Raw genomic sequence first — 115,343 nt, 5'->3', positions numbered from 1 at the left:
TTCTCCAAATACCACTCTACCGTCTTCTCTAACCCTTCTTCAAACTGTAAGCTTGGTACCCAGTTCAATTTCTCCTGTAATTTTGTAGAATCTATTGCATAACGTAAATCATGTCCTGCGCGGTCGGTTACAAAAGTGATCAGTTTAGCAGATTCACCTTCTTCACGTCCTAATTTTTTATCCATGATTTTACACAGTAAATGGATCAGGTCAATGTTTTTCCATTCGTTATGGCCACCAATGTTATAAGTTTCACCGGTTTTAGCTTCATGGAAAATTACATCGATTGCACGCGCATGATCTTCTACCCATAACCAGTCACGGATATTCTCTCCTTTACCATATACTGGTACCGGAAGGCTATTCTTGATATTATTGATAGCTAATGGGATCAATTTCTCAGGGAAATGATGAGACCCGTAGTTATTGGAACAGTTTGAAATCACGATATCGATACCATAAGTATCATGGTAAGCTCTTACGAAATGATCTGAACTTGCCTTAGAAGCTGAATAAGGGCTATGTGGATCATAACCTGTAGTTTCTGTAAACATTCCTGTATCACCTAAAGCACCATAAACCTCATCTGTGGATACATGATAAAAACGTTTGGTCTGATAGTCACCTTTCCAATATTCTCTTGCAGCATTAAGCAGGTTCACTGTGCCAATTACATTCGTCATCACAAATGCTGTAGGATCTGTAATAGATCTGTCCACATGAGATTCTGCTGCAAGATGGATTACGGCATCAAAGTTTTCCTGCCTGAACAATGAATTGATTTCTTCTGCGTCAGTAATATCAGCCTTTACAAATTTATAGTTTGGGTTGGCCTCTATATCTGTTAGGTTGGCAAGATTACCCGCATAAGTTAATTTATCCAGGTTTACAATCTGATAATCAGGATATTTATTAACGAATCTTCTCACTACATGAGAACCTATGAATCCTGCACCTCCTGTTATTAAAATCTTCTTCATTATTTTTATATTATTCTTTGATAGGTATGTTATACTTCTTTTGGCAGCCCCAATTCTGATGCCGCCTTCGTCAAGTCGTGTTTTTCCAGTTTTTTCAGGACTATATTAAACTCTTCTTTCTGATCATACTGCAAATCTTCGTGCAGCTTCTGGTATTTTTTATATAAAGCCAGTGTTGTTCTCAAAAAATAAGTTTTCAGCCGGTCATTAAACTTAGCCAAAGGCGATAAGACACTTTCATTATAACCGGCAGGTATATTTTTCAGCAGGTACAATCTAAGCTCTGCTTCTGTATTCAGATCTTTAGTCACTTTATAGTGATGGTTAACCCTGCCATTCAGCTTTCTGAAAATGAGCAATGCGTCTTTAGATGTTGCTTTTCTCATCCCATCCAGCATTTCTACTGACTCGTCAATCTCCTGTTTGAGTAACTGATGCCTTTCTTCCAGGTCAGACTCATCTTCCAGTAACTTAAAATGGAGATGCTCTGTCAATACTTTATCTTTTGCGATCAGACGAAGCAATAACTTATCCTTTTCTTTCTCAGGGATTGCTGTTATTGCTGCTTTAAGGTCTTTATGATCTTTTAATAACATTTAAAAGGGATTATCTTTGATATAGTTTTCCCAGGCCCATGCCGAAGACATCATTTCATCAATACCAAGTTCTGCTTTCCAGCCCAGCTGATCTGCTGATTTGGTCACATCTCCCCATACCTGCTCAATATCACCTTCTCTTCTCGCACCTATGGTATAATTTAACTGAGTACCTGTAGACTTCTCAAAAGCACCGATAATTTCCAGTACTGAACTGCCTTTACCTGTTCCTAAATTAAATACTTCATAATTACGCTCCGCTTTTCCGCTTTCCATACGCTTAATTGCAGCAACATGGGCTTTAGCAAGATCTACCACATGAATATAATCTCTGATAGCACTTCCATCCGGTGTATTGTAATCATTTCCATAAACAGTAATCGGGCCACGTTTACCAATGGCTGATTGTGTAATAAAAGGAATCAGATTTTGAGGTACACCAATTGGCAGCTCACCAATAAGGGCTGTTTCATGAGCGCCTACCGGATTAAAATAGCGCAGGGAAGTCACTTTTAATGATGGCGTAACGGCACAGGTTTCAGTCAGAATTTCTTCTGCTATCTGCTTGGTATTTCCATAAGGTGATTCTGCTTTTTTAACAGGCGCATCTTCTGTTACCGGTAATTTATCCGGCTGACCGTAAACGGTACATGAAGATGAAAATACCAGGTCTATTTTACTATCAAAAGCGTTAATCAGATTGATTAATGAATAAAAGTTATTCCTATAATACTTAAGTGGCTGTTGTACAGACTCTCCTACTGCTTTATAGGCAGCAAAATGTATAACCCCGGTAATTTCAGGGTGGTGTGCAACAAATTCGTTTACTTTCGCCTCATCACAAAGATCAAGCTCAACAAACTCCGGCTGCTGACCGAGAATAGTTTCCAGTTGTTTAAGGATTCTTCTGTTGGAATTGGAAAAATTATCCACCAGAATTATTTCGTAACCAGCATTAATCAATTCAACTGCAGTATGAGACCCAATGAACCCTGTTCCTCCTGTAACTAATATTTTTGCCATTTTTAATTATCGGTTATAAGTTGTGAAATCTTTATGTTCTTTATTGATAAGTGCTTCTGCCGGCAGGCTTTTGAAATATTCGTAAGTAATTTTCAAACCTTCCGCACGGTTTATTTTAGGCTCCCAGTTTAATAAAGCCCTTGCTTTAGTAATATCCGGTCTGCGTTGTTTAGGATCATCTACAGGCAGATCTTTGTAAATAACCTTTTGCGTAGTACCGGTAAGTTTGATGATCTCCTCTGCAAATTGACCGATTGTGATTTCATCAGGATTTCCAATGTTCACCGGCTGCGCATAATCACTTAGCAGTAATCTGTAAATCCCTTCTACAAGGTCATCTACATAACAGAAAGAACGGGTTTGTGAACCATCACCGAAAACGGTTAAGTCTTCCCCTCTTAAGGCCTGTCCGATAAAAGCTGGTAATACACGTCCGTCATTCAGACGCATTCTTGGACCATAAGTATTGAAAATACGTACAATACGTGTTTCTAGTCCGTGAAAAGTATGGTAAGCCATAGTCATCGCTTCCTGAAAACGCTTTGCCTCATCATATACACCTCTCGGGCCTACAGGATTTACATTTCCCCAATATTCTTCTGGCTGAGGATTAACGCTTGGATCACCATATACTTCTGAAGTAGAAGCAATAATCATCCTTGCCTTTTTATTTTTCGCCAGCCCTAAAAGATTATGTGTTCCTAATGAGCCTACTTTTAAAGTCTGTATCGGAATTTTTAAATAGTCTATCGGACTTGCTGGTGAAGCAAAATGAAGGATATAATCCAGTTTACCCGGCACATATACAAATTTAGAAACATCATGGTGAGAAAACTCAAAGTTCTCTAATGCAAAAAGATGCTCTATATTTTGCAGATCGCCTGTAATCAGGTTATCCATTGCAATGACATGATAGTCTTCTTTAATAAACCTGTCGCATAAATGCGATCCTAAGAATCCGGCTGCACCGGTAATCAATACTCTTTTACGCTCCATTAATCTACCAGTTTACGGCCAATACTATTATAATAATATCCCAAATCAATCATCTTCTGTAAATCGTATAGGTTACGACCATCGAAAATAACTTTGTTGGCTAATTTCTCTTCCATCCTTTCGAAATCCGGGTTACGGAAAACTGACCATTCTGTAGCAATCAATAAAGCATCCGCACCTTCAAGTGCATCATACTGATTAGCAGCATAAGTTACCTTATCTCCGATTAATGCTTTTACATTTTCCATTCCCTCAGGATCAAAAACAGTAACTGTAGCTCCTTGTTTAACCAGGTCATCAATAATATATAAAGCCGGCGCTTCACGGATATCATCAGTTTCAGGTTTAAAAGCCAGTCCCCACAAAGCAAAATGCTTGCCTTTCAGGTTGTTTTTGTAATAAACAGACAGCTTATTTACCAATACTGTTTTCTGTTTCTCATTGATCTCCATGACGGCTTTAAGAATCTGGAAATCATATTTATTTTCTTCGGCCGATTTTGCCAGTGCCTGAACGTCTTTAGGGAAGCATGAACCTCCGTAACCTATACCTGGAAAAAGAAAGCGTTTTCCAATTCTGTCATCAGAACCGATTCCTTTACGTACTGAATCCACGTCAGCGCCAACAAGCTCACAAAGATTAGCAACTTCGTTCATAAAGGTAATCTTGGTCGCTAAAAATGAATTTGCAGCATATTTGGTCAGCTCAGAAGATTTCTCGTCCATAAAAAGGATAGGATTTCCCTGACGTACATATGGTCCGTATAATTCGGCCATTAATTTCTGCGCCCGGTCACTTCTGGTACCTATTACCACACGGTCAGGTTTCATAAAGTCTTCTACAGCCACACCTTCACGCAAAAACTCAGGGTTAGAAACCACATCAACCTGAATATTTGTATGCGCTGCAAATACGGCCTGTACTTTATCGGCCGTGCCAACCGGAACCGTCGATTTATTAACAATTACCTTGTACTCTGTTACCAGTTTGGCAATGTCTTCGGCTGCACCCAGAATATAAGATAAATCAGCTGCACCATCTCCTCCCGGAGGCGTCGGCAAAGCCATAAAAATGATCTGCGCAGAGGCTACCGCCGCTGCCAAATCAGTAGTAAAGGTTAATCTTTTTTGTTCAATGTTTCTAAGAAATAACACATCTAACCCTGGTTCATAAATGGGTATTTCACCATTTTGCATTTTCAGGACCTTTGCTTCATTGATGTCAACACAAATTACAGTATTACCTGTTTCAGCAAGACAAGTCCCTGTTACAAGTCCAACGTACCCTGTTCCGATTACGGCAATTTTCATATATATATTTTAAAATATTTTTAACTCTTTTAAATTAATAGTATCCTTTAAATTCAACTGATCAAATTTCAAACAGGCCATCAGATACATCCTGCTAAAGCCTAACGACTTAACATATAATCAGAAAATTTTAAATTTTAATCAAGTATCTTCGGCTAAGATAATAAATAAACGACAAAATGCTTTTGCTTTATAATTTTGGTATTGCGCTTTACAGGATGATTATATACATCGCTTCATTCTTTAACCTGAAGGCTGAATTATTCTTGAATGGCAGGAAAAACATCTTTAATGTTATCGAAAAACAAATAGATACTAAGCAAAAACATGTTTGGTTCCATTTTGCTTCTCTGGGTGAATTTGAACAGGGAAGGACCGTTTTAGAAGAACTCAAAAAAAACTATCCGCAGAAAAAGATTGTAGTTACTTTCTTTTCTCCTTCAGGTTATGAGATCCGCAAAAATTACGCAATAGCTGACGGCGTTTTTTATCTGCCGCTGGATACCGAAAGCAATGCAAAAAAACTGATAGATCTTATTCAGCCGGAAATAGCCATTTTCACTAAATATGAATTCTGGTATCATTATTTTCAATTGCTGCAGGAAAGGAAAATACCATTACTGATCATCTCCGGAATTTTCAGGCCCGGTCAGCTCTTTTTTAAATGGTATGGTGGTTTTTATCGCAGCATGCTCAATTGTGTAACTCATTTCTTTGTACAGAATACAGAGAGTGTTGAACTGCTTCAAGGATTAAATTTCAAGAATGTAAGCCTGAGTGGTGATACTCGTTTTGACAGGGTGGCTGAAAATGTATTGACCGTTAAGCACTTGCCGCTTATTGAAGAATTTTGCGGAAAAGCCCCTGTTTTTATTGCAGGAAGCACATGGCCGCAGGACGAACAGCTGGTTACCGCTTTGATAGCAGCTTATCCGCAGTGGAAATTTATCATTGCACCGCATGAAATTGGCCCGGCTCATATAGATCAACTCCTTAAGCTGGTTCCCGGAGCGTTACGCTATACGCAATTGAATACAAAAAGCCCTCAGCCTGATAGCCAGGTCATGGTAATTGATAATATTGGTTTACTTTCTTCTATTTATCAATATGGACGCGTAGTTTATATTGGCGGTGGCTTTGGCGTAAGTATACATAATACACTCGAAGCAGCAGCTTTTGGTTTACCAGTAATATTCGGGCCTAAATATGATAAGTTTCAGGAAGCAAAAGATTTGCTGAGTTTAAATGCGGCAATTACGATCAGCTCAATGGCCGAACTTTCTGCAGCTTTTAAGAAACTGCAGAAAGATACGAATGCCGGGCCTGCCGCTAAGAAATATGTGCAGGATAAAACAGGGGCTACCAAACAGGTCCTAACCTACCTGGAGCAATATATTTAAGAGATAAAAATCAGGGCAGATTAATTCTGGTGCTGATCTTTAACCATTTTTACTAAGGTAGCGATCCACTGCGGGTGATCATTTAAACTGGAAACCAGTTGTACTTCTTCACCTCCCAGTGCTTTGAATTCTTCACCGTATTCAACAGTTACTTCATAAAGTGTTTCCAGACAATCTGCAACGAAAGCCGGGCAGAACACTAAAAGTCTCTTTTTACCTTTGGCAGCTAATTCTTTAAGCACATCGGTAGTATATGGTTGTACCCACGGCTCTTTTCCTAACCTGGACTGGAAACATACAGAATAACGGGTTGCCGGGATATTCAGTTCTGCTGCGATCAGCCTTGCTGTATCATGGCATTGTGCAGAGTAACAAAATTTGTTGACATCTGTTAAGGTAGCACAGCAATCAGCTGATTGAAGACAGTGCTGACCAGAATGATCACATTTCTTTAACTGGCGCTCTGGTAATCCGTGAAAGCTGAATAAGATCTGATCGTAGGTTTCTGGCTGATACTTTTTCGCATTGTCCGCAAACGTACTGATCATCATTTTGTTATCATGAAAAGAGTTGACGAATGATACCGGCGGAATGGTTTGCCATTTGCCAACAATCTCCATCACCTTCTGGATAACAGATCCTGTACTTGCAGATGCATACTGAGGAAATAACGGGATAACCTGGATGCTTTCTACCAGAGCAGCTTTCATTCTGTCTAATGCCGACTCAATAGAAGGGTTCTGATAACGCATAGCCAGTTCTACATGATATTCAGCTCCTAATTGTTCCTGAACCAGCGCAACCTGTATTTTACTATAATATAAAAGAGGTGAACCATTTTCATCCCAGATTTCTTTGTATAGTTTAGCAGTTTTTGGGCTACGGAAAGGCACAATAACACCTTTTACTAATAACGTTCTGCTCAATGTGCTGATATCGATAACACGCTCATCCATCAAAAACTGATCAAGATATCTGCGTACATCTTTTACTTCCGGACTGTCCGGAGTTCCCAAATTCACTAATAATACACCCTTTTTTCCCATAGTTGATATAAAGAATCAGCCCAAATATAAATCAGGGCTGGTTTCTGTGACAAATATACATTAATGCTTAATGTGCCTTAAAACGGCTTTTGAATAATTACTTTTTAATGATGAACAGCACTTTGATTAAAAAGACTCCAGTTTTGCCTTCACCTTTTCCATTAACCACATAGGTGTAGAAGTGGCTCCGCAAATACCGACTTTATCATTTTGACTAAACCACGAAAGATCCAGTTCTTCTATATTGGAGATGAAGTAAGAATGATCGTTATACTTTTTACATACATCATAAAGTACTTTTCCATTTGATGATTTTTTACCTGATACAAAAATGATCCTGTCATAATTAACTACAAAGTTCTCCAGATCTTCGTACCGGTTAGAAACTTGTCTGCAGATCGTATCATTAGCCTTCACTTCATATCCACGGCTTAGTAACTGCTCTTTGATATGATAGAATTTATCAGTGCTTTTAGTGGTCTGGCTGTAAAGCGTAAATTTACCTGGCAAATCTACATGGTCAAGCTCCGCTAAATCCTGAAAAACGATAGCATTACCATCTGTTTGTCCCTGTAAACCGATTACCTCTGCATGACCGTGTTTTCCAAAGATTAAGATTTGCTCTTTATCATCATAAGAGTTCTTAATCCTGTTCTGTAATTTCAACACCACAGGGCAGGAAGCATCAATTAAAATCAGGTTGTTTTCCAGTGCCAGCTGATAAGTGGAAGGCGCTTCTCCATGAGCCCTGATCAGTACCTTTTCATTGTGCAGATTGTGCAATTGTTCATGGTCAATAATCCGCAGGCCTTTATCGGTCAGGCGTTTTACTTCTTCGTCATTGTGGACAATGTCGCCAAGACAATACAAATATTCTTCTTCTGCTAAAATATCCTCAGCCATTTCTATAGCATATACTACCCCGAAACAGAATCCTGAGGCTTTATCTATCGTTACAGCTAAATCGTATTTCATTTATTTATTGTTTTTTCAGATGAACCCCAGCAATAACCTTACTAAAGCATTGATAGTACAAAATTACGTAAAAAGTTGTCATATCAATAACACTTATTTTTTATGCGGCTGACCGCTATTCAGGATTCTTGAAAAAATGGCCTGAATTAAAGAGATCACCAGGAAGATCATTTGTATAGGGTGGAGTAACACATTCCACAGTGGATTTTGTCCTGATAGAAAAGAAATCATGACCCGGCTTAAAAAAATCAGTCCAGCCGGAAGGATCAATAACCTGTAATCATAATCGACCATAAGAAACAATGGCCCTCCTACTACCAGGATAAGATAAAGTAAAGCAACAAAAATATTGTTACCGAAATTCCTCAATAAACGCTGACCTGTTTTTTTGATTAAATCGGGTTGGTAGTCTGAAATATAACTATAAATCAAATGATTACCCAACAGGGTTTCAGCCCTGAAATGTTCTTGTTTAACCGCTTTAACGATCTCCAGTGCTTCGGGCATTTCCCCTTTCTGTCTGCGGTGCCATTCATATTTTTTATAGACCGAAGCATCGAAAAACATGCATTGATTGGTACCCGCAGAAAATGCAGGACTGGAAAACAGGCGCACCAGTCTTAATGGAATTAAATTCAGTAATACAAAATTATGCAGCGGAAGCAGACAATAATTCAATAAACCGGTAATAGACTGGGTAGGGATAATATTAAGAAGGGTCAGGTTAAAAACTTTCGTTCTGTAGATTAAACTATTAATCAGTCCATTTTCAATAATAGTATGTGTGCCCAGAAATAGAAAGTAAGCACCTGTTGCCTCATCTTCGGCAAAACCAGTTCTTTCTTTTCTCAGTCTGAAACGCTTGTCTTCAGCACAAAAACTCACCAGTTCTGCCAGTTGCTCTGCATCTTTATGCCGCTGAATGATAACTTCTATATCTTTATAGTCCTGCTCTTTAATTGCATATAATAATTCAATCAGGCCATTTACATCGGGCGCAGCCTCAATCAGTATCGATACCCGATCATTGAAACGCCTGCCATAAACACTCAGCTTTGGATTAGACAGAAAATTAAATACGGATACAGAGAAACGAAGGACAAGAAAAATAAGGATGATATATATTAAAGTGATTACAAGCATACTAGCTTAAATAAACACCATCCTCCTGTCCTTCGACATCTAAAACTACATCTACATGTTCTTTTAAAACAGTAGCCATCTGCAAACCTACAAAATCTGTTGCTACCGGATATATTTTATGGCTTCTGTCTACCAGCACCACGGTACGGATCTTTTTATGTGGCGTATTTAAGAAAACTCCAAAGCCATAAGCCAGGGTTTTACCACTGTTTAAGACATCATCAACCAGGATAATTACTTTATTTTTTACTTTAGCAGGCTCCAGATCTGTTGTTGCTTTCAGACAGCTATTCTCTTTTTCCAGATCAATTCTAAGCATCGTAACTGTAAGATCTGAGATCTCCATTAAAACAGATTTCAGTCTTAATGCAAGTTTATACCCTCTGTCCCAGATACCTGCAAGTACAATTTCCTTCTCATTTAAATTATCTTCCAGTATCTGATAAGCCATACGGTTGATTTTTTGCTGGATCTGTTTTTTATCCAGAATAAGTAATTGTGAATCTGCCATCTAAATTATGATTGTTTTAAGGGATAAAAAGAAGGATTTATTAGCTCAACCAAATATCAGAAAAATAATTTCAAAATATTGCAACGTTTATGGTCTCTGTGCGTCTAATTTGTATAAACCAATAAAACCATTCATATGAAGTCTAATTTTTTACTCAAACCAACTCTGCTTTTACTGATCACAGCCACGTTCAGTACCCTGACTTTAAAAGCACAGGAGACTAAAAACATAACATTAAACAATGTATCAGGAGTAAGCGTGCATGCTGGCATTGATCTGTTTATCACGCAGGGAAATTCGGAATCTGCTAAAATCATTGCAAATAGTGATGTGATCAATGAGGTGGTTGTTGAAAATTCAGCAGGCAATGTAAATGTGACCTGGAAAAACAATCAAGGCACAAATAACTGGAAAAATAAAAGTGCAAAAGTATACATTACTTATAAAAAGCTTAATAGCATAGCTGCAAGCAGCGGAAGTAGTTTAAAGACTGAAAACACTTTAAAAACAGATGCATTGGATGTGAAAGTTTCTTCGGGTGCGAATCTGACTGCAAGCATCGCTTGTAAAGATGTGCAGGTAAAAACCAGCAGTGGTGCAAATGCTACACTAAGTGGAACAGCAACCAATCTGGATGTAAAATCAAGTTCAGGAGCTAACTTAAAAGCTTTTGATTTAACGACTGATTATGCAAATGCAACTGCAAGTTCAGGAGCAGATATTAAAATTAATGTAGCAAAGGGGTTAGAAACAACTTCGAGCAGTGGTGGCAGCATCCGTTATAAAGGAGGTGCAAGCTTAAAAAACAACTCTTCAAGAAGTGGGAGTGTCAATAAAGCCGATTAATAAATCAATTGAGTTTTTGTTTAAACCCCTGACTTTATTGCCATTAGTCAGGGGTTTTATATTTTTACAGCTTGCTATTTAATTCTATAGGGATAGAAAATGAAATTGGCCCCTTCGGGAACAATAACAAATACACACATAAAATCTTCTGGTTTTTTGTAATTTTTCAGGAAAAGTTCTTTAAGCTCAGGCTTGATAATCCCCTTTTCGATAAACTCTTCTACCATCGAAGCCTGAATAGTCCAGTTGGTATTCAATTCTTCTTTATTTAAGATCATTTCCCCTATTGATACCGTGTGCTGGTGTGCAACAAATATCGGATTCAGGGATACACCTTCGGCAATAATCTCTAAGGCAATTTCTCTGATAGAATCAGCATAGAGTTCCAGGTCTTTTTCCAGACTTACCAGCGGACTGACCTTTTTTTCGCTTTTCCCCTCTTCAGGCTGCTGAGGTAATAACTCTTCTATATCCATCTCTATATTCTTATTTGATCAAGTTTAATAAAACAACATTTTCTACGTGTTGTGTATGCGGGAACATGTCAACTGGCCTGATACGGCTCACTTCATATTTCTCTTTCAGTAAAGCCAGATCCCTTGCTTGTGTGGCTGCGTTACAGCTTACATAAACAATTTTCTCTGCTTCCATTTCTAATAAACGCTCTACCACATCTGTATGCATTCCTGCACGTGGCGGATCGGTAATTACGACATCTGGTTTACCATGTGCGGCAATAAAATCTGTAGTCAGGATATCTTTCATATCACCGGCATAAAAAACAGTATTCTCTATGCCGTTAAGCTCAGAATTGAATTTAGCGTCTTCTATCGCCGTTGGTACATATTCTACCCCTATAACTTGTTTTACACTGCCTGCAATAAAGTTTGCAATTGTTCCGGCACCTGTATAAAGGTCATAAACCAGTTCATCACCTTTAAAACCAGCAAACTCTTTAGTTATTTTATATAACTCATGTGCCTGTAAAGAATTGGTCTGATAAAATGATTTCGCCCCGATCTTAAATTTAAGACCGTTCATTTCTTCAAATATATAGTCCCTGCCTGCGTAAGTAATTACTTCCTGGTCAAAAATAGTATCGTTCTTTTTCTGATTCAGGATGTAAAGCAATGAGGTTATTTCAGGGAAATTACTTTTCAGATGCTCCATTAAACCATCTACCTGCTCCTGTTCTGCATAAGCGAAAACAACAACAACCATCACCTCTCCTGTCGAAGAAGTACGGATAATTAAATTTCTAAGGCTACCCTCATGGTTACGCAGATCGTAAAAACTTAAACCGTTTTTAAGTGCATAACCCCTAACTTCATTTCTTAAAGTATTGGAAGGTTCTGCCTGCAGGTAACAGTGCTGGATGTCCAGGATTTTATCGAAACGCAGTGGAACATGGAAGCCCAGGGCATTCATCTCCAGATCGTCACGATCGGTCATGTCCTGAGAGTTTAACCAGCGTTTGTTGGAGAAAGTATATTCCAGCTTGTTACGGTAATATTTATTTTCAGCGGAACCCAGAATCGGCTCCATAGATGAGGTATCCACTTTTGCAAGACGCTGTAATGCAGCCTCAACATTCTTTTGTTTAAAGTGCAATTGGGCATCATATTGCATGTGTTGCCATTTACAGCCACCACAAGTACCAAAATGTTCACAAAAAGGATCTGTTCTTAAATCTGAAGCCGTGTGCAGTGTTTCAATAACTGCTTCTGCAAAATTCTTTTTCTTTTTTACAATTTTGACATCAACGATATCGCCTGGTACGGCTTTATCCACAAACACTACTAATTCATCGGCTTTGGCTACTCCTTTGCCTTCTTCAGCAATATCAATAATACTTAAATTGGGCAGGATTGTAACCGTTCCAGCTTTTCTATTTCTACTCATTCTGCTGCAAAGCTAAAACTTGTATTTAACAGTTCCTATTTTTTTTAGCTTACGAAGCTAAGATGACGCTGTTTATATGGATAATTTAGGCATAGCGATTTCCTATGGAAGCATAAATACAACCATCCTATAAGAAATTACTGTTCAGCTTTTAATCCCGAAAACCTTTAGGATTAATCCAAAAAGGCCGTCTTCAAGATTAAAGCTGACATCGAACTTCTCATCTACCAATATCGAAATCTCTAAAACCTCTTTGCTCATTGTAAATGATGTTACAAAGTAAATATAGAGGTTTATATACCGAAAACCAAATTGGTATATACACTTGATATTAACAAATTATCAACAGATTCTTTAGTAATCCAGAAATGGTTTAAAGGGCTGCTTTGACTAAAAAAGGCAGCATTTCTTTTTGGAAACTCACAAAGTTCTTACGAACATCGGAGTCACTCACCGAGGTGAAGGCGAAAGAAAAGACAATACTCTTACTTGCTTTTAATAAAAAGGCTAATCCCTCTCTTCTGGAAGGGTTATTTTTAAAATGGTCCAAACCAAGATAAGCAGAAAGTAAAAGTGACTCCAGCTGGTCTGAAAGATGTTTAAGGAATTCTTGTGAATTGGCATTTTCCCGGACAAAATCCCATCCGATAAATTCGTTGCAAACGGTATAGGTGAGTCTGCAGGTCTTCATCACCAATGCCTTCAAATGTTCTTCCTCATCCACAAACTGAGCTTTGTTTTTTAATATTTCATGCAGATTCAGGTCAAGATAATCCATCAGAATGGCATCTAACACCTGTTCTTTGCTTTCAAAATACTTATAAATGGTTGCTTTAGCTATTCTGGCCTTTTTTGCAATTTCATTTACGCTGGTCTTATGATAACCGTACTTTCTGAATAATTCTTTGGCAGCTCTAATGATGCTCTCTTTAATTTTTTCTGGTTCCATCAATTAGTTACTCGGTAATTATTTCCTGAAATGGTTATACTATATGTCCTCAATGCTACTTTAGCAGGCGCTTTTGTGGGTGTGCCATCCAATAATGAATATTTCGCGCCTGAGCATGGGTCAACCACAGTGTAAGCATTTTCCAGTGTTACAGCACATTTCTTTTCCGGATTTACGGTACTGCAGCGGTCAAATGCTTTATACGCATAACCACCACCACCCGCATCAATGTTATAGGCAATAATTATACCCGCAACACCATATCCATCTATAAAAATTGCACCGTTCGCTTTCAGATCTGATAATTGTGCCGGAGTAAAAAACCCGCTCAGATTTATGCCTACATTAGGCACCTGGTTCGTCTCTTTTCCGCAAGCAGAAAATAAGAAAAGTACTAAAAGAAAACCTGCAATTTTACCCATATGATTAAATAAAAAGATTAAATCAGAGACGTTTTAAACTGTTTCAGGAAACGCTGATCGTTCTCTGAGAATAAACGTAAGTCTTTGATCTCAAATTTTAAGTTTGCAATTCGTTCGATACCCATACCAAATGCAAAACCACTATATTTTTTACTGTCGATACCGCAATTCTCCAATACATTCGGATCTACCATACCACAACCTAATATTTCAACCCATCCGCTGTATTTACACAACTGACAGCCTGCACCTTTACAAATAGTACATGAAATGTCCATTTCTGCAGAAGGTTCTGTAAAAGGGAAGTATGAAGGACGGAAACGCACTTTTGTACCTTCACCATATAGTTCCTGTACAAAATAGAATAAGGTTTGTTTCAGATCTGCGAATGATACATTCTCATCCACATATAAACCCTCTACCTGGTGGAAGAAGCAATGCGCTCTTGCTGAGATTGCTTCGTTACGATATACACGTCCCGGCATTAAAGCTCTGAAAGGCGGTTTACCAGCTTCCATCATTCTTACCTGCACAGATGAAGTATGTGTTCTTAATGCGATATCCCCATTTTCTCCACCTTTTTTAATGAAAAATGTATCCTGCATATCTCTTGCAGGGTGTTCTTCAGGAAAATTCAAGGCAGAAAAGTTATGCCAGTCATCTTCTATTTCAGGGCCCTCAGCTACAACAAATCCCAGTTTACTAAAAATATCGACAATTTCCCTTCTTACTAAAGCCAGCGGATGACGCGCACCAACTTCAAAACCAACACCCGGAAGTGTTAAGTCTAAACCAGCATCTTTTCTGGTCAGTTCTACTGTATCTGATTCTTTAAGTGTCTGATACTTCGCTTCAGCAAGTTGTTTAAACTCGTTCAGGACTTTTCCAAGCGTTCTCTTTTCTTCGGGAGATACTGCTTTAAATTCATCAAAAATATCTTTTATAATCCCCTTTGTTCCAAGGAATTTTATTCTGAACTGTTCTAATTCGTCTGCATTTTCTGTAGAAAATGCATTTATTTCTGTAGTATATTCTGTGATTTTAGCTTGCAACATGATGCCAAATATACAGCTATTTCATTAATATCTTAATAACCGGCAAATCGCAAAATATTTTTGACCTTAAAACCAGAAGCCGCCATTCATTTAATAGAATGGCGGCTTCTGGTTTATTTTTGTGTAAAAGGTTATGAAATTACTTTCAGCTCCTTACCTACTTTAATGAAAGCAGCAATCGCTTTATCAATATGATGTTGTTCATGACCTGCAGAAAGCTGTACACGGATACGTGCTTTACCCTGAGGAACAACAGGATAGTAGAATCCAATCACATAAATACCTTCATCCAGCATTTTCGCAGCAAATTCCTGTGCAAGTTTCGCATCATATAACATCACCGGTACAATTGGGTGAATGCCTTCTTTGATATCAAATCCTGCTTCCGTCATTTTCTGGCGGAAATAAAGTGTGTTATGCTCTAATTTATCTCTTAAGGCTGTACTTTCATTTAATAGTTCAAGCACGGCAACAGAAGCGCCCGCAATTGCCGGAGCAAGTGTATTTGAAAACAAATATGGTCTTGAACGCTGACGCAGCATGTCAATAATTTCTTTTTTACCTGCAGTAAATCCTCCTGAAGCACCACCCAGTGCCTTACCTAAAGTACCCGTGATAATATCGATTCTGTCAATTACTCCGCAATGTTCGTGAGTCCCTCTTCCTGTTTTTCCCATAAAACCAGAGCAGTGAGATTCATCAATCATAACCAGTGCTTCATACTTATCTGCCAGGTCACATATTTTATCCAGCTGTGCGATAGTTCCATCCATTGAGAAAGCACCATCAGTAACGATGATTCTGTGACGGCATCCAGCGGCTGCTTTTAACTGCTCTTCCAGATCTGCCATATCACTATGTTTATAACGGAAACGTTTTGCTTTACACAAACGCACACCGTCAATAATTGAAGCATGATTCAGTTCATCAGAAATAATAGCATCCTGATCATTAAATAAAGGCTCGAATACGCCACCATTTGCATCAAAAGCTGCTGCATATAGAATAGTATCTTCAGTGCCCAGAAATTCAGAAAGTTTTTGCTCCAGTTCTTTATGTATATCCTGAGTTCCGCAAATAAAGCGCACAGAAGACATTCCATAACCATATTTATCTATCGCATCTTTAGCAGCAGCAGTTACCCTTGGATCTGAAGATAACCCAAGGTAGTTATTGGCGCAAAAATTCACCACTTCCTGACCCGTACTTACTTTGATATCAGCTCCCTGAGGAGTGATAATTACTCTTTCCCGTTTGTATAATCCGTCTTTTTCTATTTGTTCTAATTCCTGTTTAAGAACAGGTTGCAGTGTTTTATACATATATGCTAGTTATTTAATGCAACCAAAGTTATAAAAATATCAACTTAGTAGCCGTTTTAAATTTATTCTGTTCTTACTTACCAGGACTTGAAACCAGAGCTATGCAGACCTTAATTTCCAGGCGAATTAAGAACAATGAATAAATAATAATTCTAACAACATACTTTAAAAGAATTTTATGTCGTATATTGCAATAAATTATAAAATAAAGATAATCAACAGGAAACACATAATTAATAGGTATTAGCAATTAATTTTCCCAATTAGACATATGACTGATAATCAAAGAAAAAATTTCGGACCAAGGTTAAAAGAAATCAGGTTAGCAAAGAAAATGACGCTTCAGGAATTCTATAGCCCGATAGCAAAACACGTAAACAACTTTTCTCCAATAGAAAACGGCTCGAGAATGATTGGTAAAAGGCTCTCGGAAGATGTGGTCAGACATTACCATATTAATGAAACCTGGCTGGCTACAGGTGTAGGAAAAATATTCTCAGTGGATGACGCACTTAAAGAAGCCGTAAAAAATAACTCAGAAATCCAGCAGGGGGTTCCATTTATTAATGTTAACCCATCAGATTATTCATCAGGTGAGGTTAATTTTTTAAAGGAGAAAGCGGAGTACTATGTAAATTTCAGGCCTTTTAATGACTGCGACGCTTATTTACCGGTATATGGAGACAGCATGTACCCGAAGTACTCAAGCGGAGAAATTATTGCAATCAGAGAGGTGATCAATAAAGATATCATCCAATGGGGAGAAGCCTATCTGGTAATGGCAGACGAAAGTGCAAATAACATTACTACTGTAAAATTACTTTTTCAACATACAACACCAGAGAAAATTGTACTTCGTGCTGCAAATCCTGATTATAAAGGAGATACTATTCTGGATAAAATTGCCATCAGGCGATTATTTATTCTGAAAGGGAAAATTACAAGAAATCAGCTTTAGTCATCTAAATATGATGATTTGATGTGATTTAAATTACAGCTATAGCTTAATCCTTTTTATAGGATTATCGTACCTTTGTATATAAATTATTAATTAACGATAAACAGCTACTATGTCAATCACATCAGCAGAAGAATTATTAGGAATGCAACGTGTAAGCGAAGCTGTTGCAAATACGCTTAAGCAAATGCGTGAATTTGCTAAACCCGGTATATCAACTAAAGAACTGGATGATTTTGGAGGAAAGATCCTGGCGGATTACGGGGCCAAATCTGCACCAAAACTGACCTATGGTTTTCCAGGATGGACTTGTATCAGCATTAATAACGAAGCTGCACATGGAATTCCTACGGCAGAAAAGATACTTGCCAATGGTGATCTGGTTAATATTGATGTATCTGCAGAACTTGATGGTTTTTGGGCCGACAACGGAGGTTCTTTCGTATTAGGAGAAGATATCAATAATCATCAGCCCCTGGTTGATGCTTCAAGAGAAATCTTATATAAGGCAATCAGTAAGATAAGAGGTGGATTTAAAATCGCTGATATTGGCAAACTTATAGAGACCGAAGCCAGAAAACAAGGTTTTACTGTGATCCGCAATTTAGCTGGTCATGGTGTAGGAAGAAGTCTGCACGAAGCTCCGGATTGTATCCTGAATTGTTACGATAAATATAATACGCAAAGGTTTAAGAAAAATTCAACGGTTGCGATAGAGACTTTTATTTCCACTACATCAAGTATGGCAGTTGAACAGGCAGACGGCTGGACACTGAAAGGAAATAAAGGTGGTTTTGTAGCACAGCATGAGCATACTATTTTGGTTACAGATGGGGTTCCTCAGATTCTGACTGTGGCTAATGGGATTTAATCAGGTTATTATTTTTTTTAATAGGAAGGGGTGTTTTTATCAAAAGACATCCCTTTTTCATTAAAAACAAGAAAGGGATGTTCCATCCAGACACATCCCTTTTCTAACCAAATATAAACCTGTATGAACGGGTTTTCCTTTTATGTATCTGATACAGATACGCATATAACCTATAATATAAAAATTGAGCCAGTTTTAAGGAATGTCTATTTTCCAATTAATGAAGATAGAAAATTGATTAACTGACCTGATTAGGAACGTATTCGTACAATTTAACGTTCAAAACGACCTGTTTACTACTCAAATATCACAAAAACATTCAATTATAGCCGAATAATTAACAATTTTTAACAAAAATCTGTCATAAACCACAATTACCAATACAAATCGAACAGTAAACGGATATATGAAACAATTATTGTGATATTTTTCATAAAAATACTTGAACAGTTTAGTCCAGTATATACCCTTTTGCAGCTAAAGGAGCAGGAACTTCACGGTCAGACATCTCCAGTAAAGTAGTTTCAATCATTGCACATAAGGTATTTAGCGCAAGATCATTTGGCTCCTCCCCAAAAGGATCTTCCAATTCATCGGCCACTGCTTCAAGCGCAACAAAAGTATAAGCTATAAATACAACAATAACCGGCATCATCCAGCCTAAACTATCCACAAAGCCAAATGGCAATAAAAAGCAATAGATATAAACAGTCCGGTGCAGCAAAACTTTATAAGTATAAGGAATAGGTGTACTCGCAATCCTTTCACATCCTCCAACTATGTTTGACATTTCATTTAAATTCTGATCAAAGCTGGTTGCAAGAATAGAATCAAGCTCACCATTCAACCTTCTTCTTCTCACCCATGCCCCCATTTCTGTAAGCAGCATAGCAGGCTTATAAATTGCAGGTTTTAATTTATCAGCTAATGATGTTCCCGAAATCCTGGCTATATCAGCCGTAGCATCTGTATGGCGTAACTGATGTTTCAGCGCATAAGTAAATGAAATCAGTAAATTGACAAATTCATTCACCCCTTTGTTATCCTTCTCGGCCGTAACCGTCTGAGCCTGTCTTGTCAGGGATCTCGTGGTATTCAATAAAGATCCCCAGATTTTCCGGCCTTCCCAGAACCGGTCATAACTTACATTATTTCTAAAGCCAAAAAATATTGCCAGTGCAATACCGAAAAGCGTAAATGGGCCCGGATTTAACTGTATTTTATAATTAAAAACTGAACCACGACAATAAACTATAACCACAGAAATTAGTAGTAAAAGCATCAAACGAAAAAGAATCTGAGGTAAAACAGATCCTCTCCAGATAAAAAGCATTCTCAGCCAGTTTTCTTTTTTCCTGATTATCATAATTTCATTTATTTGCTATCTGTAGCAATAAGGTAATTCGGGTCTTCTAAAATATTAACATCAATTACAGCTTCAGCATCATATAACAGACTTCTGCAATCCGCACTCAAATGTTTCAGATGCAACACCTTTTTAGCCTCAAGATAACGGTTAGTTAGTTTATTAATTGCATCAATTGCAGACATATCAGCAATTCTGCTTTCTTTAAAATCTATAATTACCTGTTCAGGGTCCGAAGAAATGTCAAACCTCTCATTAAAAGTAGTGACAGAGCCAAAAAACAAGGGGCCAAATAACTCATAATGCATTACCCCTGCTGTATCCAGATACTTATTGACACGTATACGTTTAGAACTGTCCCAGGCAAAAAAGAGCGCAGATAAGATCACTCCAATCAAAACTGCCAGGGCCAGGTTATGTAACCAGACTGTGATTGCGGCAACCAGTATACCCACAAAAATATCCTGTTTAGGCATCTTGTTAATAATGCGGAAGCTCATCCATTCAAAAGTACCTATCGCAACCATAATCATCACCCCTACCAGCGCAGCCATAGGCACTCTCTCAATAACCGGCGCACCCCATATAATAATCAGGAGAATTGTCAGGGCAGCAATGATCCCAGACAACCGGGCCCTTGCACCTGCAGAAAGATTCACTAACGTTTGTGCAATCATTGGGCATCCACCCATTCCAAAAAAGAACCCATTCAAAATATTGGCTCCTCCCTGTGCAATACACTCTCTGCTGCTGTTTCCTTTCGTCTCTGTAATTTCATCCACAAGATTGAGCGTTAGTAACCCTTCTGTTAAACCAACACCCGCCATAATCAGTGCAAATGGAAAAATCACAGTTAATGTATCCAGATTCAGTGGAACCCGGGGAATATGAAAAGGAGGAAAACCACCACTTACGGCAGCGATGTTCCTTACAATTTTAGTATCTATCCCTGAAACTAATACCAGAATAAATACAACAATTATAGCCACCAGCGAAGAAGGAACAGCTTTGGTCAACTTAGGCAGTAAAATAACAATTGCAATAGTCAGTGCTACCAGGCCCAGCATGATCCAGAGCGGATTACCTGAAAGCCATACCGCATGTCCATTAACCACAGTTTTAAACTGTTCAAGCTGTGACATGAAAATAATTATGGCCAGGCCGTTAACAAAACCAAACATGACCGGTTGAGGAACCAGCCTGATAAATTTACCCAGCTTAAAAACGCCAACCAATATCTGCAATATCCCTGCTAAAGCAACAGCCGCAAAAACATAATCTATACCATGCGATTTCATCAGCGCAATCAATACAATTACTGTAGCTCCTGCCCCTCCTGATACCATACCTGGCCTGCCACCAAAAACAGCTGTAAACAGTCCCATGATAAAAGCAGCGTACAAGCCAACTAAAGGAGGAAAACCGCCCAAAATAGCAAAAGACAGAGATTCTGGGATCATGGTCATTGCAACCGTTAATCCTGCGAGAATTTCTGCCTTATAGTTAATCTTCTGAGAAAAGTTGAAAAGATTTAAATAGAGCTTCATTGGTGTCAAAGCTAATCAATAAAATCAAAATGGATAAACCCTAACTATTTGTAAACGGCTTCATTAGCCTGTTTATCCCATCAACCCAATATTACCTCAGAAAACAACAAGCAGAAAAACAATAAAACCTGCTCAAACAATATTCCTAAGACAAAGCCCATTTTAACAAAAGAGAATTTAAGTTTTCCTATTCACAAATACTATTTAACTAATTCGCTCGTTCCAGAGATTTTTATTTGTTATTTATAATAATTATAAATACGTTTACTTCATTAATTTTAATCAATCTAAATAATAATAAACAATCTTAATAAAAGACGCCTAACTATCAAAAGCTTATAGAACAACGATTTATTAAACAAAATTCACCCTACATCTATTACACATGAAAACGACAAACAAAAGAGCCGACTTAACTGAATTGCGTAAGCAGGCGGAACAAGTTAACTTCAAATCACTGATCAATTGCTGCTGCCGGGAGTTTAACAACTGGGGCCGTTATGAAGGTATCCCAAAATATGATGCTGCCCTGGCTGAATACATGCAGTCAACAGGTTACACCTCTTTTTTAAGATTTGATTTTACCAGTGCAGGCATAGAAGTGTTTGTACCACTGGCTTATTTCTCAGACAGCGGAGTCCACTCTTTCTTTTTTCCTGTCGTGGAACGTAATTGTGAAACTGATGTGATTAACGTAATAGATCCAAAAAGATTTCTTGAATTAATAGCCGGATTTGCTAAAAACAGCTATCCGGATGTTGATCCTGAAATTACCCAGGGCCGTTTAGAAAATAGCATCAGCAACTTAAGAGGCTATTTATTTGATTTTCAGGAAAACGACCAGACAGCCAATCAACCTGAATTATCTTTTATCGAAGCCGAACAATCACTGATTCTGGGTCATAGTGTACATCCCCTGCCAAAAAGCAGAGAAGGTTTTACTGAAACAGAACTGGCACAGTATTCTCCCGAAACCAGAGGTCAGTTTCAGTTACATTATTTCCTGATCCACCCCGAGTATGTGACCGAGAAAAGTTCAGAAAAAGAACTAACAACCGTACAGTTAAAAAGGGAGTTACTCATTCATGGAGATGATCAAATCAAAGACAGTCTTAACCAATATCCGGATTGGACTGTGGTCCCCGTACATCCCTGGGAAGCCGATCACCTGTTAAACCTGGCAGAAGTTAAAGAAATGCAATCAGAAGGTTTTTTACATAGCCTGGGGAAATCAGGCCCACTATTTACTGCCACCTCATCTGTACGTACGGTATACAATGCAGAAAGCGAATGGATGTATAAATTCTCGCTGCATGTCAAGATTACGAACTCTTTCCGTGTCAATTATCCACATGAATTGCATCGTGGTTATGATGCCAGTGTCTTGTTAAAAACCCCATGGGGTGAGGGAATAAAAAAAGATTATCCTGAAATCAATTTCATTACCGATCCGGCCTTCATTATCGTCAGCTATAAAGGGCAGGTCATTGACGGCTTCAGCACAAGTATCCGTCAAAATCCTTTCAGGGCAGCAGCAGCCAAAAAGAATGTTGGTTTAGTTGCTTCTTTAACCCAGGATGGCATATTAGGGCAAACACCAAGAATGCTCAACCTGATTGAAGAAGCTGCAAGACGCAAAAACAAACCCAAAGAAGAAGTTGCGCCTGACTGGTTCAGCCAATATCTGAAAATCACCATTAAACCACTGGTAGGTATTTTCAATAAATATGGATTAGGCGGAGAATATCATCAGCAGAATATGCTCGTTGAGTTTGACGAAGACCTTTTCCCTTCAAGACTCCATTTCAGAGACAACCAGGGCTACTTTTTCCGTCAGGGAAAGGTCGAAGAACTTTATACTTTCATCCCTGATTACGGAATAGACAGCAGATCTTTCATTGCAGAGCCAAGATTAATTAATTTCCATAGTTACTATTTACTGGTCAACCACCTTTTAGGTATCGTAAGTGCTTTAGGCAGCAATAAGCTCGCTGACGAACAAACCCTGATCAGTTTAATTTATGATGCCTACCAGGCAGAAGCGGAAACTGACACTACTGGTCTGGTTGCCCATTTACTTCATAGTACCAAACTGACTATCAAGTGTAATTTACTGACCAATCTGAATAATATGGACGAAGCCAGTGCGCCAAGAACGCATCCGGCTATTTATAAAGAATTCCCCAATCCATTAAATAAAAAGGTTTTCTCCAGAGAACTGATCAAACCAAAAGGAAAAGACGTCGTGTTTAGCCGTTATTTTCCTAAAGAAGATGTTGAAATTACGATCCGTCCTTTAGACCCTGACCGTGATCTGGAGATGCTGCATGAATGGTTTCACCGTGAACATGCACTTAAGATCTGGAAAATGAACTGGCCAATCCGTGAGCTGGAAAGCTTTTACCGTACCTTACTTGCCGGCGATGTGGTGAACAGCTATATCGGTGAGGCTAATGGGGTACCCACCTTTAACTTTGAAGTCTACTGGGCCTGCCGCGATTTACTGGGTGGTTATTATGATGCACTGATAACAGATTATGGTACACATCAGTTTATTGCCCCGGTTGATCCAAAGCTGAAATATGCTTCCCCTTCTACCCAGTCTATCCTTGACTATGTCTTTGCCGAACCCAAAGTTGGAAAAATGGTAGGTGAAGGATCGGTAGATTCCATGGCTTCCATTATGAACAAAGCGCATGTAGGCTTTAAGATTGAAAAGGTGATTGAACTACCTGACAAGAAAGCAAATCTGAATTTTTGTTACCGGGAATGGTATTGGGCTAAATTCCCAGCAGCCAAAGATTTTAGAAACGAGCTGGCCTCAGCGCTGAGTACCGGAAAGGTATAAGCAGCCTGCTGAAATATCTATCCTTTAAATAAAGGATAGGTCTGTTTGATTCAAAAAATTAATCTGTAACCAATACCAAAAACCATTTTAAAATGACAACGACAAATTTAACAGGGAGCGTAGAACCCCTGAATATTACCATATGGGAGAAAGTCAACCAGAATCTGTTTGCCAAAACATTAGCAGAACTAATGCATGAGCAGGTCGCTCTCCCGCTCATAACCAGCAAAACTGAAGAAGGCCTCATACATTTCAGGTTAAATACAGACCATGAAAACATTTATTATACATTCTCAGCTTATCCACGGATGCTGGATTACTGGCACATCTTAAAACCTTCCATTAAAAAACATCAAAATGGAAAGGAGAAACCAGCTACAGATGTTTCTGCTTTCTTTATTGAACAGCAGCAAAGTTTTGGTTTGAATTCATTTACCCTGGCCCATTATATAGAAGAAATTCTGCACACTTTATACGCAGATGCTTTTATTCAGGCCAAAGGCCGAATTCCGGCAGCGAAACTTGCCGATGCAGATTACCAGACTATCGAACATCAAATGGATGGACACCCCTGGATTATCGTCAACAAAGGCAGACTTGACTTTAACCATACCGACTATCTGGAATATGCACCGGAAGCCAATAAAACCGTCCAGCTGATCTGGATTGCTGTTCATCAAAGCCGTGCTGCTTTCAAAGCAGTAGATGAAATTAATGAACAGGAGTTTTTTGAAGCTGAATTAGGAAAAGAAAAATTAAACAAATTCAAAGAGATCCTTTCGGCTAAGGGCGTAATTGCCTCAGATTATTCCTTTATACCAATCCACGAATGGCAGTGGAATAATAAACTGCTTATCTTGTTTGCAGCAGATATTGCCGGCCAATTGCTCATCCCTTTAGAATCCGGTGATGATATATACTCCCCGCAACAAAGTATCCGTACTTTTTTTAATCTGAGCCATCCTGATAAACATTACGTCAAAACTGCTATCTCGATCTTAAATACAGGTACAGTAAGAGGATTACCACCTAAACAACTGGCCATTGCACCGCGTTTAACCGCATGGCTTAAAAGTATATTATCAAATGATCAATATCTCCAGGATCTTGGCCTGATTCTATTAGGTGAAGTGGCCTCTATTGGTTATCTGCATCCTAATTACACCCAAATCACAGATCCGCCATTTCAGTATAATGAATATCTGGGCGCATTGTGGCGTGAGAGTCCGGGAAAATTCCTGAAATCAGGAGAAAAGCTAATGACTATGGCTTCCTTACTATACATAGATGATCAGGAAAAAAGCTTTGTATCAGAGCTGATCACAAAATCAGGTTTGACCACTGAACAATGGTTAATGAGTTATCTGAATGCTTATCTCAAACCACTTCTCCATATTTACTATCAGCATGCCGTTTGTGTTAATCCGCATGGCGAAAATGTCATCCTTGTACTGGAAAACTATGTTCCTGTCCGTATAGTCCTGAAAGATTTTGCAGGGGATATCTTACTCAATGAAGAAGCTCAGGAAAAATTGCCAAAAGACTTTTCAGAGAATATGATCTTATCTTCCAATCCTGAAAACGTTCCACTGGTAATTCTTATAGGCGTTTTTGAAGCTTTCTTCAGGTATTTAAGTGACATCCTGGAAACTACTGCCGGTTATCAGGAACAGTCTTTCTGGACCTGTGTATATGATGTTGTACAAACCTACCAGGACGAACATCAGGAGCTGAATGCAAAATTCGAAAGATATAACCTATTTACCCCTCATTTTAAGCGTCTGAACATCAATAGTCAGCGCCTGTTTAACGGGTATAAAGAAACAACAGGTTTTGCAAGATCATTTAAAAGCGGCGCATTAATCAATCCGCTTACCCAGTTCAAAACTGCTGAAACTGCAATTTTAAAAGAAAATTAATGAAGACACTTATCTTGCAGACCAGGTCAATTCTACAATTGCTCTGGCAGGCGGTACAGGGCACAGAGAAGAAATTCACCACTGGCGGCATCAACAGGGCAATTGTATTGCTCTCTGTACCGATGGTACTGGAGCTGACTATGGAATCTCTTTTTGTTTTCGTCAATATCTTTTTTGTCAGTAAGCTTGGTGCCGATGCGATTCTCATTGTCGGGATTACCCAATCCATAACCGCAGTTGCCTATTCGGTAGCTATGGGCCTGAGTATCGCTGCATCAACTATCATAGCCAGACGTATTGGTGAAGCTAAATTTGAAAGCGCAGGTTCTACCGCTATGCAGGCCATTTATGTAGGCGTAAGTATAGGCGGGATCATCGCTACGGGTTTATGTGTTTTCTCTCAGGAAGTCCTGCATGCCGTTGGTGCTCCTGAAAAACTGATTATACATGGGCATTTATTTTCTCAGCTCATGTTAGGCAGTGTCTTTTTACTGATACTCAGGATGCTGTTAAACGGGATTTTCCGTGGAGCGGGCGATGCTGCAATGGCCATGCGCAATTTATGGGTTTCTAACCTCATCAATATTATCCTGTGCCCTATCCTGATTTTTGGCTGGGGTTTTATTCCTGCTTTAGGCTTGACCGGAGTTGCTTTAGCCACAGTCATTGCCAGGGTCATCGGCGTAATTTATCAGTTCTGGTATCTGATCTGGGGCAAAACAATTATTGTCATCAAAAGAGCCCAATTGGTTTTTGTACCAGACATTGTAAAAAGTATGCTGAGATTAGGTTTTGCAGGCACCTTTCAATACCTGATCCCCTCTTCCAGCTGGTTGATTATGACCAAAATCATTACACATTTTGGAGCTGATGCTTTTGCCGGCTATATTATTGCACAGCGGGTGGCTTCGGTCGCAACGATGCCCGCCTGGGGTATAGGAAATGCTGCCGGTGTACTTACCGGACAGAATATGGGGGCTAAACAACCTGAACGTGCAGAACAGACCGTATGGAGGGCAGGTCTATTTAACATGTGTTTTTTAAGCCTGGTCGCCATATTCTGGTTGTTTTTTGCCAAAGATGTCATCGGCATATTTACCAGTGTACCCGGAATACTTCAAAGCGGGGTCATGTATATCCAATACCTGTCCATTGCTTATATCCTGCTGGGCTATACCATGGTCATTTCCAGGGCGCTCAATGCAGCCGGTAATGTCAAACAGCTCACCTTACTCTATGTGCTGATGTTCTATATCACCCAGCTCCCTTTAGCCTGGCTTCTTGGAATTCAGATGAACTGGGGGACAAAAGGGGTTTTCATTGCTATCCTAACTTCAGAACTCGTTCTGGCAATCGCCTGTATCCTTATTTTCAGGAAAGGCGATTGGAAAAAAACAAAAGTTTAAAACAGATGACCATCTGGTCTTAACCATTATACCTAAAATAAAACAAGATGAACATGTCACCAAAATTACAAGAGATCTTATCCACTGCTTTGGCGCTCCCTACAGACCAGATTACCGATGATTTAGCCTATCAGAGTGTTCCGGAGTGGGATTCCATGTCACATATGATTCTTATTGCAGAACTGGAATCCAATTATTCAATCACAATTGAAACAGAAGATTTACTGGAAATGACTGATGTCAATAACGTCATTACAGGATTAAAAAAATACGGCGTCGAAGCTTAATCAATAAAATAAACTTATGAGACTTTATGATTTAATACGAAGCAATAAAAACCTGGTTTATATTGATGCCTTAACGGATACATCCTACGGGGTGAATGAGTTTCATCAATCTTTAGCTATAGACCATAAGAAAGCCGTCGTTTTCTTATACACAGATAATATGATTGGCTCGGTAGAAGTATTTTTAAACTTCTTACAGAGCGATTTCACGGTAACACTATTAAGTCCGCAACTGGATATCCAGTTTAAGCTTGAACTGGAGCAGCTTTACCTGCCCTACTATATCTATGATCCTACAAGAACAGCAATTGACGGGTTTGAGCAATATGCAGCATCAGCGAGAATTCAATTGTTTAAAAATCTGTCAGAGCCAGACTATCCGGTAAATGAAGAAATTAAACTCCTGCTCAGCACTTCGGGCACTACCGGCTCTCCAAAATTTGTGAAGCTGTCTGAAGAGAATTTAGTACAGAATGCTTACTCCATCTTAGAATTTCTTCCCATCAGTGAAACAGATGTAACCCCGCTTAATGTACCGGTCATCTTTGTCTATGGCTTATCTATTTTTACCAGTAACAGCATTGCAGGCGGAAAAATAATCTGCACCAACAGAGATATTTTACAGAAAGCTTTCTGGGAAGACTTTGAGCAATATCAATGTACCTCTATTGGAGGTGTCCCTTATGTTTATGAGATGCTTAACCGTATAGGCTTCTTCAAAAAAGAATATCCGTCCTTAAAATATATGACCCAGACCGGAGGGATTCTTAACCATACCCTGGTCCAGGTCCTGGCAGAGCACTGTAAAAAACATACCACAAAGTTTTTCGTGATGTACGGACAAACAGAAGCTGCCGGACGTATGGCTTATCTGCCGCATGAAGACCTGTTTACGAAGAACACTTCTATTGGAATACCTATTAAAAATGGAAGTTTTGAGATCGATCCTGAAAGTAACGAGCTCATTTACCTTGGCCCCAATATTTTTGGCGGTTATGCCAAAAGACTTGAAGATTTGGATTCATTTACGCATAGTGATCGTTTACAAACAGGCGATGTAGGTAAAAAGGACGAAGAAGGTTACTATTATATTATCGGCAGGATCAAAAGGATCGTGAAATTATTTGGGACCCGGATGAACCTCGATGAAATAGAACTGATCCTTAAAAATGCAATGGGCGGAGAAACCTTTGTCTGTATGGGAATTGAAGATAAATCTGTCATGGTCCTTCATTTAAATGAAGAATTAACGGCCAATCAGGTAAAGTCAGTTCTTAAAGAAAAACTAAATCTTCATCCCAGTATGGTAAAAGTAAAGTTTGTAGAATCTGTCCCGTTGACGCCAAATGGTAAAATAGATTATAGTACCGCAATTCAGCTGATAGATTAATTTTACCGGAACTTATCAGCAGGACCTGCCATTTAAAAATGGCAGGTCCTACTTAATGACTTTAGTAGACTGATTATGTGTGTTTACGCTTGGTGCTTTTTTCTTAGTAACCTTATAAGTGCCCATGATTAACATTGAAGCAGCTAGAACTGTGAAAAGGAAATAAAATGATCTCTTATCCATACATTATAAATTTAAATTGAAGATGTACAAAAGCTGTGCCTATAAAAAGCGTTCGCAGAAGAAATTCTATCTTGGTATTGAGGTAGAGAATTAGAAGAGCAAACTATAAGACGCTGATTGTTAATCCTAATTTAAACATAATTAAGAATAATAACAAATAATTCAACAAAATTCTGAAAATTTATTTTTCCAAAGGAGAGGTCTGATCGGCATCAATAGCCTGCCAAATCATATCCTTTAACTCAACAAGCCCTTTTTGTGCAACTGAAGAAATAAATACAGATGGAACGTTTGCAGGCAGATCTTTTTTAATTTCTGCTACAAGCTCATCATCCAGCATATCTGATTTAGTGATCGCCAGTAAATGAGGTTTTTGCATCAATTCCGGATTATAATCCAGCAACTCAGACTTAAGGATCTCATATTCTTCTGTAATCGTTCTGTTGGTATCCGCAGGAACCATGAATAAAAGTACAGAATTACGTTCTATATGACGTAAGAAACGGTATCCTAAACCTTTTCCTTTTGATGCGCCCTCAATAATACCAGGAATATCAGCCATTACGAATGACCGGTTAGAGCGGTAAGATACAATTCCTAAATTAGGGACAAGGGTTGTAAAAGGATAATCAGCGATCTCTGGTTTAGCAGCAGAGACTACAGAAAGTAAAGTAGATTTTCCTGCATTCGGGAAACCAACCAGACCAACATCGGCCAGAACTTTTAATTCAAGAACTACCCATTGCTCTGTACCCGACTCTCCAGGTTGTGCAAAACGTGGTGTTTGCAGTGTAGAAGTTTTGAAATGCCAGTTTCCAAGACCTCCCCTTCCTCCTGCAGTCAGGATTTCAGTTTGTCCGTCTTCAGTAATTTCAAAAAGATCTTCCCCGGTTTCAGCATCTTTAGCTATAGTTCCCAGTGGAACATCCAGGTATTCATCTTTACCAGATTTACCAGTACTGGTTGAACTTGAACCAGGCCCGCCATCTGTGGCAAGAATATGTTTCCGGTATTTTAAATGTAAAAGGGTCCAGAACTGGGCATTCCCTCTTAGAATAATATGTCCGCCTCTTCCACCATCTCCACCATCAGGACCACCAGTTGAGGTCATTTTATCACGATGTAAATGTGAAGAACCTGACCCTCCCTTTCCTGAACGGCAGCATATCTTAACGTAATCTACAAAATTCGAACCCTGTGACATAACCTTTTATTTTTTCTTACCAATAAAAATAGCGGGAAGAACTTACATTCGTCCCGCTATTCAGTATATTTTTTAATTAATATTTATCCAGCACCGCACATAACTCAGCAAAGATATCATCGATCTGACCGATGCCGTTAACTTTGCTTAATTTATTTTGTGCTTCGTAATAAGGCAAAACATGAATTGTTTTGCTGAAATACTCATCAATGCGTTTTTGTAATTTGTCTGCCTGATCATCAACCCTGTTAGTTAGTTTCTGACGTTCAGCAATCCTTTTAGTCAATTCATCCTGATCAACGTCCAATGCAATTACCACTGCGATAGAACTTCCTTTACTTTCCAGGAATTCATCCAATGCTGCTGCCTGGGCAACTGTTCTTGGAAAACCGTCAAAGATAAATCCTTTAGCATCAGGATTTTTATCTACTTCTTCTTCCAGCATAGCAATCGTAATCGCATCCGGCACAAGCTGTCCGTCCGCTATAAGCGCACTTACCTGTTTGCCCAGAGGACTTTGGTTACTGATATGTGCTCTGAAAAGATCACCAGTAGAAATATGTATTAACTGATAACGATCAATCAATTTTTGTGATTGGGTGCCTTTACCTGCACCCGGTGGGCCAAAGAGAACAAAATTTAGCATTTGGGTTGTCTTTAAAAATTTAAAAGCCTTCTCCGCAATGGGTTTAAGGCTTTTCCAGTAGATTATATTTAGCTTCTAAAAAGAGAGATTTAACCACCGAAAACAATTTATTTAATTTTTGCCGATTTAAATCGGCATTAGCCAAAAAGACGAGCATTTTGTTCCAATTGACCATTTTTCTTTAGAGGAATTTAATGCTGCTGAACAGAAAAATTAATCTCTTAATTGCAAACAACTTTAAATCTTTTCCAAGGCTGCAAATATATAATTATTAATTTACTATGTTCACTTTTTTTCAAAATACTCCTGCAGACAGCGCTGATGCTGATGTAAATATTACAGCGCATTTCTTCGATTTATTAAGCCTCCTTTTTGTCAGCAATTAATCCCCGGAAATATCCCCGTAAAATATTTTTCTAGCTCCTTACCAGGGACTTAAATTTCAACCTAAGGGGCTTCCATCATTTTTTTAATCAGCATCATCACCAGTGCAGCTATACCAAAGCCAAACATAATCCAGGGTGTACTGTGTATCCCATATGTTGCAATAGAAAGACCACCTATCGCCGTCCCTATTGAAATACCCAGATTACCAAAAGAGATAGAGATACTGTTCGCAAATTCGGGTGCTTCGGGTGCCGTTTCTATCATATATGCCTGTGAGGTCAGAAAACATGGCGTTTGTAAAAATCCCCATACCGCTATTAATAAAACTGTCCGGGCAGACATCGGTCCTGAGAAATAAAGTGGAACAGATACCGCGATTAATCCGATCAGAAATACAGCCGTTATTCTGGTAATATTTCTGGAAAGTAGTTTGCCTGCAATAAAATTCCCCAAAACCCCGGTCAGCCCAAACAATAACAGCATCAGACTGATCGTTTTTTCGTCCATCCCATTCACCTTTGATAAATAGCCGGCGAAATAACTATAAGTACTGAATATGGAACCGATCATAAAAAAAGCAAACAATGAACTGGCAATAAAAGCCGGCTTTTTCAGGATACTGATTTGCGAGCGATATGATTTCCTTTCTCCGCCCGGCATAGACGGAAGAAGAAATATAATAGAAAGCAATACGATAAGACTAATGACTGCCTGTACCATAAAAGAAGATTGCCAGTGATTAAATACCCCTGCTATATAGGCTGCAAATGGTACCGTAGTGATGGTAGCGATCGATATCCCACCAATCACAATAGCCATCATTTTATGCGCATCCTTCTGATCTGCAGTGCTGGTCGCCGCAGCCACAGCCGTAGAAACCAGTACAGGATGAAGAAATGCAGGTAAAACCCTGACAGTCATCAGCAACCAGAATGGAGGTGCCATTGACGAAACAATTCCGGTAATCAGAAAGATAACCATCGTTAAAGCCATGAGGTGCTTTCGGTTAAACCCGGATGCAAACATGGTCATCAATGGGCCGGCCAGTGCAACCACCATCGCATAAGCACTTAAAAGCAGACCTGCTTTATCTATACTGATCTGATAATATTCGGCCAGCTGAGGCAGGATTCCGATAACACCAAATTCTGTAGTAATCATACCAATCAGACTAAGACAGCCGATATAAGCTATTTTATTCTTCATCAACTAATCTTTTAAACATGGAATGTTTATTCCTAAAAATAATTTTCAACTCTTAATCGCATCCCAGGCAGCCTGGATATAGTTATTAATCGTTTCCTCCTTCAGTCTGATATAATTACTATGATGTAATTTGACCAGGGAAACTAATGAACCGCTAGTAAAACCTATCCATTCTTTAATATCCCCTTCTTTCATAATTTGCTGCGCCTGACCATCTAAATACACCTGATCCAGGTCTTTAAGATATAAACTACCGTTATGTTTAGCTACCGGATCAATTGACGGAGAATAATAAAATTGCTCCAGGAACATAAAATCCAGCGGCTCAGCAAGGAAATAACTGATCATTTTTTTCCATAAATAAATAAACCGCTGCTTCACAGAAAGACTGCTGTCATATCCATAGGCAATGATAGCCGACTCTTTTGTTTTCAGGTGAAAATACAATTCACTGACCAGCGATTCTTTATTAGGAAAGTAGTTATATATAGCGCCCATACCCGTATCAGCAGCTTTTGCAATCTCAGACATTGGTGTAGACTCAATACCTTTTTGTACAATTAACTTCAATGTCGCGTTCAGGATTTGCTCTTTTTTATTCATGAGGATAGATTATCTAAAGGCAAACCTAATAAAATGGAATGAATATTCCATACATCACCTGAAATATAAAATAATGCCCGATATCCAACAGAACGTTCGATATCGGGCATTTTCAATTCGACAATAAAAGACAAAACACTGATTACCAACAAAATAAGAATGGCATTCAGCTTGTAAAGCACTATCCAAAATAAATTAAATGGATACAATCATTACCGAAGAAGTAAATGCTGGCAAAAGAAAGAAAAGACTGCTGGTCAGTATAATTTGTCTGGTCGTATTAGCTGCCGGAATCTGGCTGATACGTGCTTACTTTAAACCCGCACTGACTAAAGCTGAATTTACTACTGCAATTGCTGAAAAAGGAAATATTGAAAACACGATTAATGCAACCGGCGAAATATTACCAGAATTCGAAGAAGCTTTAACCAGCCCAATCAATGCTTCGATCAGAAATGTGGCGATGGATGCAGGAAATAAAATTACTGCCGGACAGTCTATTCTTACCCTGGATAAATCTGCAGCACAAACAGACTTCGATAAATTGAAATTTCTGATAGAATCAAAAGAGAATGAAATCGAAAAGTTAAAACTCGATCTGGAAAAAAGCTTTTATGATATAAAATCTAATAATAATATTAAACAACTCCGTATCAGCAATCTGACTGATGCCGTTTCCAATACCAAAAAACTATATAAAGCCGGTGGAGGTACAAAAGAAAATATCGAACAGGCAGAACTAAACCTAAAAGTTGCCGAACTGGAAAAACAGCAGCTTGAAAACGAGATTAAAAGTAAACAGCGAACCATGAAAATCGAGATCAGGGAAGCTGAAATTGCCTTAGCGATTCAAAAAAATGATCAGGCAGCTTTAAAACGAAAACTCGATCTCGCAAATGTTATCGCCACACGCAGCGGCGTAATCACCTGGGTAAATAAAAATATCGGGGCAAGTATCAAAGAGGGAGAAGTCCTGGCCAAAATAGCAGATCTGGGCAGTTTTAAAGTAGCTGGCAGCATGTCCGACAATCTTCTTGGTCAATTGCATAACCATATGCCCGCTATTATCCGCTTTAACGAAACCCAGCTCAGAGGACAGGTGATCAATATATCTCCCGCTGTAAATAATGGAATTGTTTCTTTCGAAGTACAGCTCGAACAAAGAAATAACAAGCAGTTAAGGCCTAATATGAAGGTTGATTTATTTCTGGTTACCGCAGTCCGGAATGGGGTTACAAGAGTAGTCAACGGCCCTGCATTTAAAGGTTCAGACCTGCAGGATATTTTCGTAGTCAGCCAGGGGAAAGCGCAGCGCAGAACCGTTAAAACCGGGCTCAGCAATTTCGACTATATCGAGATTATCAGTGGACTCAAACCAGGCGAAGTCATCATCACATCTGATATGACCGCTTATAAAAACGCATCAGAAATTTCGATTGTCAATTAATCATAAGCCCCCCTGATCACATGAAATTTATTTTACTCTTTTTATTTTTAAGCTGTACAGCAAGAGCGATGGGAAATGATAGTCAGGATACGATCAAACTTACCCTTCCCCAGGCAATTGAAATGGCCAAAGCAAATTCGATCGCGGCAAAACAGGCTATTACGGTTAAAGAAACCAAGTATTGGGAGTTCAGGACTTTTAAATCCAATTACCAGCCGCAATTAGCCTTAAGCGGTATTTTGCCTGGTTATAATAAGACCTATTCCCAGGTTTTGCAACCCAATGGTACGATCGTATTTCAACCCATTCACAATGACAATTCCTCACTGACCCTGAATTTCAGTCAGACGATTACTTCAACAGGAGCTACCATTTATGGCACAACCCAATTACAACGTTTTGATGATTTTGACAGGAATAATGTACTCTACAATAGTATCCCTTATGGAATAGGTTTTACACAACCCTTATTTCAATTCAATAACCTGAAATGGGATAAAAAGATAGAACCACTAAAATTCAACGAAAGTAAGCAGGCCTATATTGAAGCACAGGAACAAATTGCTGTCACTGTTAATGGTTACTTTTTTGACCTGTTACTTGCACAGGTAAATTTAAATATTGCCAATACCAATCTGGATAATACCCACAAAATACTTAAAGTAGCCAATACTAAATTTGAACTGGGAAAGATAGCCCGCAACGAGATTCTTCAATTACAGCTCGAAGAGCTGAATGCCAGGAAATCTGCTGGTACCGCAAAGCGCGATATGGAAATAGCCACCTTGAACCTGCGTAGTTATATCGGGATGGAAGGAGATGTCAGGATCACGCTTGCCATCCCTGCGGTAGCAAGCCAGATGAATGTAGCGACAAACAAAGTACTGGCAGAAGCATTTGAAAACAGGTCGGACGCTATTGCCTTTGGAAGAAGACTGGCGGAAGCAAAAAGAGACGTGGCTAAAGCTAAAGGACAAAATGGGCTCAACGCGACACTGAATGCGAATCTTGGTTTTTCAAATACTGCAGGGAATATCCCGGATGTTTACCGTTCTCCCAAAAGCCAGCAGTCTGTACAATTACAATTAACAGTCCCTGTGCTGGACTGGGGCCGTTCCCGGTCCCGTACTAAAACTGCACAGGCAAGCGAGCAATTTACAGCTTATGCAGTAGAGCAGGACAAACAGACCTTTAAACAGCAGATCGTCACCCAGGTCACGCTTTTCAATATGATGAAAGAACAAATGGTACTTACGGCAAATGCAGAGCAGATTGCCTCAGAAAAGTATCAGATTGCCAGAGAACGATACGTTTTGGGCGATCTGAGCATTACCGAACTCAGCATTGCTTTTCAGGAAAACGACAGGGCAAAAAGGGATTATGTAGGTTCTTTAAGAGATTTCTGGGGAGCTTATTATCAACTGAGATACCTGTCATTATATGATTTCGAAAAGAACAAAAAAATAACCTATAACTAAATCTTAATTATTAACTATACAATATGATACGTTTACAAAACATTGAAAAAGTGTACCGCACTGATACCGTTGAGACCCTTGCAGTTAAAGGGGTAAACCTCGATATAGCCAAAGGTGAATTCTTATCTATCATGGGACCATCCGGCTGTGGTAAAAGTACGCTGTTAAATATCATGGGCTTATTGGACGATCCTTCCAAAGGGAGCATCACCATCAATAATCAGGATACAAAGAACCTGTCTGATCAGCAATTAGCAAAATTCAGGAATCAGCATATCGGTTTTATCTTTCAGAGCTATCACCTGATCAATGACCTTCAGGTGCTTGATAATGTAGCCCTTCCTTTGTTGTACCGGAGTTCAACAGAGAAAGAGCGCAGGATTCTGGCAGCCGTAGCCCTGGAAAAAGTAGGCCTCAGCAACAGGTTAAAACATTTCCCGACACAGCTCTCAGGGGGCCAGCGTCAGCGGGTAGCTATTGCGCGTGCAATAGTTGGCTCCCCGCAGATTATCCTGGCCGATGAGCCAACCGGAAACCTGGACAGTGCAATGGGCAATGAAATTATGGAGATCCTGATCAACCTGAATAAACACCGGGACACCACCATTGTCATGGTTACGCACGATGAAAATATGGCTCAGAAAACACATCGTCTGATCCGTTTATTTGATGGTTCACAAGTTCTTTAATTCAGGGATTATGCTTAAAAATTACTTCAAAATAGCCATCGCAGTATTAAAGAGAAGAAAATTCTTCACATTTATCAGTTTATTCGGCATTAGCTTTACGCTCACCATTCTGATGGTGACCACCGCATTTCTGGATAAAATATTCAGTCCAAATTATCCTGACCTTAAAAGAAACCGGTCTTTGTATGTCACTACAGTCTTGTTAAAAAATTCAAAAGAAGGCTGGATGAACAGAAGTCCAGCTTCCTTTTATTTACTGGACAAATATATTTCAACACTGAAGGTCCCTGCAAAAATTGCGATATCTTCTTTCTCAGCTGCCACCAATACTTATGTCAATAATAAAAAGATAATCATCGAATTTAAATATACCAATGCTGATTTCTGGGATATCCTGGATTATCAGTTTCTGGAAGGCAAACCTTTTAATAAAAAACAAATTGATCAGGCAGCACATGTTGCAGTGATTTCAGAAGACACGAAGAAAGCATATTTCGGCGACGCTGCTACTGTAATCGGGAAAAGCATAGAGGCAGACAATGTCAATTACAAAGTGATCGGGGTAGTTAAAAATGTGCCCAGGACTATGACCAATATTTATGGGGATATGTACCTGCCCTATACCGTATCAAAAGCCAATTATAAAGAACCAGGACTGATGGGGGATTACAATGCGATCCTGCTGGCCGGATCGGACGCAGATGTACCGAAAATGAAGCAGGAATTTAATCAGATGATTGCTAAAGTTCCGATTAACAATAAGGAATTCGATCAGTTTTACTGTTCTGCGGACGGTTATTTCGAAGGTATTGCAAGAGAAATTGCAGGCCGGGATGACGGCAGTTCGGGAGTTGTCAAATTAATCTCCATCCTGAGTCTGCTGGCTTTCCTGTTTTTATTATTACCAACCATTAACCTGGTCAATATCAATATGACCAGGATTATGGAAAGATCTTCAGAAATCGGTGTAAGAAAAGCATTTGGTGCTTCATCCAGAACATTGGTCTATCAGTTTATTGTAGAAAATATCATATTAACTTTTATTGGCGGTGCAATCGGTATTATCCTATCAGTTATAGTCATCTATTATCTCAATACACTGAATCTTGTCCCTAATCTGAACCTGTCTTTAAATTTAGCAGTACTGGGTTATACTTTGATAGCCTGCCTGTTTTTCGGATTACTCTCCGGGGTGTATCCCGCATGGCGGATGTCCAGATTGAATGTAGTAACAGCCCTGAAGGCTAATTAATTTAACATTTTCATTTTAAAAGAAATCATTATGCTAAAGCATTTATTTATATTGATCTGGAATAAAAGGAAACAGAATTTTCTATTTCTTTCCGAACTTTTAGTATCCTTCCTTGTCATCTTTGCGGTCTTTTCCTTTCTGGTCTATTATTTTCAGAATTATAAAAAACCTTTGGGTTTTGAATACGAAAAGGTATGGTCAATTCATTTCACCAATTCCGTAAAAATCAAAAACATGGATTCCCTGTCCATGTATTATGACAATCTCCGCAAAACATTAAAATCTTTACCACAGATTGAAAAGGTTAGTTTTTCTGGTGCTAATATCCCCTACTCCAATAATAACTCCACAACAGGCCTGACAAATAATGGAAAGAAATATAACCGCATCAATAATTACCGGGTAGAAAATGAATACAAGGATTTATGGAAAATGAAATTAGTGGAAGGGAGATGGTACAATGAACAGGACATAACCAGTACATACATTCCAATGGTCATTAATGAAAGTCTAAAAGAAGAAATGTTCGGAAAAGGACCTGCTACCGGAAAATTGATCGGCAGCCTGGAAGATAAGATCAAATGGAAAGTAATTGGTGTAACCGCAGATATGAAAGCCAATGGGGATTTCTATCCTGCCGGACCCGCAATATATGCCAAAGTAGATACCTCAGCATACCGCTGGATGCGTAACGCACTGATTAAAGTAAGTCCCGGCGCTGATGCCGCATTTGAAAGCCGTTTATATAAACTATTATCCGGCACACTCAAAAATTCCAATATAGAAATTACGCATCTGACTGATATGCGCAAATCAAAAAATGAAGCAACTATAATTCCAATGATTATTTTTATGATTATCGCAGGTTTTCTGATGATCAACGTTGCTTTGGGTTTATTTGGAGTATTGTGGTATAATATCAATAAAAGAAGAAGCGAAATTGGTTTGCGCAGGGCCATTGGCGCAGGTGGAAAATCAGTCTCTTATCAACTGGTTTATGAATCATTGATACTCGCTACCATGTCTTTAACCGCAGGCTGCTTTTTTGCCATACAATTTCCTTTATTAAATGTCTTCGATATACCTGCAAGCGTGTATCTGACCGCAATTTTATTAGCTATGATTTTCATTTATATGCTTGTATTTTTGTGTTCACTGTATCCAGGTAAACAAGCCGCTGCAATTCATCCGGCTATTGCGCTGCATGAAGAATAATTAAATTACTAATTCATTATATGATCCTGATTATTGATGATGACATAGCGGTAAGGACATCCTTATCGCTGCTATTACATCGTATTAACCACGAAGTTAGCACAGCAGATAGTTCTGCTGAGGCTAAAAGAATGCTCCATGCTCATCATCCGGACCTGATTATCCTGGACCTGAATTTCTCTATTGATACTTCCGGTAAAGAAGGAATGAGCCTGCTCAGCTATATCAGAGAGGTAAACCCAACTGTTCCGGTAATTCTGATTACAGGCTGGGCGAGTATCGAACTGGCTGTTCAGGGCATGAAACTTGGCGCAAATGATTTTATCAATAAACCGTGGAACAATGAACATGTTTTACAGTCTGTTCAAACACTACTGGAACTAACGATTAAAAAGCCCGGACACCGCAGCCGCAAACAACTGAACAAACAATATAATTTCAAACAAATTATTGGTGAGGATGCAAATATGCTGTCAATCCTTGAAACCATCGGAAGGGTTGCTGCTACGGACGCTTCTATCCTGATTATGGGCGAAAGTGGTACCGGTAAAGAATTAATTGCCGAAGCTATCCATGAAAACAGTTTACGAAACAGTAAGCCCTTTGTCAAGGTCAATCTGGGTGGTATTTCTTCTTCCTTATTTGAAAGTGAAATGTTTGGTCATATCCGCGGTGCTTTTACAGATGCAAGATATGATCGTACCGGCCGTTTTGAAATGGCCAGTAAAGGAACTGTTTTTCTGGATGAAATCGGAGATCTGGAGGCTGGCAGTCAGGTCAAACTATTGCGTGTGCTGCAAGACAGAACCTACGAAGTTTTAGGAAGCAGCCGTACTAAGACTATTGATATCAGAGTAGTTTGTGCAACAAATAAGAATTTGAATGAAATGGTAAATTCAGGACACTTCAGAGAAGATTTACTCTACCGGATTAACCTGATCACTGTACATTTGCCAGCATTAAGAGAGCGTCCCGGCGATATTCCCTTATTGGTGAACTTCTTTATTAATAATCTGAAAGAGATTTATAACCGTCCTTTACTATCAGTGGCTCCTGCTGCAATGAAGTGGCTACAGCAATTACCACTTCCGGGTAATATCAGACAACTGAAAAACCTGGTTGAACGCTCTATCCTGGTGAGTACTAAAAATGAACTTGGCATTGAAGATTTCAGGTCACAGTTAGATCTGTCTTCTGCCAGAAAAGAGAATTTTCAACTGCCTGATGTAGGAACTGTAACGCTCGAACAAATGGAAGTTGAAATGGTCAAAAGAGCAATGAGTTTTCATAAAAATAAAATCACCAGTGCAGCTGCATCTTTAGGGATTACACGAAATTCACTATACCGCAGACTGGATAAATATCAAATTCCATTTAATGAGACTGAAGATTAAGTTTATCCTATTTGTTGTCATCTTACATCTGATCTGCCTGGTGCTGACTTATTTTATTTTCGAAAAAAATAAAATCGTCTTTATGCTTGCTGAGGTATTGATTATGATATCCATTTTTATTTCTCTGAATTTATACCGGCAGCTTGTACAGCCCCTTACTTATTTAAAAGAAGGAATCAACGCAATCAGGGACAAGGATTTTAATGTTAAATTCTTATCTACCGGCAAAAAGGAAACAGATGAGCTGATAGCCGTCTATAATCAAATGATGGATGAGTTAAGAAGCGAAAGGGTCAGACAGGAAGAACAGCATTTTTTCCTGGAAAAACTAATCCAGACCTCTCCTACCGGCATCATTATACTGGATTATGAGCATCAGATTAAACAGATTAATCCAAAAGCCGGTGCCGTGTTATCAGCAAATCCAGGTTTATTTATCAATGAGCTGCAGCTGTTACAGGCTGGTGAGTCAAAAATAATCAGAATCGGGGGTTTAAACACCTATAAGGTCCAGAAGTCCCATTTTATAGATAGAGGTTTTGCCCGGTTTTTCCTCTTAATAGAAGAAGTTACCGCCGAAATTTTTGATGCAGAAAAGAATGTATATGATAAAGTGATCCGGATGATGGCCCATGAAGTGAACAATACGATTGGACCTGTCAATTCAATTATGAATATGGCACTGGAGACCAAAGATTTATGGCAACTGGAAAATAAAGCTCCTTTAAAAAACGCCTTGCAGGTAGCCATAGAGCGGAATCAGAACCTGAATATTTTCATGCGGAATTTTGCAGATCTGGTTAAACTCTCAGCCGTGAATAAAAAGCAGATTGACCTGGTCCCTTTAGTTCATGCCGTGGCTTCATTTATGCAGGTTAAAGCAGCCGAAAAAGAGGTGACATTTGCCTATAATTTCCCTAAAGATCCTTTTTATATTTCAGCCGATGTGCAGCAAATAGAACAAGTACTGATTAACCTGATTAAGAATGCAATGGAGGCCATCGATAAAAACGGTCTTATCAAATTTACATTGGATAAAACTGAACAGAAAATGATCATATCTGACAATGGAGCAGGAATTTCTGCCGGGATGAATGAACAGCTTTTCAGTCCTTTTTTCAGTACCAAGAAAGATGGACAAGGCATTGGTCTGACTATGGTCAGAGAAATATTATTAAATCATGGCTTTGAATTTTCTTTAAAAACTGTACAGCCCGGTCAAACTGACTTCATGATTCTTTTCAGGAATAATAAGTTTTAACTTTGCCGGATGAAACAAAAAGCAGTTGATCCTAAAACAAGAATACTGGAAACAGCAACCAGGCTTTTCTATACTCAGGGATATCATGCTACAGGTATCAATCAGATCATTCAGGAAGCCGGGGTTGCACGTGCAAGCTTATATACACACTATCAATCCAAAGAAGAGCTGTGCATAGCTTTTCTGAACTTTCGCCATGTGTACTGGTTTAAATGTTTCAGGGAATTTATTGGCGCTGTAACTGATCCTGAACAGCAATTAATGACAGCATTTGATTTTCTGATCAGTATGAACGACAAAGAAGATTTCAGAGGCTGCGCTTTTATGAATATACTTTCTGAAATCAGCCCTGCCGACACAACGCTTTATACGATCATACAACACCACAAGCAGAATCTGCGTGATACCCTTGCCAGCATTCTGCCCCATCATACTCAGCTTCTAAAAGATCATATCTATCTGCTATTTGAATCCGCTATGCTGGAAAGCCATCTTTACAGGAATCAATGGCCTGTACTGCAAGCTAAAAAAATGTTAAAAACCCTTCTTTAACAGCTACTCCAAAAACAACAAAACACAACACAAACATTTAATTAACAAATGTTTACATAAAAATTAAAATAAAACAGACCGATCAGTCTGTTTTATCTCTTCCGGTACGTAAATTTGTGTGGTCTAACGTGGAATATTATTCATCAATATACCTGATCAAAGATGAATAACCCTTTTAAAATAGACAGAACTTTTTATATGGAAAAGAAATTCCCATTACCCCCATTTAACCTGGAAACCGCATTACAAAAAGTACAACAGGGTGAAGATGCCTGGAACAGCCAGGACCCTCAAAGAGTATCGCAGGTTTATACGCTGGATACAGAATGGCGTAATCGTGACCAATTTATAAACGGCCGCGAAGAGGTAGTTTTATTTCTCACTGAAAAGTGGAAAAAAGAACAAGGTTATAAATTAAAGAAAGAGTTGTGGGCATTTACTGACAACAGAATTGCAGTCAGGTTCGAGTATGAATTTCACGATGAATCCGGACAATGGTTCCGTGCTTACGGCAATGAAAACTGGGAGTTTAATGCAGATGGCCTGATGCAAAAACGATTCGCTTCTATCAACAATATATCAATTGATAGTAAGGACAGAAAATTCCTGTAAAATCTACCGGATTATACCCTGATCAGCAAGTGAAGAGGTACAGATGAGCCCTATTCAAGCTATCCTTTAAAAAGGCCTTAAAAGGCTATTGGAGCGCAATTAGAACGGGGTTGAAAGGACTGGAGGCCTTGCAAGGTCCTTCCAAAGTCCTTCCAACGTCCTTTCAAGGCCTTTCCAATGGGGGTTTCAACCCCTATTCTACTAGCTTTCATCAGGTCATCCGCATATTTTATAGTTCATTAAAAGATAATGGTAACCCGGTAAAAAAAAATCCGTTTTATCCGGGAATAAGATCCGGTACTGAGGTATTATCATATCTGAGTGCAGATGCCGTTATTATTTAATAAAACCTGTACATATCAATATAAATTATTATATTCATTACTGTTTACAATCAAAAATAGCGTAATCATATAAAACATAAGATTCAGATAAACATGAACCTGATAGGATTAAAATAATTATTAAGCACAAAAGCTAATCATATTCTGATCTCAAAGGCTCCAATTGACAAAACATAAATAAATGAATAGATGAAACCAATATTAACTATATCGGGGATCACATATCTGATCATTTTATTAACCACATCTATATCTTCTGCACAAGTGGTAGCTGATGCTAATGTATCGGCAAATATTGTCACACAAGTTAGTATTTCAAGGATAGTTGACATGACCTTTGGAGAGATCAAAGGAACAACTATAGCGGGTACAGTAGTTTTAACACCTGCCGAAACAAGAATAGCCACAGGTGGTGTACAACTTGTCCCTGGGAAAGCAGAAACTGCAACTTTTACAATAGACGGACAAGGCTCCTATACCTATTCAGTTACCCTTCCTTCTTACACAATGGCCACTGCAGCTGGCAATACCCATATTATTGTCGACAACTTCAAGAGCCTCCCTGCCGAAACCGGCAGTCTGTCTGATCCGCTCACACTTAATGTTGGCGCTACCTTAAATGTGGCACCAGACCAGCCTACAGGCCATTATACTTCGGCCACTCCCTTCGATGTGATCATTAATTATAACTAAATATAATATTCATTATTCATGCACTGAATAATGAACAAAATGAACGGGACGAAAAAAAACCCTATACTGATATAATTCGGTATATTCATTTACCATATACAGAAGAAAAACATATTCTTAAGACAACCTAAACTAAACCGTTATGAAAAACTTCCTATCTTCAATCGGAATTACTTTTGTCCTGGTATCCTTAGCCATCTCCTCCTCTTTTGCGCAGGCAACAGCTACGGCCAATGCATCTGCCACTATTGTAACCCCTATCAGTATTACAAAAACTGTAGATATGAATTTTGGTAACGTTGCAGTAAATGCCACTGCGGGAACAGTTGTATTAACGCCGGCTGGTACCAGAACTTCGACAGGTGGTGTGACGCTTCCAGCCACAGCAGGAACAGTGACCGCTGCTTCATTTACTGTAAACGGTCAGGGCGCCTATACCTATGCAATTACATTGCCTTCAACTGCACTGACTATATCAAGCGGAGCTAATAACATGACCGTAACAACTTTTACCAGTACACCGTCTGCAACGGGTACTTTAACGGCAGGCACACAAACTCTTAATGTAGGTGCAACTTTAAATGTCGGTGGCAGCCAGGTAGCAGGTACCTATACTTCTGCTACTCCTTTCAGTGTAACTGTTAACTATAATTAATCCAGCAATTTGATATACAGAATGAGCAAAAAACAATTACCAGTTCAGAATTTCATTGTTGTTTTTTCGTTGCTATTAACTTATGCCTGCTGGTCTCCGATTCTTGCAAATGCACAGGGGAATTTACTGATTATGCCAAGAAGGGTAGTTTTTGAAGGCCCCAAAAGGACTCAGGAACTGAATCTGGCCAATACAGGGAAAGATACAGCCAGATATGTGGTATCTGTAGTAGAGTACAGAATGAAGGAAGATGGTAATTTTGAGGCCATTACTGAACCTGATCCTGGTCAGAATTTTGCAGATAAAAACTTCCGCTTCTTTCCGCGTAATGTAGTCCTTGCCCCTAACGAAGCGCAGGTTATTAAACTACAATTAACCAATACCAGTCAGCTAACTCCGGGAGAATACAGATCTCATTTATATTTTAGGGCAGTGCCTAATGAAAAACCGCTTGGTGAGAAAGATACGGTGAAAAATAATACTTCAATCACCGTAAAATTAACTGCGGTTTTTGGGATAGCTATTCCGATTATCATTAGAAATGGAGAATCTACTACTGCAACCAGTTTATCTGACCTGTCCCTTCAAACTGAAGACGGTAATAAACCCCTGCTAAAAATGACGCTGAACCGAACTGGAAATATGTCAGTTTATGGTGATATTAAAGTAACGTATATTGACCCAAATGGCAAGACTACCCCTGTTGGTGTGGTCAATGGTGTTTCTGTTTATACCCCTAATGCCTTGCGCAGGTTCCAGCTTAACCTCGATGCTGTTCCGGCTATAAATTACCGTACTGGCAAACTGCATATTGTTTATGCTGCACAGGCAGATGCCAAACCGGAAAAATTCGCAGAAGCTGATCTGGTGCTTAAATAATCATAAGAGTGAGTAGCTAATTTACTCCCGAAAGTTGGATATAAAATACGATACGTATGAGAAAACTGTTTTTTTTAATTGTATTAATTTTTCTTTCCGGCAAGGTTTTTTCACAAACTGTAGTTGTCACTGATGATGCCACGTATACTACAGGAAATGCCTCTTCTGTTCTGGATGTAAAATCTGTACTAAAAGGTTTTTTAGCTCCCAGAATGACTCAGGCTCAACGCACAGCCATTACAACTCCGGCAGACGGGCTGCTTGTTTATCAGACTGACGGAACCAAAGGATTTTACTTTTATAACGGCACTGCCGCAGCCTGGACATTATTTGCATCCGGCAGCGGAACAGGATGGTCAACCACAGGTAACAGCGGTACCAGTGCAATCACTAATTTTCTGGGGACAACAGATAACGTCAATCTAAAACTCCGTACCAATAATATTCAGCGTGTTTTAGTCGATAGTATAGGAAGTGTTGGCATAGGTTTATCCCCAATATTTACAGCCAGCCCTGCAAGAGAAAGACTGCTTGTTGACGGGGGGGCTACGGCAGCTAATCCGACCACTTCATACAATATCATAGCGGGTAAGGGTTATATAGATAATTATTTGCAGCTGAATATTCAAAATATGTCCCCCACAGCAAATGCAAGTTCCGATTTAGTAGCCAGTAACGATGCCGCCACCCAAACCACTAATTTTGTGAACGTAGGGATCAATTCAAGCGGGAACACCGCTACAGGTATTATTGCTGGTGCAAGTAACGCTTATATATACAGTACTGGTAATGACTTTGCCATCGGAAACGGAACCGCCGCAAAAAACCTGTTGCTCTTTACCGGAGGCACAGCCGCTACCAATGAACGCATGCGTATCAATGGAACCGGGAACGTGGGTATAGGCAAAACGCCTTTGTATAAATTCGATGTCAAAGGCAGGGCAAGCTTTGACAGTACTGTTGTTGCCCCTAATTATTCTTCTACTTTACAGACCCTGTCTTCAGGAACAATTACCTGGGACCAGACCAAAGGGGCTACCGCAGCTGTAACCTTAACAGGCAACAGTACCTTAACTATCATCAATGCAACAGCCGGCATGTATGGCCTGATCAAAGTCAAACAGGATGCCACAGGCTCAAGGACACTGACTTTACCTGCCGGATCTAAAGTGATCAATGCTGGCGCAGGTGTGGTTACACTGACCACCACAGCAAATGCCGTAGATGTGCTCTCCTATTTTTATGATGGGACAAATTATTTCTGGACCATAGGATATAATTATAACTGACGCTCAAAGAATGAATTATGCTGAAGACTGTTTACCTCATACTCGCCCTTTCTTACTGGATGCCGGTTTTGGCTCAAAGTGAGCAGAAGCAGTTCTGGGCACTGAATGGGTCTCCGGCCGCATTGATATGGGACAATACGCTGAGCAATAATCAAATAGATAATGGCAGCGGGAACTGGGATAACAGTACCCGGAACTGGACTTTCAATAACGGGATCAGCAATTTATTATGGCGACCATCTGCTACAGCTATTTTTGGCGGAAGCCCCGGTGTTGCCGCAGCCGGTACAGTTACGGTTTCTGGTACTCAGATTGCCCAATCTTTATTGTTTAATCCGGTTGCCAGTGGAAATTTCACCCTTTCAGGAGGGACTATTACTAACAATTCGGGCAATATCATCGCCAACACAAGTGCCACTATTAATAGTGTTCTGGCAGGGACAAACGGCTTAACACTAACAGGCACAGGTACAGTAACTTTAGGTGGCACCAATACTTATACCGGCACTACAACTGTAAGTTCTGGTACTTTGTTATTAGCGAATGGAACCAGTACCCCCTATACACCAACACTAAGTACCCCGGTTGTCATTTCTCCGGGGGCAACCCTTTCCGCTAATATCGCTACGCTTGGTATTAATATATCGGGCAATATCTCTGGCGGGGGCACGCTTAACATCAGTGGTGCAGGTACCCAGACTTTAAGGCTTTTTGGAAACAACAGTGGTTTTACCGGTAATTTTTCAGAACCCTCGGTCTCCAGAGGCATAATGTGGTCAGATAATCAGGGTGCGGGTAATGCTGCAAATACCGGAAGTGCCGCCGCGAGCTGGGATCTGAGCGGGTTATTCGGGTTTATCGAAACTACGGCTGCCGCAACCCCTATAGTCCAGTTAGGTGCATTATCGGGCTCCAATTCTGCTACCTCCATAGGTGGTTTTAGCGGATCGGGTACCAAAACTTTTCAGATCGGGGCATTGAATACCAATACGACTTATGCAGGCTCTGTTCAGAACAATCCGCAAACAAGTGGTACCCCTGTAATTGCTTTAACCAAAGTAGGAACTGGTACATTGACATTGACCGGAACTGCCAATACCTATACAGGACTGACTACAGTTAATGCCGGGACGCTTGCTTTTCCCAATGCACTGCCTTCAAGCACGACCTGGAATATTGCGGTGAATGCGACCACTGCACCAACTTCTGCAAGTTCAGGGACAATGGTTATACCGGCCTCACTGACGCTTTTAGGCAGAACTATAAATATCATATTGACCGGTGCAAGCACTGGTTTTACCTGGAACGCAGTAACCTGGTCAGGCTTAATGATTGCTGCGCCTGCCCTGCAAATTAACGGAACAGCAGTAATCAGCGGGATAGCAAGCGGGGGAACAACCGTGACTGTAAATTTAGGAAGTGGTGTAACGGTCAAAAGATAAAGAACAGGAGAAGAACCATGAGAGCTAAGATCTATTTAACGGCCAGTATCCTATTTTTACTCCTTACCCCTTTTTCCATATCCGGACAAGGGATTATCATTTCATCAGGTGCCTATGTCATTGCAAACAATGGCAACTTAATGACCTATCAGAATTTCACAAATAACGGTTCTTTTACACAAAACGGAGGTGCAGTAACCTTTGCGGGCACCACGCAAACACTTAACGGCACAACCAATACGACATTTAACCAGCTGAATATAAATAGCGGAAGTACAACAACAGTAAACAGTAGTCAGCAGATTGGAGGCGTACTGCTAAGCAATGGTTCATTAAATGCCAATGGCAACCTTACTCTATTGTCAACAGCCACTCAAACTGCCCTGATAGACGGTAGCGGGATCGGGGTGGTGACAGGTAACTTAACTATGCAGCGTTATCTTGCAGCTGGTTTTGGCTATAAATACTTCAGTTCGCCATTTACCGCTGCCACAGTGAATGCTTTTGCAAGTACCGTAGATTTAAATGCAGCTTTTCCAAATTTCTATACTTATATAGAAAGCAAGGCGAGTTCCGGCTGGACAAATTATTCTACCACAACTAATCTACTTAATCCTTTGAAAGGATATGCCGCTGATTTTGGGGCATTGACTGCGCAAAAATTAGTGACTATAACCGGGGTGGTCAGCAACGGGACACTTTCTTCTACGCTGTTTAATACCAATCAGCCCTATACTTTAGGCTTTAACCTGGTGGGCAATCCCTATCCCTCTCCAATAGACTGGAATGCAAGTACCGGCTGGACAAAAACAAATATTGATAATGCGATCTATTTTTTTGATTCTGGCACCACCAGTCAATATACCGGTACTTATAGCAGTTATATCAACAATGTATCCAGCGATGGTATTGCTAACAATATTATTGCCTCTATGCAGGGTTTCTTTGTCCATGTCAGTAATGGGACTTTCCCGGTTACAGCAACGCTCGCACTCAGCAATCCGGTGAGGGTAAATAATTTATCACCCGTGTTTCATAAGACTTCTGCGATCAGTGATCCTTCTGCGCTGAAACCACGAACCTTATTAAGATTAAGTGCTGGTTATGCCGGCAGTCCGGATTCATCCGATCCTATTGTAGTTTATACGGAAGAAATTGCCACTACAGGATTTGATTCTAAGCTGGATGCGATTAAACTGATGAATACCAATGATCAGGTCCCTAATTTATATGGCATTGCCAGCGATGCCACTAAACTGGCTATTTATGCTTTACCCTCAATTGATACCAATACTGTGATTCCACTAGTCTTAAGCACTGATAAAAGTGGATTAATTGATTTTAATATGCGGAATATAGAGAATCTGCCTGCCGGATTACAGGTCTATTTAAGTGATGCAAAAACAGGCAGCAACCAGATTCTCACCGAAAACAGGACATTTAGTTTACAGCTGCCTTCTGGAGACTATGCAGGCCGTTTTTCTATGCGGTTTAAACCCCTTAAAACGGCTATTAATCCAAATTCCAGTAAAGATATTTTCAATGTATCAGGTTCTAATGGCAAACTCACAGTTTATATAGATCTGGAAACAGAACAAAACGGAGATCTGATACTCGTCAATTTATTAGGTCAGGTATTGTTCCGGCAAAAACTGAATGGGAATGGGACTTATGAAATTAATACCAGTGTAAACACTGGAATATATATAGTCAGCTTTGTTTCTTCGAGCAGTATTCACTCCAAAAAAATATTCCTAAACTAATGGATCAGCCTAACAAAATATCGTTTACAAGACAGCTCCTGATGACGGGTATGGTGTTATTGCTTTTTTGTAATCTCTATAGTTATGCTCAGGAAAAACCTCCGAGACCTATATTAATTTTTGTCAATCCCGCGCAGGGATTAAGTTTTGGGGCATTTACACAGGGGGGCTCCGGAGGTTCGGTCATTATTTTTCCAAACGGTTCCAGATCGGTTACCGGAAGTGTTATACAGGTCAATCTCGGATTTTCTTATTCACCTGCAATTTTCCAGGTAGATGCAGAACCAGGTACCCTTGTAACCATTAGCAATGGCCCGGATGTGACTTTAACCGGTAGTAATGGAGGTTCAATGACGATGCATATCGGTCCGTCCAGCCTGGGTTCTCCTTTTATTGCAACTGCTGTATCGCCAAGCCGTACACAGCTGACTATAGGCGGAACGCTAACAGTAGGTACCCCGCCTGCCAATCCACCGGGCAATTACAGCGGTACTTTTTCAGTCACTTTTATTCAACAGTAAATCATAATCTCATTCCTTAAATAACAATCTCATTCTTCGCCTGTGCTTCATACAAAACCTGAACTTTATTATTTTCTGATCGGCCTGAGAAGAATAACTGTTGCTGCATTCCTGCTACAGTTATTTTTGCCATTGCATAGCATGGCGCAATCACAGCCCGATTTTGAAGAGGTTCCGGTATACCTGAGCATCCCGCAGGTCGGCAATATAGAAATCCCCTCTCTGATCCGTGATCAAACTGTTTATCTGCCTGTGAGTGATCTTTTTGATTTTCTTAAAGTAGTAAATTCTCCTTCAGCAGGCCGGGATTCAATCAGCGGTTTTTTCATCAATCAGCCTGATACTTACCTGATTGATAAAACTAATAATCTAATCAGGTATAAGGATAAAGTTTATCCGGTTAAACCCGAAGACCTGATTAAAACAAATACCAGTTTATATCTGAATGCTGATTATATGGGTAAGATTTTCGGTCTGTATTGTATTTTTAGTTTTAGGAATCTATCGGTTATTGTCAGCACCTCGCTCGAATTACCTGTGATGCGTGAAATGCGACAGGCGGAAATGCGTAACAACCTGAGCCAGCTCAAAGGTGAAATCAAAGTTGATACGACTATTAAAAGAACATATCCCTTATTTCATTTTGGCACGGCCGATTGGTCTGTGATTAATACACAGGAAAAACAGGCCACTTCGGATACCAGGGTTGTTCTTGGACTGGGCGGTGTTATTTTAGGTGGAGAAACCAATGTCTCTATCAATTACCATAGTACGCAGCCACTGCAGGAGCGTGATCAGTACTATTTATGGCGACTGGCAAATAATGACAGCCACTTATTCAAACAGGTGATGGCTGGTAAAATTTTCGGACAGTCAACAGCTTCTATTTTTGCGCCGATTGTCGGTGCACAGGTAACCAATGCGCCAACTACCTACAGGCGTTCGTTTGGCACTTATACTTTAAGCAATACCACACAGCCAAACTGGATAGTTGAGCTCTATGTGAACAATACGTTAGTCAGTTATGTCCGGGCTGATGCGTCTGGTTATTATACTTTTGAAGTCCCGCTGGTTTATGGAAGTTCGCTTGTGAAATTAAAGTTTTATGGTCCTTTGGGCGAAGAACGGACCAGCGAACAGAATATCAGCATTCCTTTTAACTTCTTACCTAAAAACGAATTTGAATATACAGCCAGTGCAGGTATTGTTGAGGATGGTATCCAATCTAAATATTCCCGTTTCAGCGCTAATTACGGGCTGACCAAAACGGTAACCATCGGCGGTGGAACGGAATATCTTTCTTCGGTTACTTCTGGTCCAACTATGCCTTTTATCAATTCATCCGCCAGATTATTCAATAATCTTTTGCTTTCAGGAGAATATACATACGGGGTACGCACTAAAGGGATATTGAGTTATAGATTACCATCAGGAATACAATTAGAGCTCAATGATACCTGGTACAAGCGAGGACAAACAGCTATCAATAATACTTATCTGGAAGAAAGGAAAGCAATTGTGTCGGCTCCGTTCAGGGGAAAGAATTTCTCTGCCTATACGCGGATTACGGTCGATCAGATTACCCTGCCTACTACCAGGTATACGACTACAGAATGGCTTGTTTCAGGTGTGATCTGGAACCTGAATGCCAATATCAATAACTACGCGCTTTTTACAGAGCAGGCTTCGCCTTATATCTATACCAATCTTTCTGTAACGGCCATGATTTTAAAAAATCTGCGTTATACACAGCAGGTTCAATATGAATATGGTTCAGGCAGATTTATTGGTCACAAGGAAGAAGTGGAACGCAGGTTATTTAAGAATGGTTTTTTAAACCTTTCTTACGAAAGAAATATCGCCAGTAATATTGAAAACATAGAGTTCGGAATCCGCTATGATTTTTCAATGGCACAAACCGGGGCATCTGTACGTAAGACCAATAATTCTTATAGGTTTCTACAATATGCAAGCGGCAGTCTGATTTATGACCAGCCTACTAAATATCTTGGCTTAACGAATCATACCAGTGTAGGAAAAGGCGGGATCACTGTTGTTCCTTATCTGGACCTGAATTACAATGGACAGAGAGATCCGGGTGAGCCGGCAGCCGAAGGACTCAGACTACGCAGTTATGGCGGCCGTATTGAGCAGAATAAGCGGGATACGACGATCCGGATAATGGATCTGGAACCTTACGTGAATTATATCCTGGAACTTGACCCTACTAGTTTTGAGAATATATCGTGGCAATTGAAGAAACATAATTTCAGCATAGCGATTGATCCGAACAAGATCAAAATTGTAGAGGTTCCTGTTACTGTAGTTGCCGAAGCTTCCGGAAAAGTAAGTATCAAAAGTAATGGTGAGGTTAAAGGCCAGGGCCGTATTATAGTTAATTTCTATCGGAAAAATGAGGATAAATCCATTGCCCGTACGGTGACCGAAGGTGATGGTTATTTTAGTTATATGGGTTTGATCCCGGGTGATTATACGATCCGGATAGATACTGCACAATTATTGAAGTTAAATTTGAAATCTATTCCTGAGGTTTTAGATTTCAATGTTAAAAAGAGCAGGGATGGCGCTGTGGTTGATGGGTTGGATTTTATATTGACTGATGGCCAGGTAAAGGATGCGGGGACAAAAGAGAAATCAGCGGACTCTTTGAGTAGAGAAAAGGTTTTGGATAAAATTGGTGTTCAGGGGGAATTTCAAAAAGGTAAGAATGAGAACCAGAGTGGAAGGTCCGGTAAACAAGTAGAAAAACCTGAGAAAAAAGTGACCCAATCAGAATTTGATATTACTTTACAGGTGGCCCATCTTTCTTACCATAAAGCGAAGGCTGCCCAGAATTATTTAGTATCTGAATTTAATTTCACTGTGGTGATCAAACCCGCAGGCCATTCAAATTATAACGTGATTATAACCGGAGTGGACGATATAGAAACTGCAAAAAATATAGTCCGTAAAATAAAACACAGGGGATTTCCTGATGCATTTATTTTTGCCAGAAGAAGACCACCATTAGCAGAGCCACAAAAAACTGATTAAAAGCCTTTTATATATCAAAAACAATTTCGTAACTTAATACTACCCATTTTTTTTATTCTTTCGTTATCTCCGTACGACACAATTTATTGTATTTAAAATAACCAATCATGAAAAATCTATTAACCTCCGCTGGTATTACTTTTGGTTTATTATGCCTGATTATACCGTCATCTTTTGCTCAGGCTACCGCCACAGCCAATGCATCTGCAACTATTATTACACCTATCAGTATCACAAATACAGTGGATATGAACTTTGGTAATGTAGCAGTAAATGCGTCTGCCGGAACAGTTGTATTAACTCCTGCAGGTACCAGAACTTCTACAGGCGGTGTTACGCTCCCTGCTACAGCAGGTACAGTGACTGCTGCTTCATTTACGGTAAATGGACAGGGTGCTTATACTTATGCGATTACATTGCCATCAACAGCGCTTACCATTGCAAGTGGCGCAAATAACATGACAGTGAGCGCTTTTACCAGTACGCCCTCTGCAACCGGGACATTAACTGCGGGTACACAAACGCTGAATGTTGGGGCAACGCTGAATGTTGGCGGCAGCCAGGTCGCAGGGACTTATACTTCGGCTACTCCTTTTAGTGTGACTGTTAATTATAATTAATAAGGTATTCAGGATATTTTAAAATCAAAAAGGGGTTATCGGTTTAAAAAACCGATAACCCCTTTTTCGTTCTGCAGGGATTAAAATCCCTACTCTTTTACAGGTTAAACAAGTTTTACCTATTTACATTTATAAACCCATTTATCAAGATTTCTGTTTTTAAGGATAGCCGAATACTTCAGACTCTGCGCAGCAGGACATACACTATTTGTAAATGTACTCTGCGATGTTGAATCTGTATATTCAACTGCAAATACAGGTTTATTCTGCGTGATATAAGGTTTCACATCATTCTGCCAGCCTTGCTGAAATGCATCTTCAGTTAATACCCAGTCAAATTTCTTACTGTATTCTGCTGACAGCTCCGGCACATTTTTCTGACCAATTCCCAACCCTTTATCGTGAGCAAGTTTAATCAGCAGATCACAAAATAGTTTAGTGTCATTGATACTAATATCAAAACCAGTTTCAGCATTAAAACCATCCAGATTATCCGGTTCTATAGCATCAAAACCTTTATTCACAATCCTGCTGATCCGCGAATTAAGCCAGGGTTTCAGTTTTTCCAGTTGTCTGATATCAAGCCAGCGTTCCTTTGGCCACTCCGGATATACTTTACCAATAACTTCCTTCGGGAGCAGGTTCGCATCCGGTCTGTCATTTTCAATTGTTCCTGCAGAAACATAAGCAATCACTTTTTTCCCCTGCGCATGTAATGCCGCTACCTGCTCTGCTGTAGTGGTAAATGCATCGACATCTACAACTTCTGCGGTAAAAGTATCGCCGCTTTTCAGATCATCCAGATCCCAGTCAAAAGTTACACCGGGTTTAGGTTGCCACCAGGATACTTTACTTGCATCAGGCTCAGCATTGTTGGGAACATTGTCACCGTTATTTCTGCTTTCTTTTTGACAAGCTGCCAAGGCAAACAGCATCATCGATACTAAAATTGTGTTTTTCATAACTTGTTTTTTAAGGTTAGATTTTTAGAACCGGATTAAAAGCCACTATTATCCAGTGCAAATGTATTTTTAGCGTCTTTCCACCTGCCCCTGGTAAAATCGGGGAATTGCTGTGGCATATTACCTTCCTGGAGGGACTTTTCTGAAAGCGGTGTAATCACACTCATGGTTAAGGAATCATAGATATCTATTGGGGTCTGTTTCCTTTGTTTCACGGATTCTACAAAAGCATTAAATACAAACCAGTCCATACCACCATGCCCTGCCCCATCTGCCTGATGTTCATATTTTTTCCATAAGGGATGATCATATTTGTCGAGCCAGACTTTCGCCTTATCCCATTCATCATAGGTTTTAGATTTACCTTCGATATAGATTGAATCTGCAACATCCATCCATAGCCCCTGCGTTCCCTGCACCCTGAATCCCAGCGAATAAGGTCTGGGTAAATGGGTATCATGACTTAAGGTTACTGTTTCTCCATTTGCACAGTTCAGCATGGTGGTCACCAGGTCACCATTTTTAAAGTTTACCCCAAGATTTTTATTTCCGGGGGCAACTTTCTCAATATACTGATGCAATCCCCTGGATTTCGAAGCAAAGGAAACCAGGTTTGTAAACTGATTACCTCTGTTGATATTGATATAATTCATAATCGGGCCTGCACCATGCGTTGGATAAATATCCCCGTTCCGATCTGCATTCCACTGGGTACGCCACTGCGCTTCACCAACTGTATTAGGGCCAAATTCGCCGCCCTTTCCTTCAAAAGATCTTCCATCATTAAACAGCACACCTCTGAGGTCATGCTGGTAACCTCCTTCTAAATGTACCAGCTCTCCGAAAACATTATTCCGGACCATATTCAATACCGCAAGTACATCACGGCGGTAACACACATTTTCGAGGGTCATATAAGGAACTTTGGTTTCTTCGTAAACCTTTAGGATATCCCAGTGATCTGCTACTGTAATCCCTGCAATGACCTCGCAGCCTACATATTTCCCTGCCCTCATAGCATCAATTGCCTGCTCTTTATGAAATTCCCAGGGTGTGGCAATGATTACCGCGTCCAGGTCTTTTCGTTCCAGCAGTTTTTTATAAGCATCAAGCCCTCCGGTATATTCGGCCGGAAGTTTTTTACCCGCTTTAACAAACTGCGCACGGCAATATTTTAAGGAACTTTCCTGAGTATCGCAAATTGCTGTTATTTCAACGTCCGAACGCAGCAGGCCCTCACTGATATGGTTCCGGCCTCTTAAACCTACGCCTATATAACCCAGTCTGATTTTGTCTTTGGCATTTGCAAATAATAAGCCCGACGGCATTAAAGTAAGCCCCGCCAATCCGACTAACCCATTGGCACAAAAATGTCTTCTATCCATGATTTCAACTCTTAATTAACTGATGTTTTTCTGCCTCTTTATATATTGTTTTTTCCATTTCCTGTGCATGGCTGAGCAGCTCCTTCAGCAATTGAAGCTGTGCCCTGGTGCGCTGAAGATTATGCCGGGCAGATTCGATTTTATAATAAGTATCCCCGTTCAGGTAATCCGTCAGGAATCTTACAGCCTGCATATAAGGCAATAAAAGAACACCTTTGATCAGAGACCTCAATTCCCACTCATCCAGAAATTGTCCGGCCTCTTCCATATATCCTTTGGTATAGGCATTAAATAATGGGAGGTTTAATCTGATATCCGACAATTCTTTTTCATCCTCAGCTCCTGTATTGATGATGGTACGGATAGCATCTCCAAAATCATAAGCGATGTAATCGGCCATAACCGTATCCAGATCAATTATGCACTGCGCTTTCCCTTTTAAATTCAACAATACATTATTAAACTTGGTATCGTTATGGGTCACGCGTATAGGCAAAGTAAGGCGCTGTTCATCCTCCTGAAAAAACAACATCGCCTGAATATTATCCTGTATGGTTTTTATTTCTGGCCAGGCCTCCTGCACACGGTGATAAGAATCTGTATGTATCGCCTGTGCCAATTGTCCCAGCCTCTTTTCGATATCATGAAAATCAGGGATTACCTCATACATGAGATCAGGAGAAAGGTCACAAAGCATGGCCTGGAACTTTCCAAAAGCTTTTCCACCTTCATAAGCCTGTTTCTCTGTTTCAACCACATCATAAGTTTTGGTATGTTTTAAGAAATGACACATCCGCCAGTATTCACCATGACTATCCTGATAAAAATAAGGTCCGGATTTAGTGGCAACCATAGTCATGACCTCTTTTTCAGGATCACCTTTACCTGACATCACCATCTTCTTTTTAAGATGGGCAATAACCCTGCATATGTTTTCTGTCATCCGCGGAATATCTTTAAACACATGCTGGTTAATTTTTTGAAGCAGATAATCATGTTCGTCACCGGCCAGGTTTTTTAGCCGGTAGGTATCATTAATATGTCCCGTTCCATAAGGTTTAAGAGAAGAAATATCAACATGACATTTAAACTGGGACGTGATTTCAAATAAGTTCTTTATTCTTTTCAAAATACATTTTTAAGATTAACGGATGATTTTAATAGGCTGATTCGTCCGCTCCAATATCTACACGGCCATTTCTAACCCTTGCTTCTTTATCTATGTCAAATTCACCAGGTTGTGCCACAAATGAAGGCAGCCCGGCATTTACACATAAAGAAGTATTGCTTAAATGAAGGTTTGGACTGGGTAAAGTGGCAGAAACAAAAGCAGGTGCCGTATATATTGAATTGGTGTCTAAACCAGTTCCAGCCTTAAAAGCGGCAAACGAACCATAGGTAGTCCCATTAAGTCCTGCCCAGTCAAAAGTAACCGTGGCCGCGGAACCAGAAGCAGAGAAATAGTTGTTATAGTCAAATACCAGGTTGGTTGAACTAAAAGTAGAAGAAGCTACAATCACGATATTACTTGCAGACTGAATTATATTGTTTTTAACGGTCAGATGATCGGTATTTTGAAGATGGATTTCTCCTCCCCACCCGGTTTTTGAGTAGTTTTTGAATAAGGTATTGTTGGTAATGGTCGAATTAATGACTTTACTGGTTGAGGCATTCGCCCCCATGATAATGCCCGCTTCAACGTTGTTATAGATAAAATTGCTCCTGATATTAATCCCGTCTGTACTGCTGTTACTATTTTCACAGCCCACACTGATCCCTGTTGAATTTTCATAGCTGGTGTTTCCTTCTATGTTGATCCATTTTGCACCATCAACATAAATACCCGCAGAGGTAGCCACCGGCGAAACACAGTGATAAACTTTATTGTATTTAACATTGCCATTGCGTGCAAAGTTTACATTTGCAGGGGCCCCTGTCCAGGCATAATTACCGGTCATGTCTATCCCGATATTGGTGATGTCATGTACCGTATTATTTTCAATCAGGAAGTTTTCTACATTACCAGCTATAGTGAGCCCTTCGCTGTATCCTGTATTACAGTTATAAATTTCATTGCTTCCAATATAGATCTGGTTATAGGAATTTGCCGTTGAACCGATGATCACGAATGGATTCGCATTGTCTTTTGGTTCAGGCCTGCTACCTGCATTGGTGGTCCATCCGATATTATATATTTTACAATCTGTAAATTGTACATCCGTACCTGAGCCTGACATATAGATGCCGGAAGCGAAACTCCGGATATTGTTGGCAATACGGACAGACTGAATTCGGATATGGCTTTTACTGGCAATAGCAATCATGGCATTTTGTGCGTCATTGGTTGCATTTGTACCGTCTATGATCACCACACCACTGTTGTAATTAGTCAGGGTAATAGGTTCAGCAGCCGAAGCACCTGAATTGGGCCAGACAAGCCGCTCATTATAGGTTCCGCCAGCTACAAAAATTGTACTGCCCGCACCATTTGTCGTTTTATTTAAGGCAGCCTGAATAGTTTTTAAGGCCGCAGCGGCCGATGTACCTGAATTGGTATCGTTTCCACTGCTACCATTGACATAATAACTGGTTAAAGCAAGCAGCATGGCCTTATCTTTTGACGTTGCTGATTGACCAGGCTCTCCATTATTTACTTTGGAACAGCCAAAAAGAAGTCCTGCAAGGAGGACAAAAATGATTACTTGTTTCATATCGGTATATAGGTTAGAGTTTAAAAAATATTTTGTTTTTATACAGCCAGTAACAAAGCGCACATTCTGCAAACCAGACGGCTAATGCAGATAGTAGTCCCGTAAAATTGACAGGCAGATTGAAAAGTAAGTGCAGCAGGTCTCCGGTGAAAATTCCGACTACACCATTTAGCCATTCATGCCCTACAGTTTCGAAAAAGACATAAATAAAAATGGCATTCATCCCTACGACGGTGAAAATCCAGGCATATTTTATGTTTTGTCTGATATCTACCAGCCAGTAGATCACGGCCAGCATCAGCAATACCCAGCCTCCTGAGGCAAAAACAAAGGAACTTGTACTGATTCTTTTAATAATTGGCGTAATGCCGGTTATATCTAATCCAAACCCGATTAAAAGACCAGCAAAACCGGCAAAAACCAGTATTTTGATTTTCTGAGCTGTACTTTGTTTTGAGATCAGCAACCTGCCGGCTAATACTCCCCAAATGGTATGCGCTGCGGTAGGTATGGCATTGATTGCCACCCAGCCATCTTTGTTGATTTTACCCATGAGCAGAGTATCTGCATAGGCACCAAAATTATGGTATGCTGTAAAAGGGCTATCAAAACCTGAGACATGTATGCAGCGGTATAAGATTTCGGTTAGTATTAGCAATGCGATAGAAAACAGGAGCTGAAATACCGGGCTTTTGTTAATGATGAGATAGGCCGCAATACTGGTAAAAGCCAGTTGGGTCAATACGTTCCAGAGTTCAAAAACAGGTTTTCCCGCGTAAACACAGTGCAGACCTATACCAAAAAGGAACAGCTTCAAACTCCTGATTAAAATGTGTTTAAAATTGCTGCTCCAGGTAATTCCTTTTTCTAACTTTCGGCTATAAGAAATATACAATGCGGCACCCGCCATGAACATAAATGCCGGCTGCACAAGGTCCCAGAAACGAAGCCCATGCCATGGGTGATGAAAAAGCTGGTTGATGATAAATGAATCGGTATCAAATTTCTTTAAGGACTCAAAAACCAGGCAGCTTTCTGCACAAAGCAGGATCATGATCATTCCCCGCATCACGTCTAAAGACATAAGTCTCCCCGCTACAGCGCTATTATCTGTAATTTTCATTAGTATACATGATTTAAATGATAATTATTAAACTTACTCTGACATATCCAGAAGAAAACCGGGTTGCCCTTCATCGGGTGCATAACCCAGTGATGCAGACCAGTCACTTTTGGTTGCAATAATGCCTAATCTGGCCCCTGTCCCGGTAAGCCCTTTTAACTTACCACGGGCCAGCTGCATTTCAAACTTCAAAAGCCCGGCTTCTTCTACAACTGTTCCGATCTGATAAGCTTCTGTGATAGACTGCTGCTGGAAGGAAAAACTGGTTTGGGAACCATTATGATAAAACACGTCCATGTTTGCAGTGAGCATTGGCCCTTCCATCAGAATGTCATAACCACCGCCAGAGAAACCGCCGAGAAAACCTGTAGCACTGCTGTTATCTGCGTCTATATAAAAATCAAAGATGTCACCATTGGTCTTTTTAGAAGCCATCTCTACATAGATGTAGATATAATTTCCGTCATAATCGTATTTGACCTTCCTGAAAATCCCCCCTTTAATACCAGAAGTAATCACGTTTGTAGTCACCGTGTTCCAGTCATCCAGGGTATTGTCATTTAGTTTAACGGGACTGCCTTTTGCAATCCTGATCACTGTCGAAGCCTCAGCAGACTGCCCGTTAACCGTTGCATAAAGGGTAGGTACATACTTGCCTTTTCCGGGATAGATATGTACCGGGTTCGCGTCAGTTGAAGTTTGCCCGTCTCCAAAATCCCATCTGTAACTGGATATTCCGGCTGTAACCGGTGTAAATTTCACCTGGTTCCCATTTACATCAATGGTATAGGATAAATCTGTTAATTTTTCACTTTTATCTTTTTTACATGCACTGCATACTGCCCCAATCAGGAACAGTATAAAGCTTAAAGTCTTTATATTTTTCATCTATTATTTTTTTCAGATGGAACCTTTGATTTTTATGGATTCTGGATAGCGTTTGGATTACTCAGGATCTCATCTACCGGAATAAAATAAATGATTCTTGGATTTGTATAATCTGTCACCAGGTTTGGATAACCGGAAGGGGTCCTGGAGAGATCAATATCTGTTTCCTTTAATCCTTGTATATGATAACCCCAATAGGTTTTATCCATTTTCTTTTTGTTCCTGTACACATCATATGAACGGTATCCTTCAAAAGCCATCTCTATTCTTTTTTCATCCAGTACGACATCCAGTATGGTTGAACCGGAAGGAAGGATTTGATTATAAAGCGACCCTTCCAGACCACGGTTAGCACGGATCTGATCCACATCATTCAGTGCCCCGATGGTATTACCGGTTTTGGCTTCGGCCTCTGCCCTGTTTAAATACATTTCACTTAATCTGAAAAGTATAGGTGAACTGAGATTGGGCGAACCGTCCTGAAAAGAGAATTTGCTGATATAATAGACTTCTATCCCATTCTTTTTCTGCACAGCTCCCGATTCATCTTTGAGTGGCTTGATATAGGACCACCTGATATCTTCAGGATGTTTGGACATCAGGCTTCGCAGGGATGAAGAGACATATTCTTCTCCCCAGCCAGAATTACCATCAGAAAAAACCATTGAAGCTATAGATCCAAACTTACCATAATCGTCTACAGCAGTGAATGCAATACACAGGATAGTTTCGTTACTGGTTTTTGCATTGGCAAACAAAGCAGGGTAACTCGCTTTGGTTTCCAGCTTAAACCGATTCGAAGCAATCACTTTGCTGGAATAATCAATGGCTTTTGGATAATCTTCTTTATAAAGGTTAACTCTGGATAAAAGTGCCCATGCTGCTTCTCTTGAAGCATACTGATTCCCTCTGGAAAGACTCATCAGTGAAGCACTTTGCTCTGCATCGGCAATAACCGAATTATAAACTTCTGTAACTGAAGACCTTGCTTTCTTTGCTTCATCTGTTACCGATGTCCGAAGGATAATGCCAGCAGAATTAGGGTCAACCGAATAAGGTTTTGCAAATAAACGTGCCAGGTTAAAATGGCAATACGCCCTCAAAAAATAACATTCCCCAAGTAATTGCTGTGTTTTCACATCTTTTTTACCAGATTTCTCTACCGCATCAATAATGGTATTTACACCTGTGATGATCTTATAGGATACATACCAGAAATAACGGGTATTGCTTTGTCCTGGTGAGTGTAAAAGATTGAAACTATAAAATAAGGGGTCTTCAGTAATTTGTCCGCAAACAATATCATCACTTGCAAAATCAGACAGCTGGTAAAACTGCCGCAGATACATATTGTTCTGATCGACAATACCGTTAAAAGTAATATGGTCTTTGAATAAGGCATATGCTCCATTCAATGCATTGGTTAAGCCCTCTTCTGTGGTAACCAGATCTGTTGTATTAATTGCATCGCTTGGTGAAATCTCCTGGTTTTTACAACTGCTCACTGCAATTAAAAATAGAATAAATAGAATTTTCTTCATCTCCTTAAAAATTAAAATTGACAGTGAACAAGTATTGTCTGTTATTGGGATATTTAAAATCAGATACACCAGGGGTAGAATTTCCGGGGGTAATGGTAGTTTGAGGGTCCTGACCTAAGAAATTAGAAAAAGTGGCTACATTATCTGCTGTTACGCCCACTGTAATCCGCTCCATATTTAATCTTTTTGCAAAAGCCTGAGGTAAATCATAATTCAAAGCAATATTCCTGATGGTCAGATAACTGCCGTTTTTTAAGTAACGGGTAGACGTTTCTGTAGAGTTTGCCGAATTCTGAGGACTTGGTTCTGTTGCGTCTGTATCTCCAGGGAAACTCCATACTTTCGAGCCTGAAGGCGTCTGTATTTGATTGTAGTAAGGTTCATGGCCGTCGTTCATCATGAAACGCAGATTATTACTGAATACTTTGTTCCCGTAATTGAAATAGGTACTGATCCTGAGGCTGAGATTTTTATATTTAAAACTATTGTTGAAACCACCCTGATATTTTGGAAGTGCACTGCCTGCTTTCTGCGTGGTCGCTTCTGAATAATTCATAGTCCGCTCACTTCCTGTTACTTTTCCATTTGCATCAGTGATGAGCTTTTCCCAGACAGGTGCCCCGGTCTGGCTGTCTACACCCAGCCATTTAGGCATATAGAATTCATACAGGTTTCCTCCGTTACTGTAGATCTGTGAGATGTTCCAGGAACCTGTTTTCACAATATCCGAAGGCAATCCATATAATTTATTGTCATTGAAATTGATGGTAAAATCTGTTGCCCATTCAAAATCTTTGGTTTTGATGTTGATGGAGTTTATACCCAATTCTATACCTCTGTTGACTACATTCCCGGAATTCTCCCATCTGGTTTCAAAACCAACAGAAAGAGGCTGGGAAACCTGTAACAAGAGGTTTTTGGTATTGTTCCGGTAAGCATCTATGGTCAGGTTGACTCTTTTAAACAAACCAATATCGATCCCTGCGTTGAGCTGGTGTTTACTTTCCCAGGTTAACAGCGGATTGGCCAGCTGAAAAGGGACAGCCCCGATTAAACCGTTATATTGTGTGGTCAGTGAATACAAACCAAGGTATCTCGAGGAACCAATATCCTGGGTACCAGTAACTCCATAACTCAATCTTAATTTTAAATTGTCAATTACGGCATGGTCTTTCATAAAATCTTCATTACTGATCAGCCAGCTTCCTGATAGTGCAGGGAAAGAGGCATAACGGTTGGCTTTTGGGAAAGCTGAAGAGCCGTCTACACGAAACGAAGCGGTTAGAAAATAACGGCTTTTATAATTATAGTTGACCTGAGAGATTAAAGACTGAAGATATTTTTTATCATTTGACCCGGTGACCAGCTGACCGTTTGATACTACATTTAATACCTTCAAACCTCCTGGCAATCCTTTTCCTGAACCACCTGACAGTTCAGTTTGTGCACCTTCGAAGGCTACACCTGCAAAACCACTGATTGTATGGTCCGATAGTTTGAAGTTAAATTTCAAAAGGTTATTTGAAATACCTCCATAGTTAAAAGTGTTGAGTTCGCTCAGAAAACCTTTCCCATGATAGGTACCAGCAGTTAGCGGTGAATAGTAATTGGCAACTTTGCTGAATGCTGCGGAGCCCCGGTTGGTACTGGAAAAGGTCAGCCAGTCTGTGATATGATAATTGACAGCAAAATCATAGTTGACATCAAAACCTTTCATCGGATGGTCTGAATTTTCTACAGAATGGATAGGGTTTATTTTATCCCTTGACCACCATTTAAAGGTAGAATTCCCGTCAACATATACTGGAGACCCATTTTGATCATAGGGATTATCCCAGGGTAGATTTAAGAAAGCGTAGTAAACATCATTGTAATCATAACTGTGCCCATTTTGAGCACTGATATTGATGTTATTGGTAATACTTAGCTTTTTTGAAAAGTTATAGGTTGAATTTGCCCTCAGATTTATTCTCTGGAAATCTGTGTTCAGGAAAGTCCCCTTTTCCCGGTAATAGGAAGCTCCGATATAATAACTGTTTTTCTCTGTCCTGCCGCTTGCAGAAAGATAAACGCTGTTGATGGGAGCTGGTTTAAAAGATTCACCTGACCAGTCATAATCCTGGTTTCTTAAACTTAACGGTCGTTCCTGATAGAATTTAAGCAGATCAATTTTGTAAGAGTTGTCTGTAGCACCAACAATATAATCTCTGTAAAATTCCTTTTGATGGTCATAGAGTTCATTGCTGTTCATCAGCTTCATTTTCCCAAAATCAGGGGTTTTGAACCCGGAGGACACTTTAACCTCAAAATTGATTTTGTCGGTTTTAGCACTCTTGGTAGTCACAATAATTACTCCTGCATTTGCCTGCGAACCATATAAAGCAGTCGCACCGGCATCCTTCAGGACAGTTATACTTTCTACGTCATTGGGATCATAGTTTCCGCCAATAATCCCGTCTACAACGACCAGGGGGCTTTGACTGGCATTTACAGAAGAAACGCCTCTGAGCCTGATTTCAGGAGCTGAACCCGGCGCACCAGAACTGTTGATCACCTGCAGGCCGGCTACCTTCCCCTGTAGCATGGAACCGATATTATTGGAAGTTACATCCTTTAATTTTTCTGCAGAAACAACGGATACCGCACTGGTAAGTTCACTTTGTTTCTTCGTGTCATAACCTACTACAATCACATTATTGAGCTGGCTGACATCTTCAATCAGTGTAATATTTAACAGCTGGCCCGGCACCACTTTAATCTCTTTACTCAGGTAGCCAATAAATGAAACATTGAGTACTGCCTGTTCATTTACGCCTTTTAACAGGAAATTCCCGTCTGTGTCTGTACTTACTACCTTTTTTTGTCCTTTTACACTGACTGATGCACCGGGTAAAGGACGTCCGTCTTTGTCTATGACTTTTCCTTTGACATCAATGTCTTTAATGGTCATGGTTTCTGGCTGAACCTGAATATCGGGCTTAACCTTGATCAGAATTGTTTTCCGGTCGATTTTATAGGTTAGGTTCTGCCCTTTCAATAAGGTTTCCATCACCTGGTCAATTGCTGCATTCCTGAAGTCTGCATTGATCTTCAACTGACCATTTACATTCTGATCGGAATATAAGACTCTGAACCCTGCCTGCTTTTTGATTTCTGAAAAAACCTGCTGCAGTGTGGTATTCTGTTTGGTATAACTGATACGCTGCGCAAAACCTGCCGCGCTTACTTGGACTAAGCAGGTGGTAATGATGGCAATAATCAGGTTAATTCTCATTACTAATTTTCTTTTATTCTTTGTTAAGGCTTGCTGAATAACAAATTTCAGGACAAATAAAAGCTTGGGGTATAGCCATAAGCGTAGCATACCTAGGTTAAAAGCATTTAATTTCATACTTTCGTAAGGTTGGGTTAATACATGAACGGATCTCAATTTTGTTTTTTGGGTTAACTCAGATCTTTGCCATGGAAGTGCTGATACACTTTCATGGCTTTCTCTTAAAAACCGGGCGTATTAACTTGCTTTACCTTTGATTTTTTTCATTTTGTTTTGGTTTTATAGTTGATAGGTTGGTTATTTACCGGATTGGTCAGATCCTCTTTATTATTCTCTTTTATTATTTGGTCAGTACGCTGATTCGTCTTCCCTCAATAGAAAAGCGCACATTACTGGTTTCTTCTAACATTTTTAAAACAGCTGATATATTCTCAGATCTGGAAACAGAGCCTGTAAAGGTTGGCATCTTTAATGGGGCATAGGTATATACAATGTCTACGTCGTACCAGCGGGAAACTTTTTTCAGAATGCTGGCCAACGGCTCGTTAGTAAATGCAAATTCTCCGTTCTTCCAGTCAATGGCATCATTCACATTCACTTCTGAGACATTGAACTTCTCGCCTCTCAGCTCTGCTTGTTCACCTGGTTTTAGAATAACTTGCTTATTCAATTTTACAGAGCCTTCTAATAAAGTAGTTTTAATAGTATGTTCATCAGGATAGGCATCCACATCAAAGTGAGTTCCCAAAACCTGGATTTCCTGTTTTCCGCTTTTCACAATAAAGGGATGCTTTTTATCTTTGGCAACTTCGAAATAAGCTTCTCCGCTTAACTCAACTTTACGCTCTTTTAAAGAAGCGAAAGAGGCGGGGTATTTTAAGGAAGAGGCCGAATTGATCCAGACTCTGGTACCATCAGGTAAGTTCAACTGATATTGTCCGCCACGGGGTGTTTCAATGCTATTGTATTGTGTACTTGCTTTGCTCCCCTGATCTACAGCGGTATAAACTAATTGTCCGTCTGCAGTTTTGGTAATCTTTACCCCTGCTTCTTGCAGCATGGTCCCATTAGTCAGGTTTGTGAGTACCAGTTTTTTTCCATTAGCCAGTGTCAGGTAAGCTTTATTACTCCCGGCTGGAATATCATTTGCATAGGCCTTAAACGGAGTAGATTTAGGTAAGGACTCTGGCTGGTTAAGATACAGGCCAATACCAACAATCACGGCTATGGATGCTGCGGCGGCCAGATATACGCCGGATGTCTGATACCGTTTAAGCCAATGTTGTTTTTTATGCTGTTGCAATGACAACCACATCTGGTCACTTGCTTCGTTCAGTTCTTTTTCAGAAAGTCCGGCTTCGTCATACTGATGGAGCTGATGCAACCAGAGTTTGGCCATAGCTTCTTCCTCCGGACTGTAATTACCCGAACTGATCTTATCCAATACTTCTTTTACATCTTTTTTCATTGGAGAATGCTTGTCTTTATATGGCCATGAGTTATCCTGTTAAGCTCATTAAAGACAAAGACGATTGACCAGCATGGATTAGGTACATCAGTTAAAAACAATTATCTAAACAACTGATATACAGAATAATAATTTCTGTTTATATTTTCAGAATCCACAAAAGATATGCGACTAAACCGAGCTTTATCCGGAGATGTTTCATGGCTCTCTTGAGTTGTGTGGATACGGTATGTTCGGAGATGTCCAGTTGCTGAGCAATTTCTTTGGTACTTAAAAAGTGTTTCCTCTTTAAGATATAGATCTCTCTCATTTTTGGGGGCATTGCAGCAATTTCACGTTCTATTAAAGCCATAATATCCTTTTCACGGATCAGATAATCAGTTTCTGTAGATTTTACTTCGATATAATGTTCACCGCTTTCGGCATATTTTTTAATAATGCCCTGATGTTTGAAGATATCAAAGATTTTATGAAGTACTGCTTTATAAAGATAGGCGGATAAGCCTACTGTGAAATGGATCTCTTTGCGATGATTTAATAACCAGGTAAAGACATCCTGAACTACATCTTTAGCTTCTTCTTTGTTTCTCAGCTTTTTATAAGCGTATAAGTATAACAGTTTATCGTAACGCAGATAAATTTCCCTAAACGCAGCATCATTATCCTCTTTTAATAAGAGGATCAATTCGCCGTCAGTTAAGGTATTATAGTTGGCCATAAAGAATACAAGTTATTCAATTTATTAAGAAAAGCGTAATTAACTCAATATATTGATTTAGCCTGAAGCTTATGGATGACAGCTATACATTTTGTTTCAATTCGTATTCAACCCGCCCCTCTGTAAGCGGGACTGGTCATTATCACGATAGCAATTCCAGATACCAGCATAAACAACTGAATTAAAGCTTTATACGTGATTAAAAAAAATATAAAACAGACTGAACTACCGATTGTTTGAGCATCATAAATTATTTAACAAAACGTCAGATTATGAAAAAGCTAATGATGATTTTAGTGTTATGTGGATTCTGCCTGGCAGGATTTGCAAATACTGTTCAGCAACAGGACACTTCCTTAACCAGACAGGATACTACAAAGAGACACACGAAGAAAATGTCTCCTGCCAGGAAAAATCCGAAAAATAAGGACTGGTCTAAGCGGGATACAATGAAAAAGAATAACAGCAGAATGGATACGATTGCAAAGCCTCCGCAACCGTAATTCAAAAATGATCAGCCTGAAGAGGACTGATGAAACAAGAAGCCAGACTATCTTTGGCTTCTTGTTATTTAATTATCTAATCCCTGTTACCACTTTTAGCCTGCCTGATCGCCTGATTATCCTGGAGATTAAGACGATATACAAAAGTTAAACGATAACGTGCTGCATTTGGAATATTTGTTTGTTCCATTACATAATCACTTCCGGTTGTGGTTGTCTGATACTTACGCAGGTTGAATACATTGGTAATATCAAGTAATAGTGTTGCCTTATCTTTCAGCAAATTCTTACCTGCCCCAAAATCAATGTAATGAATTGCCGCTGTGTGGCTCTGTGCATTACTTTGCGCACCAGTAAAGTTATAGCGGCACTGTAAACTTAATTTATTTTTAAATTTTACCTGCGTACTTAAACGGCTGGTAAATACATTACCAGAATACTTGAAATTATGGTCTTTGTACCAACCGCTTTGCTTGAAACCATAAGCATTAAATTCAGTATTCAGCTGTAACCATTGTAATGGATTATATAAAACAGACAGCTCTATCCCACGTCTTATCTCCCCCTCAATGTTTACTGGGGTAGTGATAAAAATACCGTTCTGGTCCCTGAAAATATAGTCTTGAATAGTTCCTTTATTATTTTGATAATATAGGGATGGATTAAGTGTAAAATTACTCCAGTGCTTCAAAAAACCCAGTTCAAAAACATTCGCATAAGAAGGGTTCAATTCCGGGTTACCAATAAACCTGGCATTAAAATCTGTGAGTTCGTTAAAAGGATATAAAAGATTTAGTGAAGGCCGGTTAATCCGCTTACTGTAGCTTCCCTGTATAGCCCCACCTTTAGCTAATTGATAAGTCAGGCTAAGTGCTGGAAATAAACGAACATAATTTTTGTTATTATTATAAATTCCGGCCCTGTCTTCTATCCTGACCCTGGTTAATTCCGTTCTTAAGCCTAACTGGTAAGCTAGTTTACCTATTTTGCTGCCCAATTGGGTATAAACGCCACCTATAAGCTCATTGTAGTTAAGCTGATTATTGATATAATCAATGATATCCCAATCTTCTCCCGCCTGTTGTTCTGCCCTGAACTCACTGGTCACTCTTCGGTTTTCTGTTTTCAACCCAAATTCAAGTGTAGTATTACTATCCAGCGGCTGGGTGAAATCTGTTTGCGCCATAAAATCTTTACTTGTTCCAATAGAACTGGTTCGGATAGCAGGTAAAGTTTCTATTGCCGGTAACAGTTTCTTCGTCCCCAGATTCCAGTCTTTATCACTGTTCCAGAAATCATACTGTATATCAATAGTATGTTTTTTACCCGGCCGGCTGAACTTATGGGTGTAATTGAATTCCAGCTGATTATAACTCCTTCTTTCCCAAGACCCTCCATTACGGAGCAGACTGCTGTCAGCTTTACTGCCATGATTTTTGTAATTATAATTTAAGGCTGTTTGATCATGATCATGAGTAGAGTTCTTAAGAAAAGCTACAGTAACAGTCTGCTGGTCGCTGATCTGATAGTCTGCCCCAAAGTATAATAGTTTAGCATCGTCGTGCCGGTTTTCATCCTGCTTCTGGTTCATTAAAGTAGTGGTCCCGTTATTGGAAACAGATTGATTAGTTGTGTATAATCCTGCATAATCGGACAGCCTGATTCCAAAAGTTGAAAATACATTCAGTTTATCAGATTTATAATTCAGACTTGGTGTAATCCGGGTCTCATTTGGGATACCACCGACCAATCTGAGCTGGCCATTAAATCCACCTTTTTTATTTTTCTTTAAAATGATATTAATAATTCCTGATGAACCGGAAGCATCATATCTGGATGAAGGATTTGTGATCACTTCCACACGTTCTATCTGATCAGCAGGAATTTGTTCTAATGCATTTCCCTGGGTAAGCCCCGAGCGGCGACCGTTAATTAATACCAGTACATTGCTGCTTCCCCGCAAACTAACGCTTCCCGATGGACCTATACTAACTGCAGGCACCCCGTTTAAGAGTTCTACTGCCGACCCAGTTTGCGATAAGATATCTTTTCCTGTTTCGAATACTTTTTTATCCAGCTTTAAGCTGATCGATGGCTGATCGCTGGTTATGGCAATTTCTTTAAGCAGTTTTGAATCAGCATTCAAAAATATCGTTCCTGTATTGATATGATTTGCAGCAGCAGCTATCAGCAAAGGTTTGGTTATGTTTTGATATCCTATCATAGTAATTTCAATAGTTATATTACCTGATGGAATATCATCCAGCTTAAATGCCCCCTTTTCGTCAGTGATCCCCGCAGCAATCAGTTTCAATGACTGATCTTTTATACTTACTGTAGCATAAATAACCGGCATTTTAGATGACTGTTCCTGCACAATACCAGAGATTGTTTTTTTCTTCGGATCAGAAGAATTTAATTGCTGCGCTAAAATACCAGTACAGTAGAATACAGCTATAAAAATGATTAGAAGTCGTTTCATAACACAAGATTAATTCGCAGAAATAATAAACAAGGGGAAAAACATGTCAACAGCTCTATCTCCTTTTGAAATGCATTTTTTTGACTTATCTTAATCTTAACTTTATCCCATGCAGCGCCTCTTGATTGTCTTTACCGTTTTGTTATTTCTTTCTTCCTGTAAGTCACCTGTGGTTTATGAAAAGCAGCCCACCGTTTATCAGACAGGTGACAATAAAAGATGGGCAGAAAAAAACTTTAATACGACCAGCTGGCTGACTGAAAGAGGAAACACAGCTCAGGGGATTTTCTGGTCACGGTCACCAGTGAAACTGATAAAAAATCCTGTTAGTCAATTAGGATTACATTTGGAATCTTTTGGTGCTTTCGAAGTTTATTGGGATGGGATATTTATTGGCCGGAATGGTCAGATCACACAAAAGGATAAACCTGAAATAGCCGGGTATAGTACAGGTTACTTTCAAATACCAGATTCTTTAGCACATCCAGGCCTGCATATTTTAGCGCTGCGCACGTCACAATCCTATTTCAACGGAGTAAAACGTCCTATCGGAATAGAATTAAATCAATTTGCGGATCTGTTAAAAAATCCGCTGATTATCACTTCATTTATGAACCTGATGGCAGGGGCTTTCCTGATTGCATCGGTCTACTATTTTTTCCTGTATCTCAATAGCCGGCGCAAAGAGCATAGCATCCTGATCTTTGCAATTATTTGCTCACTCTTTTTTTCTTTACTGATTACAGAATATATCAAATTCTATATAGCTATCCCCTATACCCGTTTTTTTGTGCGGCTTGAAATTATTGGCTGGTTAACTTTTGCAATCGCTATGCTGGTCCCCCTGTATTTTTGTATACAGTTTCATTTCAGTAAGAAAAAGATATTATTGATCACTTTATTCATTATTTTGATTACAATATATATTGTCAATTATGATCATTTTGATCTGACTGCCTTATGGTACAGCCGTGTAATGTGGTTCGCAGCTGTGGTCATTGTACTGAATGCCATTATTCAAAAAGAAAAAGGCGGGCTCATTGTACTTACGGGTTTACTGGCCAGTGCAATAGTTAATGACTTTCTGTTTTACGATTTTGGCTTATTCATCAGCTTTACCCTGATCATTTTATGTATGTTATATTTGCATGCTTTAAGGGCCAGGGTGATAGAAGATGAATTTCAATCTTCGCTGCTCCTTTCTTCCAGGTTACAACTAGAACTGATTAAAAAGAATATACAGCCTCACTTTATTAGGAATACACTGACCTCATTAATAGACTGGGTAGAAGAATCTCCAAAACAGGGCGCTGAATTCATCCAGGCACTGGCGGGTGAATTTGATATTATGAATTCTATATCTGAAGCTGTATTAATTCCAATAAGACAAGAAATAGAGCTTTGTAAAACCCACCTTACCGTGATGCAGTTCCGTAAAGAAATCCGCTATGAATGGCAGGAATCAGGAATCGATGAAACAGAATATATCCCTCCTGCGCTGATACATACGATTCTTGAAAATGGGATAACCCATAGCATTCCTATTGCCGAAGGTCTCATTACTTTCAAACTGACTTATTTATGCACGGCTACTTACAAGCAATATACTTTTGAAACCAATGCACTGAACCGGCAGGCATCAGAAAAAAGAGAGGGAGGTAATGGTTTCCGCTACATACAGGCCCGTCTAACAGAAAGTTATAGTGACCGCTGGAAGTTCATTTCAGAAGCAATTCCAGGGGGCTGGCTAACCACGATACAGATTGATAACAAATGATGAAGATACTGATTATTGAAGATGAGGCAAGGATAGCCAAAAGAATAGAACGGATGACACGTAATTTCTTTGAACAGAATATATCGGCTATTACAATTTGTGATTCCCTGCAAAAGGGTTTGACCTATATAGAGAAGAATACGATTGATATTTTGTTATTAGATCTGAATTTAAATGGCGAAAATGGATTTGAGATATTAAAGTCAATGGTAGCCGGATCATTTCATACCATCATTGTTTCTGCCTATACAGATAAAGCAATCGATGCTTTTACTTATGGAGTGCTTGATTTTGTCCCCAAACCTTTTGATCAGACCAGATTGTCGATGGCTCTCAGAAGAGTTACCAGTGTTGAAAAAACAACGGCCGGTACGATGAAATATCTGGCAGTAAAAAAAGCTGGCCATACCCGGATGATAGCTGTTAAAGATGTACTGTATGTTAAAGGGGCAGGAATTTATAGTGAACTGTATTTACAGAACGGTCAACAGGAATTACATGACAAATCAATGGAGATGCTGGAACAACTGCTGCCCGGGTCATTTGAACGTATCCACAAATCTTATCTGATTTCATTAGATCAGGCAGAAAAAATCATTATACGTCCGGGAAGCAGTTATAGTCTTTTACTTAAGAATGGAGAAACATTACCGATTGGCAGGTCAAGGTACAAAGAGTTAAAACGAAAAATGATTTGAGGTTAAAACTGTCAGAAAACAAAAAAGCCTTAGATTTCTCTAAGGCTTTCAGTGCACTTGTAGGGATTCGAACCCCAAACCTTCTCATCCGTAGTGAGATGCTCTATCCAATTGAGCTACAAATGCATTTCCCAATTCTGTATCGCTTTGGGATTGCAAAAGTAGTATTTCTATTTGAAATTCAAAACTTTTTTCAAATAAATATTCAAATAAATATAGCGCTCTACTGTTACTACCCTTCTACAACTTTCTTAATTGCATCGAAATCAGGAAGATCACCCGCCGATTCTAAAACTTCAGCATAAATAATTTTTCCTTCTTCATCGATCACAAATGCAGCTCTTTTTGAGACACCCTTTAAATTATACACGAATTCTTCATAAATTGACTGGTAAGCCGTAGACGTTTCTTTATTAAAATCTGATAATAAAGGGAACTGATAGAATTGTTCTTCTTTAAATTTAGCCAGTGTAAAAGGTGAATCCACAGAAATACCTAATACCTCTGCATTCATTCCCTGGTAAAAACCAAAGCTATCTCTCATGGTACAAAGCTGAGTTGTGCAAGTACCTGTAAAAGCCATTGGGAAAAATTGTAATACTAATTTCTTTCCTTTGAAATCTGCTAATGATGTTTCTTTTAAATCTGAGCTGAATAATTTAAAATCCGGAGCCTGATCGCCTATTTTTAATCCCATTTTATATATGTGTTTGTTAGTATTTGTTTTTTAATCTCTTTCTTTCAATTGCTGATCAACTAAAGCAAGTCCCTGCTCAAAGCTACGTGGGGCATAACCTAGTTCGGCTATAGTCTTATCTAATATAAAACCAGTCTTTACAGGACGTTTCGCTGCCTGATTAAGAGATGCTGCACTTATTTCAGTAATCAACCCTTTATCCAGATGCCAGAAATCTGCAACCCGGAATACAAGCTCAGAGATACTCATCATGTCTTTTCCTGATACATTGAAAACACCATGCGCATCTTTCTCTATAACTGCAAGACATGCGTCTGCCAGGTCTTCTGCAAGCGTCGGCATCCGCCACTGATCATTGACAACATTGATAGGCGTCCCTTTCTCTAAAGCCTCCTTAGCCCACAATACGATATTACTTCTGCTCTGGTCACTGATGATACCATATACAATAATAGTACGCAATATAGCCCATTTACACTGAGAACCTTTAATGATTTCCTCAGCTTCAAATTTAGTCTCCCCGTAATAACTCAAAGGATTTGGGATACCCATCTCATCATAAGGGCCATTCGCACCGTCAAAAATAAAATCTGTAGATAAATGAATCAGCTGAATGTTGTATTCTTCACAAATTGCAACTAATGTTTTTACGGCTTCGACATTAAGCGCATAAGCAAGCTCTTTTTCTGTCTCACATTTATCCACATTTGTTAACGCAGCAGTATGTATGATCGCATCGGGTTTGTACTGGCCCAATACTTCTCTGACATTAACAGGATCAAGGATATCCATTTCTGCATATTCATAGCCCTGTGTACCCTTAAAGCGATTTTCGCCTTTAGATGTTGCTACCAGATTGAACGGTTTTCCAGCTAATATCGCTGAAGTAATTTTCTGTCCGAGAAGCCCGTTGCTGCCTGTAACTAATACTGTTTTCATGCCTACTAAATTATTGATAAAAAAACTGTGGAAAAACTTTTTATTTATATACAAAAATTATATCGAAAAACCTTAGCTTTGCAAACCGAATTGAAGCCTTTAAAAGGGCCTTTAACAATTTGATATTTATAATTTTACCAAAAACAATATATGCCTAACATTGGAAAAATAGCGCAGATTATAGGACCGGTAGTAGACGTGAGTTTTGCTGACGATGCTCATTTACCTCAAATTTTCTCTGCATTAGAGATTGAAAAAGAAAACGGACAGAAGATCGTTTTAGAAGTTCAACAACATCTTGGTGAAGACCGTGTACGTGCAATTGCAATGGACTCGACTGATGGTTTAGTACGTGGAATGGCCGCAGTAGATACTGGCTCCCCTATTAAAATGCCTATTGGTGATCAAATCAAGGGTCGTTTATTCAATGTTGTAGGTGAAGCTATCGACGGAATTAACACAGTTGATAAAACTGGTGGTAAATCTATTCACAACGCGCCTCCCCGTTTCGACGAACTGTCAACAGAATCAGAAGTACTTTATACAGGTATCAAAGTAATCGATTTATTAGAGCCTTACGTTAAAGGTGGTAAAATCGGATTATTTGGTGGTGCAGGTGTAGGTAAAACTGTATTAATTATGGAATTGGTAAACAACATTGCTAAGGCATATGCTGGTTTATCTGTATTCGCAGGTGTTGGTGAGCGTACTCGTGAAGGTAATGACCTTTTACGTGAGTTCATTGAGTCTGGTGTAATTAACTACGGTGATGAATTCCTTCATTCAATGGAAAAAGGTGGATGGGACTTAAGCAAAGTTGATACTGAGAAATTAAAAGAATCTAAAGCAACATTGGTATTCGGTCAGATGAACGAGCCTCCTGGAGCACGTGCGCGTGTAGCTTTATCAGGATTAACTGTAGCTGAATACTTCCGTGATGGTGATGGTGAAGGCGCTGGAAAAGATATCCTTTTCTTCGTTGATAACATCTTCCGTTTCACTCAGGCTGGTTCTGAAGTATCTGCTCTTTTAGGCCGTATGCCTTCTGCGGTAGGTTACCAACCAACTCTGGCAACAGAAATGGGATTAATGCAGGAGCGTATTACTTCAACTAAACGTGGATCTATTACTTCTGTACAGGCTGTTTATGTACCTGCAGATGATTTAACTGACCCGGCTCCGGCTACAACGTTTGCCCACTTAGATGCAACAACTGTATTATCACGTAAAATTTCTGAGCTGGGTATCTATCCTGCTGTGGATCCATTGGATTCTACATCACGTATCCTTTCTCCAGCTATTTTAGGAGATGAGCACTATAACACTGCACAACGTGTGAAAGAAATTTTACAACGTTACAAAGAGTTACAGGATATCATCGCGATCTTAGGTATGGACGAGTTATCTGAAGAAGATAAATTAATTGTTCACCGTGCACGTCGTGTTCAACGTTTCTTGTCACAACCTTTCCACGTAGCTGAGCAATTTACAGGCTTAAAAGGTGTATTGGTTGACATTAAAGAAACCATCAAAGCATTCAACATGATTATGGATGGTGAAGTTGATGAATATCCTGAGGCTGCATTTAACTTAGTTGGTGGCATCGATGATGCAATTGAAAAAGGAAAGAAACTATTAGCTGAAGCAAACGCTTAATTAAGGCGTATACACTCAACATATGACATTAGAAATATTAACACCAGATAAAAAAGTCTTCGAAGGCGAAGTTACAGCAGTTACTGTACCAGGTACTATGGGATCTTTTCAAATTTTGAGAGACCATGCTCCTATTATTTCAACTTTAGAAGATGGACCAGTAATTATTAAAAGCAAAACTGATGAACAAACCTTTATAATTAAAGGTGGCGTTGTGGAAGTTTTAAAAAACAAGATTATTGTTTTAGCTGAGGGTGTAGCTTAATATTTAATCATAAATTATAGAAAGAGAGTGTCCTTTTGGAACACTCTCTTTTTTTATGCGCTTATTCATACTTTAATGCATCTGCCGGGTTTGCTTTCGCAACTTTTAAAGTCTGCAGGCTCACAGATAGGATAGCAATTAATACCGATAAGCTGAATGCTGTTAAAAAAGGCCAGCAACTGATTTCTATCTTATAATCATATTTCTGCAGCCATCTGACTGCTAAGATATAGGCTACAGGAATCGAGATCAAATTGGAAATAATCACCAGTTTAATAAAATCCTTATTTAAAAGAATCAGTATATTTTTCATATCCGCTCCCAGCACTTTACGGATACTGATTTCTTTACTTCGCTGCTCTGCCATATATAATGCCAGGCCAAGTAAACCAAGGCAGGAGATGAAAATAGCGAAACTACCAAATACATTGGATAGTGTGCTTAAAACTTTTTCATCATGAAGTTTTCCTGCCATCTGCTGGTTAACAAAAGTCATTTCAAAAGGGTACCCCGGGTTAAGCTGCTGACTCAATTCCTTTATCTTTTCTATAGACCGGGTCATATTGACCGCTGGATTAAGACGGAGCACAAGCATATTAGCATTATCTTTTTCCGTATAAAAATATAATACAGGCTCCACTTTTGTTCCTAAGGAGGAATAGATGTAATCCTTCATCACACCAATAACTGTAAAAGTCTGCCCCCAGTCGCCATTTCTGATTTGAGCGCCAATTGGATTTTTAAGATTCATTGTTTTTACTGCAGTCTCATTGAGCACAACAGCTAAGGAATCACTACCAAAAGCACGATTAAAATCGCGCCCCAAAAGCATTTTGGAGCCAATAGTCTGCGTAAAATCATAACCAGAAAAATGAAGCTGCATTTTTATCTGTTCATTTTTCTGTTGGCCAGGCCATCCTATTTTTTCTGTGCTCACTGAGTTGTTTGTCACCCCGTTTGCTGTTTCTGTTGCTGCGACTATTGCGCCGGATTTAATTAATCCGGCCTTAAAAAGATCCAGTTTGTGACTATCTCTCAAAGTTCCTGACCTCCACAACTGAACCAGGTTATCTTTATTAAAACCCAAAGGGTTAGTATTCATATATTGCATCTGATTGTGTACAACTATTGCACAAACAATCATACATATAGAAAAACCAAACTGAAGAACCACCAATAATTTACGTATAGGTAAAGAAGTCCTGCCCGCTCCCCTGAATCCTTTCAATACTTTAACAGGAATAAATGAAGACAAATAAAATGAAGGATAACTCCCTGCAAGTAACCCCGTAACGATGATCAGCAGGATAAGCGTCAACCAGATACCATACGAATGATAATTAACAGCCATATGAATACCTAAAAGGCTATTAAAATAAGGCAATGAAATCTCCAGCAAAATAAATGCGAGCATCATTGCTAAAAAAGATAAAAGGAGAGACTCTATTAAGAACTGCCAGGCTATCGCTTTTCTGGATGATCCCAGCGTTTTACGCACACCAACTTCTCTGGCTCTTTTTTCAGAATGCGCAGTAGAAAGGTTCATATAATTTATGCAGCCGATAAACAACACGCAGCCAGCCAGCATTAAATATAACCTTACCTGATCAATACTACCGCCAACCAGCTTTCCATTTTTAAAAGAGTTATATAAATGATTCTTCTCAAACGGGAAAAGAAAAAACTCAATGTATTGATCTCCATTTTGTTTCTGCATAAAAATCTTTCTCATTTGTGCATCTGCAGCTTTGAATGAGTTTTTATCTTTTAGCTGAATGAGCGTATTCAACGCTCCGTCACTCCAATCCATGCGGGTAAAGTAAGGTCGCTCCTTTTCCAATAAAGACCAGGTCATTAACAGATCAAACTGATGACTTTGATTCGCTGATAACTTCTTAATGACTGCAGTAACGACGAGTGGAACACGGTTATCGAATTTTATAATCTTACCTACAGGTTCTTCATCCCCAAAAAACATCCTGGCTGTTTCTTCTGTGATCAATACGGAAGAAGGTGCCGATAAAGCCGTTGCTGGATTTCCTTTGATAAATTCGTAATTGAACAACTGGAGAAAAGAAGGATCAGTATAAATGATTTTTTTATTAAAGCTGTTCTCCTTATAGCTGAAAAGCCCCCCACTCTCTGCTAAACGACAGGTATATTCAATTCCTGGTATTGTTTGCATAGCCGTAGCAGCAAGTTGGCTGGGCGTACAATACCCACGATTTGTGCTCACCTTATCACTCATCCTGTCATTTTCATATACAGCATATATCCGGTCAATATTCTTGAACTGCTTGTCGAAACTCCACTCGTAGTTCACATATAATAACAATAGCAAACAACTTGCAAGCCCGATTGCCAGTCCGCCAATATTAATCAGTGAAAAGATCTTGTTCTTCAATAGGTTCCGCCAGGCGATTTTGAGTGTAAGTTTATACATGTCTGTTTGCCAGCATTAATATACCAGTTAAATCCGGAAGGCACCAACTTTATGCCACAACAAAAACACGCGAAACCGACTATCAGACAACGATTTAATTCAGATGAGGAATATAAGCGTACGGTATCGGACAACACGATGTCCAAAAGCGAACAGTATTTTTTAATTCACAATGACTTTATCTGGATTATGAGGACTCTTATACCCTGGTAAATCCATTTTTCACCTCCTGTAATTTCAGTCATTTTTATAAATTCTTTTAGTGATTCTAAGATTTTAGGCAGAATTTCTCCAATATTATAATGCAAGCATAAAACCTATACCGAATACCAATATCATATTTGGTATAGATGACACCACTTTTAGAAAGGTTAATTGTATTTTATACAAAATATAATACTGAATATTTTTTTATTTTATTCATTATATTTTTTTTCATTTATTTTCATTCTGCTATTGACAGTCTGTAAAGCAAAAACTAAATTGTAATTATATAAAGCAATCATAAAACACAAAGAAATGCAAGGTTTATTCAAAGCGCAATTTAATGTCATTATTAACCTAATTATTCTGCTGATTCTTCAGGAGACTAAGGCGCTGTAAATGAATATTTAACCTACAAAATATCCTGAAGCGCCTCCCAAAAGAGGCGCTTTTTTAATGAGAGCAAAACCAAACAACCGAAACCAAAAAAAAATGCAATACTACGATTCAGCCACAGTCCTTTACTTAAACGGAAAGTTTATCAAGGCCGCAGAAGCCAAGACAAGTTTGTATAGCCAATCTTTACATTATGGCTATGCAGTATTTGAAGGTATCCGTGCTTACAATACGCATAATGGTACCAGAATATTTAAAGCAAAAGAGCATTATGATCGTTTGCAGCGTTCTGCAGAACTAATGCATATTCCTTTCCCATTTGATAAAAACGAGCTGATCAGACAAACTTATAAACTACTGGAAAAGAACAATATAAAAGATGCTTATATCCGTCCTTTAGTGTATTGCGCACCAAATATGACGCTCAGTGCAGCAACAGAGGTTTCGATATTGATCTGTGCATGGGAATGGGGAGCGTATCTGGGAAATACATTGCAAAAAGTATGTGTTTCCAGCTACCAGAGACCTAATCCAAAATCAACTCATGTGGAAGCTAAAGCCAGCGGACACTATGTAAATTCAATACTGGCAACCACTGAAGCTAAAAGCAAAGGTTTTGATGAAGCGATCTTACTGGATATGAATAATAATATTGCTGAAGCTCCGGGAGCTAATATTTTCATCGAGAAAAACGGCAAACTATATACTCCCCCGCTAGGAAATATCCTGGCTGGTATTACCAGGGCCACAGTTTTGAGATTATGTAAAACACTTGATATAGAATGTATTGAAAAGCATTTATCAGTGGATGATCTGAAAAATGCAGATAGTGCCTTCTTCTGTGGAACAGCAGTAGAAATTGCAGGAATTGCTTCTATAGATGATACAATTTTCCCTGCTATCTGGACAGAAACTTTAGGGGCAACCTTACAGCGTACCTACAAAGCACTGGTACTGGAAAAACAAAACTACGAAGTAATCATATAAACGAAAAACCACAAAACTAGAAGATGTCACAAACACCAGAATTGAACCGATACAGCAAAGTTTTCACACAAGATCCTACCCAGCCAGGCGCACAAGCTATGTTATATGGTATTGGTCTGACAACAGAAGATATGCAGAAAGCTCAGGTCGGTATTGCCAGCATGGGTTACGATGGGAACACCTGTAATATGCATTTAAATGATTTGGCTAAAATTGTTAAAGATGGCGTATGGAAAAATGATATGGTCGGTTTAACCTTCGGTACTATTGGTGTCAGTGACGGCATGTCCAATGGTACAGATGGAATGCGTTACTCACTGGTATCCAGAGATGTAATTGCAGACTCAATTGAAACAATTTGTGGCGGACAATACTATGATGGTTTAATTACCATTCCTGGCTGTGACAAAAACATGCCAGGGTCTATCATGGCAATGGGACGCCTGAACAGACCTTCGATTATGGTTTACGGAGGAAGTATTCATTCAGGAAAATATAAAGGAAAGTCATTAAATATAGTTTCCGCTTTTGAAGCTTTAGGAGAAAAGCTTGCAGGAAATTTATCGGAAGAAGATTATCAGGGCATCATCCGTCATACTTGTCCGGGTGCAGGTGCCTGTGGCGGAATGTATACTGCAAATACAATGGCTTCGGCAATTGAAGCTTTAGGAATGAGTTTGCCTTACAGTTCATCTTATCCGGCACTAAGTGAGGAGAAAAAAGAAGAGTGTACAGCGGCAGGTAAAGCAATCAGGGTGTTGTTAGAGCAGAATATACTTCCATCAGATATTATGACAGAAAAAGCATTTCACAATGCTATTGTCACTGTAATGGTATTAGGAGGTTCAACAAATGCCGTTCTGCATTTAATCGCTATGGCAAAATCTGTAGGCCTAACACTAAAATTAGAAGACTTCCAGCGCATTAGCGACAGTACTCCTGTTTTGGCTGATTTAAAACCAAGCGGTCAGTATTTAATGGAAGATGTTCATGAAATCGGAGGTATTCCTGCAGTCTTGAAGTATCTGTTAAAAGTTGGGCTTGTACATGGAGATTGTATAACAGTTACCGGTAAAACTTTAGCAGAAAATGTGGCTGAAGCAGTAGATCTTGATTTCGATACACAGAAAATCATTTTCCCTGTAACTAATCCGCTGAAAAGCACTGGTCATTTACAGATGTTATACGGTAACCTTGCCGAAAAAGGAGCTGTAGCAAAAATCAGCGGTAAAGAAGGAGAAAAATTTGAAGGTCCGGCGCGTGTATTTGAAGGCGAGCAAAAGCTGATTGCAGGAATTCAAAGTGGAAAAGTACAGCGTGGCGATGTTGTAGTTATCATTAATGTGGGTCCAAAAGGAGCACCGGGAATGCCGGAAATGCTAAAACCGACTTCTGCAATTATTGGTGCAGGTTTAGGAAAATCAGTGGCATTGATTACAGACGGACGCTTTTCTGGAGGTACACATGGTTTTGTAGTAGGCCATATTACACCAGAAGCGTGGGACGGGGGGAATATCGGACTGGTTAGAGATAACGATATCATTACTATCGATGCGGTTAACAATAAGATTCAATTAAACATCTCTGATGAAGAACTCGCTCAGAGAAGATCCGAGTGGAAACAGTTACCACCACCCGTCAAAAGCGGCGTTCTGTATAAATACCTGAAACAAGTAAGCAATGCGAGTGAAGGCTGTGTTACTGATGCCTACACTGATTAATTAACTAAGGCCCTAAACTAAAAAGCAAATTAAATGGAAACGATACAAGAGGTAACTACTACTCCTGCTGAGCCCAAAAAGACCATACAGGTTACAGGTTCTGTAGCCTTGCTGGAAGGATTAATCGCCGAAGGAACCGAAACCATTTTCGGTTATCCCGGTGGAGCCATCATGCCGATCTATGATGCAATTTATGATTATAAAGAAAAGTTAAATCACATACTGGTAAGACATGAGCAGGGTGCTACCCATGCTGCACAGGGTTTTGCCCGTACTTCTGGTAAAGTCGGTGTTGTCTTCGCTACCAGCGGCCCTGGAGCGACCAATCTGGTTACCGGATTAGCCGATGCACAAATAGATAGTACACCTTTAGTTTGTATTACCGGACAGGTTTTCGCACATCTGTTAGGAACTGATGCATTCCAGGAAACTGATGTCATCAATATCACAACTCCTGTTACCAAATGGAATTACCAGGTAACTGATGCCACTGAGATTCCTGCTGCACTGGCCAAAGCATTTTATATCGCCAGAAGCGGAAGACCAGGTCCTGTATTAATTGACATCACCAAGAATGCGCAGATGCAGTTGTTTGATTATGAAGGCTATGTTCCCTGTAATCATATCCGCAGCTATCGCCCTAAACCAATTATAAGAAACGAATATATTGAGCAGGCTGCTGCTTTAATCAATAGTGCTAAAAAACCATTTATCCTGTTTGGGCAAGGGGTATCGCTGGGCAATGCAGAGGCAGAATTTAAAGATTTTGTAGAAAAAAGTGGTATTCCTGCGGCATGGACAATTTTAGGAGCAGGTGCTATTCCTACAGATCATCCATTGAATGTGGGTATGCTGGGTATGCACGGTAACTATGGCCCAAATGTACAGACCAATGCTTGTGATGTACTGATTGCTATCGGAATGCGTTTTGATGACCGTGTAACAGGCCGTCTGGATAAATATGCAAAACAGGCGAAAGTTGTCCATCTGGATATCGACCCTGCAGAAATTGATAAAAACGTAAAAGCAGATGTACCTGTCTGGGGAGATTGTAAGGAAACTCTTCCATTATTAACGAAACTGATTACTGAAAAAACGCATCCGGAATGGTTAGCAGAATTCAAAGCTTTTGAAAAGATTGAAAAAGAAGATCTGATCGAGCCAGAATTGAACCCTCAAAGCGGAGAGTTAACTATGGGTGAAGTGATTAACCAGCTAAACCTATTAACTAAAGGCGAAGCAGTAATTGTTAGTGATGTAGGTCAGCACCAGATGGTGGCCTGCAGATATGGAAAGCTAAATGCTACACGCCTGACTGTAACCAGCGGTGGATTAGGTACGATGGGCTTCGGCTTACCTGCGGCAATAGGCGCTAAATTTGGCGCTCCAAACCGTACTGTTGTAGCTGTAATTGGTGATGGCGGATTTCAGATGACTTTACAGGAATTGGGTACGATTATGCAATTCGGTGTTGATGTTAAGATACTGATCCTGAATAATCAGTTTCTTGGTATGGTGCGTCAGTGGCAGCAATTATTTAATGAAAAACGTTATTCATTTGTTGATATCACGAGTCCTGATTTTGTCAAACTTGCCGAATCTTATTATATACCTGGTAAAAAAGTTACCGAAAGAGATGACCTGGTAGGTTCATTAGAACAAATGCTGCAGCATCCCGGATCATTCCTTTTAGAGGTCATGGTAAGTAAAGAACATAATGTATTCCCTATGGTTCCTCAGGGCTGTAGTGTAAGTGAAATCAGACTTAAATAATTAACGATTATGAGCAGTTCTCAAGATATAGAATTAGCAAATGCTAAACAGGAATTTACCATTACAGTATATACAGAAAATCAGATTGGGATACTTAACCGTATAGCCATTATATTTTCAAGACGAAAAATCAATATTGAAAGTCTGAATGTCTCTCCTTCTGAAATTGAGCATATCCACCGTTTCAATATCTTAATTACTGAAACTGAAGAGGTAGTGCGCAAACTTTCCAGACAGATTGAAAAACAGGTAGAGGTACTTAAAGTATACTTTAATACAAATGAAGATATCATCTGGCAGGAATTAGCCTTGTACAAAGTACCTACTGATACTATTGTAGAAAAGGTAGTAGTTGAACGTTTGCTTCGCGAAAACGGGGCCAGAGCAGTAGTGATCCGCAAAGATTATACTGTATTTGAAACCACAGGCCACCGTACCGAGACAGACAAACTGATTGAAGTCCTGCAACCTTATGGACTGATTGAATTTGTCCGCAGTGCCCGCGTTGCGATTATCAAGGATAGTGAAGGCTTCAACAGTAAATTAAGAGAATTTGAACGTCTTGATCCAGGACAGGATGTCATTGAAAATGAATTCCTCGATAAGGAAAAAAATGTATTTACCATGTAATCCCATTTCATACATACAGAATTAACCAATTAACAATTAAAAGAACCTTAAAAATCAAAAACAATAAACGATGTCAAATTATTTTAACACACTTCCCCTTAGAGAAAAATTAAACCAATTAGGTGTTTGTGATTTCATGGACAGTTCAGAATTTCTGGATGGTGTAAATGCATTAAAAGGAAAAAAACTGGTCATTGTAGGTTGTGGTGCACAAGGCCTGAACCAAGGTTTAAACTTAAGAGATAGTGGTTTAAATGTTTCTTATACATTACGTAAAGAAGCAATCGAAGGCAAAAGAGATTCGTGGAAAAATGCTACTGAGAACAATTTTACTGTAGGTACTTACGAAGAATTAATCCCTGAAGCAGATGTAGTAATTAATCTTACTCCTGATAAACAGCACACTGCAGTTGTTAATGCCATCATGCCATTGATGAAAAAAGGTGCTACTTTATTATATTCTCATGGTTTTAACATTGTTGAAGAAGGAATGCAGATCCGTAAAGATCTTACGGTAATCATGGTCGCTCCTAAATGTCCTGGAAGTGAAGTAAGAGCGGAATATGTAAGAGGTTTTGGTGTACCTACTTTAATCGCTGTACACCCTGAAAATGATCCGGAAGGAAAAGGTTTAGTGCAGGCAAAAGCTTATTGTGTTGGTACAGGCGGTCATAGAGCTGGTGTATTAAAATCATCATTCGTTGCTGAAGTAAAATCAGATTTAATGGGTGAGCAAACTATTCTTTGTGGTTTGCTGCAAACAGGCTCTATCCTTTCTTTCGATAAAATGATTGAAAAAGGAATTGATCCGGGTTATGCTTCTAAACTTGTTCAATATGGTGTAGAAGTAATTACAGAAGCCTTGAAACAAGGCGGGATCACTGCCATGATGGACAGGTTGAGCAATGTGGCTAAGATCAAAGCTTTTGAAATCTCAGAAGAATTGAAAACGATTATGCGTCCATTATTCCAAAAACATCAGGATGATATTATGAGCGGTGAATTTAGCCGTACCATGATGGAAGACTGGGCAGCGGGCGATAAAAACTTATTGGCGTGGCGTGCAGCTACTGGCGAAACTGCTTTTGAAAAAACACCTGCGGGCAATGTTAAAATTGGTGAACAGGAATATTTTGACAACGCTTTATTAATGGTTGCATTTATCAGAGCTGGTGTTGAGCTGGCTTTTGAAACTATGGTACAGGCTGGAATTAAACCTGAATCAGCTTACTATGAGTCTTTGCATGAAACTCCGCTGATTGCAAATACCATTGCACGTAAAAAATTGTTTGAGATGAACAGAGTAATCTCTGATACTGCTGAATATGGCTGTTATTTATTTGATCATGCCTGTAAACCATTGCTGGCTGATTTTATGAAACATGTTGAAACTGATCTGATCGGTAAAAACTTTAATGAAGGTAAAGACGGTTCTGTAGATAACAGGGCATTAATCGCTGTAAATGAAGTGATCCGTTCGCATGAAGTTGAAACTATCGGAGCTGAATTGAGAAAAGCAATGACTGCAATGAAATCAATTAAAACAGTATAAGAATAATATAAACCCTCTCAGGTGAATAGCCTGAGAGGATTACAAAACAATTATAAGATGTCAAAAACATTAGTAGAAAAAATATGGGATGCACACGTTGTAAAAAGCGAAACAGGTTTTCCTGATATTCTATATATTGATACACACTTAATCCATGAGGTTACTTCACCGCAGGCTTTCGATGGCTTACGCAAAAGAGGTCTGCCTGTTTTCCGTCCGCAGCAAACTGTTGCAACTGCCGACCATAATGTGCCAACGATAGATCAGCTACTGCCTATCAAAGAAGAACTTTCACGCTATCAGGTTGATATGCTGACTAAAAACTGTGCAGAATTCGGCATCGAACTGTATGGTCTGGGACATCCTTTTCAGGGGATTGTTCACGTTATAGGCCCTGAACTGGGGATTACGCTTCCAGGTAAAACAATGGTTTGCGGGGATAGCCATACTTCTACGCACGGGGCTTTTGGTGCGATTGCTTTTGGTATAGGTACTTCACAGGTAGAACAGGTTTTTGCTACCCAGTGTTTATTGCAGCAAAAACCGAAGACCATGAAAATTGAGGTTAATGGTACTTTAGGAAAAGGTGTGTCTGCTAAAGACATTATTTTATATATCATCTCTAAAATTTCCGCTGCTGGTGGTACTGGTTATTTTATTGAATATGCAGGTTCGGCAATTGAGGCTTTAAGTATGGAAGCCAGGATGACGATTTGCAATATGAGTATTGAAATGGGTGCCAGAGGCGGATTAATTGCCCCTGACCAGATCACTTTCGATTATATTAAAGGCAGAGAATTTGCGCCTGCAGGTGCAGAATGGGATAAAGCACTGGCTTATTGGAAAACTTTATACAGTGATGCTGATGCGAAATTTGATAGTGTATTAACTTTCAAAGCGGAAGATATCGCCCCTATGATTACTTACGGAACTAATCCGGGTATGGGTATGGGTATTCAGGAAAATATTCCTTCTACTGAATCACAACCTGATAAAGAGCAGTTATCTTATCAGAAAGCACTGGACTATATGGGTTTTGAGGATGATTCTTCATTGATTGGAAAACCTGTTGATTATGTGTTTATAGGCAGTTGTACTAATTCCCGCATTGAAGATTTGCGTGAGGTAGCAGAATTTGTTAAGGGTAAGCAAAAGGCAGAAAATGTAACAGTATGGATTGTTCCAGGTTCAAAACAAGTGGAGCAGCAGGCTAAAAATGAAGGCCTTGACCGCATATTTGAACAGGCAGGTTTTCAGCTTCGTGAGCCAGGGTGCAGTGCTTGTCTGGGAATGAATGAAGATAAAATCCCGGCAGGAAAGTATTGTGTTTCTACTTCAAACAGAAACTTTGAAGGTCGTCAGGGCCCTGATGCAAGGACTTTACTGGTAAGCCCGTTAACTGCGGCAGCAGCAGCAGTTACAGGAAGAATTACAGATGTAAGAGAAATGCTGACTGAGGCTTAAATTCAAAATAATACAACTCAACACTCCGAAAAAAGAGATATAACCCATGAGAAAATTCGAGAGATTACTATCGGCCATCGTGCCTTTAAATATAGAAAACATTGATACTGACCAGATTATTCCGGCCAGGTTCTTAAAAGCGACAACCCGTGAAGGTTTCGGTGAGAACTTATTCCGTGACTGGCGTTATAATGGTGATCATACCATAAAGCCTGATTTTGTTTTAAACGATCCGGCTTACAGCGGTCAGATTCTGGTAGCAGGTAAAAACTTTGGTTGCGGCAGTAGCCGTGAGCATGCTGCATGGGCTATTCAGGATGCAGGTTTTGATGTAGTGATCAGCAGTTTTTTTGCTGATATCTTTAAAGGAAATGCTTTAAATAATGGGCTTTTACCTATCCAGGTAACTGAAGATTTTTTATCAGCCATTTACGCTGCAGTGAGTAAAAACAACAAAGCACAACTGGATGTCGACTTAGAAAATCAGACGGTAACCATTGTGGATAGCGGAGAGAAAGCAACGTTTGAGATCAATGCTTATAAAAAATCATGTCTGATTAATGGCTATGATGACATTGACTTTATCTTAAACCAAAAACATTTGATAGAAGAATTCGAACAGGTAAAATAATGGCACAACCCATCGTACATATCACAAATCTGGACCTGAAATATCAGCATAGGCTGATATTTCAGGATTTAAACTGGACTATAAACCGTCATGAGAACTGGTTATTACGTGGGATTAGTGGAAGTGGCAAAACATCTTTGGCCAAAGCAATTGCTGGTCTGGTCAGATTTCAGGGCAATATTGAGCTTAATTTCGATTCACAAAGCAGCTTAGCCCCTATTGTCTATTATGTAGCAAACTGGTATCAGTTTAAAGATCTGGAAGGCCAGTCTAATTTCTATTATCAGCAGCGCTATAATAAACAGTCAACAGAAACTACTGCTACAGTCAGGTTTGAATTGGAAACTTATGGTCAAAAACATCAGCTTCAGTTTAGCGAAGTTGAAAAACTTTTAGCTGCCTTAGGCTTTGCTGATTTGATAGACTCTACTTTAATTCAGTTATCAAGCGGGGAGCATAAAAAATTACAATTGGTTAGTGCCCTATGGCTAAAACCTCAGTTGTTAATTATAGATCAGCCTTATAATGGTTTAGATAAACTTTCCCGTCAAAACTTAAACCGTCTTTTTGAAGAGATTACGGCAGCGGGCACAACTTTGATCTTAATCAGCAATGATAAGGAGTTACCTGCAGCAATTCATCGTTTCGCAGAAGTCAGGGATGGCAAACTAACCGAAGTTTCTGCTGATGAATATACGCTGGAATCTGAAACGGAAAGTAAACCAATCCCTGAGTTTTTAAGTGAGGCTCCGGTTTCTTCTACCGGTAGTATTATCAAAATGGCCGGAGTAAATATCAGCTATGGCGAAAAGCAAGTATTAAAAAATATCAACTGGGAAGTTAAATCCGGAGAAAAATGGCTTTTACAAGGCCCTAATGGTTCTGGTAAATCAACATTGTTAAGTTTGATCACTGGTGATCATCCGCAGGCTTATGCGAATGATCTTCATCTTTTCGGAAATAAAAGAGGCAGCGGCGAAAGTATCTGGGATATCAAAAAACGGATTGGCTTAATCTCTCCGGAATTACATTGGTATTTTGATCCTTTAGCGACTGTTAAACAAAGTATACTTTCCGGATTTTTTGATAGTTCAGGTCTGTTCCGCGAACCTGATTATACCAGGAAAACACAGGCTGCAGAATTAATCAGCTATTTCGGCTTAACTGAATACCAGGATAACCTGTTAAATCAGCTTCCTCTGGGAAAACAAAGACTGGCATTTTTAGCCCGTACAATTATAAAAAACCCTGAGCTATTGATCCTTGATGAACCTTGCCAGGGCTTAGATCAGCAGCAAACACAATATTTTAACAAGCTGGTAGATGAATTATGTAAAAATGGGACCACGTTGATTTATGTTGGTCATTTTGAATCACAGCTGCCTGCCTGTATAGAGAAAAGAATTTTATTAGAAAACGGCGAAGTAAAATCCGTAGAAAACATATTAGAAAGCGTTTAGTAAAATGAAGAAAAACATATTAGTTATACCAGGAGATGGTATTGGGCCCGAAGTTACCCATTGGGGTAAAGCTGTTCTAGAGCAAATAGCAACTGTTTTTGACCATGAGTTCATCTTTGATGAAGCGTTGATGGGACATGCAGCTATTGAAGCAACAGGTAATCCTTTACCTGATGAAACGCTGGAAAAAGCAAGGAAAAGTGACGCTATCCTGTTTGGAGCTGTCGGCCATGCCAAATATGATAATGACCCTTCTTTAAAGGTGCGTCCGGAACAAGGCTTGCTTAAAATCCGTAAAGAACTGGGATTATATGCTAATCTGCGCCCGATTTTATTATTTGATGAATTATTGAATGCATCAAGTATCAAAGCACATATCCTAAGAGGTACCGATATCCTGTTTTTCAGAGAACTTACAGGTGACGTGTACTTTGGGGAGAAGACAAGATCTGAAGATAAAAATACCGCATCAGATCTGATGATCTATCATAAATATGAAGTAGAACGCATTGCGCATAAAGCTTATGAAGCTGCAATGCAGCGTGGCAGAAAATTATGTTCTGTTGATAAAGCAAATGTTCTTGAAAGTTCAAGATTATGGAGAGAAACTGTTCAGGAAATAGCTAAACAATATCCGGAAGTAGAAACACAGCACTTATTTGTTGATAATGCAGCGATGCAATTGATTAAAGACCCTAAACAGTTTGATGTAGTCTTAACGGCAAATCTGTTTGGTGATATCTTAACTGATGAAGCTTCACAAATTGCAGGCTCAATGGGTATGCTTGCTTCTGCTTCAGTAGGCGACGGAACTGGATTTTTTGAGCCTATCCATGGTTCTGCACATGATATAACTGGTAAAGACCTGGCTAATCCGCTGGCTTCAATCCTTTCTGCTGCCCTGATGCTGGAAATCAGTTTTGGCTTAAAAGAAGAAGCTCAACTCATTATTTCAACGGTTGACAAAGTATTAAAAGAAGGTTACAGAACCAGTGACATCGCAGATGATAGTACCAGTCCATACAAAGTATTAGGTACTAAGGATATGGGTAAACTCGTCTTAAAATTCATCACACAACAAACTTACACTAACTAAACCATGACTATGCTACACGATCCTAATAGAGTTTATGTATTTGACACAACCCTTCGTGACGGGGAACAAGTTCCGGGCTGCCAGCTTTCTACACCAGAAAAAATAGAAATTGCCAAAGCACTGGAAGCCCTTGGCGTAGATGTAATTGAAGCCGGATTCCCGATTTCAAGTCCTGGTGATTTCCAGAGTGTGGTAGAATTGTCTAAAGCAGTTCGTGAACCTATTATTTGCGCACTGACCAGAGCAAACAGAAAAGACATAGATTCTGCAGTAGCAGCTTTACAATATGCTAAACGCCCTAGAATACATACCGGGATAGGATCTTCTGATATGCATATCAAATATAAATTCAACAGTACCCGTGAAGATATTCTGGAACGTGCTGTTGAGGCTGTAAAGTATGCGAAACGATTTGTAGAGGACATTGAGTTTTTTGCAGAAGATGCTGGCCGTGCAGACAATGCATTTTTAGCGCAGATGATTGAAGCTGTAATCGCAGCAGGTGCAACAGTGGTAAATATCCCGGATACCAATGGCTATTGTCTGCCTGAACAGTATGGTTCAAAAATCCTTTATCTAAAAGAAAATGTTAAAAATATAGACCAGGCAATTATCTCTGTACACTGTCACAATGATTTAGGACTGGCTACAGCAAATACTTTAGCTGGAGTACTTAATGGTGCCCGTCAGGTAGAATGTACCATTAATGGTATTGGTGAACGTGCCGGGAATACGGCATTGGAAGAGGTGGCTATGGTTTTAAAAACACACCATGCCCTGAACCTGAAAACCAATATCAACACTAAACATTTCAGTGAGATCAGTGCTAAAGTGAGCCGTATGATGAGAATGCCGGTGCAGCCGAATAAGGCAATTATTGGTCAGAATGCTTTTGCACATAGCTCTGGTATTCATCAGGATGGCTTCCTTAAACACAGGGAGAACTACGAAATCATCAACCCTGAAGATGTTGGGATTGATGCAGCAGGAATTATATTAACGGCAAGAAGCGGCCGTCATGCCTTAAAACATCACCTTGAGCGATTAGGTTATGTGATTGAGAAAATTAATCTTGATCAGGTATATGAGAAGTTCCTTCTTCTTGCAGATCAGAAATTAGAAATCTCTGATGATGACTTATTATCATTGATGAGTGACGGAGAAGAGCATACTTATAAAAATGGTTATAAACTGAACTCTTTGAATGTAGTTTGTGGAGATTCACAATTACCTTCAGCAACTGTAAAACTTGAATATGAAGGTTTAGAACAAGAAGCAAAAGCGGAAGGTAATGGTCCGGTGAATGCGACTATTAAAGCTATACAAAGTATCATTGATAAAGATATTCAGCTAAAAGAATTTACTATTCAGGCCATTCATGGTGGCAGTGATGATATCAGTAAAGTGAATATGAGAGTCATTTTCGAAGAGCGCTCTTATTTAGGCTATGGATTCAGCACTGATATCGTTAGGGCATCGGCCGATGCTTATCTGGACGCATTAAATAAATTCTTGTAACATGGAACTGGAAAAAGAAGTAGAACTGGACTTTGAAGCTGCTGCTGCACGTATTGCAGGCACCGTTAAACGTACCCAACTGGAGTATAATGAAGGATTATCTTTAAAATATAATGCAAAAATCTATTTAAAAAGAGAGGATTTGCAGGTGGTACGTTCTTATAAATTACGTGGTGCTTATAATATGATCAGTACACTTGATCAAAGTCAGACCAGCCGTGGTGTAGTTTGTGCCAGTGCTGGAAATCATGCACAAGGCGTAGCTTATTCGTGCAAAAAGCTGAATATACAAGGTGTTATATTTATGCCGGAGATTACACCAAGACAAAAAATAAAGCAAACAGAGATGTTTGGTGGAAATAACATCAAAATTGTGCTTGTCGGTGATACTTTTGATGACTGTATGAAAGAAGCTCTGGCCTATACTGCTGAGCATCAGATGGTCTTTGTTCCACCTTTTGATAATATCAAAGTTATTGAAGGTCAGGGCACAGTAGGTGTTGAGATTTATCAGGACCTGCCCGAAACTGAAGTCATTGTAATGCCTATCGGTGGTGGTGGCCTTGCTTCTGGAGTAGGCAGTTATTTTAAGAATATCAACCCGGAGATCAAGCTGATCGGGGTAGAACCCGAAGGTGCTCCTTCGATGAATCAGGCCTTAAAAATTGGCAGCCCGGTTACCCTGGATTATATTGATCGTTTTGTAGATGGCGCGGCTGTAAAACGTGTGGGTAATCTCACTTTTGAGTATTGCAGTGAACTGTTGGATCAGATGTTATTGATCCCTGAGGGTAAAATCTGTACAACTATCCTAAAACTATACAATGAGGATGCAATCGTTGTGGAACCTGCAGGTGCGCTTGCTGTAGCTGCACTGGATCAGTTGAAAGATACAATCGAAGGTAAGACAGTTGTTTGTATCGTGAGCGGCGGTAATAATGATATTGAGAGAATGCAGGAGATTAAAGAAAAGTCATTGCTTTTTGAAGGTCTGAAACATTATTTCATCGTACGTTTTCCACAAAGACCAGGTGCCTTGAAATCATTTGTCAATAATGTATTAGGCCCGCATGATGACATTACCCGTTTTGAGTTTATCAAAAAGACAAACCGGGAGAATGGTCCTGCACTTGTAGGTATAGAGTTACAGGAAAGTACTGACTATGCTTCTTTGAAACAGCGAATGGAAGAATTTAAATTTGAAGTGATTGATCTGAATGATGATCAGACACTCTTTGAATACCTGGTATAATTAATTATTATTTCTGATTTTCAAATCCGGATTTGATCTGGTAACAAGAAGGGATTCCAAATGGAATCCCTTTAATTTTACATTTTATCTTAAGCTTATTAATTGGCTTAGCCGTTATTTTATAATACGATCTTAAATCAGGCTTTGGTAGTTTCTTTTAATCTGCATTTCATTCCTGAAGCCAGTGCATATAAATAAGCAGCAATAGCTTTAGGTTTACTTCCTTCCTTCTTAAAATTCCAGACATCATTCATAAATAAAGGAAAGTTTTTGCTGTTCAGCTGGTCAAAGGCTACAGAAATTGTTGGTGACAGGGAATGTGCCGTATGCCAGATGCCAAAAGGAATATATAAAGTTTCTCCAGCGCCTACTTTAAAACTAATAGGCGTAGCATGTCTGAATTCAGGATGTTTATCAAAATCAGGATTAAAGACATTGACTTCTGAACGCCATTGGTTCTTTTCGGTGGCGTATAGGAATTTCTCTTGTCCGCGTGGAAAAACTGTAAACTGTTTCTCTCCATAAAGTTGATTAATCCATGCACTCAAATGATAATAATCTTTATGTACATAAGGAAATTTCCCTCCGGGCCCACCTACAAAAAGTTCGATAATGCCGCCCCAGTTTCCACGTTTAAATGACTTATCTTCCAGCCAGTTTGGTTTTGCATAACCAAGATTAAGTGGTAAAAGCAAATCCAGCATTTCAGGAATTTCTTTACTGATATTAAAAGTAAGCGGATAGGGAGCTAGTTTCTCTTCAGAACTCTGCTCAGCAAGGTCCATTACCTCTTTCATTTTGTAAGGTTTTCCTGTTTCCTTATTGATTACATCACTATCCTTATCCGGATAGTTTTGGCGGAACCAATCGGGAGTGAATAAGCCATTTGCCTTCCAGACTTTCGTCGCATCTGTTAGAATTACAGGGATACCAGGATTATGGTGTTCTTCCATAAATTCCTCATAGCTGATGTTAGATTTTCTTTGAATTTCCATAAAGAACTGAGCTATTAATTGATAACAAATAACTGTATAAAAATTATCATTTACAAACTAACAAAAGGCAGTAAAAACACCAAAGGCAGCCCGAAGGCTGCCTTGAGTATACCTATTCATTATAAGCCCGTTTTTACAATGCGTAATCAGGATATAAGAACTTGAAACCGACTAAATCACCAGCTGACAGCGCATTTCTTTGTGTAGTAAAAGTTGACCCGTCAAGTTTTGTAATTGTTGGTTTTCCGTTACTTGAAAAGGCACTTGAAGGATACATCATAATAGATCCAAAATCAAAAGCACCGGTTTGGCCGCCTGTATAACCTCTGTCTTCCCAGGTATCGAAATTATGTTCAAGACCAGGTTCAATATTATCTTTATTGATAATTACATAATCGTCACGGTCAGTTCTGCTTTGTTCATGCAGTAACCCTAAGGCATGACCTATTTCATGGATAGCATTACCAGTTGAACAGCCGGATGCGAGATTTAACTTCTGGGCTCCTCCAGCCATTCCAAGGGCAGAAGAACAGCCAGATCCGACAACAAACCTGATATAGTTGGCCTGTGTAGTGCGTGGTGTAAAGGTCAGTTTAGTTTTTGCTTTCCAATGTGCTATTGCATCTGTAATTCTGGCCTGATTTGGCACATTTGCATCAATTGAATAATAAACAATACCATTGGTCCATCTTTTGCTCAAATAGTCAATAAATGTACTCTCTGTGGCTGTTCCTTTAGGGTCGTATTGATGCTTAAGATAAGCAACCTGGTCATTGTTTAATAGAATATCTCCTCCAATAACAAACTGATCATTCTTTTTGGTTAGCCGAACGGTTTTATTTCCCTGACCAAAAGTAATGGCCTCCCCTTTGATTTCCGGAGAAGCCTGTTCAACGGCACAATGGCAATCATCATTTTTAGTATCAGCAGTTTGAGCACTCTGCTCATTTTGTTTTTTACATGCACTGGTCAATGCTGCAAAAGCAAGCGCAATTAATAAGGTTTTGTTTTTCATAGGTTTTGGGTTTTAGGTAAAAAATTTATTACATAGCTATTTAATAAACTTAACAGTTTTTAAAATAATCCGGTATAGAATGATTGAAATGGTAATAAAAAGATAGTCTATTGTCAATAGGGTTTATTGATAACATCATATAATAAGTATTGATCAAACTAAATCAATTGATAGGCACCCGTTTTTAGATCAATAACATTATATTTACTTAAGAGACATAAAACCATACACCCTCCATAAGGATAAAAGGCCAAAATCTGTTAAATTAATTCCTATTTAAAAACTTGGCAATACATTTGCTAACTAAACAAGAAACACACAAATATGAAAAAATACATACTATTACTCTTATCAATAACAGCGATTGGATTATCTTCTTGTAAAAAAGAAACAATCTTACCACTATCTAATGCTACTATTTTAAAATATATAGCTCCAGGTGACTGGGTTTTGAGTGCCGACAACCGCACACTTAGTGTTGACATTCCTGTGAATGAGATTAATAAGGCTACCTTTGATAATGATGAAGTAGCAGCAAGTATCTCCAGATTAAACAATGATCTTTACGATAAAATGCCATTTGTAGACAATGGTCAAAGCTATAGCTACACTTATGAGCCAGGATTTATTACTGTATACTTACAAAACAGTGGTAACCAGAATACACCCGTAAGACCAGTTGCAACAGCCAGATTAAAGATAGTTTTGATAACTTCCTCTTTATAAAAAATAAAAGATTTAAAACTCAAGAAAACGACCAATGTTCGCCTGAACGTGGTCGTTTTTTTTATGCTCTCCCCTGTTCAGCTGAATAGCCCTGATCACCACACCATTTCTTTCCAGCAGCAGTTCTTCATAAAAACCTTTATAATAAACATCCTTCACTTCATAACGTTTACTATTCCAGCCACTCGTAAGCTCTACCCATTCAGGATAAAAGACTACAGACGGGCTTTTGGCGTGGAGACCTAATTTTAGTGCATCCTCCAGCTTCAGAACAACCGCATTCCCTAATAACTGCGCAGTATAAATATGTTCAGGGTGATTGTATACATGAGCCGGCCTTCCCTGTTGAATCAGGGTGCCATTCTTCATTAACAATAGCGAATCGGCCAGAAATAAACCATCAGCAGGATCATGTGATACAATAATCACTGTTACCCCGGTTTCAGCAGCTATGCGTTTAATATCAGCGCGCAACTGATTCTTTAACAAAGCATCAACCTGGCTAAAAGGCTCATCCAATAACAAAACACTTGTATCAGTAACCAGAGCTCTGGCAATAGCCACGCGTTGCTGTTCACCGCCACTTAATTCAGTGATCTTTTTATTTCTCAGATGATCAATATGCAAATGTTCCATCATCTTAACCGTCTTCTCTTCCTTAGCTTTCACATTCGTATTAGAGAGAGCCGAAGCAATATTGTCATATACCTTGGCATAGATATTCAGCGAAAAATCCTGAGTCACAATCTTCATTTCCTTGTGCCCTGGAATAAGCTGTTCATGGGGGCCTAAAACGCGTTTACCATTAAACAATATCTCTCCTTCATCTACCTGCAGTAAACCAAATATAGATTTTAACAAAGTAGATTTCCCGCTTCCGCTTTCGCCTATTACTGCGATAATATCTCCGCGTTTAATGTCAAAATTGATATTTCTGATTCCTGAAGCCTGTTCAGTCTGATATTTTTTAGTTAGCTGTCTAACGCTGATAATATTTTCGTCCACAGGGTAAAGATACGTTTCAGGCACAAATTACCTAGTATCCGTACAGAATTGAATCCCTTATGACACAAAAAAACCTCAGAACATAACTGTCCTGAGGTTCCCTATTATTTATGTATACCCTAGTGAATTCCGAAAGTAATACCAAAAGACATATTTTTAAGTCCTTTCTGTGCCTCAGTATCAAACATATCATTAAAGTAATATTTGGTAAATAAACCGATTCCGGCATAAGCGACTCTCAATGTTCCGCCCAGGCGAACTTTTTGAAAATCGTAATCATTTCTGAACTTCTGTTTACCGCGTTCGTCGCTAATCTGCTTAACCTTTCCATTCAGCAGGAAACTAACCTCGGGTCCTACCACAAAATAAAATCTTTTGCCCCTTTGATTCTCCTTAGTCCTGAACTCAAAATTCAGTGGAATATGCACATAACTACTGGAAAACCTATTCTTACTAAAATCGATCGGTTCCTCTACATAAGTAAGATCCGGTGTATTCTTTTGAATAGTAATATTTCTATTCAGGCGTATCAGTGTCCAGTCGAATCCTGCAGCCGCATATATCCTGAAATTAGGATTAAAGCGGTAACCAAAATACGCTATATCAAATGATACCGTACTTGTCTTAATCCCTCTGTAATCCAAAAAATCATTCTTAGGAGAAAGCTTAAAACTGCCATTATCAATTAATCTTGAAAAACCAATATCCAGTCTGGTAAAAGTAATTCCGTATCCAAAGCGTCCTGTAGGGGCTGATTCATTCTTTACACTATCCTCACTTCGTCCAAAAGATAAATTTAAGTTGTATTTCCGGGCCTTCACTGAATTTCCAGCAATCTTCTGCCCCGTAACCACAGTCGTATCTATTTCTTGTCCAGCCGCAGTTAAACAGGTCAGGCCCATCATACCACTAAACAATAAAGTCATTAGTAAATTCTTCTTCATATTCTTTGTATCTTATCTATTAACCTATTTCTATCAATTATTGTTCTCTAATTATCTACAATTCTTATCACCTATGCATCCAAAGTTTAAACAAGAGAGGCATCTTGTAAGCTATGTGCCCCGCAAGTTAAATTTAAGTATTCTCCCATCTAATAGATGCTCAACGCCATCATATGTTTCACAAAAAAGAAAATATACCGATCTCCTATAAAATTACTTCAAAATCTATTCTTCTTAATTTATCTTCTTTAAGCTATCCTCTTAAACAACTATCCACTAACCCACACACCAGACAAGCAATTCTCTCCGGTAAACGTCTAAACAGCAGGACTTCCCTCAGAGAAATAAAAAAAACCATGCAGTATTTCGAGCCTCATTCGTCCCTTCAGATGAATGCCAGCCGAAATACTGCATGGTTTTTTTTATTTCCCTTTTTAAATCCTACTCCCCGCGTTTCTGGCGATAATTCTTGTACAACTTAACCGCTGTCATAATCCCCCCCGAAAACACAATCAATCCGATCAAACCATAAACCCAGTCAACCGCACTTTTCAGTACCACAGTAAACACGATCGCGACCAGTAAAACCGTAGCCACCTCATTCCATAACCTCAGTTTAAAAGAACTCAGTTTAAAAATCCCTTTCTTCATCTGCTTCATTATCCGCTGACATATAAAATGATAAACCAGCAATAACAAAACAAAGCCAAGTTTCACATGTAACCAGGGAGTCTTTAACAAATCCGGATTGATACAAATCATACCTATTCCTGCAAGAACAGCAAAAGTCATTGCAGGGTTAGTAATAATATGCCAAAGCTTATGTTCTATCTTAATAAACTCCTTTTGAAGAATCTCTTTTTCCTGATCAGGGCGGTCATTCGCTTCCGTATGATAAATAAACAAGCGGACGCTATAAAACAAACCTGCCATCCAGCTCACCACAAAGATGATATGGACAGAAAGTACGTATGGATAATACTGACCCATTAATAGCGGAATTCTTTAATGAAATCAATTGCATACTTCACGTTATCAAAAGGAATATCAGGCATGATACCATGACCTAAATTGAATATAAATCCATTTTCCCCACGCATACGTTCAAACAATTGCAAAATATGTTTTTTAATAACCGGTTTCTCAGCATATAAAATATGTGGATCAAGGTTACCCTGAACAGCAATACCAGCTGGTAAAGCTTGTTTAATATTTAATAAATCAGCATTCCAGTCTACAGAAATTACATCTGGTTTTGCAGTAGCCATAATCGGTGCAAACACAGAACTTCCTTTACAGAAAGAGATCACAGGGATATCTTTCCTGTTCAGATTAGCAATAATCTCCTGGATATAACGGTGAGAAAATTCCTGATAGTCATTCCATGACAAAGCCATTGCCCAGCTATCAAAAATCTGTATTGCATTTACCCCGGCAGCAATCTGCAGGTTCAGATAATCGGCAGTTACCTTAGCAATTTTAGCTAACAATTTATGAGCAACCTCCGGATGATTATGCATCAATAATTTTGTAAGCTTGAAATCTTTTGAAGAAGCACCTTCAACCAGGTAGCTCATTACGGTAAAAGGGGCACCAGCAAAACCAATTAGCGGAATACTTCCGTTTAAGCGTTGTTGAATAACTTTAATCGCATCAGCAACATACTCAAGCTGATCCAGACAATCTACATTCAAATTTTCTACATCTTTCAATGTACGTACAGGATTTGCAAAACGAGGACCTATACCTTGCGTAAAGCTAAGATCGCCACCCATTGCCTCACCGGTAACCAATATATCACAAAACAAAATAGCAGCATCAATGCCTAATAATTCTACTGGCAACATCGTTACATCAGCGGCAATTTCAGGCGTTTTGCACATCTCTAAGAATGAATACTTGTTTTTAATCTCCCAATATTCCGGCATGAAACGACCAGCCTGACGCATCATCCATACGGGTGGGCGTTCAGTTTGTTTGGACCATGCTGCATCTAAAAATAAAGTGTTCATCTAATCTTAATTTGTTGGTAAGCTATTTGCTTCTTTTTCTATTTTATTAATTATCTCTTTCGTTCTCTCTGTATTTGCAAGGTCCTTTGCTTTGTCGGCATAGGCCAATGCTCTTACTTTATCTTTTTTGCGCAGTGCAAGGTTAGCCAGATGTATCAATACAAAAGACTTATCACTTTTTGTGCCCAGAGGAAAACGGCTGGCTACCTGAAAATGATATTCAGCAGCCTGGTAATCTTCCTTTTTAAGCGCAATATTGGCAATCATAAATTCATAGTAACCACGTCTGTTTTTGGCAAGACGGTCCGGATTTGGGACTTCGGCTAATAATTGTTCAGCTTTATCATAATTACCATCTTTAAAATACTTTGACGCAATTAAGATGGAGCTGCTCTTGAAATGACTCCAGATTACAAATCCGGTCATTAAACCTAAAATCACTGCCAGCTGTTGCTGGTCATAAAAAAGGCACACTCCAGCGGCAATAACAAAAATTGCCATCAGAGCATACCTGCCTTTTGCGTTATACATTAGTTATGAATATCCGTAAATTTATAGCCTACACCACGAATTGAGTGGAAATAAACCGGGTTTTTCTGATCTGGTTCAAAATACTTACGGAAAGTAAGGATGAAGTTATCAATTGTACGTGTCGAAGGATAAACATCATAATTCCAAACTGTTTCCAGGATTTGCTCTCTCGAAACTGCTTCGTTTTTACGCTCAATCAGTAATTTAAGCAGCATCGTTTCTTTTTTAGTTAATGGAACGATTACACCATCATCCTGTTTCAGCTCGAATGAATTGAAATAGATAGTTTTCTCTCCGATTTTGTAAGAATTCAATTCCTTTAAATCGTCAGATTTCATGCTGCGTTTAACCAGGATACCAACTCTTAAGATCAGTTCTTCTAAATTGAAAGGTTTAACCAGGTAATCATCAGCACCTTTTTTAAGGCCCATTACACGGTCTTCACTTGTGTTTTTAGCCGTTAAAAATAAGATAGGAACCTCAGTATTTTCCAAACGTATAGTTTCACAAACCTGGAAGCCATCCATTTCAGGAAGCATCACATCCAGAATGATCAGGTTAAAACGTTCTTCTTTGAAGATCTTCAAAGCTGTTTTACCATCCTTTACTGCATGGACTTTGTAACCTTCTAATTCAAGGTTTAATTTTATAGCATCTAATAAATGGTCTTCGTCTTCGACCAATAAAATTCTTAATTTCTGTTGCATAATGATCAACTAAATGTGATTTCAAAAATTGTACCCTGCGGTACATTGTCTCTGACGCTGATATCAGCGTCATGTTTTTGCAAAACTTCTTTTACTATAAACAATCCCAGCCCCGTTCCTTTCGCTTTCCTTGTATTTTCTTCACCAACACGGTAAAACTTATCAAATATGAGCATTTTTTCCGCATCAGGAATACCGGGCCCTCTATCAGAAACACTCAGGAAAGGATGTCCATCACGCATTCCCAGTTCAACTCCCACTTCAGCACATGGGCCAGAATATTTTACCGCATTTTCTACCAGGTTAGTTACTACAGAAGAAAGCGTAAAAGGATCTCCCATAACTTTTACATTCGGCTGGATCACAGGATTAATAACCTGTTCACATCCGCAAGAATGAATTTGCAACCTGTCAGTTATTTTGGTAACCAGTTCTGAAAAATCAAACTCTTCCTTAGGGAAGGAATACGAGCGGTTTTCAATTTTTGTAGCCAGCAGCATATTTTCAACCAGATCATCCAGGCGCTCAATATCCTTTAATGAATTGTTCAGTAAAGAAGTTTGACGTGCCTTATCCAGATCACGTTTCACAATCGTTTGAAGCGACAGTTTAATTGCTGCCAATGGTGATTTAAGTTCATGTGTAACAGATAACAGAAAGTTTTGCTGCTGCTCTCTCAAAAGATCTTCTTTTTTGATCGATTGATGCAGGAAATATGCCCCTACACACAGAAGAAACAAAAACACAGACCCCTCTCCCATGACCATAGCCATTCTGGAAGGCTGAAGTTTAACGACAAGCGTTCCCCAGGAGATCAGCTGTACCAGTGAGTACAGCAGCATGAAATAAAATATGATGATTGATTTCTTCAAAATTTCTAAACCTCTTGAAACTGTTTAAACCTAAACAGCTCTTAAATATACTGTTAATTTATTTATTCCTAAAAACAATGTCCAAAGCTTCAAGAATTGCTCTTTTAGCCTTTTCTAATTCAATTTTTGTGTGTGCAGCAGAAACAAATCCCACCTCATAACCAGAAGGGCCTAAATAAATCCCTCTGTTTAACAATTCACGGTGCATTATTTTAAATTTCTCCATGCTTGCGGCATCAATATCTTCTGCACACTGGATTTTATCCTTGTCTGTAAAAGCGAACCAGAAGATCGAACCTACATGAAACACTTTGAATTTATAACTTCTTGCGGTAGCAAAACGCTGGATACCTTCAGCAAATTCAGTAGCTTTTGCATTCAGTTCTTTGTAGAAACCAGATTTAAGTAACTCAGTCAGCTGGGCGATACCTGCTGCCATAGCTACAGGATTTCCTGATAAAGTTCCAGCCTGATAAACACCACCGTCAGGAGAGATATGTCCCATGATTTCTGCAGATGCACCATACATTCCTACAGGTAAACCGCCACCTAGTATCTTACCATAAGTGACGATATCCGGTTTAGCATTATAATAACCCGCAGCCCCCTCAAAACCTAAACGGAAACCAGTGATCACTTCATCAAAAATCAGTAATGTACCATTGTCCTTACAGATTTTTTGAAGGAACTCTATATAAGCGGGGTCCTGTATCAGCAATCCGTTATTGGCAGGAATACCTTCAATAATTACTGCTGCCAGCTGGTCTTTAAACTGAGCAAAAGCCTGTGTTAAAGCATCTGTATCATTTAAAGGAATAACAATAGTCTCTTCAGCAAAAGATTTAGGTACGCCCAGAGATGACGTTTCACCAAAAGTAACCAGGCCAGAACCTGCTTTTACCAAGAGTGAATCACTATGGCCATGATAACAGCCTTCAAATTTCAGGATCTTATCTCTTTTGGTATAACCACGTGCCAGACGAATTGCAGACATCACTGCTTCAGTACCAGAACTCGTAAAACGAATCTTTTCTACGTGTTTATTGTTTTTGATAATCAGTTCTGCCAGTTCATTTTCCAAAGCAGTAGGTGCACCGAAGCTCATGCCATTCTGCATCGTTTCGATCACTTTTTCTCTTACTTTAGTTGGGTTATGCCCCAGAATTAAAGGTCCCCAGCTACCGCAGAAATCAATAAATTGATTTCCATCAGCATCCCAGACAAAACATCCATCACCTTTTTGAATGAATAATGGTGTTCCGTAAACAGATTTAAACGCTCTTACTGGTGAATTAACTCCGCCAGGAAAATAAGTTTTTGCCTTTTCATACAGCTCTTTGGATTTCTCTCTTGAAATATCTGGTTTACTTCCAGTATTTACAGGCATATCTCCTTCGTTGCCGGAAAACATCTTTTTTAACGATTCTAACATATTACATCCAGTTCTTTTCTACAATATCTCTTATATGGTAAGTGGTAATTATACTTGCTCCCGCACGTGCAAAAGCATACATAGTTTCCATTACTATCTTTTGTTCATCAATCCAGCCCTTTTGAGCAGCTGCTTTGACCATTGCATATTCTCCTGATACATTATAGCAGGCAATAGGCAAATCTGTATTTTGTTTCAGGTTATGAATTACATCCATGTAAGCTAATGCCGGCTTCACCATTAATACATCTGCTCCTTCACGCTGATCCAGCAATGCCTCCCGCAAAGCTTCCTCAGGATTTCTAAAATCCATCTGATAAGCTTTTCTATCACCCTTACTTGGCGCACAATCCGCAGCCTCCCTGAACGGCCCGTAATAAGCAGAAGCAAATTTAGTGGCATGTGACATAATCGCTGCGTTTACATAACCATGCTGATCCAGTAAATTACGCATGGCACCGATACGTCCATCCATCATATCTGATGGTGCTAACATATCTGCTCCGGCCTGTGCATGTGTCAACGCCATTTTAGCAATCACTTCTACGGTTTCATCATTCTGCACATAATCATCTTTCAGAATACCACAATGTCCATGTGTTGTATAAGAACAAACGCAAACATCGGTAACTACATATAAATCGTCACCAAAGTTTTTCTTTAATTCACGAACAGCAGCAGGTACTAATGAATGATCATGGTATGCAGAACGTGCATCCTCAGATTTTTCATCTCCCACACCAAAAAGCATGATTTTATTTACACCAAGCTCCAGTCCTTTTTCAACATCTCTGATCAATTGATCTGTCGAAAAATGATTTACTCCAGGCATGGAATCAATACCATGTTTCACTCCGTTACCCGGAACAATAAAATATGGATAAACAAACATGTCTTTCGACAGTTTTGTTTCGGCCATCATCTCTCTTACAATTGGGTTCTTTCTTAATCTACGTGGACGGTGCAACATAATCAACCTCTCTTTTTTTTATTTAATATCAATTCCGAATACCGCTTCTGCAAGTCCGATTTCGTCAGGAGAATAAGGAAGTACATAGTCTACCCCCATTTCCTCAAATTTCTTTCCTGTTGAATTTCCTATAGCGATTACCTTTTGTCCCGGGTCCAGTAAGTTATCAGCAAAATAAGCTTCTACATTAGAGGGGCTGGTAAAGATCAATACATCAGCATAGGTATGGTCTATATTTTCTTCTATGACTGTCTCATAGATAGGCAGATCAATAATTTTAGTGTCTTCATTCAGAGATTTCTGAATACTTAACAGTGAGTCCTGAGCACGAGGGAATAAAACAGTCTGGTTTCTGACCAATACTGCAAAATCTTCACCAACCTCAGTAATATCACCACTTTCACCTACATAATCAGCTTTATGACCATGTTTCCTTAATGCATCTGCAGATCCTCTGCCTACTACGCCAAATTTGGTATGTTTAGGTAATACTGGTTTCAGTTTAAAGAAGTATTCTACCCCATTACGGCTGCTGAAAAAGATCCAGTTGATATGTTTAAGATAAAAAGGGTCCAGTACGTTCACAATAGGAAAAGTACGGATCAGTGATCTTCCTTCTATTTCTATCTGGTTAGCCTCCAATGCTCTTCTAAAATAATTATGCTCCCCTATTTCTCTGGAAATAAATACCCTTGCCGGCAGTTTTCTCTCTGCATCAAATTTAGAGACGATCTTTTCGGCCAGTCCTTCCACGCTATCTACTCTAAAGAATAAGCGATTTGGAAAATCGTCAGCTGTTAATGCTTTTGAGGTCCACACCTCATATTTTCCATTTTCCTTTTTGCAGTAACAGCCTAAAGGCATATGACAGCCACCTTCAAAAATATTCAGGACTTTACGTTCCACACCAATTTCTTCCGCAGTAGCTGCATCATGTATTCTTTGCAGAATATCATACAATTCGTGATCGTTTTCTCTGATCTGGATAGCTAATACACCCTGTGCAGGTGCAGGAATTAATTCAGTAGGATCAATAACTTCCACATGAAATTCAGATAAATCAAGATTTAAACGGTTTACCCCCGCTTTTGCCAGTAAAATAGCATCATAATTTTCATCTCTCAATTTTTGAATACGGGTATTTACGTTACCACGCAGATCTTCAATATTAAGGTCTGTTCTTAGCGCAAGTAATTGCGCTTTACGTCTGTTGGATGAAGTACCTACCTGTGCACCGGTTTTCAAAGAAAGTTTTTGCGTAAGATCAACACAGTCTTTTAAGATCAGTAATAATTCAGAAGGATCTTCACGGCCGGAAACTGCCGCAATAGTTAATCCTGCAGGATGGTTAGTCGGTAAATCTTTATGGGAATGTACGGCAATGTCAATACTGCCGCCTAATAGTTCTTCTTCAAGCTCTTTGGTAAAAAAACCTTTTCCTTCAAGTTTATCCAGCCTCAGGTTTAGTATTTTATCACCCTGGGTTTTAATGATCTTGAGTTCTGCTTCAAAACCAATTTCCGCAAGTTTGTCTTTCGTAAAATTGGCCTGCCATAATGCAAGATCACTGCCTCTTGTTCCGATAATAAGTTTTTTCATCAGTATATAATTGTTCTTTTATAAAGCTTCCATCAACCGTTAATGAACAACGTTGACTTAAGCTTTTGTAGCTATCACGTATTTAGATTGGCGCAAATTTAACCTAAAAGAGCTATAGTCTTAAATAATAAACAAATAATGTATTTGTGCTGACTAATCTACCCGGAAGGCTAGCTGTTATTCACAAGAATTTCCTTTGCCATGATCATCGGTACGCTAATATATTTCTTTTCCATATAATCCATCACCCTTTCAAGAACCAGTCTTGAGTTTTCATCAAGGGTATTGATCTCATCTGCAAAAACAATATCCAGTGCTTTACTTTTAATTGCTTTAATCTTTTGAGGAACTTCACTCATTGCAATTTCTATTTTGCGCTGACGAAGTACTAAATCAAATTCTTTGATATTCTGATCGATGATTTGTTCTGCATTAACCAGCTCGTCATAACGTTCCTGGATATTTTTGCGGGCAATCTCTTTTAAAGATTCCACTTCAATATAGTGTATAGGAAAGTTTTGAATAACAGATGGTGCAGTATCATTAGGAATTGCAAGATCTACAATAACTTTTTTACCCGTTTCGCCGTTAAGCAGTTTACGGTAAATTTCTTCTGTGATGATTGGTTCAGTAGCACCGGTACAGGTAATGATCACATCGAATCCCTGATCGAAGTTTTCCAGTGCTGTTAATGGATAAGCGATACCATTTAAATCTTTTGCAAGAGATTCTGCATTTTCTACCGTTCTGTTGAAGATAGAAAAATTAGAATATTTATGCTTTTTAAGGTATTGTGCTAAATTCTTGTTAGTCTCACCAGCCCCTATAATCAGGATTCTTGAGCTGGCAGTTATAGTGAGGTCCCTTAATTTGCGGTAAGCTAAAGACACTACCGAAACCGGGTTTTTTGAGATATTCGTATGGGTATAAACTTCCTTTGCTGTTTTAACGACGCGGTTCATGATCATCCGCATATAATCGGCTGTAAAGCCAGAAACACGGCATGCTTCATAAGCCCGGCGTACCTGGGCAAGGATTTCTTTCTCTCCTACTACCAGACTTTCCAGTGAGCAGGAAGTGCGTAGTAAGTGATTGAAAGCTTCCACCTGTTCATAAACAGAAACGTTTTCAAGAAATCTGTCCATGTAAGCTTCCGGTAATCCCATGTCAAGCACAGTCAGGAAACGAAGGATAAATTCACGGTCTAATTCGTGTGCAGTGGTAAAAACAAACTCAACGCGATTACATGTACCGATATAAAAGATTTCTTTTACATCCAGTTCATTTTGAATATTCTTTAGCCTATCATCCAGTGTCTGCTCACAGATAACTAATTTCCCTAAAGACTTTAAGTCAATTTGTTTATGAGTGAAAGCAAGTATCTTTAAATATTCCAATTTGGGTTTGTGTTGTTTTATAGTGGAAACAAAAGTAACAAGACCGCCCATAGTGTCTGTCATTATGCTGTAATTAAGATCAATTTAGAACGATTTTAAATTAAACAACACATAGATTAAACAAGGGTTCACTATGTTTGTTAATATAGGTAACCAGCTATAAAAGAAAGTTATGATTAAAAAAGAGCAGTTTATTTTATCAGGTTCTAAAGATAAAACCATCTCCGGAGACCTTACATATGACGATAAACATACAAATCAACCCTGTATATTATTTGTACATGGGTTCAAAGGTTTTAAAGACTGGGGCGCACATAACCTTGTTGCTTCCTTTTTCGCAACCAGGGGATACCGATATTTCAAATTTAATTTAAGCCACAGCGGCGTTACAGCACAAAGGCCCGATGATGTGACTGATCTTTATGCTTTTGCAGAAAACACAGTAAGTATGGAGTTAAAAGACGTAGATACTGCGCTCAATTATATTGCTCATACTTATCCTGCGACCCCTATATACCTGATTGGACATAGCCGTGGAGGTGCTTTAGTGGTGCTTAAAGGCATGGCCGATGAAAGGATTCATAAAATCATTACCTGGTCTGCAATTGCAGATTTTAGTTCTCTGTGGAAGAAAGAACAGGAAGAAGAGTGGATAACTTCCGGAAGAATTTTCGTTGAAAATGCAAGAACTAAAGAAAAGATGCCACTTAACAGCACACTACTGGAAGATTTTAAGGCACACAGAGAAGAGTTTGATATTCTTCATGCCGCAGCAAAGGTTAAAATCCCCTGGCTCATTCTGCACGGCGATGATGATGTAAATGTAAAATTCAGTGTGGCGCAACAACTGGCCCAGGCTCAGCCAAGGGCACAATTACAAAAAATCAAAGGGGGAAATCATGTATATGGAGCAAACCACCCTTACACAGAAAAAGAATTACCTGCTCAATTATTAGAAGTTTGTGAAAAAAGCCTTTCCTTTTTAAAAAGCCCTGATCTATAATTTAAATAGATCAGGGCTTCCTGATCTTATTTCACCTCTGTCCAATTGCCGTCTTCTTTGATCAGTTCAATCAAATCATCCAGTGCAAAAGCAGAACTGACATTCTTTTTAACGACCTCTTTACCCCGGTATAAAGTGATTTTATCCGGGCCTGTACCTACATAACCGTAGTCGGCATCAGCCATCTCACCTGGTCCGTTTACAATACAGCCCATAATACCAATCTTAATCCCTTTCAAATGATCTGTTCTTGAGCGGATAAGCTGTGTAGTTTCCTGCAGGTCAAAAAGCGTTCTGCCACAACTAGGGCAGGAAATATATTCTGTTTTAGAGATTCGGGTTCTGGTAGCCTGTAAAATTCCGAAACTTGTGGAATTCATAATTGGAAGCCCTACTGTCATGGGTGCATCAATCCAAACCCCGTCTCCAAAGCCATCTGTAAACAGAGCGCCCAAATCTGTAGCGGCATATAATTGCAGATCATCCGCAGTAATCGCAGCATAAGACCTCTTAATGATCACAGGAATTCGATTTTCACTTTGAAGCAAGGCAACAAAAAAGTCTCGCTGCTCCATCATTCCCTGTTCTGAAGAAGTTTCCAGTACCAGCACAACTGTTTCATCCAGCAGTGACAACAATACTTTGCTATAAGATTTTGCATTTACGCTAACCAGGTTCAGCACAGCATCCTTTAGAGGGACTGAGGCATAATCTTCCAGTTTAATTAATGGATGACAATTATTTTTATCCTTTAACCCCTCCCATGTTCTGTAATTATAGATCTGGCGCAGATTCCCCGGAAAAGAAAAAGAAGGCAATGCATCCCCTAAATAAACCAGGTCACAAGCCTGATCAGCCATATTATACTTATCCAGGCCAGCACTATATTTATAACCTGCTTCAGCTAAGAAATAAGGATCTTTTAAATTCTTTGAAGATACATCCAGCATAACTACCGGATGATGATGCCCACCGATATGCTGTACCGGAACAGTTAGCCTGCGGTTATACGCATATGGATCATAGGGTAAATCCCTGATTTCGATTCTTTCATTGATTACTGCAGGCTGACCTCTTTTAGCATAACGATCAGCTAAAGCTTTGGCCACCGGAGCCTCAAATTCCGGATCTTCAGTTAAAGAAACCCTGATTGTATCTCCTAAACCATCCTCTAATAAAGTCCCGATACCAACTGCAGATTTAATCCGGCCATCTTCACCATCACCAGCCTCAGTAACCCCAAGGTGAAGCGGATAATTCATCCCCTCCTTAACCATAGTTTCAACCAGTAAACGGTAGGCCTGAACCATAACCTGCGTATTGCTCGCTTTCATGGAGATCACCAGGTTATAATAATTCAGATCTTCACAGATCCTCATAAATTCCATAGCCGATTCTACCATCCCACGGGGAGTATCTCCGTACTGGCTCATGATCCTGTCTGATAAAGATCCATGATTGGTACCAATACGCATCGCAGTACCATATTCTTTACATATTTTCACGAGTGGTGAAAACTTCTTATAAATACGATCAAGCTCGGCCTGATAGGCCTGCTGTGTATATTCTATATTCTCAAAACGCTTTTTATCCGCATAATTACCCGGATTAACCCTTACTTTTTCAACAATACGGGCAGCAGCTTCCGCAGCATTGGGCGTAAAATGTATATCAGCTACTAAAGGGACATTATACCCTCTAAAACGCAGTTCCTTTTTGATATTGGCAAGGTTCTCTGCCTCTTTCATACTTGGCGCTGTAATCCTTACATACTCACATCCAGATTCTACCATCCTGATCGTCTGCTCAACAGTCCCGATGGTATCCATCGTGTCGGTAGTGGTCATAGATTGTATTCTGATCGGATTCAATCCACCCATAGGAATATCCCCTATAGAAACCTCACGTGTTAAGAACCTGGAGTACTGATTCAAATGATTACAATATCCCCCGTCTAACTCTTTTTGTGCTGATACGTTTTCCATACTGGTACAAAGATAAAGATTAAGTTTTGTAAGTGAATTCAGATAGTCGTCAAATTAATCCTGATTATTGTCAGCATCGTGCCCAATATTGGAAACAGGCTGTGGTCCTATTGACATTTATGTTGTAAGGGTGTTGGAAGGGTTCGGTACCCTTCCAACACCCTTACAACATAAATCACTTAGCTATCCTAAAGCATCGTCAACAAGCTATCCTAAAGCCTTGCCAACAAACTATCCTAAAGCCTCGTCAACAAGCTATCCTAAAGCCTCGTCAACAAACTATCCTAAAGCATCGCCAACAAGCTATCCTAAAGCCTCGCCAACAAACTATCCTAAAGCCTCGCCAAAAAGCTATCCTAAAGCCTCGCCAACAAATAACCTATCTGTAAAACTATCCGGCAAACCAAACAAACATGATCTTGCCAGCACATACATTAGCCATCAAACCGGTCAGATGTAGAAAAATAAAAAAGGTATGCTGTATTTCGGACATCGTTCATTCCTTCAAATGAACGCAGACCGAAATACAGCATACCTTTTTTATTTTATATTAGACGATCCTTGATGACTAATGTCCCCGCTGCCACATCATGCAGACACTGTTGTTTCTTGTTCAAAAAACTATACAAATACCCCAAAAACACCGGAGCAACCGACAAAACCTTCGCAATATTCCTCGCAAAAGAAGTTGCGGCACTCACTCTGTTTCCCCCCATATCCGTAACCTTTATCGCTAAAAACCGTTTCCCGGCCGTTGCCTGTTTTTCAGAAGCCTCAGCAAAAACTCCGTAAATAAATTTAAACACAGGAATTGCCGGCAGGAAAATTAAACCAGTTCCAATTCTTTGTCCCTGATCCTTTATAAAAATAAAACTAAGCAGTATCAGGCCTGTATAAATCAGAAATAGTATAAAATAATCGATCATAGATGCTAATAAACGCTGATCGAACGAGGCAAAATACTGGGGTGCCGTCCTTTCATAGCTGAAACCAAAAAGCGCACGGAGTTCAGAGAATTCGTGCGCTTCCTTATAATCATCCATTCCAGGTTTTCTGATAAAAGTTCCTGCTACAATATTCATACGCTTTAATTGCTCAAAATCGTATGGGCCTTCTGGCTTTCCATTGACGACTACACTATAGATAACTTCTTTTTCAGGTTCCAATGGTTATTAATATCTGTTCACTTCAAAGTTACTCAATCCCCCATCCAGATTAATAAAAACCTTCTTGGTGGATGCACTATAATTAGAAGTTTCATAATTACCATTATCTAATTTGATAAAGCCAGGGAAATCTTTCGCAGAAAGACCAGTTTTAGTTTTAATTCTGCAGCCAGATGATTCAGGAATAGCTATTTCTACAGAAGCAACACCTGTTTTCACAATTACATCGGTAATTGGAAGCAAAGTCCCTACTTTAAGATCTACAGAAGCAGCACCGCCATCGAACCGGAAACTTCTCAATTTATAATCCGATAGATCCAGCTTTACCTCTCCTGCCCCCATATTCATATTTAGCGTCCATTCTGGTTTTTTATTAAGCTTCAGGTCTACATCATTTCCACCGTTTCCAAATGACCAGTTCCCTTTTTTATCTTTCATTTTAAAAGTAATGGTATTTACAGAATCTGAGCTCTCTTTTTGCAGGATGAAATTTCCATATTTACGTTCTACATCTGCAGTGATCAATTGCTCAGTTTCACCTTCTAAATTGAATGACGTGCCGCCGCCAGAGATATTAAGAACAGTCTTTTTCGCACTATCTGCCGCTATAAAAGGCTCTGTAAAACTCAATTTTTGAGTACTGATTTCTTCAGCACTATCCAAATCAAGATCAAGTTCCTTCGAAAAGCGGTCACCTATCCAGTTCCTATTAAGTGGCCGCTGTAAACCTCTGTAAAACATAAAACCAAGCATCAATACCAGCACGCCCAGCGAGATCATATTTCCTGTTTGAGATTTATTTCTGTTAAACAGGATATTGACTCCGGCAATAATCAGAAATGCAGGCCAGAAACTCCATACGTTTCTCCAGTAAAAATTAATGACATTAAAATTCTCTAATAAAAGGACTGCCCCTACAAACAGTAGTACAATGCCCCACATTACTCTATTAAGTTTCATAAAATTCTTTCTTTAGGAGTTATAATTGATTTTCAGCAGCCTGATCTGATGACGGTTTAGCAGGCTCTTCTGAAACTGGTTTCTGTGCCGTATTCACATCTTCTGCCTGCTGACTTTTCCAGTCTTCCCACTTATCTTTACGTTTAGCTTTCAGAATAAAACTTAAACCAATTGCAACAAATACCAGTGGCCATAATTTACCGAGTCTAAACCAGTAAGGTATAATGTTAAACTCGTTCATCAGGAAATATAAACCTATAACCAACAGGAATAATCCTCCAATGGTCCGTCCGGTATCATTATTTTTAGGTAACGATTTAAAATCTACAGGATTATTCCAGTCAGTTGCCGCATTGCTTTTTACATCCGGATTTTCTGGTGCATTAGTATTTTGCTGTCCAAAAGGAGGTGGCGTATTAAAACCATGAAAATCATTCTGCTTTTTGAAATAATCATTAAATTTTGAAAATCTCGCAGCCGGATCATTATTTACAGGTACCACAATCCACATCACCAGGTAAACAAGTACCCCGGTTCCTACCAAAAATATAGTGGATAATACGAATAGCAATCTGATGATAGTTACATCTACCTGCATATATTCTGCTAAACCCGATGAAACGCCGGCAATTATCTTGTCATGCTCGTTTCTTAATAATCTATTTTCCATAATCACTCTCCTATATTATTAACAATTAAACTATTAGCGGTTTCTTAATGCTTACCAGTTTATTTTGTAAGCGCTAAACATTGATTAACCCTTTATACACAATTAAGACTAAGCAAGCCCTCTTAAGTTACAAAACACCGCAAAGCATTTTTTTCTTCAAAACGAATTCTACTGAAATCTTTCTGTAAACCCAATTAAACAGCTTATTCTTTATTTTCAAAAGTTACCGGGCTAATCTTAACCGGCTGCAAAAAACCGCATTATTCATCAAATAGCAGAATATTTTTAAGAAATAAACAAAGCCACAACATTTTTTGTTGTTTCTTTGTATTATTATAGTATTAATACATTAGCTAATTTCTTACTGAATGAACTTCACCAATTTTGGTAGATACCTGTTGCTGTTGAAAGCAGTCTTCAGAAAACCCGAAAAATTTAAAATATATCTTAAAGCCATTTTTCAACAGATGGACTTTGTAGGTGTTGGCTCGCTTGGGTTAATAGCCATCATTTCTACCTTTATTGGGGCAGTTATGACTTTACAGATTGCTTTTCAGCTGGTCAGTGATTTTATTCCTAAAACAATCATTGGTTCTGTAACCAGGGACTCCAGTATTCTGGAACTTAGCCCTACCATTACTGCAATTGTACTTGCTGGTAAAATTGGTTCAGCAATCTCTTCA

The 115,343-nt window shown here is 39.2% G+C and carries 99 protein-coding genes and 1 tRNA gene (2 of these 100 running past the window's edge); 47 read left to right on the top strand and 53 right to left on the bottom strand.

The genetic code is table 11. The features are described 5' to 3' along the window. The 5 genes in view from rfbB to HDE68_RS22525 are tightly spaced (at most 29 nt apart) and all read right to left on the bottom strand, a layout consistent with a single transcriptional unit that may run on beyond the window. Nucleotides 1–980: the 5' portion of a dTDP-glucose 4,6-dehydratase gene (gene rfbB / locus HDE68_RS22545; protein WP_183884491.1), read on the bottom strand. Its footprint begins 70 nt before the window's first position; 980 of the gene's 1,050 nt are visible here — the first part of the coding sequence; its start codon is at nt 978–980; the stop codon falls past the left edge of the window. A 29-nt stretch (nt 981–1,009) separates the two neighbouring features. Next, entirely contained in the window at nt 1,010–1,576 is a 567-nt protein-coding gene (locus HDE68_RS22540; RefSeq protein WP_183884490.1) for a hypothetical protein, read from the bottom strand. Beyond that, nucleotides 1,577–2,599, bottom strand: coding sequence for a UDP-glucose 4-epimerase GalE (galE, locus tag HDE68_RS22535; protein ID WP_183884489.1), 1,023 nt, complete (start codon nt 2,597–2,599; stop codon nt 1,577–1,579). A gap of 6 nt (nt 2,600–2,605) precedes the next feature. After that, the gene (locus tag HDE68_RS22530; protein WP_183884488.1) at nt 2,606–3,595 is read right to left on the bottom strand and encodes a UDP-glucuronic acid decarboxylase family protein; all 990 of its coding nucleotides are present in this window, start codon (nt 3,593–3,595) and stop codon (nt 2,606–2,608) included. Beyond that, nucleotides 3,595–4,905 carry a UDP-glucose dehydrogenase family protein gene (locus tag HDE68_RS22525; RefSeq protein ID WP_183884487.1) on the bottom strand — a complete coding sequence of 437 codons (1,311 nt, stop codon included), beginning with the start codon at nt 4,903–4,905 and terminating at the stop codon, nt 3,595–3,597. The genes HDE68_RS22530 and HDE68_RS22525 overlap by 1 nt, the downstream gene beginning before the upstream one ends. Nucleotides 4,906–5,084: 179 nt before the next feature. Here HDE68_RS22525 and HDE68_RS22520 point away from each other — a divergent pair, with 179 nt between their 5' ends. Next, nucleotides 5,085–6,305 carry a 3-deoxy-D-manno-octulosonic acid transferase gene (locus tag HDE68_RS22520; RefSeq protein ID WP_183884486.1) on the top strand — a complete coding sequence of 407 codons (1,221 nt, stop codon included), beginning with the start codon at nt 5,085–5,087 and terminating at the stop codon, nt 6,303–6,305. A gap of 20 nt (nt 6,306–6,325) precedes the next feature. On the opposite strand, the gene hemH is transcribed toward HDE68_RS22520, so the two are convergent. From hemH to HDE68_RS22500, 4 genes are all read right to left on the bottom strand, one after another. After that, nucleotides 6,326–7,351 (bottom strand): ferrochelatase, encoded by a 1,026-nt coding sequence (gene hemH, locus HDE68_RS22515; RefSeq protein WP_183884485.1) that lies wholly within the window; start codon nt 7,349–7,351, stop codon nt 6,326–6,328. Nucleotides 7,352–7,477: 126 nt separating this feature from the next. Then, on the bottom strand, nt 7,478–8,326 hold the full coding sequence (locus HDE68_RS22510) for a 4-hydroxy-3-methylbut-2-enyl diphosphate reductase (protein WP_183884484.1): 849 nt from the start codon (nt 8,324–8,326) through the stop codon (nt 7,478–7,480). Nucleotides 8,327–8,419: 93 nt separating this feature from the next. Further along, nucleotides 8,420–9,469 (bottom strand): glycosyltransferase family 2 protein, encoded by a 1,050-nt coding sequence (locus HDE68_RS22505; protein ID WP_183884483.1) that lies wholly within the window; start codon nt 9,467–9,469, stop codon nt 8,420–8,422. 1 nt (nt 9,470) lies between these two features. Beyond that, entirely contained in the window at nt 9,471–9,980 is a 510-nt protein-coding gene (locus HDE68_RS22500) for a phosphoribosyltransferase family protein (protein ID WP_183884482.1), read from the bottom strand. Between the two features lie 135 nt (nt 9,981–10,115). Between HDE68_RS22500 and HDE68_RS22495 the strand changes: the two genes are divergently transcribed. Next, entirely contained in the window at nt 10,116–10,826 is a 711-nt protein-coding gene (locus HDE68_RS22495; protein WP_183884481.1) for a head GIN domain-containing protein, read from the top strand. Nucleotides 10,827–10,900: 74 nt separating this feature from the next. Here the strand turns inward: HDE68_RS22495 and HDE68_RS22490 are convergent, their stop codons facing one another. The 6 genes from HDE68_RS22490 to kbl all read right to left on the bottom strand — a co-directional run bounded on the left by HDE68_RS22490 (nt 10,901) and on the right by kbl (nt 16,476). Beyond that, nucleotides 10,901–11,302: a hypothetical protein gene (locus tag HDE68_RS22490; RefSeq protein ID WP_183884480.1), complete on the bottom strand. Its 402-nt coding sequence runs from the start codon at nt 11,300–11,302 to the stop codon at nt 10,901–10,903. 10 nt (nt 11,303–11,312) lie between these two features. Next, a complete protein-coding gene (gene rlmD, locus HDE68_RS22485) occupies nt 11,313–12,728 on the bottom strand; it encodes a 23S rRNA (uracil(1939)-C(5))-methyltransferase RlmD (RefSeq protein ID WP_183884479.1) in 1,416 nt (471 codons plus the stop codon). 373 nt (nt 12,729–13,101) lie between these two features. Further along, nucleotides 13,102–13,677: a TetR/AcrR family transcriptional regulator gene (locus HDE68_RS22480; protein ID WP_068406893.1), complete on the bottom strand. Its 576-nt coding sequence runs from the start codon at nt 13,675–13,677 to the stop codon at nt 13,102–13,104. Next, a complete protein-coding gene (locus tag HDE68_RS22475; RefSeq protein WP_183884478.1) occupies nt 13,677–14,099 on the bottom strand; it encodes a Rieske (2Fe-2S) protein in 423 nt (140 codons plus the stop codon). The genes HDE68_RS22480 and HDE68_RS22475 overlap by 1 nt, the downstream gene beginning before the upstream one ends. A gap of 17 nt (nt 14,100–14,116) precedes the next feature. Beyond that, a complete protein-coding gene (pheS, locus tag HDE68_RS22470; protein ID WP_183884477.1) occupies nt 14,117–15,154 on the bottom strand; it encodes a phenylalanine--tRNA ligase subunit alpha in 1,038 nt (345 codons plus the stop codon). Between the two features lie 131 nt (nt 15,155–15,285). Continuing rightward, complete coding sequence (gene kbl, locus HDE68_RS22465; RefSeq protein WP_183884476.1) at nt 15,286–16,476, bottom strand: glycine C-acetyltransferase; 1,191 nt, start codon at nt 16,474–16,476, stop codon at nt 15,286–15,288. A gap of 271 nt (nt 16,477–16,747) precedes the next feature. Between kbl and HDE68_RS22460 the strand changes: the two genes are divergently transcribed. Both HDE68_RS22460 and map read left to right on the top strand, forming a co-directional pair. Further along, nucleotides 16,748–17,434, top strand: coding sequence for a helix-turn-helix transcriptional regulator (locus HDE68_RS22460; protein ID WP_183884475.1), 687 nt, complete (start codon nt 16,748–16,750; stop codon nt 17,432–17,434). 112 nt (nt 17,435–17,546) lie between these two features. Beyond that, nucleotides 17,547–18,305 (top strand): type I methionyl aminopeptidase, encoded by a 759-nt coding sequence (gene map / locus HDE68_RS22455; RefSeq protein WP_183884474.1) that lies wholly within the window; start codon nt 17,547–17,549, stop codon nt 18,303–18,305. Nucleotides 18,306–18,756: 451 nt separating this feature from the next. On the opposite strand, the gene HDE68_RS22450 is transcribed toward map, so the two are convergent. Both HDE68_RS22450 and HDE68_RS22445 read right to left on the bottom strand, forming a co-directional pair. Next, nucleotides 18,757–19,671 carry a bestrophin family protein gene (locus tag HDE68_RS22450; protein WP_183884473.1) on the bottom strand — a complete coding sequence of 305 codons (915 nt, stop codon included), beginning with the start codon at nt 19,669–19,671 and terminating at the stop codon, nt 18,757–18,759. A gap of 8 nt (nt 19,672–19,679) precedes the next feature. Beyond that, nucleotides 19,680–21,218 carry a SulP family inorganic anion transporter gene (locus HDE68_RS22445; RefSeq protein ID WP_183884472.1) on the bottom strand — a complete coding sequence of 513 codons (1,539 nt, stop codon included), beginning with the start codon at nt 21,216–21,218 and terminating at the stop codon, nt 19,680–19,682. 385 nt (nt 21,219–21,603) lie between these two features. Between HDE68_RS22445 and HDE68_RS22440 the strand changes: the two genes are divergently transcribed. From HDE68_RS22440 to HDE68_RS22420, 5 genes are all read left to right on the top strand, one after another. Beyond that, nucleotides 21,604–24,066 (top strand): GNAT family N-acetyltransferase, encoded by a 2,463-nt coding sequence (locus HDE68_RS22440; RefSeq protein WP_183884471.1) that lies wholly within the window; start codon nt 21,604–21,606, stop codon nt 24,064–24,066. Nucleotides 24,067–24,158: 92 nt separating this feature from the next. Continuing rightward, nucleotides 24,159–25,985 (top strand): IucA/IucC family protein, encoded by a 1,827-nt coding sequence (locus HDE68_RS22435; protein ID WP_183884470.1) that lies wholly within the window; start codon nt 24,159–24,161, stop codon nt 25,983–25,985. Continuing rightward, nucleotides 25,985–27,391 carry an MATE family efflux transporter gene (locus HDE68_RS22430; protein WP_183884469.1) on the top strand — a complete coding sequence of 469 codons (1,407 nt, stop codon included), beginning with the start codon at nt 25,985–25,987 and terminating at the stop codon, nt 27,389–27,391. Before HDE68_RS22435 ends, HDE68_RS22430 begins: the two co-directional genes overlap by 1 nt. Nucleotides 27,392–27,444: 53 nt before the next feature. Next, nucleotides 27,445–27,678 carry an acyl carrier protein gene (locus HDE68_RS22425; protein WP_221300898.1) on the top strand — a complete coding sequence of 78 codons (234 nt, stop codon included), beginning with the start codon at nt 27,445–27,447 and terminating at the stop codon, nt 27,676–27,678. Between the two features lie 16 nt (nt 27,679–27,694). Then, nucleotides 27,695–29,068 (top strand): AMP-binding protein, encoded by a 1,374-nt coding sequence (locus HDE68_RS22420; RefSeq protein WP_183884467.1) that lies wholly within the window; start codon nt 27,695–27,697, stop codon nt 29,066–29,068. 364 nt (nt 29,069–29,432) lie between these two features. On the opposite strand, the gene obgE is transcribed toward HDE68_RS22420, so the two are convergent. From obgE to HDE68_RS22400, 4 genes are all read right to left on the bottom strand, one after another. Next, nucleotides 29,433–30,455 (bottom strand): GTPase ObgE, encoded by a 1,023-nt coding sequence (gene obgE, locus HDE68_RS22415; RefSeq protein WP_183884466.1) that lies wholly within the window; start codon nt 30,453–30,455, stop codon nt 29,433–29,435. 76 nt (nt 30,456–30,531) lie between these two features. Then, nucleotides 30,532–31,101, bottom strand: coding sequence for an adenylate kinase (locus HDE68_RS22410; RefSeq protein ID WP_183884465.1), 570 nt, complete (start codon nt 31,099–31,101; stop codon nt 30,532–30,534). 447 nt (nt 31,102–31,548) lie between these two features. Next, nucleotides 31,549–32,694, bottom strand: coding sequence for an MFS transporter (locus HDE68_RS22405; RefSeq protein WP_183884464.1), 1,146 nt, complete (start codon nt 32,692–32,694; stop codon nt 31,549–31,551). Between the two features lie 45 nt (nt 32,695–32,739). Then, entirely contained in the window at nt 32,740–33,297 is a 558-nt protein-coding gene (locus HDE68_RS22400) for a TetR/AcrR family transcriptional regulator (protein ID WP_183884463.1), read from the bottom strand. Between the two features lie 199 nt (nt 33,298–33,496). Between HDE68_RS22400 and HDE68_RS22395 the strand changes: the two genes are divergently transcribed. From HDE68_RS22395 to HDE68_RS22310, 18 genes are all read left to right on the top strand, one after another. Further along, a complete protein-coding gene (locus HDE68_RS22395; protein WP_183884462.1) occupies nt 33,497–34,744 on the top strand; it encodes an efflux RND transporter periplasmic adaptor subunit in 1,248 nt (415 codons plus the stop codon). 20 nt (nt 34,745–34,764) lie between these two features. Further along, complete coding sequence (locus HDE68_RS22390) at nt 34,765–36,222, top strand: TolC family protein (RefSeq protein ID WP_183884461.1); 1,458 nt, start codon at nt 34,765–34,767, stop codon at nt 36,220–36,222. A 23-nt stretch (nt 36,223–36,245) separates the two neighbouring features. Then, complete coding sequence (locus tag HDE68_RS22385; RefSeq protein ID WP_183884460.1) at nt 36,246–36,911, top strand: ABC transporter ATP-binding protein; 666 nt, start codon at nt 36,246–36,248, stop codon at nt 36,909–36,911. Between the two features lie 10 nt (nt 36,912–36,921). After that, nucleotides 36,922–38,163 carry an ABC transporter permease gene (locus tag HDE68_RS22380; protein WP_183884459.1) on the top strand — a complete coding sequence of 414 codons (1,242 nt, stop codon included), beginning with the start codon at nt 36,922–36,924 and terminating at the stop codon, nt 38,161–38,163. A gap of 30 nt (nt 38,164–38,193) precedes the next feature. Next, the gene (locus tag HDE68_RS22375; protein WP_183884458.1) at nt 38,194–39,378 is read left to right on the top strand and encodes an ABC transporter permease; all 1,185 of its coding nucleotides are present in this window, start codon (nt 38,194–38,196) and stop codon (nt 39,376–39,378) included. A 20-nt stretch (nt 39,379–39,398) separates the two neighbouring features. Further along, complete coding sequence (locus tag HDE68_RS22370) at nt 39,399–40,772, top strand: sigma-54-dependent transcriptional regulator (protein WP_183884457.1); 1,374 nt, start codon at nt 39,399–39,401, stop codon at nt 40,770–40,772. Then, a complete protein-coding gene (locus tag HDE68_RS22365; RefSeq protein WP_183884456.1) occupies nt 40,756–42,033 on the top strand; it encodes a sensor histidine kinase in 1,278 nt (425 codons plus the stop codon). Before HDE68_RS22370 ends, HDE68_RS22365 begins: the two co-directional genes overlap by 17 nt. A 9-nt stretch (nt 42,034–42,042) precedes the next feature. After that, entirely contained in the window at nt 42,043–42,585 is a 543-nt protein-coding gene (locus HDE68_RS22360; protein WP_183884455.1) for a TetR/AcrR family transcriptional regulator, read from the top strand. A gap of 162 nt (nt 42,586–42,747) precedes the next feature. Then, nucleotides 42,748–43,197, top strand: coding sequence for a nuclear transport factor 2 family protein (locus HDE68_RS22355; protein ID WP_260171839.1), 450 nt, complete (start codon nt 42,748–42,750; stop codon nt 43,195–43,197). Nucleotides 43,198–43,730: 533 nt separating this feature from the next. After that, nucleotides 43,731–44,234 (top strand): DUF4402 domain-containing protein, encoded by a 504-nt coding sequence (locus tag HDE68_RS22350; RefSeq protein WP_183884454.1) that lies wholly within the window; start codon nt 43,731–43,733, stop codon nt 44,232–44,234. A 142-nt stretch (nt 44,235–44,376) separates the two neighbouring features. Continuing rightward, on the top strand, nt 44,377–44,889 hold the full coding sequence (locus tag HDE68_RS22345; protein WP_183884453.1) for a DUF4402 domain-containing protein: 513 nt from the start codon (nt 44,377–44,379) through the stop codon (nt 44,887–44,889). 21 nt (nt 44,890–44,910) lie between these two features. Continuing rightward, nucleotides 44,911–45,768: a molecular chaperone gene (locus HDE68_RS22340; RefSeq protein WP_183884452.1), complete on the top strand. Its 858-nt coding sequence runs from the start codon at nt 44,911–44,913 to the stop codon at nt 45,766–45,768. 56 nt (nt 45,769–45,824) lie between these two features. Then, a complete protein-coding gene (locus tag HDE68_RS22335) occupies nt 45,825–47,057 on the top strand; it encodes a hypothetical protein (protein ID WP_183884451.1) in 1,233 nt (410 codons plus the stop codon). Nucleotides 47,058–47,074: 17 nt separating this feature from the next. Beyond that, entirely contained in the window at nt 47,075–48,499 is a 1,425-nt protein-coding gene (locus tag HDE68_RS22330) for an autotransporter-associated beta strand repeat-containing protein (protein ID WP_183884450.1), read from the top strand. 17 nt (nt 48,500–48,516) lie between these two features. Next, the gene (locus HDE68_RS22325; RefSeq protein WP_183884449.1) at nt 48,517–50,262 is read left to right on the top strand and encodes a T9SS type A sorting domain-containing protein; all 1,746 of its coding nucleotides are present in this window, start codon (nt 48,517–48,519) and stop codon (nt 50,260–50,262) included. Continuing rightward, entirely contained in the window at nt 50,262–50,783 is a 522-nt protein-coding gene (locus HDE68_RS22320) for a DUF4402 domain-containing protein (protein WP_183884448.1), read from the top strand. Before HDE68_RS22325 ends, HDE68_RS22320 begins: the two co-directional genes overlap by 1 nt. Before the next feature lie 42 nt (nt 50,784–50,825). Then, the gene (locus HDE68_RS22315; RefSeq protein ID WP_183884447.1) at nt 50,826–53,837 is read left to right on the top strand and encodes a hypothetical protein; all 3,012 of its coding nucleotides are present in this window, start codon (nt 50,826–50,828) and stop codon (nt 53,835–53,837) included. 107 nt (nt 53,838–53,944) lie between these two features. Continuing rightward, nucleotides 53,945–54,457, top strand: a complete 513-nt coding sequence (locus tag HDE68_RS22310; RefSeq protein ID WP_183884446.1) for a DUF4402 domain-containing protein — start codon at nt 53,945–53,947, stop codon at nt 54,455–54,457. A gap of 119 nt (nt 54,458–54,576) precedes the next feature. On the opposite strand, the gene HDE68_RS22305 is transcribed toward HDE68_RS22310, so the two are convergent. The 10 genes from HDE68_RS22305 to HDE68_RS22260 form a co-directional block, all read right to left on the bottom strand. Continuing rightward, entirely contained in the window at nt 54,577–55,419 is an 843-nt protein-coding gene (locus HDE68_RS22305; protein WP_183884445.1) for an endo alpha-1,4 polygalactosaminidase, read from the bottom strand. Between the two features lie 35 nt (nt 55,420–55,454). After that, entirely contained in the window at nt 55,455–56,804 is a 1,350-nt protein-coding gene (locus HDE68_RS22300) for a Gfo/Idh/MocA family protein (RefSeq protein ID WP_183884444.1), read from the bottom strand. 4 nt (nt 56,805–56,808) lie between these two features. Then, nucleotides 56,809–57,933, bottom strand: a complete 1,125-nt coding sequence (locus tag HDE68_RS22295) for a phosphotransferase enzyme family protein (protein WP_183884443.1) — start codon at nt 57,931–57,933, stop codon at nt 56,809–56,811. 28 nt (nt 57,934–57,961) lie between these two features. Further along, nucleotides 57,962–59,515, bottom strand: coding sequence for a right-handed parallel beta-helix repeat-containing protein (locus HDE68_RS22290; RefSeq protein ID WP_183884442.1), 1,554 nt, complete (start codon nt 59,513–59,515; stop codon nt 57,962–57,964). Nucleotides 59,516–59,528: 13 nt separating this feature from the next. Continuing rightward, entirely contained in the window at nt 59,529–60,638 is a 1,110-nt protein-coding gene (locus HDE68_RS22285; protein WP_260171838.1) for an acyltransferase family protein, read from the bottom strand. 33 nt (nt 60,639–60,671) lie between these two features. Then, a complete protein-coding gene (locus tag HDE68_RS22280) occupies nt 60,672–61,526 on the bottom strand; it encodes a PKD domain-containing protein (protein ID WP_183884441.1) in 855 nt (284 codons plus the stop codon). Between the two features lie 32 nt (nt 61,527–61,558). Beyond that, nucleotides 61,559–63,067, bottom strand: coding sequence for a RagB/SusD family nutrient uptake outer membrane protein (locus HDE68_RS22275; protein ID WP_183884440.1), 1,509 nt, complete (start codon nt 63,065–63,067; stop codon nt 61,559–61,561). Nucleotides 63,068–63,071: 4 nt separating this feature from the next. After that, nucleotides 63,072–66,341 (bottom strand): SusC/RagA family TonB-linked outer membrane protein, encoded by a 3,270-nt coding sequence (locus HDE68_RS22270; RefSeq protein ID WP_183884439.1) that lies wholly within the window; start codon nt 66,339–66,341, stop codon nt 63,072–63,074. Between the two features lie 340 nt (nt 66,342–66,681). Next, the gene (locus HDE68_RS22265) at nt 66,682–67,809 is read right to left on the bottom strand and encodes a FecR family protein (RefSeq protein WP_183884438.1); all 1,128 of its coding nucleotides are present in this window, start codon (nt 67,807–67,809) and stop codon (nt 66,682–66,684) included. Between the two features lie 139 nt (nt 67,810–67,948). Then, nucleotides 67,949–68,527, bottom strand: a complete 579-nt coding sequence (locus HDE68_RS22260; RefSeq protein WP_183884437.1) for an RNA polymerase sigma-70 factor — start codon at nt 68,525–68,527, stop codon at nt 67,949–67,951. Between the two features lie 272 nt (nt 68,528–68,799). Between HDE68_RS22260 and HDE68_RS22255 the strand changes: the two genes are divergently transcribed. Continuing rightward, nucleotides 68,800–69,030 carry a hypothetical protein gene (locus tag HDE68_RS22255; protein WP_183884436.1) on the top strand — a complete coding sequence of 77 codons (231 nt, stop codon included), beginning with the start codon at nt 68,800–68,802 and terminating at the stop codon, nt 69,028–69,030. Between the two features lie 76 nt (nt 69,031–69,106). Here HDE68_RS22255 and HDE68_RS22250 read toward each other — a convergent pair whose 3' ends face one another. Continuing rightward, nucleotides 69,107–71,512 (bottom strand): TonB-dependent receptor domain-containing protein, encoded by a 2,406-nt coding sequence (locus HDE68_RS22250; RefSeq protein ID WP_183884435.1) that lies wholly within the window; start codon nt 71,510–71,512, stop codon nt 69,107–69,109. A 109-nt stretch (nt 71,513–71,621) separates the two neighbouring features. On the opposite strand from HDE68_RS22250, the gene HDE68_RS22245 reads away from it, so the two are divergent. Together HDE68_RS22245 and HDE68_RS22240 are read left to right on the top strand one after the other, a co-directional pair. Next, nucleotides 71,622–73,289: a histidine kinase gene (locus HDE68_RS22245; protein ID WP_183884434.1), complete on the top strand. Its 1,668-nt coding sequence runs from the start codon at nt 71,622–71,624 to the stop codon at nt 73,287–73,289. Next, on the top strand, nt 73,286–73,987 hold the full coding sequence (locus HDE68_RS22240) for a LytR/AlgR family response regulator transcription factor (RefSeq protein WP_221300897.1): 702 nt from the start codon (nt 73,286–73,288) through the stop codon (nt 73,985–73,987). The genes HDE68_RS22245 and HDE68_RS22240 overlap by 4 nt, the downstream gene beginning before the upstream one ends. 52 nt (nt 73,988–74,039) lie before the next feature. On the opposite strand, the gene HDE68_RS22235 is transcribed toward HDE68_RS22240, so the two are convergent. The 3 genes from HDE68_RS22235 to HDE68_RS22225 form a co-directional block, all read right to left on the bottom strand. Then, a tRNA-Arg gene (locus HDE68_RS22235) sits at nt 74,040–74,113 on the bottom strand. A 106-nt stretch (nt 74,114–74,219) separates the two neighbouring features. Next, nucleotides 74,220–74,684, bottom strand: a complete 465-nt coding sequence (locus tag HDE68_RS22230) for a redoxin domain-containing protein (RefSeq protein WP_183884433.1) — start codon at nt 74,682–74,684, stop codon at nt 74,220–74,222. A gap of 30 nt (nt 74,685–74,714) precedes the next feature. Next, nucleotides 74,715–75,623, bottom strand: a complete 909-nt coding sequence (locus tag HDE68_RS22225; RefSeq protein WP_183884432.1) for an SDR family oxidoreductase — start codon at nt 75,621–75,623, stop codon at nt 74,715–74,717. A gap of 150 nt (nt 75,624–75,773) precedes the next feature. On the opposite strand from HDE68_RS22225, the gene atpD reads away from it, so the two are divergent. Together atpD and atpC are read left to right on the top strand one after the other, a co-directional pair. Further along, entirely contained in the window at nt 75,774–77,279 is a 1,506-nt protein-coding gene (gene atpD, locus HDE68_RS22220) for a F0F1 ATP synthase subunit beta (protein ID WP_183884431.1), read from the top strand. A gap of 22 nt (nt 77,280–77,301) precedes the next feature. Beyond that, on the top strand, nt 77,302–77,544 hold the full coding sequence (gene atpC / locus HDE68_RS22215) for an ATP synthase F1 subunit epsilon (protein WP_068406744.1): 243 nt from the start codon (nt 77,302–77,304) through the stop codon (nt 77,542–77,544). A 61-nt stretch (nt 77,545–77,605) separates the two neighbouring features. Here the strand turns inward: atpC and HDE68_RS22210 are convergent, their stop codons facing one another. Then, entirely contained in the window at nt 77,606–79,987 is a 2,382-nt protein-coding gene (locus tag HDE68_RS22210) for an ABC transporter permease (RefSeq protein ID WP_183884430.1), read from the bottom strand. A gap of 696 nt (nt 79,988–80,683) precedes the next feature. Between HDE68_RS22210 and HDE68_RS22205 the strand changes: the two genes are divergently transcribed. The 11 genes from HDE68_RS22205 to ilvA all read left to right on the top strand — a co-directional run bounded on the left by HDE68_RS22205 (nt 80,684) and on the right by ilvA (nt 94,671). Then, nucleotides 80,684–81,574: a branched-chain amino acid transaminase gene (locus HDE68_RS22205; RefSeq protein WP_183884429.1), complete on the top strand. Its 891-nt coding sequence runs from the start codon at nt 80,684–80,686 to the stop codon at nt 81,572–81,574. Between the two features lie 23 nt (nt 81,575–81,597). Beyond that, the gene (gene ilvD, locus HDE68_RS22200) at nt 81,598–83,295 is read left to right on the top strand and encodes a dihydroxy-acid dehydratase (RefSeq protein WP_183884428.1); all 1,698 of its coding nucleotides are present in this window, start codon (nt 81,598–81,600) and stop codon (nt 83,293–83,295) included. A gap of 33 nt (nt 83,296–83,328) precedes the next feature. Continuing rightward, a complete protein-coding gene (gene ilvB, locus HDE68_RS22195; protein ID WP_183884427.1) occupies nt 83,329–85,068 on the top strand; it encodes a biosynthetic-type acetolactate synthase large subunit in 1,740 nt (579 codons plus the stop codon). 9 nt (nt 85,069–85,077) lie between these two features. After that, a complete protein-coding gene (gene ilvN, locus HDE68_RS22190) occupies nt 85,078–85,698 on the top strand; it encodes an acetolactate synthase small subunit (RefSeq protein ID WP_183884426.1) in 621 nt (206 codons plus the stop codon). A 70-nt stretch (nt 85,699–85,768) separates the two neighbouring features. Then, nucleotides 85,769–87,250, top strand: coding sequence for a ketol-acid reductoisomerase (ilvC, locus tag HDE68_RS22185; protein WP_183884425.1), 1,482 nt, complete (start codon nt 85,769–85,771; stop codon nt 87,248–87,250). A gap of 57 nt (nt 87,251–87,307) precedes the next feature. Further along, a complete protein-coding gene (gene leuC / locus HDE68_RS22180; protein WP_183884424.1) occupies nt 87,308–88,714 on the top strand; it encodes a 3-isopropylmalate dehydratase large subunit in 1,407 nt (468 codons plus the stop codon). 46 nt (nt 88,715–88,760) lie between these two features. After that, the gene (leuD, locus tag HDE68_RS22175) at nt 88,761–89,345 is read left to right on the top strand and encodes a 3-isopropylmalate dehydratase small subunit (protein ID WP_183884423.1); all 585 of its coding nucleotides are present in this window, start codon (nt 88,761–88,763) and stop codon (nt 89,343–89,345) included. After that, the gene (locus HDE68_RS22170) at nt 89,345–90,805 is read left to right on the top strand and encodes an ATP-binding cassette domain-containing protein (RefSeq protein WP_183884422.1); all 1,461 of its coding nucleotides are present in this window, start codon (nt 89,345–89,347) and stop codon (nt 90,803–90,805) included. Before leuD ends, HDE68_RS22170 begins: the two co-directional genes overlap by 1 nt. Before the next feature lie 4 nt (nt 90,806–90,809). Beyond that, nucleotides 90,810–91,901: a 3-isopropylmalate dehydrogenase gene (gene leuB / locus HDE68_RS22165; protein ID WP_183884421.1), complete on the top strand. Its 1,092-nt coding sequence runs from the start codon at nt 90,810–90,812 to the stop codon at nt 91,899–91,901. Nucleotides 91,902–91,910: 9 nt separating this feature from the next. Further along, nucleotides 91,911–93,419, top strand: a complete 1,509-nt coding sequence (locus tag HDE68_RS22160; protein WP_183884420.1) for a 2-isopropylmalate synthase — start codon at nt 91,911–91,913, stop codon at nt 93,417–93,419. A gap of 1 nt (nt 93,420) precedes the next feature. After that, nucleotides 93,421–94,671 (top strand): threonine ammonia-lyase IlvA, encoded by a 1,251-nt coding sequence (gene ilvA, locus HDE68_RS22155; RefSeq protein WP_183884419.1) that lies wholly within the window; start codon nt 93,421–93,423, stop codon nt 94,669–94,671. A gap of 137 nt (nt 94,672–94,808) precedes the next feature. On the opposite strand, the gene HDE68_RS22150 is transcribed toward ilvA, so the two are convergent. Together HDE68_RS22150 and HDE68_RS22145 are read right to left on the bottom strand one after the other, a co-directional pair. Further along, nucleotides 94,809–95,666, bottom strand: coding sequence for a cupin-like domain-containing protein (locus HDE68_RS22150; protein ID WP_183884418.1), 858 nt, complete (start codon nt 95,664–95,666; stop codon nt 94,809–94,811). Nucleotides 95,667–95,799: 133 nt separating this feature from the next. After that, on the bottom strand, nt 95,800–96,681 hold the full coding sequence (locus tag HDE68_RS22145; RefSeq protein ID WP_183884417.1) for a M12 family metallopeptidase: 882 nt from the start codon (nt 96,679–96,681) through the stop codon (nt 95,800–95,802). A 324-nt stretch (nt 96,682–97,005) separates the two neighbouring features. Here HDE68_RS22145 and HDE68_RS22140 point away from each other — a divergent pair, with 324 nt between their 5' ends. Continuing rightward, nucleotides 97,006–97,407, top strand: coding sequence for a hypothetical protein (locus HDE68_RS22140; protein WP_183884416.1), 402 nt, complete (start codon nt 97,006–97,008; stop codon nt 97,405–97,407). 12 nt (nt 97,408–97,419) lie between these two features. Here the strand turns inward: HDE68_RS22140 and HDE68_RS22135 are convergent, their stop codons facing one another. The 11 genes from HDE68_RS22135 to hemA all read right to left on the bottom strand — a co-directional run bounded on the left by HDE68_RS22135 (nt 97,420) and on the right by hemA (nt 108,876). Further along, on the bottom strand, nt 97,420–98,412 hold the full coding sequence (locus tag HDE68_RS22135) for an ABC transporter ATP-binding protein (RefSeq protein ID WP_183884415.1): 993 nt from the start codon (nt 98,410–98,412) through the stop codon (nt 97,420–97,422). A 119-nt stretch (nt 98,413–98,531) separates the two neighbouring features. Continuing rightward, nucleotides 98,532–99,356 (bottom strand): outer membrane beta-barrel protein, encoded by an 825-nt coding sequence (locus HDE68_RS22130; protein ID WP_183884414.1) that lies wholly within the window; start codon nt 99,354–99,356, stop codon nt 98,532–98,534. Nucleotides 99,357–99,797: 441 nt separating this feature from the next. Next, nucleotides 99,798–100,346 carry a protoporphyrinogen oxidase HemJ gene (gene hemJ / locus HDE68_RS22125; protein WP_183884413.1) on the bottom strand — a complete coding sequence of 183 codons (549 nt, stop codon included), beginning with the start codon at nt 100,344–100,346 and terminating at the stop codon, nt 99,798–99,800. Then, nucleotides 100,346–101,368: a uroporphyrinogen decarboxylase gene (gene hemE / locus HDE68_RS22120; RefSeq protein ID WP_183884412.1), complete on the bottom strand. Its 1,023-nt coding sequence runs from the start codon at nt 101,366–101,368 to the stop codon at nt 100,346–100,348. The genes hemJ and hemE overlap by 1 nt, the downstream gene beginning before the upstream one ends. Nucleotides 101,369–101,374: 6 nt before the next feature. Further along, on the bottom strand, nt 101,375–101,899 hold the full coding sequence (locus HDE68_RS22115; protein ID WP_183884411.1) for a tetratricopeptide repeat protein: 525 nt from the start codon (nt 101,897–101,899) through the stop codon (nt 101,375–101,377). Next, nucleotides 101,899–102,606, bottom strand: a complete 708-nt coding sequence (locus HDE68_RS22110) for a response regulator transcription factor (RefSeq protein WP_041887337.1) — start codon at nt 102,604–102,606, stop codon at nt 101,899–101,901. Before HDE68_RS22110 ends, HDE68_RS22115 begins: the two co-directional genes overlap by 1 nt. Nucleotides 102,607–102,611: 5 nt before the next feature. Beyond that, nucleotides 102,612–103,478 carry a sensor histidine kinase gene (locus HDE68_RS22105; RefSeq protein ID WP_183884410.1) on the bottom strand — a complete coding sequence of 289 codons (867 nt, stop codon included), beginning with the start codon at nt 103,476–103,478 and terminating at the stop codon, nt 102,612–102,614. Between the two features lie 58 nt (nt 103,479–103,536). Further along, nucleotides 103,537–104,910: a glutamate-1-semialdehyde 2,1-aminomutase gene (gene hemL / locus HDE68_RS22100; RefSeq protein ID WP_183884409.1), complete on the bottom strand. Its 1,374-nt coding sequence runs from the start codon at nt 104,908–104,910 to the stop codon at nt 103,537–103,539. Between the two features lies 1 nt (nt 104,911). Then, nucleotides 104,912–105,880 (bottom strand): porphobilinogen synthase, encoded by a 969-nt coding sequence (gene hemB, locus HDE68_RS22095; protein WP_183884408.1) that lies wholly within the window; start codon nt 105,878–105,880, stop codon nt 104,912–104,914. A gap of 18 nt (nt 105,881–105,898) precedes the next feature. Beyond that, a complete protein-coding gene (hemC, locus tag HDE68_RS22090; RefSeq protein ID WP_183884407.1) occupies nt 105,899–107,479 on the bottom strand; it encodes a hydroxymethylbilane synthase in 1,581 nt (526 codons plus the stop codon). A 170-nt stretch (nt 107,480–107,649) separates the two neighbouring features. Next, the gene (gene hemA, locus HDE68_RS22085) at nt 107,650–108,876 is read right to left on the bottom strand and encodes a glutamyl-tRNA reductase (RefSeq protein WP_183884511.1); all 1,227 of its coding nucleotides are present in this window, start codon (nt 108,874–108,876) and stop codon (nt 107,650–107,652) included. Nucleotides 108,877–109,048: 172 nt separating this feature from the next. Here hemA and HDE68_RS22080 point away from each other — a divergent pair, with 172 nt between their 5' ends. Then, nucleotides 109,049–109,879, top strand: coding sequence for an alpha/beta hydrolase family protein (locus HDE68_RS22080; protein WP_183884406.1), 831 nt, complete (start codon nt 109,049–109,051; stop codon nt 109,877–109,879). 26 nt (nt 109,880–109,905) lie between these two features. On the opposite strand, the gene ispG is transcribed toward HDE68_RS22080, so the two are convergent. Then, on the bottom strand, nt 109,906–111,864 hold the full coding sequence (ispG, locus tag HDE68_RS22075) for a (E)-4-hydroxy-3-methylbut-2-enyl-diphosphate synthase (protein ID WP_183884405.1): 1,959 nt from the start codon (nt 111,862–111,864) through the stop codon (nt 109,906–109,908). A gap of 67 nt (nt 111,865–111,931) precedes the next feature. Between ispG and HDE68_RS22070 the strand changes: the two genes are divergently transcribed. Continuing rightward, nucleotides 111,932–112,324: a hypothetical protein gene (locus HDE68_RS22070; RefSeq protein WP_183884404.1), complete on the top strand. Its 393-nt coding sequence runs from the start codon at nt 111,932–111,934 to the stop codon at nt 112,322–112,324. An 85-nt stretch (nt 112,325–112,409) separates the two neighbouring features. Here HDE68_RS22070 and HDE68_RS22065 read toward each other — a convergent pair whose 3' ends face one another. From HDE68_RS22065 to HDE68_RS22055, 3 genes are read right to left on the bottom strand one after another with little or no spacing between them, the layout of a single operon-like run. Beyond that, a complete protein-coding gene (locus HDE68_RS22065; protein WP_183884403.1) occupies nt 112,410–113,030 on the bottom strand; it encodes an RDD family protein in 621 nt (206 codons plus the stop codon). A 6-nt stretch (nt 113,031–113,036) separates the two neighbouring features. Continuing rightward, nucleotides 113,037–113,990, bottom strand: coding sequence for a LiaF transmembrane domain-containing protein (locus HDE68_RS22060; RefSeq protein WP_183884402.1), 954 nt, complete (start codon nt 113,988–113,990; stop codon nt 113,037–113,039). A gap of 19 nt (nt 113,991–114,009) precedes the next feature. After that, nucleotides 114,010–114,660 (bottom strand): PspC domain-containing protein, encoded by a 651-nt coding sequence (locus tag HDE68_RS22055; RefSeq protein WP_183884401.1) that lies wholly within the window; start codon nt 114,658–114,660, stop codon nt 114,010–114,012. A 368-nt stretch (nt 114,661–115,028) separates the two neighbouring features. Here HDE68_RS22055 and HDE68_RS22050 point away from each other — a divergent pair, with 368 nt between their 5' ends. Next, nucleotides 115,029–115,343, top strand: the beginning of a protein-coding gene (locus HDE68_RS22050; protein WP_183884400.1) for an MlaE family ABC transporter permease. Its footprint extends 420 nt past the window's final position; only the first 315 of its 735 coding nucleotides appear in the window; its start codon is at nt 115,029–115,031; its stop codon lies off the right edge, out of view.

Origin of the sequence: Pedobacter cryoconitis, assembly GCF_014200605.1 — a bacterium.
Lineage (GTDB): Bacteria > Bacteroidota > Bacteroidia > Sphingobacteriales > Sphingobacteriaceae > Pedobacter > Pedobacter cryoconitis_B.
The sequence above is the reverse complement of the archived record's forward strand: the minus strand, read 5'-3'. Positions and strand labels throughout refer to the sequence as shown.

Excerpts from the sequence above, each read along its gene's own strand:
- HDE68_RS22540 (WP_183884490.1), bottom strand. The coding sequence starts at position 1,576 with ATGTTATTAAAAGATCATAAAGACCTTAAAGCAGCAATAACAGCAATC.
- galE (WP_183884489.1), bottom strand. The coding sequence starts at position 2,599 with ATGGCAAAAATATTAGTTACAGGAGGAACAGGGTTCATTGGGTCTCAT.
- HDE68_RS22530 (WP_183884488.1), bottom strand. The coding sequence starts at position 3,595 with ATGGAGCGTAAAAGAGTATTGATTACCGGTGCAGCCGGATTCTTAGGA.
- HDE68_RS22525 (WP_183884487.1), bottom strand. The coding sequence starts at position 4,905 with ATGAAAATTGCCGTAATCGGAACAGGGTACGTTGGACTTGTAACAGGG.
- HDE68_RS22520 (WP_183884486.1), top strand. The coding sequence starts at position 5,085 with ATGCTTTTGCTTTATAATTTTGGTATTGCGCTTTACAGGATGATTATA.
- hemH (WP_183884485.1), bottom strand. The coding sequence starts at position 7,351 with ATGGGAAAAAAGGGTGTATTATTAGTGAATTTGGGAACTCCGGACAGT.
- HDE68_RS22510 (WP_183884484.1), bottom strand. The coding sequence starts at position 8,326 with ATGAAATACGATTTAGCTGTAACGATAGATAAAGCCTCAGGATTCTGT.
- HDE68_RS22505 (WP_183884483.1), bottom strand. The coding sequence starts at position 9,469 with ATGCTTGTAATCACTTTAATATATATCATCCTTATTTTTCTTGTCCTT.
- HDE68_RS22500 (WP_183884482.1), bottom strand. The coding sequence starts at position 9,980 with ATGGCAGATTCACAATTACTTATTCTGGATAAAAAACAGATCCAGCAA.
- HDE68_RS22495 (WP_183884481.1), top strand. The coding sequence starts at position 10,116 with ATGAAGTCTAATTTTTTACTCAAACCAACTCTGCTTTTACTGATCACA.
- HDE68_RS22490 (WP_183884480.1), bottom strand. The coding sequence starts at position 11,302 with ATGGATATAGAAGAGTTATTACCTCAGCAGCCTGAAGAGGGGAAAAGC.
- rlmD (WP_183884479.1), bottom strand. The coding sequence starts at position 12,728 with ATGAGTAGAAATAGAAAAGCTGGAACGGTTACAATCCTGCCCAATTTA.
- HDE68_RS22480 (WP_068406893.1), bottom strand. The coding sequence starts at position 13,677 with ATGGAACCAGAAAAAATTAAAGAGAGCATCATTAGAGCTGCCAAAGAA.
- HDE68_RS22475 (WP_183884478.1), bottom strand. The coding sequence starts at position 14,099 with ATGGGTAAAATTGCAGGTTTTCTTTTAGTACTTTTCTTATTTTCTGCT.
- pheS (WP_183884477.1), bottom strand. The coding sequence starts at position 15,154 with ATGTTGCAAGCTAAAATCACAGAATATACTACAGAAATAAATGCATTT.
- kbl (WP_183884476.1), bottom strand. The coding sequence starts at position 16,476 with ATGTATAAAACACTGCAACCTGTTCTTAAACAGGAATTAGAACAAATA.
- HDE68_RS22460 (WP_183884475.1), top strand. The coding sequence starts at position 16,748 with ATGACTGATAATCAAAGAAAAAATTTCGGACCAAGGTTAAAAGAAATC.
- map (WP_183884474.1), top strand. The coding sequence starts at position 17,547 with ATGTCAATCACATCAGCAGAAGAATTATTAGGAATGCAACGTGTAAGC.
- HDE68_RS22450 (WP_183884473.1), bottom strand. The coding sequence starts at position 19,671 with ATGATAATCAGGAAAAAAGAAAACTGGCTGAGAATGCTTTTTATCTGG.
- HDE68_RS22445 (WP_183884472.1), bottom strand. The coding sequence starts at position 21,218 with ATGAAGCTCTATTTAAATCTTTTCAACTTTTCTCAGAAGATTAACTAT.
- HDE68_RS22440 (WP_183884471.1), top strand. The coding sequence starts at position 21,604 with ATGAAAACGACAAACAAAAGAGCCGACTTAACTGAATTGCGTAAGCAG.
- HDE68_RS22435 (WP_183884470.1), top strand. The coding sequence starts at position 24,159 with ATGACAACGACAAATTTAACAGGGAGCGTAGAACCCCTGAATATTACC.
- HDE68_RS22430 (WP_183884469.1), top strand. The coding sequence starts at position 25,985 with ATGAAGACACTTATCTTGCAGACCAGGTCAATTCTACAATTGCTCTGG.
- HDE68_RS22425 (WP_221300898.1), top strand. The coding sequence starts at position 27,445 with ATGTCACCAAAATTACAAGAGATCTTATCCACTGCTTTGGCGCTCCCT.
- HDE68_RS22420 (WP_183884467.1), top strand. The coding sequence starts at position 27,695 with ATGAGACTTTATGATTTAATACGAAGCAATAAAAACCTGGTTTATATT.
- obgE (WP_183884466.1), bottom strand. The coding sequence starts at position 30,455 with ATGTCACAGGGTTCGAATTTTGTAGATTACGTTAAGATATGCTGCCGT.
- HDE68_RS22410 (WP_183884465.1), bottom strand. The coding sequence starts at position 31,101 with ATGCTAAATTTTGTTCTCTTTGGCCCACCGGGTGCAGGTAAAGGCACC.
- HDE68_RS22405 (WP_183884464.1), bottom strand. The coding sequence starts at position 32,694 with ATGAAGAATAAAATAGCTTATATCGGCTGTCTTAGTCTGATTGGTATG.
- HDE68_RS22400 (WP_183884463.1), bottom strand. The coding sequence starts at position 33,297 with ATGAATAAAAAAGAGCAAATCCTGAACGCGACATTGAAGTTAATTGTA.
- HDE68_RS22395 (WP_183884462.1), top strand. The coding sequence starts at position 33,497 with ATGGATACAATCATTACCGAAGAAGTAAATGCTGGCAAAAGAAAGAAA.
- HDE68_RS22390 (WP_183884461.1), top strand. The coding sequence starts at position 34,765 with ATGAAATTTATTTTACTCTTTTTATTTTTAAGCTGTACAGCAAGAGCG.
- HDE68_RS22385 (WP_183884460.1), top strand. The coding sequence starts at position 36,246 with ATGATACGTTTACAAAACATTGAAAAAGTGTACCGCACTGATACCGTT.
- HDE68_RS22380 (WP_183884459.1), top strand. The coding sequence starts at position 36,922 with ATGCTTAAAAATTACTTCAAAATAGCCATCGCAGTATTAAAGAGAAGA.
- HDE68_RS22375 (WP_183884458.1), top strand. The coding sequence starts at position 38,194 with ATGCTAAAGCATTTATTTATATTGATCTGGAATAAAAGGAAACAGAAT.
- HDE68_RS22370 (WP_183884457.1), top strand. The coding sequence starts at position 39,399 with ATGATCCTGATTATTGATGATGACATAGCGGTAAGGACATCCTTATCG.
- HDE68_RS22365 (WP_183884456.1), top strand. The coding sequence starts at position 40,756 with ATGAGACTGAAGATTAAGTTTATCCTATTTGTTGTCATCTTACATCTG.
- HDE68_RS22360 (WP_183884455.1), top strand. The coding sequence starts at position 42,043 with ATGAAACAAAAAGCAGTTGATCCTAAAACAAGAATACTGGAAACAGCA.
- HDE68_RS22355 (WP_260171839.1), top strand. The coding sequence starts at position 42,748 with ATGAATAACCCTTTTAAAATAGACAGAACTTTTTATATGGAAAAGAAA.
- HDE68_RS22350 (WP_183884454.1), top strand. The coding sequence starts at position 43,731 with ATGAAACCAATATTAACTATATCGGGGATCACATATCTGATCATTTTA.
- HDE68_RS22345 (WP_183884453.1), top strand. The coding sequence starts at position 44,377 with ATGAAAAACTTCCTATCTTCAATCGGAATTACTTTTGTCCTGGTATCC.
- HDE68_RS22340 (WP_183884452.1), top strand. The coding sequence starts at position 44,911 with ATGAGCAAAAAACAATTACCAGTTCAGAATTTCATTGTTGTTTTTTCG.
- HDE68_RS22335 (WP_183884451.1), top strand. The coding sequence starts at position 45,825 with ATGAGAAAACTGTTTTTTTTAATTGTATTAATTTTTCTTTCCGGCAAG.
- HDE68_RS22330 (WP_183884450.1), top strand. The coding sequence starts at position 47,075 with ATGCTGAAGACTGTTTACCTCATACTCGCCCTTTCTTACTGGATGCCG.
- HDE68_RS22325 (WP_183884449.1), top strand. The coding sequence starts at position 48,517 with ATGAGAGCTAAGATCTATTTAACGGCCAGTATCCTATTTTTACTCCTT.
- HDE68_RS22320 (WP_183884448.1), top strand. The coding sequence starts at position 50,262 with ATGGATCAGCCTAACAAAATATCGTTTACAAGACAGCTCCTGATGACG.
- HDE68_RS22310 (WP_183884446.1), top strand. The coding sequence starts at position 53,945 with ATGAAAAATCTATTAACCTCCGCTGGTATTACTTTTGGTTTATTATGC.
- HDE68_RS22305 (WP_183884445.1), bottom strand. The coding sequence starts at position 55,419 with ATGAAAAACACAATTTTAGTATCGATGATGCTGTTTGCCTTGGCAGCT.
- HDE68_RS22300 (WP_183884444.1), bottom strand. The coding sequence starts at position 56,804 with ATGGATAGAAGACATTTTTGTGCCAATGGGTTAGTCGGATTGGCGGGG.
- HDE68_RS22290 (WP_183884442.1), bottom strand. The coding sequence starts at position 59,515 with ATGAAACAAGTAATCATTTTTGTCCTCCTTGCAGGACTTCTTTTTGGC.
- HDE68_RS22285 (WP_260171838.1), bottom strand. The coding sequence starts at position 60,638 with ATGAAAATTACAGATAATAGCGCTGTAGCGGGGAGACTTATGTCTTTA.
- HDE68_RS22280 (WP_183884441.1), bottom strand. The coding sequence starts at position 61,526 with ATGAAAAATATAAAGACTTTAAGCTTTATACTGTTCCTGATTGGGGCA.
- HDE68_RS22275 (WP_183884440.1), bottom strand. The coding sequence starts at position 63,067 with ATGAAGAAAATTCTATTTATTCTATTTTTAATTGCAGTGAGCAGTTGT.
- HDE68_RS22270 (WP_183884439.1), bottom strand. The coding sequence starts at position 66,341 with ATGAGAATTAACCTGATTATTGCCATCATTACCACCTGCTTAGTCCAA.
- HDE68_RS22265 (WP_183884438.1), bottom strand. The coding sequence starts at position 67,809 with ATGAAAAAAGATGTAAAAGAAGTATTGGATAAGATCAGTTCGGGTAAT.
- HDE68_RS22260 (WP_183884437.1), bottom strand. The coding sequence starts at position 68,527 with ATGGCCAACTATAATACCTTAACTGACGGCGAATTGATCCTCTTATTA.
- HDE68_RS22255 (WP_183884436.1), top strand. The coding sequence starts at position 68,800 with ATGAAAAAGCTAATGATGATTTTAGTGTTATGTGGATTCTGCCTGGCA.
- HDE68_RS22250 (WP_183884435.1), bottom strand. The coding sequence starts at position 71,512 with ATGAAACGACTTCTAATCATTTTTATAGCTGTATTCTACTGTACTGGT.
- HDE68_RS22245 (WP_183884434.1), top strand. The coding sequence starts at position 71,622 with ATGCAGCGCCTCTTGATTGTCTTTACCGTTTTGTTATTTCTTTCTTCC.
- HDE68_RS22240 (WP_221300897.1), top strand. The coding sequence starts at position 73,286 with ATGATGAAGATACTGATTATTGAAGATGAGGCAAGGATAGCCAAAAGA.
- HDE68_RS22230 (WP_183884433.1), bottom strand. The coding sequence starts at position 74,684 with ATGGGATTAAAAATAGGCGATCAGGCTCCGGATTTTAAATTATTCAGC.
- HDE68_RS22225 (WP_183884432.1), bottom strand. The coding sequence starts at position 75,623 with ATGAAAACAGTATTAGTTACAGGCAGCAACGGGCTTCTCGGACAGAAA.
- atpD (WP_183884431.1), top strand. The coding sequence starts at position 75,774 with ATGCCTAACATTGGAAAAATAGCGCAGATTATAGGACCGGTAGTAGAC.
- atpC (WP_068406744.1), top strand. The coding sequence starts at position 77,302 with ATGACATTAGAAATATTAACACCAGATAAAAAAGTCTTCGAAGGCGAA.
- HDE68_RS22210 (WP_183884430.1), bottom strand. The coding sequence starts at position 79,987 with ATGTATAAACTTACACTCAAAATCGCCTGGCGGAACCTATTGAAGAAC.
- HDE68_RS22205 (WP_183884429.1), top strand. The coding sequence starts at position 80,684 with ATGCAATACTACGATTCAGCCACAGTCCTTTACTTAAACGGAAAGTTT.
- ilvD (WP_183884428.1), top strand. The coding sequence starts at position 81,598 with ATGTCACAAACACCAGAATTGAACCGATACAGCAAAGTTTTCACACAA.
- ilvB (WP_183884427.1), top strand. The coding sequence starts at position 83,329 with ATGGAAACGATACAAGAGGTAACTACTACTCCTGCTGAGCCCAAAAAG.
- ilvN (WP_183884426.1), top strand. The coding sequence starts at position 85,078 with ATGAGCAGTTCTCAAGATATAGAATTAGCAAATGCTAAACAGGAATTT.
- ilvC (WP_183884425.1), top strand. The coding sequence starts at position 85,769 with ATGTCAAATTATTTTAACACACTTCCCCTTAGAGAAAAATTAAACCAA.
- leuC (WP_183884424.1), top strand. The coding sequence starts at position 87,308 with ATGTCAAAAACATTAGTAGAAAAAATATGGGATGCACACGTTGTAAAA.
- leuD (WP_183884423.1), top strand. The coding sequence starts at position 88,761 with ATGAGAAAATTCGAGAGATTACTATCGGCCATCGTGCCTTTAAATATA.
- HDE68_RS22170 (WP_183884422.1), top strand. The coding sequence starts at position 89,345 with ATGGCACAACCCATCGTACATATCACAAATCTGGACCTGAAATATCAG.
- leuB (WP_183884421.1), top strand. The coding sequence starts at position 90,810 with ATGAAGAAAAACATATTAGTTATACCAGGAGATGGTATTGGGCCCGAA.
- HDE68_RS22160 (WP_183884420.1), top strand. The coding sequence starts at position 91,911 with ATGCTACACGATCCTAATAGAGTTTATGTATTTGACACAACCCTTCGT.
- ilvA (WP_183884419.1), top strand. The coding sequence starts at position 93,421 with ATGGAACTGGAAAAAGAAGTAGAACTGGACTTTGAAGCTGCTGCTGCA.
- HDE68_RS22150 (WP_183884418.1), bottom strand. The coding sequence starts at position 95,666 with ATGGAAATTCAAAGAAAATCTAACATCAGCTATGAGGAATTTATGGAA.
- HDE68_RS22145 (WP_183884417.1), bottom strand. The coding sequence starts at position 96,681 with ATGAAAAACAAAACCTTATTAATTGCGCTTGCTTTTGCAGCATTGACC.
- HDE68_RS22140 (WP_183884416.1), top strand. The coding sequence starts at position 97,006 with ATGAAAAAATACATACTATTACTCTTATCAATAACAGCGATTGGATTA.
- HDE68_RS22130 (WP_183884414.1), bottom strand. The coding sequence starts at position 99,356 with ATGAAGAAGAATTTACTAATGACTTTATTGTTTAGTGGTATGATGGGC.
- hemJ (WP_183884413.1), bottom strand. The coding sequence starts at position 100,346 with ATGGGTCAGTATTATCCATACGTACTTTCTGTCCATATCATCTTTGTG.
- hemE (WP_183884412.1), bottom strand. The coding sequence starts at position 101,368 with ATGAACACTTTATTTTTAGATGCAGCATGGTCCAAACAAACTGAACGC.
- HDE68_RS22115 (WP_183884411.1), bottom strand. The coding sequence starts at position 101,899 with ATGTATAACGCAAAAGGCAGGTATGCTCTGATGGCAATTTTTGTTATT.
- HDE68_RS22110 (WP_041887337.1), bottom strand. The coding sequence starts at position 102,606 with ATGCAACAGAAATTAAGAATTTTATTGGTCGAAGACGAAGACCATTTA.
- hemL (WP_183884409.1), bottom strand. The coding sequence starts at position 104,910 with ATGTTAGAATCGTTAAAAAAGATGTTTTCCGGCAACGAAGGAGATATG.
- hemB (WP_183884408.1), bottom strand. The coding sequence starts at position 105,880 with ATGTTGCACCGTCCACGTAGATTAAGAAAGAACCCAATTGTAAGAGAG.
- hemC (WP_183884407.1), bottom strand. The coding sequence starts at position 107,479 with ATGAAAAAACTTATTATCGGAACAAGAGGCAGTGATCTTGCATTATGG.
- HDE68_RS22080 (WP_183884406.1), top strand. The coding sequence starts at position 109,049 with ATGATTAAAAAAGAGCAGTTTATTTTATCAGGTTCTAAAGATAAAACC.
- ispG (WP_183884405.1), bottom strand. The coding sequence starts at position 111,864 with ATGGAAAACGTATCAGCACAAAAAGAGTTAGACGGGGGATATTGTAAT.
- HDE68_RS22060 (WP_183884402.1), bottom strand. The coding sequence starts at position 113,990 with ATGAAACTTAATAGAGTAATGTGGGGCATTGTACTACTGTTTGTAGGG.
- HDE68_RS22055 (WP_183884401.1), bottom strand. The coding sequence starts at position 114,660 with ATGGAAAATAGATTATTAAGAAACGAGCATGACAAGATAATTGCCGGC.